Genomic DNA, 111,033 nt, shown 5'->3' with positions numbered 1-111,033 from the left:
CCAGCGCCAGGAACGGCCCCATCAGCAGAAAACCCGCCGACAGCGCGAGCACGTACGCGGGGGCGTGCAGGAAGGCCTGCCACAGCGCCTGCCCCATGAGCGCGAAGCACGCGCCGTAGAAGAGGCCGATGCGCGGGCAGCACCGGAAGTCGCGCCAGCCGGCCGCCAGCCACTGGAACGGCGCGGCCGGCGTCAGATCGGCCAGCGGCAGCGAGAACACCGACTCGCGTTCGGGGCTGGCCGGCGTGTCGTGGTGCGGGGGGCTCGCATCGGGGTGGGTGGTGGCCATCGGTCTCCTCCGGGTTTCGCCGTTTGATTTTTGTCAATCACGACAAGTAAAGCACAACCCCTCGGGGGATGGGCCTAGCGTTTACCCTGAGCCGCACCGGCAAGGCGGCTACACTCGCGGCACCATGACCACGCCCTTCGTGCCCCCCGCCGTTGCTGCCGCCGCGCTCGCCCCGACCCTGATCCGCCAGGGCTACGCCGTGCTGGATGCGGCGGCGGTGCGCGACTGGCTCGGACTGGGCGCGGATGCGCTGGCGGCGCTGAACCCGGCGTGGGACGACCTGCCGCTGGACGAATACCTGAAGGACGGGGGGCGTTACCGCCGCCGCCGGCACGGCTGCTTCATCGTCGAGGGGGACCGCATCGCGCCCGTGCCCCCGCGCGCGCACTACCAGCCGCTGGAGTACAACGCGCTGCACGGCGGCATGCGGCGCTGGTTTGCGCCGCTGACGGACGCGCTGCTGGCACAGCCGGCGTGGCCGCGGCTGCTGCAACGCACGGCGGCGGCCGCGTCGGCCTTGCGCGGCGCGCAGCCGTGGTACGTGGAGGCGCATCCTTTCCGCATCGACACCACCGGCGGCATCGGCCGCCCGACGCCCGAAGGAGCGCACCGCGACGGCGTCGACCTGGTGGCCGTGTTTCTGGTCGGCCGCCACTGCATCAAGGGCGGGGAGAGCCGCGTTTTCGAAGCCGACGGCCCCAACGGCCAGCGCTTTACGCTGACCGAGCCGTGGTCGGCGCTGTTGCTGGACGACACGCGCGTGATCCACGAGACGACGCCGATCCAGCCCGTCGCGCCGGGCGAGCCGGGCTGGCGCGACACGCTGGTGCTGACGTGCCGCGCCGGGGGGTTCCTCGGCGATTGAGCGCGGTCGCGCTCACTGCGTTACTGCGGCGTGAAGCCGCTGTCGCGGATGATGCGCGCCCACACCTCGGTGTAGGCGCGCTCGCGCTGGGCGAGCTGTTCGCCCGTCATGTGGCCCACGGTCAAGCCCATCGCGCTCAGGCGCTCTCGCACGGCGGGCTGTGCGACCACCTTGGCCAGCGCGGCGCTGATCTGCTCCAGCGTCGCTTTCGGCGTGCCCGCGGGGGCGAACAGCCCGTAGTACGGCACCTCCTCGAAGCCCGAGACGTCCAGCTCGGCCAGCGTCGGCACGTCCGGCAACAGGGCCTGGCGCTGCCGGCCCATCACGGCCACCACGTGCAGCTTGCCGGCCTTGTGGTTTTCAATGAAGTCCGGCACGGACCCGACGCCGGCCGGGATCTGGTTGCCCAGCATGTCGGCCATCATCGGCGCGCTGCCGCGGTAGGGCACGGCGACCAGGTCCAGCCGCTCCCGCTTGGCCAGCGCCTGCACGAGGAACTGCGGGACCGACGCCGGCGCCGGAATGCCGATCGCGGCGCGTCCGCCCTGTTGCCGCACCCAGGCGATGAAATCGCGGTAGCCCCTGGCGGGCGTGCCGCCCGAGACGGCCAGCGCGTTGACGAACGTGGCGAACCCCGCCACCGCGACAAAGTCCTTCGCCGGCTCGAAGCCGGGGTTGCGCATCACCTGCGGCAGGATGGAGATGGTGTGGTCGTGCGTCAGGAACAGCGTGCTGCCGTCCGCCGCCGCAGCCTTGAGGGCCTGCGCCGCGAGCTGCCCGCCCGCGCCGGCGCGGTTTTCCACGATCACGGGCACGCCCAACGCGTCGCGCAGCGGCTCGGCCAGCAGGCGGGCGATCGCGTCCGTCCCGCCCCCGGGCGGAAAGCCCACCAGGATCTTGACGGTGCGGCCCTCAGCCAGCGCGGGCCACGGGGCCGCCACGGCGGCAGCGCAGGCGAGGCCGGCGGTGAGCCAACGACGGCGGGAGGACGATGCGACGGTCATGCGGCTTGCTCCAACGGGGATGGCGGTGAACACGCGGCCGGCCGGTGCGCGGCCGCCCCCGTGATCTTACGCGCGTCGCGGCGGGGTGGCGCAGCCGGCTGGGGTCATGCGCTCCAACGGGCCAGCACCCGTTGCGGACCGTACGTTGTGGTGTCGCCGACAAATCCCCGTCGCCAAGGCGGCTGCACCATAATCGCAGCCCCGCCATGTGGATCGACACGCACTGCCACCTCGACGCGCCGGAGTTTGCCGCCGACGTCGCCCGTGTGCGCGCCGAGGCCCGCGCGCGCGGGGTCGTCTGTTGCGTGCTGCCCGCCGTGCAGGTGCGCGATTTTGTGGCCGTGCGCGCGCTCGCCCACGACGGGGGCGACGCGTACGCGCTGGGCATCCACCCGCTCTACGTCCCGCAGGCGGACGACGGCGACCTGGCGCGGCTGGAGGAGGCGCTGGCGCGCTGGCACGACGACCCGCGGCTGGTGGCGGTGGGCGAAATCGGGCTGGATTTTTTCGTCCCCGCGCTGTGCACCGACGCGATGCGCGAGCGCCAGCAGCGCTTTTACCGCGCGCAGCTGCGGCTGGCGCAGCGCCACGGCCTGCCGGTGATCCTGCACGTGCGCCGCTCGGCCGATGCGCTGTTGGCGGGCCTGCGCGCGCAGGCGGCCGCGGGCCGCTCCGTCCCCGGCGGCATCGCCCACGCGTTCAGCGGCAGCCGCCAGCAGGCGCAGGCTTTTCTCGACCTCGGGTTTCGCCTGGGGTTTGGCGGGGCGGCCACGTTCGAGACCGCGCGGCGGCTGCGAGCGCTGGCGGCCGAGCTGCCCCTGTCGGCGCTGGTGCTGGAAACGGACGCGCCCGACATCCCGCCGCAGTGGCTGTACGTGACCGCGGCCGAGCGCGCCGCGGGGCACCCGCAGGGGCGCAACACACCAGCGGAGCTGCCACGCATCGGGGCCGAGATCGCGGGCCTGCGCGGTCTGACGGACGAGGCACTCGCAAGGGCCACCTGGGTCAACGCGTGCGCGGCGCTGCCGCGGCTTGGCGCCTTGCTCGGGCCGGTGACGGTGGAGGAGGCGGCAGCATGAACGCGCCGCCGCGGCTGCGCGGCCTGCCCCCGGTACTTGCGCCAACGACCCGGCTGGTGGTGCTGGGCAGTTTTCCGGGTGTCGCGTCGCTGCAGGCGGGGCAATACTACGCCCACCCGCGCAACCAGTTCTGGGCCATTCTGGGCGCCCTGTGGGCGTTGCCGCTGGCCGACTGGCCGTATGCCCGGCGGCTGCAGGCGCTGCACGCCCACGGTGTCGGCTTGTGGGACGTGTACGCCGAGTGCGAGCGCGAGGGCAGCCTCGACAGCGCCATCCGCGCACCACAGCTCAACGATCTGGCCAGCCTGCGCCGGCAGTGCCCGGCGTTGTGCGCGATCGCCCACAACGGCGGCGAGAGCTGGCGCCATGCGCGCCTGACCCGCGCGCTCGGGGTGCCGGTGGAGCGGCTGCCATCGAGCAGCCCGGCCAACGCGAGCTGGACACTGGCGCGCAAGACCGCCGCGTGGGGCGCCGTCTTGGCCCGCCACGGTGTTCCGATGCGCGTGCCCGTCGTGACGCAGGGCATTGACGGTGCAGGAGCCGTGCCAAGATGACCCCTGCGCGTCCGCGTGCCCCGCGTTCCACCGTCGCGCCGGTGTCGGCGGTGGCGTTGCCGCCCGTGACCGTGTCCGAGGAAGGCAAGCTGCGCCATCTGCACCTGGGCACGCCGTGGATCCAGGGCAGCATGCGCGTGGACCGACCGGATGACCTGGCGCTGGAGTACGTGCAGCGCATGATGGCGTGGCTGCTGTTCGTCGGGCCCGAGACGGTGCCCACGCGCCGAGCGCTGCAGTTGGGCCTTGGGGCGGGAGCGATCACCAAGTTCTGCCACCGCCGCCTGGGCATGGACACGACCGCGGTGGAGCTCAACCCGCAGGTCGTGGCGGCGTGCCGCGCCTGGTTCCGGCTGCCCGCCGACGGGCCGCGGCTGCGCGTGGTCGTGGGCGACGCGGCGCACTGGGTGCACCACCCGCCGTGGGTGGGCACGGTGGACGCGCTGGCCGTCGACCTGTACGACCACGACGCCGGCGCGCCGGTGCTCGACAGTGCCGAGTTCTACGCCGCGTGCCGCCGGTTGCTGACGGCGGACGGCTGTGTGAGTGTCAACCTGTTTGGCCGCCGCGCGAGTTTCGCGCGCTCGCTGCAGGCGCTGGAGCAAGCGTTTGGCCGCGCGGCGCTGTGGGTGTTCAAGCCGACGCGCGAGGGCAACACCGTCGTGCTGGCGCAGCGCACGCCGTCGCGTCCGCCGCGCGAGGTGCTGCAGGTGCATGCGGAGGTGATCCGCGCGCGTTGGGGGCTGCCGGCGCTGCACTGGCTGCGCAGCCTGCAGCCGTTGGAGGCGGTATGAACACGGGGCACGCCAGCGTCTGCGCCGCCCGGCGCCGCACGGGCTGGCTGCTCGCCGTCGGCGGGGCGGTGGCCTTCAGCGGCAAGGCCATCATCGTCAAGCTTGCTTACCGCTACGGCGTGGACGCGGTCACGCTCATCATGTACCGCATGCTCTTTGCGCTGCCGCTGTTCCTGGCGATGCTGTGGTGGGCCACGCACCGCGCCCGCGAGCCCGTGGCCCCGCTGACGTGGCGCGACCGGCTCGGGATCGTGTGGCTGGGGTTCACGGGTTACTACGCGGCGAGTTTTCTGGATTTCTGGGGGCTGCAGTACATCAGCGCGAGTCTGGAGCGGCTCATCCTGTACCTGAACCCGACGTTGGTGCTGCTGCTGGGCTGGCTGCTGTACGGGCGGGCGGTCACCGCGCGGCAGGCGGGCGCGATGGCGCTGAGCTACGCCGGGGTGCTGCTGGTCTTCGGGCACGAGGTGCGCTTCGACGGCTGGAACACCGCCATCGGCGCCGGCCTGGTGCTGGCCAGCGCGGTGAGCTATGCGATCTACCTCGTCTACAGCGGCCAGATGGTGCGGCGCCTGGGTTCGCTGCGGCTGGTGGGCTGGGCCACCACGGTGGCGTGTTTGCTGTGCCTGCTGCAGTTCGTGCTGCTGCGGCCGCTGGCGGCCGCGGTGGTGGCTCCGGAGGTGATCGCGTTGTCGGTCGTCAACGCCGTGCTGTGCACCGCGGCGCCGGTGGTGATGGTGATGATGGCCATCGAGCGCATCGGCTCGGCCATGACCGCGCAGGCGGGGATGGTGGGGCCGCTGTCGACGATCGCGCTGGGCGTCGTGGTGCTGGGCGAGCCGCTCAACGCGTGGATCGTCGCCGGCACCGCGCTCGTGCTCGGCGGCGTGCTGTGGGTCAGCCGCTCGCCAGCCTGACGCAGTTGCGTCCCTCGCGCTTGGCCTGGTAGAGCGCCGCGTCGGCGCGCCCGAACGCCTGCGCGATGCGCTCATCGGCGGTTGGCTCGATCACCGCGATGCCCACGCTCACCGTCACGGGGCCGTCGGGGGTGCGCACCTGGGCCTCGATGCGCTGGCGGATGTCCTCCGCCTTGCGCACGGCACAGGCCGCGCCGCAGCCCGGCAGCAGCGCGACGAACTCCTCGCCACCGTAGCGGGCGACCATGTCGTTGACGCGCAGCGCCTGCGACAGCGCCTGCGCCACCTGTGCCAGGATGCGGTCGCCGAACGCGTGCCCGTGGCGGTCGTTGACGCGTTTGAAGTGGTCGATGTCCACCACCAGCACCGATAGCGGCTTGCCGTCCCGGCGCGCGCGTTCCAGATAACGCTCGCCGGCCTGGTCGTAGGTGTGGCGGTTGGGAATGTGCGTGACCGGGTCGGTCAGCGCCATCGCCTGCAGCAGGCGCTCGCGCTCCTGCAGCTGCTGATACATCCGCCGCATGAAGACGAGGTTGTACACGCGGGCGAGCAGCTCCACGTCCGGCGCCGGCTTGACGACATAGTCGTTGACGCCGAGGCGGTAGAGCTCGTTCTTGCGCGCCGTGTCGTGAAAACCGGTGAGCACGATGACCGGCCGCAGCACGAAGTCCTCGGCCTTGCGCCGCAGCTGGCGGATCAGGCCGATGCCGCTCTGTGCCCCCAGCAGCACCAGATCGACCAGGTACACCTCGTGGTCGTGCTGGCGCATCAGCTCGCGTGCCGCCTCGACGCTGCTGGCCACGTCCACCAGGTAGCCGCGGCGCTGCAGCATCGCGGCGAGGTGCTGCTGCTGCGCGGGCGAGTCTTCCACCAGCAGCACCCGGGCGCCCACCACCGCGTCCGTGTGCGACGCAAGGAAGTAGCGCAGGAAGTTTTCCAGCTGCTCCGGGTCGTCGCGGGTGAAGACGTCGGTGACCCCGGCGCGGAACGCGTCGTCGAGGCGCTCGGCCGACACACTGGCGCTGATCAGGATGATCGGCGCCGCCTCACTCAGCAACGGCCGCAGCCGCTGCGACAGCGCGATGCCGTCACCGTCCGGCAGCACCCACGCCGTGATGACGAGGTCGAACGCCGTCTCGCGCGCCCGCGCCAGCGCCTCCTCGACCGACCCGACCCGTGTGACCACGAGCCCGAAGCGCTGCAGCGTCGTCATCAGCAGCGCTGACGACGCACCGCCCGGGTCGACGAGGAGGGTGTGCATCATTCTGACGGAGTGCATCACCACATGTTCAGCGGGAAATGTGCCCCGCGCTACTTGGCCAATTCCGCCTGTGTGGCAGCATCGAGTTGTCCACTTTGAGGCAGTCCTCGGCTGGCTTGGAACGACCGAAGCGCTTGGCGCGTCCTGTTACCCATTTTTCCGTCCGGGGTGCCTACGTCGTAACCGAGTTGGGCCAACTTGCGCTGCGCATCCAGCAGCGACATTCCGCTGCTGGGCGTGGTCCGCGATGTGTTCGAAGACGAGGGCTCCGCCGCAGGCGCGCCGTCTACCTGCAAGCGCCCCCCTGTGCCCAGACCGCGATCCCCCATCGACTGCGCGGTATAGTTGCGCAGGGCTTGGATCATCTGGTTGTACGCGTTGACGAAAGCCGCGACGATCACCTTGCCTTGGGGGGTGTTGGAATAACCACCCATGCCCGCCCCCAGTCCTCCGCCGACGGCAAAGCCGCCGAGGGAAAAGTCCGTGTTGGAGGAACTGCCTTCTGCTGCCGACACCTGTACACCCGAGCGGTTGTCGGTCAGCAAGAGCACCGTCGACGCCTCGTTCCTTCGTAGGCCGCCGGCGATCAAGCCTGCCCAGCCACCGATGGCGGCACCGATGTTTTGCGTGCCTTTCTGGTCGAAGATGATTTCGGGCGTGATGGAGTAGTCCGCAGCGACCATCTGGCCCTTGCCAAAGTTACTACCCTGACGCAACTCACCGCTTTGCTGGAGTTGCCGTTCTGTGTTCATGTTATTCATTGCTCGCCCGCGCTCGACGACGATGAAGCAGTTGCTTTGCTGAACCAGCAACCGCAGCACGGGGATGGTGGAACCCAGCTTGTACTCTCGCAACGTCAAAAACCACGGTGATTCCTGATTTTCGACCAACGCGACCGTGCCGAACGGGCGGTCGCAACGTTCGATCTGACTGTTTGCGTTTTGTGCACTGGCTCCGCCTGCAGCGCCGGTGACGGCCGTCTTGGCACCGTCATCGCCGATTTTCGGGGCGGTTGCCACGCACCCCGCCAACCCCATGGCCAGCACCGCAGCCGTTCCTAAGACTTGCAATCGCATCCACAGACTCCTTTATCCGCGCATATGATGTCACCGTGACATGGGGTGACAGGGCGAAGACGCTGCCCATTCCCCCTCCCGTCCCCATCCGCTGGCGGCGGCGGGGTCAGCGTTCATCATACCCAACTGCTTGGGGTGTCACCGTGGATTTTGGTATCGCCAACAAATGGGCGCTGGTGTGCGGCGCCAGCCGCGGGTTGGGCTGGGGCTGCGCGCGGGCGCTCGCGCTGGAGGGCGTCAACGTCATCATGGCCGCGCGGCGGGCCGATGTGCTGGAGGCGGCGGCGGCGCGCCTGCGCGCCGAGCTGCCCGCGGGCGCGACCAACCGGATCCTGACGGTGGTCGCCGACGTGACGACCGAGGCCGGGCGCGCGGCGCTCTTTGCCGTGCCGGGCGGGCCCGGGCGGGCGGTCGACATCCTCGTGACCAACGCCGGCGGGCCGCCGCCGGGCGACTTCCGTCAGTGGGACCGTGCCGCGTGGCTGCGCGCGATCGACGCCAACATGCTCACCCCCATCGAACTCATCAAGGCCACCGTCGACGGCATGGCCGAGCGCGGCTTTGGGCGCATCGTCAACATCACCTCCAGTGCGGTCAAAGCGCCCATCGATATCCTCGGCTTGAGTAACGGCGCGCGCAGCGGCCTGACCGGCTTCGTCGCGGGCCTGGCGCGCAGCGGGCTGGCCGCGCGCGGCGTCACGATCAACAACCTGCTGCCGGGCAAATTCGACACCGACCGCCTGCGCGCGACGCTGCAGGCCGCGGCTGACCGATCGGGCCAGCCGCTGGAAGCGGTCGAAGCCGCGCAGCGCCAACAAATCCCCGCACGGCGCTTCGGCACGCCGGAGGAGTTCGGCGCAATCTGCGCCTTCCTGTGCAGCGTGCACGCGGGTTACCTCACCGGCCAGAATATCCTGGCCGATGGCGGGTTGTATCCGGGGACGTTTTGATTGGGGTGACGCCGATATTGCTTCAACCTCGTCGGCCAGTCAGGCGAGCCGGTATGCCGATCTGGCAACGCGCCCCCTACGTGTCGTGGCCGCTCGGGGTGCGCGATTCGCGCGTGCGCACGGATATCGTGATACCGACCATGCCGGCATCAAAGCGCCAGCACACCGATCGGCTCCGCATCGGTGTGGGATGATGGATACCCACGTCGGGCTGTGCACACTGCTCGTTGTCAACCGCGCCGCCCGAGGGCGATGGGTTATCACCCCCGCCGCGACGACACGACGATCCCCGCCACGATCAGCGCGAACGCCAGCGCGTGGTAGCCCTGCGGCGTCTCGCCCAGCAGCGTGGACGACATCACGGCCGCAAACAGCGGTGTCAGGTTGGTGAAGAAGCCGGCGACGGTCGGGCCGGCGCGCTGCACGCCCGCGCCCCAGCACCGGTAGGCGATGATCGAGGGGCCCACCGCGACGAACACCAGCACTGCGGCCAATTCCCAGCTCCAGTGGATGGTGGTTGGCATCCCGGCGGGCGGCGCCACCGTGAGCCACACCCACTCACCGGCCGTCAGCGCGCCGGCGCTCAACAGCCCGAAAACCGTCTGCGCGAGCAGAAACGCCGCCCAGTCGTGGCGGATCTCCGGCGATTCGTCGCGCCGCGTCAGCAGCCAGCTGTAGCAGGCCCAGGTGAACGCGGCGGCCAGCATCCACGCGTCGCCCGGGACGAAGCGCAGGCGCAGCAGGTTGTCCCACTGGCCCTGCGACAGCACGACGAGCACGCCACTCAGCGACAACGCCGCGCCGGCCAGTTGGCGTGGCTGTACCGGCGCGCCAAAGAAAACCCGCCCGACCAGCATCATCCACACCGGCATGCTGGACGCCACCAGTGTGACGTTGAGCGCGGTGGAAGTGTGCAGCGCCAGGTACTGCAGCATGTTGTAGCCCGCCACCGCCAGCAGCCCGAGCAGCGTGAAGCGGCGCCACTGCCGCCACAACGGGCTGTCGCGCCGCACGACCCACGACGCCAGCGGCAGCAGCAGCAGCGCCGCGATCACCCAGCGCAGCAGGTTGAACGTGATCGGGGGAATCCAGTCCGCCGCCAGTCGGCCGACCACGGCGTTGCCCGCCCACAGCAGCGGCGGGATGGTCAGGAACACGACGGTCGACGGGGTCAGGGACGCAGCGGCATCGCGGGACATGCCCCCGACTGTACCCGAGCCGGTGCGGGGCTGCTGACGGGCGCGACAGCGTGGCCCGCCGACCCGTGGCACCATCTCGACCCGTTGCGGCTTCCACCATGAAGCCTGCTATCGATTCCGCACGCAAACGTGTCGTGTTTCCCCGCAGCGCTCCATGGATGAAAGCGGGGGACGCAAGACCAAATCGTGCCGGAGTGACAGACCCCACAGACCCACCGACATGCTTTTGCAGGAGACCACGCCATGACCCACAGCCGCGCCGTGCAGATCGACGCCTTCGGCGGCCCCGAGGTGCTGCGCCTCGTCGACGTGACCGTTGGCGATCCCGGTCCGGGCGAGGTGCGCATCCGCCACCACGCGATCGGCCTCAATTTCATCGACGTGTACCACCGCACGGGGCTATACCCGCTGGCGCTGCCGGCGCGGCTGGGGATGGAAGGGGCGGGTGTCGTCGAGGCGGTCGGGGACGGCGTGACCCACCTCGCGGTGGGCGACCGCGTCGCCTACGCGGCGCAGCCGCCCGGCAGCTACTGCGACGTGCGTGTGATGCCAGCGATGAACGTGTGCCGTCTGCCCGACGCAATCTCGTTCGAGGAGGGCGCGGCAATGATGCTCAAGGGGCTGACCGCGCAGTACCTGCTCAAGCATTGCCGGCCCGTGGAGGGCCTGCAGCCCGGCGACTATGTGCTCTTTCACGCGGCGGCGGGCGGGGTGGGGCTGATCGCCTGCCAGTGGGCACGCGCGCTGGGCCTGCGGCTGATCGGCACCGCGGGCACGGATGAAAAATGTGCGCTGGCGCACGCCAACGGCGCCGAGCACTGCATCAACTACCGCCGCGAGAACTTCGTCGAGCGCGTCAAGGCGATCACGGGCGGCCAGGGTGTCAAGGTCGTGTACGACTCGGTGGGCAAGGACACGTGGGAGGGGTCGCTGGACTGCCTTGCGCCGTTCGGGCTGATGGTCTCGTTCGGCAACGCGAGCGGGCCCGTGCCGCCGTTTGCGCCAGGTATCCTCGGGCCCAAGGGATCGCTGTACGTGACGCGCCAGACGCTCTTTACCCACATCACCAGCCGCGAGCGCACGCAGGCGATGGCGGACGACCTGTTCGCGGTCGTCACCGGTGGGCAGGTGAAGATCCACGTCGAGCAGCGTTTCGCGCTGGCCGACGTGCAGGCGGCGCACCGCGCGCTGGAGGCGCGGCAGACAACCGGCTCGACCGTGTTGCTGCCGTGACAGAGAAGTAGTGGGCGGAGGCGAAATGCCGTTTACACCGTTTCACGTGGGATTGGGAGTGGCGGCCAAGGGTATGGCCCCTCGGTATGTCTCGTTGCAGGTGTTTGCCCTGACGCAAGTGCTCATGGACACCGAGCCTGCTGTGCGCATGGCGCTGGGCCACGCCGAGGTGCACGGATGGAGCCACACGCTGTGGGGGGCACTGCTCGTCGCCGCCGGGGCCTGCGCCGTCTGGCGCGGGATCGAGGGTCGGCGCTGGTATCGGTGGACGGTGGAGCGTGTGACGGCTCGTGTCGTCGCGACGAGCGCGCTGCTGGGGGCGCTGTCCCACGTTGCGATCGATGCGCTGATCCATACGGACATGGTGGACGTGCGTACCCAATGGGGTGGGCCGGTGGTGCCCCCTTGGTCCCATAGGGAAGCGGAGATCGCGTGCCTGAGCGCCTTTCTGTTGGGTGGCGTGCTGTTGTTTGCGCGCGGGGGGCACCGCGCTGCCGTGCTGTGGGGCAGGCGAGTAGTGCAGAATTTGTGCGCGCCCCCTGCATGGGGGCGGCGCGTTTCCTCGCGCGAGTAGTCGTACGCCCTGACGATACCTCGGGTCGAGCTCGATGCGCTCGCAGACGGGCGGCCGCTCCACCGCGTTGTCCGCCATCGACCAACGCCCCGACCTAGGGCGGAAGGTGTGCGGCGGCTGCGGTGTACGGGTCGCTTGCGCCGGTTGGCTCAGCGGCTGCGGCGCAACCGCGGCGGTTTTCGAGGATGAGCCCTACCTCGCCGATGGCGGTGTCGGCCAGATCGAATGCGGGAAATAACCCCCTGAGGCTAGCGACTCCAAGCGCACGTAGCGCCTCTGGATGGCGTATTCGTTGTTTTGCTTCATCAGCAGCGCCGCCAGCGGGCACCGGATCGCCGCCAGCATCGGGAACTTCTGCCACGGTTGATCGGCCACGCCCCACCACCGCTGGCCAGGCAGCTGCGCGAGTGCCGCCCTATCGTTGATCATCGGTTCTATCCTCCATTAGGTTGATAGCTTTGCAACCCCAACCTTACTACCGGAGAAACCGATGCCTCCCCAACACAGGGCTCTGCGATACCACGCGTCTGTACCTCCCGGAACGCGAACGGGCGCGGGCGGCAGCGCTCTCGCCGCAGACGTCGCGCATCAGCCTTCGCGGGGCAGTCGAACCACCATTGATGGTGGGTTGCTCGCATCGCCCTGCAGCTTCCATTCATACGCGCCGAACAGCCCGAAGAAGCTGGGCGTGCCCGTAGCGTTGTGGCTCACGACCTCCACGCCACGCTCTACCTAGATGCGCAGGGTTCCATCAAAGCGATAGCCAATTCGTTTGGCCTCGTCCACCTCTTTTGGGGTCGCGGTTTTGGCGAATATTTTGATGGTGCCGTCTTTTTGCGGTACGACAGAAATGAGCGGGCTGTATTGGGACGGGAAGAGCAGCGCGCGACCAGCGGGTGTTTTCGCGTTGAACTCCACCTCATAGCGCCCTTCGCCCAAGTACTTAATTTCCTTAACGCCGGGTTCCTTGCGGTACATCTCGGCCGCATCTTTGAGCATCTTTTCGTCTTTGCTTGCGAGTTTGCCTCCAAGTTTTCTTTCCTTGCTTTCCTGAATCGCTGCGAGCGCTAGAAAATCAACCATCGTCCCTTTGTAGTGCATGCTATGGGAGCCGTCTTTCTTGACGTCGATCGTGGCGACAAAGTTTTCCGGCAGCAGACATCCGGACAGCGAAAGTGCCGAGACAATCGTTATAAGAATAAAAAGCAGACGGTTCATATTCTCGTTGTCTTGCTTAAAGAGCGCTCCCACATTGTATTTCAGTGAAACGCAAAAGGACAGATTCGAAAAACTTCGTTTGCCGGACTATCAGTTAAAACCAATTCGCTTCGCCGCCGACAGCACCTGCACGACGGCGCGCGTCGCCTGCGAAAACGCCGTCCCCGGCGCAATCGCATCTTCTGCCTCTCGGTAGCGCCGCTGGTTGATCTGCTCGCCCACGTCGGCGGCGACTTGGTGGAAGTGTTTGTGCCGCTCGATGAGTTCGGCAAAGCGAGGCTGGCCGCCAAAACGCTGCTGGCCTTCGCCATAGATCCACTTACCCAACGCGCAGCAGTCATCGCGCCGCAGCGTTTGCACATCGACCGTTGCGCGGTTTTCGATCGCGTCGCGCAGCTTGACCTTCCATTGCCGGTGCGCGTCGATGATGCTGTCCACGTCCAGCCCCTGAACGGCGCTGGGGTAGTGGCTGTGGCCGCCGGAGAGCCGGAACTCGTCGACGAGCGCGGCCATGCGCAGCGCCGCATCGCGCTGCGACGTCGCGGCCGTGGCGGTTTCTTCCGCGAGCGCTGCGTTTTGCTGCGTGTTGCGGTCCAGCTCCTGCACGGCTTCGCCGATCTGGCGCACGCCCTGTTGCTGCTCACGCGCGGCATTGGCGACCTCCTCCATCAGCGCGCGGTTGCGCTCCGCTGAGGCCACGATGTCGCGCATGACATCGCCCACGCCGCGCACGACATCGACCCCCTGGGCGACTTCCTCCACCGTGCGCTCGATCAGGTCTTTGATCTCCTTGGCGGCTTGGCCGCTACGCTGCGCGAGCGAGCGTACTTCGCCGGCCACCACGGCAAAACCGCGCCCGGCTTCGCCGGCTCGTGCCGCTTCCACGGCAGCATTGAGCGCGAGGATGTTGGTCTGGAAGGCGATGCCGTCGATGACGCTGGTGATGTCGCGGATGCGCGCCGACGACTCTTCGAGCCGTCGCATCGTCTCGACGACGCGCTCGACGATTTGCCCGCCGCGCTCGGCCGAGGCCGCGTTGCTTTGCGCAAGCTGCGCGGCCTGCGCCACGAGGTCGGCCGTGTGCGCACTGGTCGAGGATGTTTGCTCCAAGGCGGCGGAGGACTCTTCCAGCGCAGCGGCGGACGATTCAGCCCGCGCTGCAACATCGCGCGCACCCTGCTCGATTTCGATGGCGGAGTGCACCACTTCGTTGCTGGCGTGGCGCACCGCGCGGATGATGTCGGTCAGCGCCGCTTGCAACAGAGCGAGTTCACGCTGGAGGCTGCCGAGCGCATCATCAGCCGATGGCGTGATGGTCTGCCGCAGGTCGCCCATGCTGAGCGTGAGCATGTCGCGACGGATCTGGCGCGCGCGTTGCGCCATCACACGCATGGTCCACGCAATACCGCCTGCGACACCCGCCAATGTCACGATGTCCACCGCCCAGCGCCATGGAGCGACGCTGCCAGAGCCCGCCCAGGCGATGGCATCGCTGAGCAAAGGCAACGCACCCAACACGGCCGCGCCGACGCACCCCACCGTCAAACTGCCACCCGACAGTCGCGGCTGTGTTGCATCAGCAGCGGTGGCATTGCGTGTGGTCACCACCATCGCAGACTTGGACATGTGCTGTCTCCTGATCGTCTCGCCAACTTGTCAACCACCCACAGGGCGGTTGGCGCCTTTTTCTCACGTCCAAGCATACCGCAGCACCGCGATAGAGCGCCCCGTTTTTGGTCTGCGCCGGTCTGGGGCGTTCATGGTGTTGACGGCTTGGCGAGATCGGTATCGTCACCGGCTGCGGCGCACCCGCAGCAGTTCGTCGAGGATCAGTCCCGCCGAGCCGATCGTGATCGCGGTGTCCGCGACGTTGAACGCCGGGAAATGCCCGCCCGGAAACAGCGGCGCCAGCCAGCGGAAGTGGAAGTCCAGCATGTCCACGACGTAGCCGTGCACCAGCCGGTCGATGACGTTGCCGATGGCGCCGCCCAGCAGGCACGACAGTGAGAACGCAAACAGCCGCTGGCTGCTGTGCGCGCGCAGCAGCCAGACGATGAACACCGCCGCCCCCACCCCTACCGCGGTGAAGAACCAGCGCTGCCAGCCGCCCGCGTGGGCCAGAAACGAAAACGCCGCCCCGGTGTTGTGCACGCGCACGATGTTGAAAAACGACGTGATCGGGGTGACGTCGCCAAGTCGGTAGAACGCCAGGATCAGCCATTTGGTGATCTGATCCGCCAGCACGATGCAAAATGCCAACCCGAGCCAGGTCAGCATCCCCTTGGAAGACCCCTTGGCCATTGGTGCGCAGCGTCAGGCGGCGTGCCGGGTTTCGCCGGCGCCGTACAGGTTGCTCGTGCAGCGGCCGCACAGGTGCGGGTGCGCCGGGTCGTGGCCCACGTCCGCGCGCCAGTGCCAGCAGCGCGCGCACTTGGGGTGCGGCGACGGCGTGACCGCGACGGCCAGCGCATTGCCCGCGGCCAGTGTCAGCGCCGAGACGATGAACACGAACCTGGCGTCGTCGCCCAGGCTGGCCAGCAGCGCGTGGTCCTCCGGCGGCAGCGTCAGCGTCACCTGCGCCTGCAGCGAGGGGCCGATGCGGCCCGCGGCGCGCTCGTCCTCGATCGCCTTGTTGACCGCGTCGCGGATGGCGAGGATGCGCGCCCATTTGGCGAGCAGCGCCTCGTCCGGCGTGGCGAGCGGCAGATAGGTCTCGGTGAAGATGCTGGGGCTGTGCCCGATCAGCGCCCACGCCTCTTCGGCAGTGAAGGACAGGAACGGCGCGATCCAGCGCAGCATCGCGTGCGTGATCTGGTGCAGCGCGGTCTGGGCGCTGCGCCGCGCCAGGCTCTTGGGCGCGGTGGTGTAGAGCCGGTCCTTGAGCACGTCCAGGTAGAACGCGCCCAGGTCCTCGGAGCAGAACACCTGTACCTTGGCGACCACCGGGTGGAACTCGTAGTCGTGGTAGTGGGCCAGGATCTCGGCCTGCAGTTGCGCGGTGCGCGCGAGCGCCCAGCGGTCGATCTCCAGCAGCTGTTCGGGCGGCACGGCATCCTGCGCGGGGTCGAAGTCGCTGATGTTGGCCAGCAGAAAGCGCAGCGTGTTGCGCATGCGGCGGTAGCTGTCGACCACGCGCGCGAGGATCTTGTCGTCGATGCCCAGGTCGCCCGAGTAGTCGGTGGCGGCCACCCACAGCCGGATGATCTCGGCGCCGAGCTTGTCGCTCACCTCCTGCGGCGCGACGACGTTGCCGAGCGACTTGCTCATCTTGCGACCTTGGCCGTCCACGGTGAAGCCGTGGGTGAGCAATCCGCGGTAGGGCGCGCGGCCGTACATCGCGCACGCGGTCAGCAGCGACGAGTGGAACCAGCCGCGGTGCTGGTCGTGGCCTTCCAGGTAGAGGTCGGCTTCCGGCCCGCTGTCGTGGCCCGCACCCGCATGGCTGCCCTTGAGCACGGTGGTGTGCGTGGTGCCGGAGTCGAACCAGACCTCGAGGATGTCGGTGCTCTTGGTGTAGCGCGCGGGGTCGGCGGGGTCACCGATGCGCTGCAGGATCTCGGCGACGCTGAGTTTGCTCCACGCCTCGATGCCGCCGGCCTCGACCACCTCGGCGGCCAGATCGACGATCTCGGGTGTTCGGGGGTGCGGCTCGCCGCTGTCGACGTCGAGGAGGAACGGCAGCGGCACGCCCCACGAGCGCTGGCGGCTGATGCACCAGTCGGGCCGGTGCGCGATCATGTCGCGCAGGCGCGCGCGGCCACTCTCCGGATAGAACCGGGTGTGCTCGATCGCCTCCAGCGCCATCTCGCGCAGCGAGCGCGGGGCCGGGTCGGTGGCGAAGATGCCGCGCGTGGCCTCGGTGGGCGCGTCCATGCGGATGAACCACTGGGCGGCGGCGCGGTAGATGACCGGGGTCTTGTGCCGCCAGCAGTGGGGGTAGCTGTGTGTGATGGCGTGTGTCGCGAACAGCCGGTCGGCGTCGCGCAGCGTGTCGATGATGACCGGCGCCGCCTTCCAGATGGATTGCCCCCCGAAGAGGGGCAGATCGGCCGCGTACACCCCGTTGCCCTGCACGGGGTTGAGGATGTCGGCCAGCGCCAGCCCGTGCGCGGTGCACGAGTGGAAGTCCTCCACGCCGTAGGCGGGGGCCGAATGCACGATACCGGTGCCGTCCTCGGCGGTGGCGTAGTCGGCCAGGTACACCGGCGAGAGCCTGTCATACCCCGGGTGCACGTGCGCCAGCGGGTGGCGGAAGGCGATGCGATCCAGCACGCGGCCCGGCGCCACCGCCAACACCTCGCCGGTCAGCCCATAGCGCTGCAGGCACGATTCGACCAGCGCCTCGGCCAGGATCAGCAGCCCGCGCGGGGTGTCCACCAACGCGTAGGGCAGTTCGGGGTTGACGTTGAGCGCCTGGTTGGCGGGGATGGTCCACGCGGTGGTGGTCCAGATGACGGCGTAGATGGGGCGCTGCGCCAGTGACACCAGATCGGCATGTGGCAGCGGGCTGGCACTGGCGAAGGCCAGCAGCAGCCGCTGCGGTTCGGCGCAGAGGAAGCCCACGTCCAGCGTCTGGCTGCCCTTGTCGGCGTACTCGATTTCGAACTCGGCCAGCGACGAGCCGCAGTCGAAGCACCAGTACACGGGTTTCAGGCCCCGGTAGACGAAGCCGCGCTCCATCACGCGCTTGAACGCGCGGATTTCCTCGGCCTCGTTCTTGAAATCCATCGTGCGGTAGGGGCGCTCCCAGTCACCCAGCACGCCCAACCGCTTGAAGTCGGCCATCTGCTGCGCGATCTGCTCGGTGGCAAAGGCGCGCGCCCTGGCCTGCATCTCGTCGCGCGAAAGGCCGCGGCCGTGCAGCTTTTCGATGGCGTTTTCGATCGGCAGGCCGTGGCAGTCCCACCCGGGCACGTACTGCGCGTCGAAGCCGGCAAGCTGCCGCGCCTTGACGATCATGTCCTTGAGCACCTTGTTGACCGCGTGCCCAATGTGGATGCGCCCGTTGGCGTACGGCGGGCCGTCGTGCAGGATGAACTTCGGCGCCCCGGCGCGCGCCTCGCGCAGGCGGCGGTAGATGCCTTGTTCCTCCCACTGCCGCACCCAGCCCGGCTCGCGTTGCGGCAGGTTGCCGCGCATCGGAAACGGCGTGTCCGGCAGGTTGAGCGTGTGGCTGTAGTCGGGGGCCGGGGCGGAATCGCGGCGATCGGTCATGATGGGCGGGCGGGGGTGGGGCCGTGCGCGGCAAACCAGGCGCGGGCGTCGGCGCAGTCCTGGGCGATACCCGCCGACAGGGCGGCCAGACTGTCGTACCGGCGCTCGTCGTGCAGCTTGTGCAGCAGCTCGACGCGGATGATTCTACCGTAGGCCTCTCCGGGCACCGGGGCGCGCGCGAGTGCCTGGCGCACGCGCTCGGGCCACTCGAGGCAGTGGGTTTCGAGCAGCACGCGCCCGCCGTTGACGTCGTCGGGGTCGAGCGACGGCCGCACGCCCAGGTTGGCCACACCGGGCAACGGTGGCGCCTGCGGCGACGGGTCCAGCCCGTACACCTGCACGACGAAGATGCCGCTGGCGGCGGGCTTCCAGTGGTCGAAGCGCAGGTTGAGCGTGCGAAAGCCATCGCCGAGACCCGCGGCCGTTTCGCCCAGGGCGCGGCCCAGCTTGCGCCCGTGCACGACGTGGCCGCTGATCGCGTACGGGCGCCCGAGCAGCGCCGCGGCGCGCGCCATGTCGCCCGCGGCCAGCGCCTCGCGCACCGCGGAGCTGGACACGCGCCCGCCGTGGACCTCGTAGCTGAGCATGCGCGCCACGTCGAAGCCGCGTGCCTCGCCCGCGGCGTCCAGCAGCGCGTAGTCGCCGCGGCGCTGCGCGCCGAAGCGAAAGTCATCGCCGACGAGCACATAACGCGCGTTCAGCGCCCCAATCAGCACGTCGTCGATGAACGCCTCGGCCGACAGCGCCGCGAGCGTCTCGTCGAAGGGCAGGATCACGCATTCGTCGATACCGCAGCGGCGCAGCTCCGCCAGCTTGTCGCGCAGCGTGGCAATGCGCGCCGGCGCCAGCTCCGGGCGGCGGTGCCGCGCGGCGAAGAAGTCCCGCGGGTGCGGCTCGAACGTCACGGCGCACGCGGGCACGCCGCGGTGACGCGCCTCGTTGATCAGCAGCGCCAGCATCGCCTGATGGCCGCGGTGCACGCCGTCGAAATTGCCGATCGTCAGCGCCCGCGGCTGGGCGGGTCGCCGGCGCAGGTTGTGCAGGCCGTAGGTGATGTGCATGGTCGACGCGGGGGTGTCATGCGAATGTCGTGGAAGCGCGGTACTATGACACAGCTATGCGGGTGCTCAAGCTCACGGCTCAGGGCCTGCCCCAGGCGTGGTTGACGCTGGAGGAGGCGGTGCTGCACTACGCCGCCGGCGACGTGCGCTGGGTGGCGGGGGCCCACATCGCCACGTTTCGCGGCGGCCACAACGCGCGCACCGGGCTGCAGTCGGTGGTGGAAATCCACTCCATCATCGGCACACGCGGGCACATGGTCATCAACCCCTTCGATATCGTTCCCACGCTGTCCAACGCCAAGCTGTTCGCGCGCGACCGGCAGCTGTGCGCGTACTGCGGCGACCGCTTCGACGAGGGCGAACTGACGCGCGAGCACGTCGTGCCACTGGCGCAGGGCGGGCGCGACCATTGGATGAACGTCGTGACGGCGTGCCGCGCCTGCAACCACCGCAAGGGCAACCGCACGCCGGAGCAGGCGCACATGCCGCTGCTGTACGCGCCCTACGTGCCGAGCCTGTGGGAGGACTTCATCCTGCGCAACCGCCGCATCCTGGCGGACCAGATGGAGTTTCTGATGGCGCACCTGCCGCGCCACTCGCGGCTGCACGCCTGACGGTCGGGGTTTACCCTCGACGGGCCGTGACGGCCCGCGGCCGGGCCGCGCGACGCGCTACGATGGGCGCGAAGCCGGCCGCCGGCCGGCCCTCGTGCACAGGAGCCCGGCATGACCCGTCCCGACGTTACGCCGCCCCCGGCTGGCGGGCACCGCTGGCGCTTCTTTCGTGCCGGTGGGGTCGACCAGGCGCGCCTCGAATCGGCGGACGACCTGCGCGCGCTCGACACCCTCGACCCCAAGCTGTGGGCGGCGCTCGCCTGCCCGACGGCAGGGCTGGCGATCGAGCCGCGGACATTGGCCGCGCTCGACACCGACGGCGACGGCCGCGTGCGGCTGCCCGAGGTACGCGCGGCCGTGCGTTGGGTGTGCGAGCGGCTGCGCGACCCGGGGCTGATCCTGACGCTGGGTGACGCGCTGCCCCTGGCGGCGCTGGCCGACGACGACGAGGGCGTTGCGTTGCGGCAGGCGGCGCGCGAGTTGTTGGCGCGGGTCGGGCGGCCCGACGCCGACGTCCTGACGTTGGCCGACATGGCCGATCCCGCACAGGTCTTTCCGCCGCAGCGCCCGAACGGTGACGGGGTGGTGCCGGTGGCGCTGGCCGGCGACGACGCGCTGGCGGCGTGGATCGAACGCATCGCCGCCGCGCGCGGTGCCGTCGCGGACCGCAGCGGCGAGCCCGGCCTCGACGAGGTGACGCTCGATGCGATCGAATGCGATGTCGCGGCGGTGCGGGCGTGGCGCGCCGCGCAGCCGCCGGGTGATGCCGCGGCGATGGCCGCCGCGCTGCGCGCGGTCGATGCCGTCGCCGCCAAGGTCGAGGACCACTACACGCGCTGCCGGCTCGCGGGGTTCGACGCGCGCGCGGCGGCCACACTGGACTGGTCCCCGGAGCCGCTGCAGGCGCTGGGCGAGCGGCTGTTGGACGCGGCCGACGACGCGCTGGCGGTGCTGCCGCTGGCGCACGTGCAGCCCGAGCCGACGGTGCCGCTGGAGCCGGCGCGGGTCAACCCGGCGTGGGCGGCGGCGATCGCCACGCTGCGCGACGCCGCCGTGCTGCCGTTGCTCGGGCCGCGCGAGGCACTGCACGCCGACGACTGGCAGGCCCTGCGCGCGCGGCTCGCGGCGTGGCGCGCGTGGGAGGCGCAGCGCCCCGACACGCCGGTGGCCGAATGGGACGCCGCGTGGCTGGACGCGTGGGAAGGGGAGGCGGTCGCGGCGCGGCTGCGCGCGCTCATCGCACATGACCGCGAGGCGGAACCGCTCGCGCAGCGGCTCGCATCGCTGCAGCGCCTGCTGCACTGGCGCCGCGACCTCGGCACGCTGCTGCGCAACGTCGTCAATTTCGCCGATTTCTACGGCGGGGCACAGCCCGCGGCGTTTCAGGCCGGCACGCTCTACATCGACCAGCGCGAATGCCACCTGTGCCTGCCGGTGGCGGACGCTGCCGCGCACGCCCAGCTGGCCGCGTACAGCGGGTTGTACTTGCTGTACTGCCACTGCGAGCGGGCGGGCGAGGCCCCGATGACCATCGTCGCCGCGCTGACCGCAGGCGACGTGCCGGACTTCATGGTCCCCGGCCGCAACGGCGTCTTCGTCGACCGCATGGGGCGTGACTGGAGTGCGCGCGTGGTGCGCGTCGTGGACAACCCGATCAGCGTGCGCGAGGCGTTCTGGGCCCCGTACAAGCGCATCGCCCGCCTCGTGGGCGAGCAGGTGCGCAAACTCGCCGCGGCGCGCGAGCAGGCCGTGCAGGCCCAGGCCGCGCAGCGGGTGGCCGACGGCGCGGACGCGGTGCAGCAGGGGGCGGGCGCCAAACCCGCCGGCCAGCAGGCGTTCGACATCGCCCGGTTCGCGGGCATCTTCGCCGCGATCGGGCTGGCGCTGGGGGCGATCGGCACCGCGTTGGCGGCCGTGGTCACGGGGTTTCTGCAGCTGGCGTGGTGGCAGATGCCGCTGGTCGTCCTCGGGCTGATGGTGCTGATTTCCGGGCCGTCGGTGCTGCTGGCGTGGTTCAAGCTGCGCCAGCGCAACATCGGCCCGCTGCTCGACGCCAACGGCTGGGCGGTCAACATCCGCGCGCGCATCGGCATCCCGTTCGGCAAGCGGCTGACCGCGGTCGCGGTGCTGCCGGCCGGCGCGCAGCGCAGCGCCGACCCCGACGCGTCCGCGTCCGGGGGGTGGGCGTGGTGGCTGCTGCTGGTGGCGGTGGCCGCAGCCGTCGCGTGGTGGCTGTGGCGCACGATCGGCGTGGGCGGCTGACGCTCAGCGGCGCAGCATCCAGCGCAGCAGCCGGGTGACGAACGGCCCGTAGGGCGGTCGTACCCAGCGGTCGAACACCGCACCCACGAGCGGATGCTGCAGGTACACGCCCTTGCGGTGCGAAAAGCGCTCGAACCCGTGGCGCCCGTGGTAGGCCCCGATGCCGCTCGCGCCCACGCCGCCGAAGGGCAGCGCGTGCTGCGGCTGGTGCAGCATGCAGTCGTTGACGGTGACGCCGCCGCTGGTGGTGGCCTGCAGCACGTGCTCGATCGCCCGCGCGTCGCGCTCAAACAGGTACAGCGCCAGCGGCCGCGGCCCGGCGTTGACGTGGGCGATCGCCTGCTCCAGCGAGTCGTAGGGCAGCACCGGCAGCAGCGGGCCGAAGATCTCCTCGCGCATCAGCGCGCAGTCCGCCGGTGGGTCCAGCACGGCCACCGGCCCCATCGCTCGCACGTCGGGTTGCGCGGCGGTGTCCATCAGCGGCACCAGCGTGGCGCCGTTGTCCGCGGCCTCGCGTGCCAGGCGCTGCATCCGCTCCCATGCGGCGGACGAGACCAGCGCCGTATAGTCCGGATCGGCCGCGCCGCGCGGCCAGCGCCGGCGCACGCTGTCGCGTAACGCGGCGACGAACGCGTCGCGCCGCTCGCGCGGCACGAGGCAGTAGTCCGGCGCAATACACGTCTGGCCTGCGTTCCAGCCCTTGGCGGTGGCGATACGGTCCGCCGCCTGCGCCAGATCGGCGCCCGGCCCCACGATCGCGGGCGACTTGCCGCCGAGCTCCAGCGTCACCGGCGTGAGCTGGGCGGCCGCGGCCTGCATCACCAGCCGCCCGACGCGCGTCGAGCCGGTGAAGAGCAGGTGGTCGAGCGGCAGCCCCGCCAGCGCCGCCGCGACGTCCGCCCCGCCGGTGACGACGCACACCTCCTCCGGCGCGAACACCTCGCCCAGCACCCGCTGCAGCAGCGCGGCCGTGTGCGGGGCCAGCTCCGACGGTTTGAGCAGCACGTGGTTGCCCGCCGCCAGTGCGTTGGCCAGCGGCGACAGCGTGAGCTGCAGCGGGTAGTTCCACGCGCCGATGATGCCCACCACCCCGAGCGGCTGCGGCACGATGCGCGCGCGCGCCGGCCAGAACAGCGGGTTGACGGGCACGCGCTGCGGACGCATCCAGCGTGCCACATGGCGTCGCAGATAACGGATCTCATCGGCCAGCGGCCCCAGCTCCAGCAGCCGCGTCTCGGTGGCGCTGCGGCGGCCGAAGTCGGCGTCGATGGCGCGCACCCACTCGTCCTCGTGGTCGAGCACGGCCCGCAGCAGCCGCGCCAGCGCGTCGCGGCGCTGTGCCGCGGTGCTCGGCGCACGGGCGGCGAAGGCCCGCCGCATGCGCTCGAGCTGCGCGCGCAGCACGGTGGTGGTGTCCTCGGGCGGCAGGGCCGCCAAATCGGTGCGGAAAGCGTTCATCGCGTACGGGGAACGGGGAGCGTCATCGCGGGCGGGGCGCGGGCGTCAGTATGCCGCGATCGGCTCGCCGATGGCGTCCCAGCGTTGGGCGGCGACCGGCGCGATGCGTTGCATCGCCCGCTCGGCCAGCGCGGTGATCGTCAGGCTCGGGTTGACGCCGAGGTTGGCGCCGATCACCGACCCGTCGACGAGGTAGAGGTTGTGCTGTCCGAACGCGCGTTGCCAGCGGTCGCAGACCCCGTCGCGCGGGGTCGCGGCCATCACGGCGCCGCCCAGGCAGTGCGCCGTCATCGGGATGTGGAACAGCACCTCCGGCAGTGACGCCATCGGCACGCCCCCGGTGGCCGCTGCGGCCCGGCGCGCGAAGTCTTCCGCCACCGGGATGCGGTGCGGCAGCGGGGCGCCGCGGCTGCGCAGCCGGTACTGAAACGGCCACCACCACGGCCGCCGCCACTCGAGCGTGAGCGTGCCGTCCAGCGTCTGCATGCACAGCAGGATCATCGACTCGCGCGCCCAGCCGCGCGGCCGCAGCAGCCGTACCGTGGCGCCCGGCGCCGTCAGCAGCCCGCGCAGCAGCGCGCCCGCCCAGCCGAGTCGTGAGCCGTCGCGGCCCATGACGGTGGACAGCAGCGCCATCGCGTCCGAGCCGGCGGGGTAGCGCGTGGCCTCGACGGTGGTGTAGGCGTCCAGCCGGATCGCCGAGCCGATGGCCACGCCGCGCGAGAGGTCCTCGGTACACCCCGGCCAGCGCACGCCGATCAGCGACTCGGCGTTGGTGCGCACGTGGTGCCCGAGCGCCGACGACAGGTGCGGCAGATCGCCGCGCCGGCGCGCCTCCATCAGCAACGCCTGTGTCCCGAGCGAACCCGCGGCGCAGACGACGGCGCGCGCGGTCCAGCGCACAGCCCGCTTGCGCCCGTCCGACGAACAGACGGCGTGCACCGTGTAGCCGTGGCGGCCCGTGGTGTCGGCCCGTCCGTCGGGCGCGGGCAGCGGGACGATGCGCGTGACGCGCGTCTGCGCGTGCAGGACCGCGCCGCGCCGCTGCGCCAGGTGCAGGTAGTTGCGATCCAGCGTATTTTTGGCGCCGACCCGGCAGCCGACCATGCAGCCGCCGCAACCCGTGCACGACCGCCGCGGTGGGCCCTCACCGCCAAAGTAGGGGTCGGGGTGGTCGCAATCCCCGGGGGCGCTCTCGTCCCCGAAAAACACCCCCACGCGCGTCAGGTGCCAGGTGTCGGCGACGCCGGTGGCGGCCGCCATCGCCCGCAGGCGCTCGTCCGCCGCCGCCGGGCGCTGGTTGACGGTGACGCCGAGCATCCGTTCGGCCTCGGCGTAGTGGGCAGGCATGACCCGATCCCACGCGTCGAGGCCGGCCCAGCTGCCCTGCCGCCAGACAGACTCCGGCGGCACCAGCAGCGTGTTGGCGTAGGTGATCGATCCGCCGCCCACCGCGTTGCCGTGCAGCACCACGACGTGCCGGAAAAACCGCAGCGAGAAAAACCCCCGCCAGCCCAGCTCGGGCCGCCACAGCCAGCGCCCGAAGTCCCAGTTGGTGGCAGGTAGATCCTGCGGGCGCCAGTGGCGGCCCTGCTCCAGCACCGTGACGCGGTAGCCCTTTTCCGCGAGCCGCAGCGCGGCCACGCTGCCGCCAAAGCCGGAGCCGATGACGAGGAAGTCGGTGTCGTACGCGCGGTCGCTCATCAAGCCCGATCGTGGCTTGGACGCAGTAACGCCGGTATCGGGTTGTCCCCGATACCGGCGTTCGATCTGTCGTGGCCGCGACGCGTCGGCGGGGTCGTCGTGGCCGTCCGCGCGTTCAAACCGCGACGCCCGCCTCGTCGGTCATACGCGCCGCCACCTCGCCCAGATGGTGCAGCGTGTCGCCAAAGGTGAGCTCCAGTTGCGTCAGCGTCTTGAAGCAGTGGCTGATGAGGCACTCGTCGGTGACGCCGATGCCGCCGTGCAGCTGTACCGCCTGCTGCCCGACGAAGCGCATCGACTGGCCGAGCTGCACCTTGGCGCGCGCCAGCGCCGCGCGCCGTACCGCCTCGGGTTCACCGAGCTTGAGGGTCGCGTAATAGCTCATGCTGCGCGCCAGCTCCAGCGCCATCTTCATGTCGGCAAGCCGGTGCCGCAGCGCCTGGAAGCTGCCGATGGGTACGCCAAACTGCCGCCGCGTCTGCAGGTAGTCACGCGTGAGCCCGAACGCCCGGTCCATCACGCCCACCGCCTGCGCCGCCACGAGCGCGATGCCGACGTCCACCGCCCACGCCAGCGCCGCCTCGCCGTCGCGCGTCACGAGCCGCGCCGGGGCATCGTCGAACACCACGTCGGCGGCGCGGCTGCCGTCCTGCGTCGGATAGCCGCTGGCGCTGACGCCCGGCGCGCCCGCCTCGACCAGCAGCATCGCCAGCGTGCCATCGACGCGCGCCGGCACCAGCCATGCGTCGGCCCGGTCGCCCGCCGGCACGACGACCTTGCGGCCGCGCACGCGCCAGCCGTCGCCCACCGCGGTGGCGGCGGTGTCACAGACGTCGAGCCGGTGGCGGCTGCGGCGCTCCACGTGCGCCAGCACCAGCCGCGCCCCGCTCGCCAGCCGCGGCAGCCACGCCTGCTGCAACGCCGCGTCCGCGTGGCGCTGCAACACCGCGCTGGCAATGAAACTGTGTGCCAGCGGCTCCAGCACCAGGCCGTGGCCGAGCGCCTCCATCACCACCATCGCCTCCACGGCGCCCAGCCCCGCGCCGCCGTGCACCTCCGGCACCGTCAGGCCCGTGAGCCCCAGCTCGACGAGTTCACGCCACGCGCCCTCGTCAAAGCCACCCGCGTCGATGATCGCGCGGCGGCGCTCCACGTCGTAGCCCTTGTCGGCCCAGCGCTGCACCGCATCGCGCAGCTGGACCTGTTCGTCGGTGAAATCGAAATCCATGGCCCTGTCCTCACCCGTTGTCGTCGTGCGTCAGCCGAGCAGCGTCTGCGCGACGATGTTGCGCTGCACCTCGTTGCTGCCGCCGTAGATGGTCGTCTTGCGCATGTTGAAGTAGCTTGGAGCCAGCGGAGCGAGCGCATCGTCGCTGTCGGGTGGGGTGAGCGTGTGCAGCGCCGCCTCGCGGTAGGGCAGGGCCATCGGCCCCGCGACCAACATCATCAGCTCGGTCAGGCGCTGCTGGATCTCGCTGCCGCGGATCTTGAGCAGCGCGGCGATCTCGAGCGCCGGTTTGCCGCTCTTCTCGGCGGCCAGCACGCGCAGCACCAGCATCTCCAGCGCGACGATGTCCACCTCCAGCAGCGCGATTTGGTCGCGCACGCGCGCGTCGTCCCACACGCCTTCGGCCTGCGCCAGGCGCTTCAGGCGCTTGAGCTCGCGCTTGGCGCGGTTGACGTCGGCGATGTTGGCGCGCTCGTGCGACAGCAGGTATTTGGCGTAGGTCCAGCCCTTGTTTTCCTCGCCGATCAGGTTGTCGACGGGCACGCGCACGTCGTCGAACCACACCTCGTTGACCTCGTACTCGCCGTCGAGCAGCCGGATCGGGCGTACCGTCACGCCGGGCGACTTCATGTCGATCAGCAGGAAGCTGATGCCCGTCTGCGGCTTGCCCTCGTGACTCGTGCGCACCAGACAGAAGATCCAGTCGGCGTGCTGGGCCAGCGTCGTCCAGGTTTTTTGTCCGTTGACGACATAGTGGTCGCCGACCCGTTCCGCGCGGGTGCGCAGGCTTGCCAGGTCGGAGCCGGCACCGGGTTCGCTGTAGCCTTGGCACCACCACACCTCGCCGCTGGCGATGCCCGGCAAAAAGCGCTGCTGCTGCTCGGGCGTGCCGAATGCCATGATGACCGGCGCCACCATCACCGGGCCGAACGGCAGGATCGGGGGCGCGCCGGCCTCGGCCAGCGCCTCGTCGAAGAGGTGCTGCTGCACCACCGTCCAGCCCGGGCCGCCAAAGGCGCGCGGCCAGCGGTAGGCGAGCCACCCCTGTCGCCCCAGCGTGCGCGCCCAGCCCTGGATGTCATCTTTGCTCAGGCGCAGCCCGGCGTGCACCTTGGCGGCCAGCGCCGGGTCCAGATGCGCGGCGATCCACGCGCGCACCTCGTCACGAAACGCCCGCTCCTCGGGCGTAAAGGCCAGATCCATGCATCGTCTCCTTCGCGGTCGAGGCGACATTCAAGCACGGTCGTTCGGTGCGGCGCTGTCGGCGGCGTGACAGCCCGGGGTGACGCGCCGCTACACTGTCGGGCCATGCACGTCCGCGACCCTGCCGTCCTTCGTCCGCTGGTGATCCTGATCTCGGGCACCGGCTCCAACATGCAGGCCATCGTGCGCGCCGCCGCGCGCGGGCGCTGGCGCGAGCGCTACGGCGCGGCGGTCGCGGCCGTGATCAGCAACCGGCCCGACGCCAAGGGCCTCGCGTGGGCGGCGCAGGAGGGCATCGCCACCGCGGTGGTGGATCACACCGCCTACCCCAGCCGCGAGGCGTTCGACGCAGCGCTCGCGGCGGCGATCGACCAGCACGACCCGCAGGGCCGCGGTCTGGTCGTCCTCGCCGGGTTCATGCGCATCCTCACCGCCGGCTTCGTGCAGCGCTACGAAGGGCGCATCTTGAACATCCACCCGTCGTTGCTGCCGGCGTTTCCGGGGCTGCACACGCACCGCCGCGCGATCGAGGCGGGCTGCCGCTTCGCTGGCGCCACGGTGCACCGCGTCACGGCGGAGCTGGACCACGGTGAATACCTGGAACAGGCCGTCGTGCCCATCCTGCCGGGCGATACGCCCGAGACGCTGGCGGCCCGCGTGCTCACGCAGGAGCACCTGATTTACCCGCGGGCGATCGAGCGACTGCTCGCCGCGGCGTGCGCTGCAGAGGGCTAGGGCATCAATCGTTCGTCGGGCACCATGGCGTCGCGCTCCGTATCGCTGCGCATCCGGTGGCTGTCGTGGCTGCTGGTGTGCGCCACCGCCTGGGCGGCGGTGGGCAGCATGTGGGCGCGCGCGGAGATGGCGGCGCAAGGCTTCGGGGTGGAGTCGGGCTGGCTCTGCCGCGCTGTGGACGAAGCAAACGCCGATACCTCCCGTGGTGCTTCCGGCGAGCATGCGGCACAGATGCTGACGTGCGCATGGTGCGTGGTGTCGGCGTTGGCGTGGTTGCTGGCCCCAGCGGCAAGCGCGGCCGTGGAGCGAGCGCGGCGCGACGAATTGCCGCACGACCCGGGGTCCATCGCGGGGCAAGCCACGTCTTGGCAGCGCCCCTACTCCCGTGCTCCGCCGAGGGGGTAAACGCTCACCGTGCAGGGTCTCCCTTGATCCTGGCGGTGGGGCTGTGGCGTGAGCGCGGGTCTCGCCCGCACTCACGCCGCGTGATTCTTCCCGTGTCGTTCTTCATTCTCGTTGGCAGAGTGGCCGCGGCCAGCGGCCGCTGGCGGCCACGGCGCGCATGCGCGCGCCCAGGCGTGCACGCCAGCAGCGGCGGGTGTGGCAGCGCGCCAATCGGCCGTGGCCCTCGCAAAACACAAGGAAAGCGTGAGGTATGTCTAAAGTTGCTTTCGATGCCCGAGGCAGTCATGTCGCGGCGGGCTGGTCGGTGTGGCTGGTGCGGCGCTTGCACACGTGGATCGGTGTGGCCGTCGCCCCGTTTTTGTTGGTCGCCGCCGTGACGGGGTTGTGGTATGTGTGGACCCCTCAGATCGAGGCTTGGTATTACCGCGATTGGCTGCGCGTGGCCCCAGCCGCTGCCGCCCACGTGCCGCTACAGCAGCAGGTGGTCGCGGCGACAGCGTATGCGCGGCCGGAATGGCGGCTCGTGGCGGTGCGTCCGGCGTTGGAGCCGCAGGCGAGCACGCGCGTGCTCTTTAGCGCGCCGGGGTTGGGAGAGGGTGAGCGTTGGGCGATATTTGTCAACCCGGCGACGGCCGACGTGCTGGGTGCCGCCGTGGTGTACGGCACCAGCGGTGCGCTGCCGCTGCGCTCGGTGAGCAGCTTGCTGCACCGCCAGTTGCTGGCGGGCGAGACCGGGCGCGCCTACAGCGAGCTGGCCGCATCGTGGCTGTGGGTCGCGGCGCTGGGGGGCATGTATCTGTGGTGGCGGCAGCGCCGAACGGCAACCGCGCCGTCGGTGCGCGTGCGCCACGTGCGCTGGGGGCTGGCCTTACTGCTGGGGTTGCTGTTTTTGTCTGCTTCCGGCTTGACGTGGTCCCGCTGGGCGGGGGACAACATCGGCCAGTGGCGGCGCGCGCTGGGGTGGGGAACCCCCCAATTGCCGCTACAGCTGCCCGAGGTCGCTCCCGCGGTGCAACCCGTGGCGACGTGGGACTCGGTTTGGGCGGCCGCACAGGCCGCTGGCATCGACGCTCAACGCGTGGAAATCCGCCTCCCTCCTGCTGCCGACAAGGCGTGGTCGGTGGTGGAGGTCGACCGGCGTTGGCCCACGCAGGTGGATGCGGTGGCCATCGATCCGCGCACGCTCGAGGTGGTGCATGTGTTGCGGTTTGCCGATTTTCCACTGGCGGCCAAGCTGACACGCTGGGCCGTGGATCTGCACATGGGCGTGATGTTCGGTTGGCCCAACCAATTGGCGCTGACGGTGGTGGGGCTGGGATTGTTGTTATTGATGGGATGGGGCTGGCGCATGTGGTGGCGTCGGCGAAGCCGCTTTTGGGATGAGCCCACCGTGTGGCACGCTTGGCGACGCGCGCCGTGGCGGGCGCGTGTGGTGGTACTGGCGGTGTGCGTGCTGCTGGGGTGGGCGCTGCCGGTGCTGGGGGTGTCTTTGGCCCTCATGGCATTAGCCGATGCGGTGGTGCCGTGGTGGCGCGCCCGCCAGCGCCGCGCGGCCACAACGTCGGTCTCTGGCTCCGTCTGATGCACGGCGTTGATCCCGCCGCATAAGGGGTCAACGCAGCGCGTACACCGCCGCGCCTGCGGCCACCAGCGCGACGGTGGCCCAGCCGATGCGGTCGATGTGGCGGCGCAGTTGCGCCTGCATGCGCGCGCCACCCCAGCGCATCAGCGCCGCCACCAGAAAGAAGCGCGCCCCCCGCCCGACCAGTGAGGCGGCGGTGAACGGCAGCAGCGGCATCGCCAGCGTCCCGGCGGCGATCGTGAATACCTTGTACGGGATGGGCGAGAATCCGGCGATGAAGATGGCCAACACGCCCCACTCACCAAACCACGCCACTGCCTGCTGGTACGCGGCCCAGTAGTGGCTGGCGCGCAGCCACGGCTCGACGCTGGCGAACGCCAGCCACCCGATGGCGTAGCCGAGCAGCCCGCCCGCCACCGACGTCCACGTCGTCAGCCACGCCAGCGCCCAGGCGCGCTCCGGCCGCGCCAGCGCCATCGGCGCGAGCATCACGTCCGGCGGCACTGGGAAGAACGACGACTCGGCGAAACTCAGCGCCCCCAGATAGCGCGGCGCGTGCCGGTGCTGCGCCCAGCGCAGCGCCCGGTCGTAAAGCGGCTCGAACAGTTTCATCGCGATTCTCGGGGGGGGCGGTTTGATCAGGTTGCACGCCGCGTCATGCGCCGTGGAACACCAGTCCGGCGTGCTCGCGCATCGTGTGAAAGCGAATCTTGGGCCAGTTGCCCTCCACCGCGCGCAGCGTTGCCGCGTGGTCCAGCAGGATCGCCGGGGCGTCCACCGCGTCCCAGGCCATGCGGTGTACGTTGGCGTCGATGAAGCGCTTCAGTTCCGCCTCGCCGCCGTTTTCCGGCGGGCAGGTGACCCAGCGCACCACGTGGTAGGGGCTGCCGCTGATGCGTGCCTTGACGCCGTACTCCGTCTCCAGCCGGTGCTGCACCACCTCGAACTGCAGCTGCCCCACGGCCCCCAGCAGCAGGACCGAGCCCACCATCGGCCGGAAGACCTGGATCGCGCCTTCCTCGCCCAGCTGCTGCAGGCCGGCCTTGAGCTGCTTGGTGCGCAAGGGGTCGGCCACCTCGACGCTGCGGATGATTTCCGGCGCGAAAAACGGCAAGCCTGTGAACTGTAGGGCCTCGCCCTCGGTCAGCGTGTCGCCCAGTTGCAGCAGGCCGTGGTTCGGGATACCGATGATGTCGCCCGCGTAGGCTTCTTCCAGCAGCTCGCGCCGCTGCGAGAGGAACGACACCACGGTGTTGGGCTTAATTTCCTTGCCGGTGCGGGTGATGCGCAGCTTCATGCCGCGCTCGAAGCGGCCGCTGGCCACGCGCACGAAGGCGATGCGGTCGCGGTGCGCCGGGTCCATGTTGGCCTGGATCTTGAACACCACGCCGCTGAACTTGGGTTCGGTCGGCTCGACCGTGCGCTGCAGCGCGGGCTTCGGCCCCGGCGGGGGGGCGAGCTCGACCAGGGCGTCGAGCACTTCCTTGACGCCGAAATTGTTGATCGCCGAGCCGAAGAACATCGGTGTCTGCGTCCCGGCCAAAAACGCCGCGTGGTCGAACGGCGGTGTGGCCCCCTCCACCAGCTCCAGTTCGTCGCGCGCCTGCTGCCACTCCAGCCCGAAGCGCTCGGCGATCGCCGGGTTGTCGCGCCCGAGCAGGATCTCCTCGTTCCCGCCGCGGCGGTCCTCGCCCGGCGCAAAGACGCGCATCTGGTCCGCGCGCCGGTCCCACACGCCGTGGAACAGCTTGCCCATACCGATCGGCCAGGTGAACGGCACCACCGTCATCCCGAGTTCGCGCTCGATCTCGTCGAGCAAATCGAGCGGTGCCTTGACCTCGCGGTCCATCTTGTTGATGAAGGTGAGGATCGGCGTGTTGCGCGCCCGGCACACCTGCAGCAGCCGCCGCGTCTGCGGCTCGACGCCGTTGCCTGCGTCGATGACCATCAGCGCCGCATCCACGGCGGTCAGCACGCGGTAGGTGTCTTCCGAGAAGTCCTGGTGGCCCGGCGTGTCGAGCAGGTTGATCACGCAGTCGCGGTACTCCATCTGCATGACCGAGCTGGCCACCGAGATGCCGCGCTGCTTTTCGATCTCCATCCAGTCGCTGGTGGCGTGGCGCGCGGCCTTGCGCGCCTTGACGCTGCCGGCAATATGGATCGCACCGGAAAAGAGCAGCAGCTTTTCGGTGAGCGTCGTTTTGCCCGCGTCGGGGTGGGAGATGATGGCAAAAGTGCGCCGGCGGCGCACTTCGGTAGCGATGTCTGGCATGGGGCGCGATTATCCCGTACCGTCGTGCGGTGTTCGTTTTGATACGGGCCGATGCGTACCGCAACGGACGCCCCGCCCGTGCGTGCACACGGGCGGGGGAGGTCGGGGCTCGCCGCCCATCGGCCCCTGCGCGGTAGCCGCGATGAGCGGCTGCCCCCCCTATTGCTCCGGCACGGTTTTATCCAGAGTCCCCAGCTTTCTTCACAAGCACAGAACGCTGCGGGGGCGGCAAAACTTCTTCGTGCCGGATCAATAGGCGTGGATGCCCATCGTCCAATGGGCTCGGCGACAATCCCGCCATGGCCCGTCTCGATCGCCCCGTTCCCCGCTCCGCCGCCGCGGTGTCGCCGCTGGCCGTGACCGCCGATGTGTTGCAGGAGACGCTGCACTTTCGCCAGCCGCCCGATACGCTGCTGGCGCGCACGCTGCGGGGGCCGCAGCGCTTTGGCCCGCGCCTGCGCGAGGCGATCGGGGACGCGCTCTTTGCGGCGCTGCGCGACCTGCCGCGCTGGCACTGGCTGGCCGCGCAGCGGCTCGGGCAGACGCTCACCGGCGAGCCGGACATCGCGCGCTGCCGTGCGGACCGCGCGTGGTGCGAGGCGGTCGTGCGGCTCGCGTGGCCCGCGGCGGCGCTGCCCGTCCTGGCCGAGCGCGACCCCGCCGCGGCCGAGGCGGTGGCCGTGTGGCAGGCGCAGGCCGCCACGGTGGACCTGTCGTGCGCCCCGCTGACGGTGCAGTGGGGGGGGCCGTCGTGGCTGATCGATCGCTGGCGCGCCGCAGTCGGGGACGAGGTGGCCGAACTCGCGGCCGCCCTGCGGCGACCGGCGCCCCTGGACTTGCGCGTCAACGCGCTGCGGGCCAAGCGCGACGCGGTGCTCGCGGAGTTGCAGGGCGCGGGCCTGCCGGCGGTGCCGACGGCGCACGCGCCGTGGGGTATTCGGCTGCCGCAGCGCACACCATTGCAGGGGCTGGAGGCGTTCAGGCGCGGCGCGATCGAGGTGCAGGACGAGGGCTCGCAACTGATCGCGGCGCTGGTCGGTGCGCGCCGCGGGGAAACCATCGTGGACTTCTGCGCCGGTGCCGGCGGCAAGACGCTCGCGCTGGGTGCCGACATGCGCGACAGCGGCCGGCTGTACGCCTTCGACACGGCGGCCCGGCGGCTGGAGACCCTGCCCGAGCGTGCCCGGCGCGCCGGTCTGACGCAGGTGCAGCCGATGGTGCTCGTCGGGGAAGACGACCCTCGGCTCGCGCGGCTGGCGGGCAAGATCGACCGCGTGCTGGTCGATGCGCCATGCAGTGGGCTGGGAACGCTGCGCCGCCACCCGGAGCTGATGTGGCGCCACACCCCCGCGACGGTGGCCGACATGGCGGTGTTGCAGCAGCGCATCCTGCGCGCGGCGGCACGCCTCGTGCGCCCGGGCGGGCGGCTGGTGTACGCGACGTGCAGCCTGCTCGCCGAGGAAAACGAAGCCGTCGCCTCTGCTTTCGACGTGGCGATGGGCGACTTGTTTGAGCCGCTCGACGCGGCGGTGTTGCTGGCCGACGCCCGGGTCCGTGACCCCGAGACCTTGGTGGAACGGGGCTATCTGCGGCTGTGGCCGCATCGGCACGGCACGGACGGTTTCTTCGCGGCCGCGTGGCGTCGGCGCTGACCCTCTTGCCAGGTTTCACCCTGACCTGGCCTCGGCATCGACTTTTCACTGGTGCGAGTGGCGGGACTCGAACCCGCACGACCTTGCGGCCTCAGGATTTTAAGTCCTGTATGTCTACCGATTCCATCACACTCGCGTGGCGCGCGACGCCGAGCGGTGGATTCTAGTCGTGTGTTCGCGACGCCCGGCGATGGCACCTTGTGGCCGCTGGTTACACCCGCCTCTCAGGCCGCTGCCGTCCCCGCGAGGCGCCGGATGCGTTCCAGTGTCTCCGCCAGCGTGGCGCGGGCAACGGCCATGTCGTAATCCGCCTGCAGACCCATCCAAAACTCCGGGCTGTTGCCGAAATAAGCGGCCAAACGCAAGGCGGTATCCGCGGTGACGGCCCTGCGCTCGCGCACGATGTCGTGGATGCGCGTAGCCGGCACGCCCAACGCGAGCGCGAGTGCGTGGGCGCTCAGCCCCATAGGCTGCAAAAACTCTTCCCGCAGCACCTCACCGGGGTGGATGGGGCGCATGCCGGGACGTATCGTGTCCATGTCGGCTCCTGTCAGTGATAGTCCACGATTTCGACGTCATGGGCGTCCGTGCCGTCGTACCGGAAGCAGAGACGCCACTGGTCATTGATGCGGATGCTGAACTGCCCAGCGCGGTCTCCCTTCAAAGCTTCCAGCCGGTTGTTGGGGGGTATTCGCAGGTCGTCGAGTCGCGTCGACCGGTGCAGCATCGCCAGCTTGCGTTCCGCCTCCGTCCGGATGTTGGCGAATCGTGCCGATCCCTTCCCCTCGAAGAGGGCTTGCGTCTCTTTGCAACGAAACGACCGGATCACCGGCGCATTTTATACCGCGTGGCGTTATACGTGTCACGGTACGGTGGGGTGGCCAGGCACCGATCGGCGGTTCATCCGGTGCCGCGACCCCCCGGTCGGACCCCCCGGTCGTACAATGCGCCTTTTGACAGGTACAGGCGGCCACCATGAGCCAAGACAATCCTCCGTTCGAGATCCACGTGCACGGGGACGTGCCGTTGCGCGAGGACGTGGACTACGCCCAGATCCAGGAGGCGCTGCGGCCGCTGTGGCGCTACGTGGGGGCGCGCTCGCTCGTCGACGCCGCGGCCAGCGCGTACGAGGAGGAGCCCGGCATCCGCTTCGACCCGCGCGAGCACGTGCTGCAGATGTGCTGGACGATCGAGGGCGACGACGACTTTCGCCTCGCGATCGAAGAGGCCTGCATGGGCCTCAACGAAATCGCCGCCAGCGGCGCGGCGATCGAAGTCTCGTTTTACGACCTGGAGTTCGACGAGGACGAAGCGCCGCCGGACACCGAGGCGCGCGACGACTTCCTGATGTGCTTTGTCGGACCGACCCCGGCGGCGATCATGCAGGTGCAACGCGACCTGCTCGTGCAGGACGTGACGCAGCTGATGGAGCGCCACTTCGACCCGTCGGAGCTCGGGGGCGTGGTGCAGGCGATCGACCAGCTGTTTGCCAACCGCTTCGACGCGATGGTCAACTCGCTGCAGCTCGGCCGCCCGCCGCGCGGCACGGGGTCGGGCGGCGGTCACGGCGGGCCGCGCAAGCCGCGCCACCTGCACTGACGCGCGCCTCCGCCGACGCGCGCCTCCGCCGACCTCCGAGGCGGGGAGGCGGCCCCCGGTGCGACAGAGGCCGTTTCAGAGGCCGATTCGAGGGGCCACCGTAACGCCGGCTGTGCGAGCGATGGGTGGCGCACGCCCACCCGCATGTTGATCCGGCACGAAAGCGTTTTGTGGCCCCGCCCCGCGCCCCGCTCGTGCGATGGACGCGGGCGACGCAAAACAAAATCGTGCCGGCGCCAAAGCGGGGAGCCGCTCAGGCGGCCGTCACCGCAATGCCTTTGAATTCGCCGCTGGCGATGCGCTGGCGCCACTCGGCCGGGCCGGTTTCGTGCACGCTGGTGCCGTTGGCGTCGACCGCGACGGTGACCGGCATGTCGCGCACCTCGAACTCGTAGATGGCTTCCATCCCGAGATCTTCGAAGGCGACCACGCGCGCGGAGCGGATCGCCTTGGCCACCAAATAAGCCGCGCCGCCCACCGCCATCAGGTAGGCGCTGCGGTTGTCGCGGATCGCCTCGATCGCCACCGGTCCGCGTTCGGACTTGCCGATCATCGCGATCAGCCCGGTTTTTTCCAGCATCATGCGCGTGAACTTGTCCATGCGCGTGGCGGTCGTCGGCCCCGCGGGGCCCACCACCTCGTCGCGCACCGGATCGACCGGGCCGACGTAGTAGATGACACGGTTCGTGAAGTCCACGGGCAGCTTTTCGCCCCGGGCGAGCATGTCCTGGATGCGCTTGTGTGCCGCGTCGCGGCCCGTGAGCATCTTGCCGTTGAGCAGGAGCTTTTGCCCCACTTTCCAGGTGGCGACTTCCTCCTTGGTCAGCGTGTCGAGGTTGACGCGCGTGGCGCTCTGGGTATCCGGCGTCCACGTGACGGCGGGCCAGTCCTCCACGCGCGGCGGCTCCAGCCGCGCGGGCCCGCTGCCATCCAGGTGAAAATGCACGTGCCGCGTGGCCGCGCAGTTGGGGATCATCGCCACCGGCAGCGACGCCGCGTGCGTCGGGTAGTCCAGGATCTTGACGTCCACGACCGTGGTCAGCCCGCCGAGCCCCTGTGCGCCGATGCCCAGCGCGTTGACCTTCTCGTACAGCTCCAGCCGCAGCGCCTCGACGCTGGTGAGCGGCGCGCCCGCGCGCTTCTTGTCGATCAACTCGTGGATGTCCACCGGCGCCATCAGCGCCTCTTTGGCCAGCAGCATGGCTTTTTCCGGCGTGCCGCCGATGCCGATGCCCAAAATCCCCGGCGGGCACCAGCCCGCACCCATCGTGGGCACGGTCTTCAGCACCCAGTCCACGATGGAGTCGGACGGGTTGAGCATCACCATCTTCGACTTGTTTTCCGAGCCGCCGCCCTTGGCCGCGCAAATGACTTCGATGCCATCGCCGGGCACGATTTCGTAGTGCACCACGGCCGGGGTGTTGTCGCGGGTATTGCGGCGCGCACCGGCCGGGTCGGCCAGCACCGAGGCCCGCAGCGGGTTGTCGGGGTGGGTGTAGGCGCGTCGCACGCCCTCGTTGACCATCTCCTGCACGCTCATCGTGGCGTCGGGCCAGGTCACGTTCATGCCCACTTTCAAAAACACCACGGCGATGCCGGTGTCCTGACAGATCGGGCGGTGCCCCTCGGCGCTCAGGCGCGAGTTGGTCAGAATCTGCGCGATGGCATCCTTGGCCGCCGGGCTTTGTTCGCGCTCGTAGGCCCGGCCCAGTGCCTGGATGTAGTCCACCGGGTGGTAGTAGCTGATGTACTGAAACGCGTCGGCAATCGACTGGATCAGGTCTTCCTGGCGAATGGCGGTCATGGTCGAAACTCCGGGGAGGGCGGGCGTTGGACGGTGCTCAGTGAGGGTCGTCGTCCGCAGGGTGATGGATCAGGCGCTCCGTCAATGCGACGGCCAACGCGCTCAACAAGAAGATGCCGTGGATGACGGTTTGCCACAGCAGCACCTTCTCGGTATAGTTGGCCGCATTGATGAAGGTTTTGAGCAAGTGAATGGAGCTGATGCCGATGATGGCGGTGGCCAGCTTGACCTTGAGCACACCGGCGTTGACGTGGTTGAGCCACTCGGGCTGGTCCGGGTGGCCTTCCAGCCGCAGACGGCTGACGAAGGTCTCGTAGCCGCCGACGATGACCATGATGAGCAGGTTGCTGATCATGACCACGTCGATCAACGCCAGCACCACCAGCATGATGATGGTCTCGTTGAGGCCCTCCAGCGGCTTGTCGGCGACATAGCCGATGCTGGTGACGAGCTTGTCGAGCGCCGCCGTGTTGCCGAACGCCGCCTCGATCAGGTGCACCAGCTCCACCCAGAAGTGGTAGACGTACACCGCTTGCGCGACGATCAGACCGATGTACAGTGGCAGTTGCAGCCAGCGGCTGGCGAAGATCAGTTTCGGCAGCGGCGGGATCGGCTTCGGGATCGGGTTCATGCGTGCGCGGTTGGCGTCGGTCCAAGGCGCGCCAATTGTAGTGGCGCGTCGCCGAACCGGCCCGTAAGAACCTCGTCAGAGACCCGCTGCACAGTCGCTGGCTGTCGTCATCGCGAATCCCTATCGTCCTGAGGAGACCCCGACATGGCTGAAACATCCGCTGCCATCAGTTCGATGCTGGTGGAAAACCGCGTTTTCGAGCCCCATCCGGCGCTGGTGGCGCAGGCGCGCGTGTCCGGCATGGACGCCTACCGCGCCCTGTGCGCCGAGGCCGAGGCCGACTTCGAAGGCTTCTGGGCGCGCCGGGCGCGCGAACTGCTGCACTGGCACAAGCCGTTCACGCAGGTGCTGGATGAGTCGAACAAGCCGTTTTACAAGTGGTTCCAGGACGGCGAGCTCAACGCGTCGTACAACTGCCTGGACCGCCACATGGGGACCCCGGTCGAGAACAAGACCGCGATCATCTTCGAGGCCGACGACGGGGCCGTCACGCGGGTCACGTACAAGGAGGTGCTCGCGCGCGTGAGCCGTTTCGCCAACGCGCTCAAGTCGCTCGGTGTGAAAAAGGGTGACCGCGTCGTCATCTACATGCCGATGACGATCGAGGGCATCGTCGCGATGCAGGCGTGCGCGCGCATCGGGGCCACGCACAGCGTGGTGTTCGGGGGCTTTTCCGCCGGCGCGCTCAAGGACCGCATCCAGGACGCCGGCGCGGTGGCCGTCATCACCGCCAACTTCCAGATGCGCGGCGGCAAGGAGCTGCCGCTCAAATCCATCGTCGACGAGGCGATCGGCATGGGCGGCTGCGAGTCGGTGCGCCACGTCGTCGTCTTCCAGCGCACGGCCACGGCGTGCAACATGGTCGCCGGGCGCGACGTGTGGATGCACGAGCTGCTCGCGGGCCAGAGCGACGAGTGCCCGCCCGAGGTCGTCGGCGCCGAGCACCCGCTCTTCATCCTCTATACCTCCGGCTCGACCGGCAAGCCCAAGGGCGTGCAGCACAGCACCGGCGGCTACCTGCTGTGGGCCAAGCAGACGATGCTGTGGACCTTCGACCTGAAGGACAGCGACGTCTTCTGGTGCACGGCCGACATCGGCTGGATCACGGGCCACACGTATGTCGCCTACGGGCCGCTGGCGGCCGGGGCCACGCAGATCGTCTTCGAGGGCGTGCCGACCTACCCGAACGCCGGGCGTTTCTGGCAGATGATCGAGCGCCACGGCTGCACCATCTTCTACACGGCGCCGACCGCAATCCGCTCGCTCATCAAGGCCAGCGACACCGACGAGAAGGTGCACCCGAAGAACTGGAACCTCTCGACGCTGCGCATCCTCGGTTCGGTGGGCGAGCCGATCAACCCCGAGGCGTGGATGTGGTACTACAAGCACGTCGGTGGCGAGCGCTGCCCGATCGTCGACACCTTCTGGCAGACCGAGACCGGCGGCCACATGATCACGCCGCTGCCGGGCGCGACACCGCTGGTGCCGGGCTCGTGCACGCTGCCGCTGCCGGGCATTTTCGCGGCGATCGTCGACGAGCAGGGCAACGACATGCCCAACGGGCAGGGTGGCATCCTGGTCGTCAAGAAGCCGTGGCCGTCGATGATCCGCACCATCTGGGGCGATCCCGAGCGCTTCAAGAAGAGCTACTTCCCTGAAGAGCTCAAGGGTTACTACCTGGCCGGTGACGGCGCCGTGCGCTCCGAGGACCGCGGCTACTTCCGCATCACGGGCCGCATCGACGACGTGCTCAACGTCTCGGGTCACCGCATGGGCACGATGGAGATCGAGTCGGCGCTCGTCGCCAAGACCGACCTCGTCGCCGAGGCCGCGGTCGTGGGCCGCCCGGACGACCTGACCGGCGAGGCGATCGTCGCCTTCGTCGTGCTCAAGCGCCCGCTGCCGCAGGGCGAGGAGGCCAAGCAGATCGCCAACGAGCTGCGCAACTGGGTGGCCAAGGAAATCGGGCCGATCGCCAAGCCCAAGGACATCCGTTTCGGCGAAAACCTGCCCAAGACGCGTTCGGGCAAGATCATGCGCCGGCTGCTGCGTGCGATCGCCAGGGGCGAGGCCATCACCCAGGACGTCTCGACGCTCGAGAACCCGCACATCCTCGAGCAACTGGCGCGCAACAACTGACGCGTGTGTCCGGCCTCCGGGCGCATCAAAAAGAAGCCCGCCGGTCGGCGGGCTTCTTTCTTTGTTGGCCGCGCGATCCGCGCGCGGCCCGGGCGGGCGGGGATGTCCCCCGCCGTCGGCCTCACTTCAGGCTCAGCACCCAGGCGGCCAGCTTCTTCGCTTCCGCCTCGTTGACCTGCGGGTTGGCCGGCATCGGCACCGCGCCCCACACGCCCGCACCGCCCTTCTGGATCTTGTTGGCGAGCATGTCGGCGGCCTTGGCGTCGCCGGCGTACTTCTTGGCGATGTCCTTGTAGGCGGGGCCCACGAGCTTCTTGTCCACCGCGTGGCAGGCCATGCAGTTCTTGGCCTTGGCCAGAGCTTCGTCGGCCATCGCGGGGCCGGCGACGGCGGCGGTGGCGGCCAGGATGAGCAGTGCGCGTTTCATGGTGTCGAGTCCTCTGTGCGTTGGTGGTGACGGGATCCGGTAGAACCGTGCGACGATTCTAGCGAGGCCGTCGCTCGCGCGTCGCGGGCGTTTACAGCTTGTTGCAATCGATACCATAACATATGGGTTGGATTGCGGGGTCATCCGGTGGCGGTGTGCCGGGCCGGGTGAGTGGGCCGAATCGAGGGTGGAGCATGGCGTTTCTCGTAGTGGGTTTGGGGTTGCTGATTCTCAAATGGGCCGGGATCGAGCCGGTGGCGTCGCTTGCCTGGGGCTGGGTACTGGCACCGTTCGCGCTGGCGGCGCTGTGGTGGTCGTGGGCGGACTGGTCGGGCTACACGCAGCGCCGCGCGATGCGTCGCGAGGAGGCGCGCAAGGCCGCGCGCGAGGCCAAAGCGCGCCAGCGGCTGCGTCCCGGCAGCCCACCCCGGTAACGGGGCGGGTGGCACAATAGCAGCGACGCGCGGCGGCCCCCGCCGTGGTGCGCGGCCGCGTCGATCCGATTCACGACCAGCGAGACACCATGCCCACGTACCGTTCCCGCACCACGACCCACGGCCGCAACATGGCCGGTGCGCGCGCCCTGTGGCGTGCCACCGGCATGAAGGACGGCGACTTCGACAAGCCCATCATCGCGGTGGCGAACTCGTTCACGCAGTTCGTGCCGGGCCACGTGCACCTGAAGGATCTGGGCCAGCTCGTCGCGCGCGAGATCGAGGCTGCCGGGGGCGTGGCCAAGGAGTTCAACACCATCGCCGTCGACGACGGCATCGCGATGGGGCACGACGGGATGCTCTATTCGCTGCCCAGCCGCGAGCTGATCGCCGACAGCGTCGAGTACATGGTCAACGCCCACTGTGCCGATGCGCTGGTGTGCATTTCCAACTGCGACAAGATCACGCCGGGCATGCTGATGGCGGCGCTGCGCCTGAACATCCCGGTGGTGTTCGTCTCGGGCGGTCCGATGGAGGCGGGCAAGGTGCGCCTCGCGGTGCCCGGCGAGCAGACGGTGCAGCTCAAGAAGCTCGACCTGGTCGACGCGATGGTGATGGCGGCCGACACGTCGGTCGACGACGCCACGGTGGCCGAGGTGGAGCGCTCCGCCTGTCCGACGTGCGGGTCGTGCTCGGGGATGTTCACCGCCAATTCGATGAACTGCCTGACGGAGGCGCTGGGGCTGTCGCTGCCGGGCAACGGCACGCTGCTGGCCACGCACGCGGACCGCGAGCAGCTCTTTCGCCGCGCCGGGCGCCTGATCGTCGAGTTGGCGCGCCGCTACTACGAAGAAGGCGACGAGCGCGTGCTGCCGCGCAGCATCGCCACCTTCCAGGCCTTCGAGAACGCGATGGCGCTCGACATCGCGATGGGCGGCTCGACCAACACCGTGCTGCACCTGCTCGCCGCGGCGCAGGAAGCGCAGGTGCCGTTTACGATGGCCGATATCGACCGCCTGTCGCGGCGCGTGCCGACGCTGTGCAAGGTCGCGCCCAACACCAACAAGTACCACATCGAGGACGTGCACCGCGCCGGTGGTGTGATGGGGATCCTCGGGGAGCTGGATCGCGCGGGCCTGCTGCACACGGGGACCTACACGGTGCACAGCCCGACGCTGGCCGACGCGCTCGCGCAATGGGACGTGGCGCGGCAGCCGTCGGAGGCGGTGCAGACCTTCTACCGCGCCGGGCCGGCCGGGATCCCGACCCAGACGCCGTTCAGCCAGGACACGCGCTGGCCGTCGCTCGACCTGGACCGCCGTGCGGGCTGCATCCGCAGCGTCGAGCACGCGTACTCCCGCGACGGGGGTTTGGCGGTGCTCTACGGCAACCTGGCGGTGGACGGCTGCATCGTCAAGACCGCCGGCATCGACGAGAGCATGTTCGAGGTCGATCCGCTGCGCGACACGACCAGCGTGCCGACCTCGGTGCTGCGCGTGTTCGAGGGGCCTGCGCGCGTCTTCGAGAGCCAGGACGCCGCGGTGGAGGCGATTCTCGGCGACCAGATCCGCCCGGGCGACGTGGTGGTCATCCGCTACGAGGGACCGCGCGGCGGCCCCGGCATGCAGGAGATGCTCTACCCGACGTCGTACCTGAAGTCCAAGGGACTGGGCAAGGTCTGCGCGCTGCTGACCGACGGGCGCTTCTCGGGCGGTACGTCGGGGCTGTCGATCGGGCACGTGTCGCCCGAAGCGGCGGCCGGGGGCACGATCGGCCTCGTGCGTGAGGGTGACCGCATCCGCATCGACGTCACGCGCCGCTCGATCGAACTGCTGGTCAGCGACGACGAGCTCGCGCGCCGCCGCCGTGAGCAGGACGCGCTGGGGTGGAAACCAGCCCAGCCGCGCGCGCGCAAGGTGTCGGCCGCGCTCAAGGCCTACGCGATGCTGGCGATGAGCGCCGACAAGGGCGCGGTGCGCGACCTGAGCAAGCTTGGCTGAGCGGCGGGGAACGTCAGTGGGAAACGGACGCTGTCGCCCGCTGCCGGGCCGTGTGGGCGCGCTGCAGCGCCTGCACCAGCACGTACACCTGCAGCATGTCGAGCTGCGGGTAGTGCTCGCGCAGCATGACGATCGCCTGGTGCACCATCGGCACGCCGCGGATGCCGTTGCGCGGGTCCAGATACGGCACGCACAGCCGGTAGGCGTCCTCGAAAATCTGGCGCAGGGTGTCGTCGCGTCGCCGCTCGCGGGTCGGCGGCCGGGAATCGGTCGGGGACATCGGGGCTCCTCCAGTGGCCGCCGGCAAGGGGGCCATGTCGGTGTCGATCGTACCGCAGCGGGCTTGCCGCCCACAACCGGCGCGGGTCGCGCGAAAGGCACGGCATGCTGATCCACCCGGGTTTCGACCCCGTCGCCGTGCGCATCGGGCCATTGGCCGTGCACTGGTACGGGCTGATGTACCTGCTCGGCTTTGCGCTGTTCGTGTGGTTGGGCCGGCGGCGGCTGCGGCATGAGCCCTACCGCACGCTGGGCTGGCAGCCGCGCGACGTCGAGGACATGCTGTTCTGGGGGGTGCTGGGCGTCATCGTCGGCGGGCGCCTCGGCTACGTGCTGTTTTACAAGCCGCTCGACTACCTCGCCCAGCCGTGGCAGATTTTCGCGGTCTGGCAGGGCGGCATGAGCTTTCACGGCGGGCTCGCCGGCGTGCTGATCGCGCTGGCCATCTGGGCGCGCCGCCAGCACCGGCCGTGGCTGCAGGTGATGGACTTCATCGCCCCGTGCGTGCCCACGGGGCTGGCGGCCGGGCGCATCGGCAACTTCATCAACGGTGAGCTGTGGGGGCGTGTGGCCAGCCCCGATCTGCCGTGGGCGATGGTCTTTCCGGCCGCCGGGCCGTTGCCGCGCCATCCGTCGCAGCTGTACCAGTTTGCGCTGGAGGGGCTGCTGCTGTTCGCGCTGCTGTGGGCCTATGCACGCACGCCGCGGCGCACCGGGGAGGTGTCGGCCGCGTTCCTGACCGGCTACGGCGTGCTGCGCTTTACCGCCGAGTTTTTCCGTGAGCCGGACGCGCACCTCGGGCTGCTGTCGCTGGGCCTGAGCATGGGCCAGTGGCTGAGCCTGCCGATGGTGGTGGCCGGGCTTGCGCTGTGGATCTGGGCCCGCCGCCGGGCGGAGGCGACATGACCGTGAACAACCTGTACGACGCGCTGCGCGCGGCGTTTCCCGCCGATCTCGACACCTGGGCCATCGAGACCGACGACGGCCTCGTCTACACCTGGCGCGACCTGGAGCGCGGCAGCGCGATGATCGCCAACCTGCTGCAGCGGCTGGACCTGCCCGCCGGGTCGCGCGTCGTCGCGCAGGTGGACAAGTCGGTCGAGGCGTTGATGCTGTACCTGGCGACGCTGCGCGCGGGCCTGGTGTACGTGCCGCTCAACACCGCGTACCAGCCGGCGGAGGTCGCGTATTTCATCGGCGACGCTGAGCCGGCCGTGGTCGTGTGCACGCCGGATCGCTTTGGTTGGGTGAGCAAGCTGGGGTTTCGCGCCGGTGCGCGGGCCGTTTACACGCTCGGGGCGGACCGCAGCGGCACGTTGCTGGACCGCGCGGTGCACCAGCCGGACGTGCAGACCCCCGTGCCGGTCGGGCTGGGCGCGCTGGCGTCGATCATCTACACCAGCGGCACCACCGGGCGCAGCAAAGGCGCGATGCTCACGCATGGCAACCTGCTCGCCAACGCCGAGGTGCTGCGCACCTACTGGGGCTGGCGCGCGGACGACGTGCTGATCCACGTGCTGCCGATCTTTCACGTGCACGGGCTGTTCGTCGCGGTGCACGGCGCGCTGCTCAATGGCGGCCCGATGCTGTGGGCTGCGAAGTTCGACCCCCACACCGTGCTGCAGTGGCTGCCGCGCGCGACGGTTTTCATGGGCGTGCCGACGCTTTACACCCGGCTGCTCGCGGAACCGGCGCTGACGCCCGAGCGCTGCGCGCACATGCGGCTCTTCATCTCGGGGTCCGCGCCGCTGCTGATCGAGACCTTCCGCGCGTGGACCGTGCGTACCGGCCACACGATCCTGGAGCGCTACGGCATGAGCGAGACCATCATGCTGACCTCCAACCCCTACGGGCCTGACGCCCGCTACGGCGGGCAGGCCGAGCGCCGCGGCGGGACCGTCGGCTTTCCGCTGCCGGGGGTCGAGGTGCGCATCGCCGACGACGCCGACCGGGCGCTCTCCGCGGGCGAGGTGGGCGGCGTGCAGGTGCGCGGCCCGAGCGTTTTTCAAGGCTACTGGCGCATGCCGGAAAAGACCCGCGCCGAGTTCACCGCGGATGGGTGGTTCCGCACCGGCGACGTGGGCTTTTTCGACGAACGGGGGTACCTCACACTGGTGGGCCGCAGCAAGGACCTGATCATCAGCGGTGGCTACAACGTCTACCCCGCCGAGGTCGAGGGGGCGATCAACGAACTGCCGGGGGTGGCGGAAAGCGCCGTGATCGGTGTGCCCCACCCGGACTTTGGCGAGGTGGGGGTGGCGCTGGTGATCGCCCAGCCGGGGCAGCACCCGGACCCGGAGGCGATCCTGGCGGCGCTGCGCCAGCGGCTGGCCAACTACAAGATCCCCAAGCGCTGCTTCCTCGTCGACGAGCTGCCGCGCAACGCGATGGGCAAGGTGCAGAAAAACGTCCTGCGCGAGCGCTACCGGGACACGTTTGCCGCCGCCTGATGGGGGCAGCGGATGGATTTCGGCGCGGCACGGCTGCCCGCGTTAGTCCGCGCGCTCAACCCGTGCCGAGCCGGCCGGCCCCCTCAGCGCAGCACCAGCACCGGCGTGTGCGAGTGCGTGAGCACCTGCTGCGTCTCGCTGCCGAGCAGCAGGCGCTTGAGCCCGCGCCGGCCGTGCGAGGCCATCACGATCAGGTCGCACTTGTGGCGCTTGGCCGCGGCGATGATCGCCTCTGCGATCAGGTCGGACTTGACCGTGAGCGGCTTGACCTTGACCTGTCGCGCCTGCGCGCGGGTCTTGACCGCGTTGACGGTCTGGCGCGCCTCGTCCTCCCACTGCTTCTCGATCTGCCGCACCTCCGCGGCCGCGAGCGCCACGCCGCCCTCGAAGTAGGTTTGCGGGTAACGCGGCACCACCCGCAGCGCCACGAGTTCGGCGCCCGTCAGATCGGCCAAGGCGATGGCGTGGTCCACGGCACGGTCGGACAGTTCCGAGCCGTCGGTGGCGACCAGGATGCGCTGGTACATCGGGTTCTCCTTCGGATCTGAGACGCAGTCGTCGTCAGCCCGCGGTCTGGCGGGCACACGGGAATGGCACAGGCTAGCACGCTGGCGCCCAGCGGGTTTGATATTCGTCAATCCGTGGCCTTGGGGCTTCGGCTATCGTCGGGGCATGCCCGCGCCCGCGTCCGACCCCGTTGCCGACCCCGCTCCTGCCAGCGGCGGTGGTGCCTCGCCGTGGTCGGCGCATCGCGGGCCGCTGACGGTCGACGACGACTTCCGCGTGCTCGACGACCCGCTCGAGCAGCGTGATTTCACCCACCCCGTCGACGGCGACGGCACGGTGCAGGAATCGGTCCTGATGGTGCAGGGCATGTACTGCGCCGCCTGCGCCGATGCGGTGGAGTCGGCTTTGGTCGGGCGACCCGGGGTGCTGGACGCGCAGGTGCACGCGGCCACGCGGCGGCTGACGCTGCGCTGGGACCCGGCGCGCACGCGCCTGTCGGACCTCGCGCAGGCCGTCGGGCGGGTCGGTTACCGCCTGCTGCCGATGCAGCAGGCGCTGGGGGTCGAGCAGCGGGTGCGCGAGACGCGTCAGGCGCTGTGGCGCCTGTTCGTCGCCGGCTTTTGCATGATGCAGGTGATGATGTACACGTGGCCCGAGTACGTCACCGCGCCCGGCCAGATTCCCCCGGACATCTTGCAGCTGCTGCGTTGGGCGTCTTGGGTGCTGAGCGTGCCGGTGATGTTGTTTGCGAGCGGCCCGTTTTTTGCTGGCGCATGGCGCGACCTGCGCCAGCGCCGCATCGGGATGGACACGCCGGTGGCCATCGGCATCCTGGTCACCTTCGTCGCCAGCAGCCTGGCGACCTTCGAGCCCGACGGCCCGTGGGGGCAGGACATCTGGTTCGACTCGCTGACCATGTTCGTCTTTTTCCTGCTCGGCGGGCGCTACCTGGAGCTCAAGCTGCGCGACCGCACCGCCGGCGCGCTGGACGCGCTGATGAACCGCCTGCCGGAGCAGGTCGAGCGCGAGCGCGCGGACGGCGGCATCGAGCGCGTGTCGCTCAAGCGGCTGCAGGTCGGTGACGTGGTGCGCGTGCACGCCGGGCAGGCCTTCCCCGGCGACGGCACGGTGCTCAGCGACGCGGCCACCGTGGACGAGGCGCTGCTGACGGGCGAATCGCACCCGGTGACGCGCCGGCACGGCGAGGCGGTCGTCGCCGGCAGCCACAACCTGGGCGGGACGGTGCGCGTGCGGCTCGAGCGGCTGGGGCGCGACACGCGCTTTGCGCAGATCGTGGCGCTGATGGAGCAGGCCAGCACCGACCGGCCGCGCCTGGCGCGGTTGGCGGACCGCATCGCGGCCCCGTTCCTCACGCTGGTGCTGCTGGCGGCGGCGCTGTCGGCGTGGCTGTGGTGGTCGGTGGACCCGCACCGCGCGGTGGCCACCGCCGTCGCGGTGCTGATCGTCACCTGCCCGTGCGCGCTGTCGCTGGCCACGCCCGCGGCGATGCTCGCGGCCGCGGGGGCGCTCGCGCGGCGCGGGATCCTCACGCGGCGGCTGCAGGCCTTCGAGGCACTGGCCGGGGTGGACACCGTCGTGTTCGACAAGACCGGCACGCTCACGCAAGACCGCGTGGTGGTGCACGACGTGCGCGTGCGCGAGGGCTGGCGTGTGGAACAGGCGCTGCAGGCCGCCGCGCGGCTGGCCCGCGCGTCGCTGCACCCGGTCTCGCGCGCGATCGCGGCGCGCGCCGGCGAGGTGGGCGCCGCCCCGCTGGCGGTGCAGGAGGAACCCGGGCGTGGCCTGACCGCGCGCGACGAGGCCGGGTGCACGTGGCGGCTGGGGTCCGCGGCGCACTGCGGGCTGGACGAGGCGTCGCTGGTGCCTTCGGGCCGCGGCGTGGCCGACATGCCGTGCGCCTATCTCGCCGACGACGAGGGCTGGGTGGCCACCTTCGTGCTCGACGAGGGGGTGCGCGCGGACGCGCCGCAGGCGATCGCGCAACTGCGGGCGCTGGGGATCGAGGTGCGGCTGCTGTCGGGCGACCGGCCCGCCGCGGCGCGTCGCGTCGCGCTGCCGCTGGGCATCGAGACGGTCGTCGCCGGTGCCAGCCCGGAGCGCAAGCTGGAAGAGGTGACGCGCTGGCAGGCCGAAGGCCGGCGCATCGCGATGGTGGGCGACGGGCTCAACGACGGCCCGGTGCTCGCGCGCGCCGACGTGTCGTTTGCGCTGGGCCACGGGGCGCCGCTGACCCAGACACGCGCCGACTTCGTCGTGCAAAGCGCCCGCCTCACCGACATCGTCTTCGTCGTCGAGCGCGCGCGCGCCACGATGCGCGTCGTGCGACAAAACCTCGCCTGGGCCGCGGGCTACAACGCGCTGGCCGTGCCGTTCGCGCTGGCGGGCTGGATGCCCCCGTGGGCCGCGGGACTGGGCATGGCGGCGAGCTCGCTGCTCGTGATCGGCAATGCGATGCGGCTGGCGCGCGAGGCGGCGCCGGCGAACGTCCCGTCCCAAGCGCCGGCCCCCGCGCCTGCGCCCACCCCCGTCTGAAGCCATGGAAATCCTCTACCTCCTCATCCCGCTGTCGGTCGTCTTTGTGCTGCTCATCATCGGACTGTTCTGGTGGGCGCTGCAGTCGGGGCAGTTCGACAACGTCGAGCGCGAGGGCGAGCGCATCCTGCGCCACGATTGACCTATGTCAATGGCGCGATCGGGCCCCTGCCCGATACTGCGCCCGGGTGTTTTCACAACAGGAGTGTCCTATGACTGCAACCACTGCGGCCTCCCCCGGGGGGGTCTATAACGACAAGGTCGTGAGGCAGTTCGCGATCATGACCGTGGTGTGGGGGATCGTCGGCTTTCTGGTCGGCGTCATCATCGCCGCCCAGCTGGCGTGGCCCGAGCTGAACTTCGGCATCGAGTACCTGACGTACAGCCGCCTGCGGCCGCTGCACACGAACGCGGTCATCTTTGCGTTCGGCGGCTCGGCCCTCTTCGCCACGGCCTACTATGTGGTGCAGCGCACCTGCCAGACGAGCCTGTTCGCGCCGGCGCTGGCCTCGTTCACGTTCTGGGGCTGGCAGGCGGTCATCGTGCTCGCGGCCATCACCCTGCCGCTGGGCATCACCAGCGGCAAGGAATATGCCGAGCTGGAGTGGCCCATCGACCTCCTGATCGCCGTGGTGTGGGTGGCGTTTGCCATCGTGTTCTTCGGCACGATCGGCACGCGCAAGGTGCGCCACATCTACGTGGCCAACTGGTTCTACGGTGCGTTCATCATCGCGGTGGCGATGCTGCACATCGTCAACAGCGCGGCCATCCCGGTCAGCTTCTGGAAGTCCTACTCGGCCTACGCCGGCGTGCAGGACGCGATGGTGCAGTGGTGGTACGGCCACAACGCGGTGGGCTTCTTCCTGACCGCAGGCTTCCTGGGGATGATGTACTACTTCATCCCGAAGCAGGCCGAGCGTCCGGTGTACTCGTACCGGCTCTCCATCGTGCACTTCTGGGCGCTGATCTTCACCTACATGTGGGCCGGTCCGCACCACCTGCACTACACCGCGCTGCCGGACTGGGCGCAGTCGCTGGGCATGGTGTTCTCGCTGATCCTGCTGGCGCCGTCGTGGGGCGGCATGATCAACGGCATCATGACGCTGTCGGGCGCGTGGCACAAGCTGCGTGACGACCCGATCCTGCGCTTCCTGATCGTGTCGCTGTCGTTCTACGGCATGTCCACGTTCGAAGGGCCGATGATGTCGATCAAGACTGTCAACGCCCTGAGCCACTACACCGACTGGACCATCGGCCACGTGCACTCCGGCGCGCTGGGCTGGGTGGGGCTGGTGACGATGGGCTCGATGTACTACCTGATCCCGCGCCTGTTCGGTCAGACCAAGATGTACAGCGTCAAGGCGATCGAGCTGCACTTCTGGATTTCGACCATCGGCATCGTGCTCTACATCGCCGCGATGTGGATCGCCGGCGTGATGCAGGGCCTGATGTGGCGCGCCGTCAACCCCGACGGGTCGCTCACCTACACCTTCGTCGAATCGGTCAAGGCGACGTATCCGTTCTACGTGATCCGTCTGCTCGGTGGCCTGCTGTACCTGGGTGGCATGTTCGTGATGGCCTGGAACGTCTGGAAGACCGTCGCCCAGGGCAAGGCGACCCCGGTGGCCATCCCCGCGCCCGCGCACGCATGAGGAGCTGACCATGGCGAACGCACAACACAAGCCGTCCGGTCACGAGCGCATCGAGACCAACAACTTCCTGATGATCGTCCTCATCACCCTGGTGGTGGCGGTGGGCGGTCTGGTGGAAATCGTGCCGCTCTTTTTCCAGCACTCGACCACCAAGCCGATCGAGGGTGTCAAGCCCTATCCGGCGCTGCAGCTCGCCGGCCGTGACATCTACATCCGCGAGGGCTGCTACGTCTGCCACTCGCAGATGGTGCGGCCGTTCCACGCCGAGACGCTGCGCTATGGGCCGTACTCGGTCGCGGGCGAGTTCGTCTACGACCACCCGTTCCAGTGGGGCTCCAAGCGCACCGGGCCGGACCTGGCTCGCGTCGGCGGCCGCTATTCGGACGAGTGGCACCGCATCCACTTGATCAACCCGCGCGATCTGGTGCCGGAGTCCAACATGCCGGCCTACCCGTGGCTGGAGCGCCGCACGGTGGACGCCGAGTCGCTGCCGGCCAAGATGCAGGCGCTGCGCAAGCTGGGCGTGCCCTACACCGACGAGGAGATCGCCAAGGCGGTCGAGGAGGTCCAGGGCAAGACCGAGCTGGAGGCGCTGATCGCCTACCTGCAGGGGCTGGGCACCGCCCGTTCGTGGGACAAGCTCGCCAAGGAGCCCGCGCAGACCGCCGCGGCGCCGGCCGAGCCGTCGCCCGCCCCCACCACCACCCAGTGAGGAGCCCCGATCATGGACGTGAACGATTGGCGCGTCATCGTGACCGTGCTCAGCTTCATCACCTTCATTGGTATCTGGGTCTGGGCGTGGTCGAAGAAGAACCAGCAACGCTTCGAGGAAGCGGCCCGGCTGCCCTTCCAGAGCGAATGAGGTCCGGCAGGAGAACATCATGAGCGATTTCACGAGCGACTTCTGGCATCTCTACGTTGCCGGCATCACCTTCATCAGCATCCTGGCGTGCGCCTTCTTCCTGTGGGCCAGCGGCAAGACCAAGGTCGTGGCCGCGGCCGACAACACCACCGGCCACGTGTGGGACGGCGACCTGCGCGAGATGAACAACCCCCTGCCGCGCTGGTGGGTGTACCTGTTCATCATCACCGTGGTCTTTGCCCTGGTCTACGGGGCGATGTACCCGATGTTCGGCAAGGTGCAGGGCCAGCTGGGCTGGAGCTCGCACGGGCAGTGGGCCGCCGAGCGCGCCAAGGCGTTGTCGGCGGTGGAGCCGCTGTACGCGAAGTTCCAGGGCATGGACCCGAAGGACCTCGCCAAGGACCAGCAGGCGATGGCCGTCGGTGAGCGCCTGTACATGAACTACTGCGCGCAGTGCCACGGCTCGGACGCCCGCGGCAGCAAGGGCTTCCCGAACCTGACGGATGCGGACTGGCTGGGCGGCGACGGGCAGCCGGCGTATATCCACCAAACCATCGCGCAAGGGCGCCAAGGCATCATGCCGCCGATGGCCGCGGCCGTCGGCACCGCCGAGGACGTGCGCAACCTCGCGCACTACGTGCTGAGCCTCTCGGGCAGCCCGCACGACAGCGTGCGCGCCACGCAGGGCGCGGCGAAGTTTGCCGCTTGCGCGGCCTGCCACGGCGCGGACGGCAAGGGTATGCACGCGACCGGCGCGCCCAACCTGACCGACCAAGTCTGGCTGCACGGCTGGGGCGAGGAAGCCATCGTGCGCGCGATCGAAAAGGGCTTCAACAACGTGATGCCGGCGCAGAACGCGCTGCTGACCGATGCACAGATCCACGTGCTGACCGCCTACGTCTGGAAGCTCTCGAACCCGAACTGAGTCCGCGTTCGACCGCGTTTGCCTTAAATCAAGCGCCAACGAAACCGGTGGGGGTACGATACTTCCACCGGTTTTTTCTTCTCGTTTGCCGAGGTTGACATGAGCACCGCCAGCAAAGCCACCACCGTACCGTCGGACGACGAGGTCGAGATATCGCTCTACGCCGCGCGCAAGAAGATCTACCCCCGCTCCGTCACCGGGACCTTCGCGCGCTGGCGCTGGGTGTTCGTGTGGCTCACGCAGCTCGTCTTCTACGGGCTGCCGTGGCTGACGTGGAACGACCGCCAGGCGGTGCTGTTCGACCTAGAGGCGCGGCGCTTTTACATCTTCGGGTTGGTGCTGTACCCGCAGGATTTCATCTACCTGACCGGGATTCTCGTGGTGTCGGCGCTGGCGCTGTTCCTGTTCACGGCGATCGCGGGGCGGCTGTGGTGCGGCTACGCCTGTCCGCAGACGGTCTACACCGAGATCTACCTGTGGATGGAAAAGCTCTTCGAGGGCGACCGCTCGGCGCGCATGCGGCTCGACCAGGAGCCGTGGAGCCTGCGCAAGTTCGCCCGCAAAGGGGGCAAGCACGTGGCGTGGATCCTGTTCGGGCTGTGGACGGGTTTCACGTTCGCCGGCTACTTCACGCCGATCCGTGAGCTGGGTGCCGCGTTCATCGCGTGGAACCTGGGGCCGTGGCAGACGTTCTGGATTTTCTTCTACGGTTTTGCGACCTACGGCAATGCGGGCTTCATGCGTGAGCAGGTGTGCAAGTACATGTGCCCGTATGCGCGCTTCCAGAGCGCGATGTTCGACAAGGACACGATGATCGTGACCTACGACGCCGAGCGGGGCGAGCCGCGCGGGGCACGCAAGCGCTCGGCCGATCCGAAGGCGCTGGGGCTTGGGGACTGCATCGACTGCACGCTGTGCGTGCAGGTCTGTCCGACAGGGATCGACATCCGCAACGGTCTGCAGTACGAGTGCATCGGCTGCGGGGCCTGCGCCGACGTCTGTGACGAGGTGATGGAAAAGATGGGCTACCCCAAGGGGCTGGTCAAATACTCGACGCAAAACGGCATGGCCAACCGCTGGACGCGCGCGCAGATGATCCGCCGCGCGTTTCGGCCGCGGGTGCTCGTCTACAGCGCGATTTTGCTGGCCATCGTCACCGCGCTGGGCGTGAGCCTGTGGCTGCGCGTGCCGCTCAAGGTCGATGTGATCCGCGACCGCGGGGCGCTGGCGCGCATGGTCGAGATGGGCCGGATCGAAAACGTCTACCGTGTTCAATTCATGAACGCGTCGGAAGCCGAGCGCGAGCTGCAGGTCACCGTGGACGGTTTGCCGGGGGTGACGATCGCCTCCGAGCCGACGGTGCACCTGCGGCCGACCGAGGTGCGCTCGGTGCCGGTGCGCGTACAGGTGCCGCCGGGGCTGGAGCCGGGTTCGCACCCGATCGTGATGACCTTCCGCTCCGCCGATGGCGCCATCGAGGTGCGCGAAAAGACGACGTTCCTGATTCCGCGATGATGCCGCGTGCGGGTGACCCGGGTTCACCCGCATCCCTGTTTCTCCCTTCCGCCTTTACACTATGACGACGATGACTGCTGTACCCCCCACCCCATCGCCCGCGTCGCGGCCGTGGTACCGTGAGCCGTTCGTGTGGATGGTGATCGGTGGCCCGCTCGTGGTCGTGATCGCGTCGCTGATCACGGTCGCGATCGCGGTGCGCAACGCCGACACGGTGCTGCCGCGCGAGTCCGCGCCGGCGCGGGTGGCGGTGCCCAGCGATGGGTTGTCAGCCGAGGAGCGGCTGGCGGCGGAGAAGGCGCTGCTGCCCGCCAACCAGGGGCGCAACCATGCGGTCTCGCCCACTTTGCCCGAGAAAGACTGACGGCCCGCCGGGGCCGGGAGAGAGGAGACGTGACGATGCTGGCCCAACGGATACTGTGGATCGCCTGGCCCGCTTTTCTGATGGCGGCGCTGATGGAGATGGTGGTGTTCGCGTTCGTGGACCCCGCCGAGCTGCAATGGGCCGGTGAGCGGCTCGGCTGGTCGCGGCAGGCGGTGTACACGGTCACGTTCTTCGTCTTCTGGGCGTTGACCAGCGCGTCCAGCGCGCTGACGACGTTGCTGTCGATGTCGCCGTGGGAAATCAACCGCTGCCCGGTACCGCCCGACCAGCGGCCCGCCGACTGTGCGCGCAACGTCGCGGCGGTCGGCGACGGTGGCACGCCACGCTGTGGCGGCTGCACCTGAGGCGACGGCGCCGCGGCCGCGCCGCGTGGGGCTGACGCGGCCCCGTGAGCCTCACGCGTCCGTGTCGCCGTGGTTGACGATGCGCTGCAGCGCATCGGCGTCGAGGATGCGCACGTAGCGCTGTTTGACCTCGATGATGCCGTCCTCCTGAAAGCGCGAGAAGGTGCGGCTGACGGTCTCCAGCTTCATGCCGAGGTAGCTGCCGATTTCCTCGCGTGTCATGCGCAGCACCATCTCCGTCTTGGAGAACCCACGCGCGTGCAGGCGCTGCACCAGGTTGAGCAGGAAAGCCGCGAGACGCTCCTCGGCACGCATGCTGCCCAGCAGCAGCATCACGCCCTGGTCGCGCACGATCTCACGGCTCATGATGCGATGCAGGTGATGCTGCAGCGTGCTGAACTCGCGCGAGAGCTGTTCCAGCTTGTCGAACGGCAGCACGCACACCTCGGCGTCTTCCAACGCCACCGCGGAGCAGGAGTGCTTGTCCTGCACGATGCCATCGAGCCCCAGGATTTCGCCGGCCATCTGGAAGCCCGTGACCTGGTCGCGGCCGTCGACGGTGGTGATGCAGGTCTTGAAAAAACCGGAGCGCACCGCGTACAGCGAGGTGAACGGATCCCCCGCGGAAAACAGCGTGCCGCCGCGCCGCACCCGGCGGCGAAACGGGATGAGCTGCTCGAGCTGGGCCAGCTCCTCCGCACCGAGACCCACGGGAATGCAAAGCTCGCGCAGATTGCAGCTCGAACAGGCGACTTTGATGCTGTGCAGGTCCATCGGGGTGTGATCGCAGAGAAAGAGGGGGCCGCGGCCCAGTGGACCCGACCGGTTCGGGGGGCTCAAAATACGGTGTTTTCAATGATGATAACAACCCGGGGCCGCGGCACGCCGCCCGTCGGGGCCGAATGCCCCGTCGCCGGGTGGGGGCGTCGCATGTGCAGGGCGTTTGACCCACGTCAACGAGCCGGATGCCGTCCTGCGGCACAGTCCACCCTCACTGGAGTCTCTGTCCGTGAAACACGTCATCGATGAAGCCCTGCTGCGCCGGTTCGACATCCCCGGACCGCGCTACACGTCCTATCCGACGGCGGATCGGTTCGTCGAGGCGTTCACCGAGCGCGACTACATCCAGGCGCTCGAACAGCGCCGCGCGGGGTCGATGGCGCTGCCGCTGTCGGTGTACGTGCACATCCCGTTTTGTGAGTCGCTGTGCTACTACTGCGCGTGCAACAAGGTGGTGACCAAGCACCACAGCCGCGCGGCGGAGTATCTGCGCTACCTCACGCGCGAGCTGGAGCTACAGACCGGGTACGTCGGGCGAGGACACCGCGTCAGCCAGTTGCACCTGGGCGGCGGAACGCCGACGTTTCTCAGCGACGACGAGCTGGCCGACCTGATGGCGATGATCCGGCGCCACTTCGAGCTCGTGCCCGGGGGCGAATACTCGATCGAGGTCGATCCGCGCACGGTGACCGCCGAACGTTTGGCCCACTTGCAAAGGCTCGGCTTCAACCGCCTGAGCTTCGGGGTGCAGGATTTCGATCCCACCGTGCAAAAGACCGTGCACCGGGTGCAGCCGGCCGCGCAGGTGTTCGCGCTGGTGGCCGCGGCGCGCGAGCTGGGGTTCGAGTCGATCAACGTCGACCTCATTTACGGCCTGCCGCAGCAGACGCCGGAGTCGTTTCGCCACACGCTGGAGCAGGTCGAGCGCCTGCGCCCGGACCGCATCGCGGTCTATGCCTACGCGCACCTGCCGGCGCGCTTCAAGGCGCAGCGGCGCATCATCGCGGCGGAGCTGCCCAGCCCGGCCGATAAGCTCGCGATGCTGTCGCTGGCATTGGACCACCTGAGCGCGGCAGGGTACGTCTACATCGGGATGGATCACTTTGCGCTGCCCAACGATGCCTTGGCGGTGGCCAAGCGGCAGGGGCGGCTGCACCGCAATTTCCAGGGTTACAGCACGCAGCCGGACTGCGACCTGATCGCGCTCGGGGTGTCGGCGATCGGCCGCATCGGCGCCACCTACAGCCAGAACGCCAAGACGCTGGAGGAGTATTACGACGCGCTCAATCAGGGGCGGTTACCGATCGTGCGTGGGCTGGCGCTGACACGCGACGACCTGCTGCGCCGCAGCGTGATCATGGCGATCATGTGCCAGGGGCTGGTGGACTTCGAGTCGATCAACCTCGCCCACCTGATCGATTTCCGCAGCTATTTCGCGCGCGAGCTGGAGGAGCTGCGCGCGCTGCAGGCGGTGGGGCTGGTGCGCATCGACGATACGCACCTGGAGGTCACCCCGACGGGCTGGTACCTGGTGCGGGCGATCGCGATGGTGTTCGACCGCTACCTGCAGGTCGACCAGGACCGGGCGCGGTTTTCCAAGATCATCTGAACGGCCGCTCGCCCGCGGGGCGCGGGCGCCGTGTCGCTGGTAGGATGCGCGCATGTTGGCGTCGATGACGGTTTCGGCCCTGCTGATGGGGCTGGTCGGGGGGCCGCACTGCGTGGCGATGTGCGGGGCGGCCTGCGCGGGCATCGCCCGCGCGGCGGCGCCGCGCACGCGCCAGGCGCTGTGGACGTGGCAATTCAGCCGGCTGGCGGGCTATGCGCTGCTCGGGGCGCTGGCCGGGGGCACGGTGCAGGGGATGGGCTGGCTCGGGCAGCAGACCGCCGTGCTGCGGCCCGTGTGGACGATGATGCACGTGGCCGCCCTGCTGCTCGGGCTGGCGCTGGTGTGGCAGGCGCGCCAGCCGGCGTTTCTGGACGGCTGGGCGCAGGCCGTGTGGCGGCGGGCCCGCCCGGTGATGGCGCGGCTGGGCGCGCGGGCGCCAGTGGCGCTCGGACTCGGGTGGGCGCTGATGCCGTGCGGGCTGCTGTATTCGGCGCTGCTGGTGGCGTCGCTGTCGGCGTCGGCGCTGGACGGCGCCGTGATCATGGCGGCGTTTGCCGCCGGGACGATGGTGTCGCTGGCCGCGGGGCCGTGGTTGCTGCTGCGCCTGGCCGAAATGCGCTCGGGCGGCTGGGGGATTCGCCTCGCCGGCCTCGCGCTGGCGGCGACGTCCGGCTGGGCGCTGTGGATGGGGATCACCCAGCCGACGGGTCTGTGGTGCGCGTGACCGTGCGCCCCGGCAGGGTGGCGACGACGAGGCCGAGCAGCGCCAGCGCAAAGGCGATCCACTGCAGCGGGGTGAGCCGCTCGCCCATGAAGAGCACGCCGATGGCCGCGGCGCTGACGGGCAGCATCACCGTGAAGACCCCGGCGCGCGCGGCCGGCACGTGGCGCAGCCCCGTCATCCAAAGCCACACGGTCCACACGCTGGCCGCGAGTCCGTAAAACACCAGCAACCCCCACAGCGGCGCGCGCATCGTGCTCCAGTCGAACCCGACCGCGGCCCACAGTCCCAGCGGTGTCATCAGCGCCAGGCCCCACAGGTTGATGAGCGCGGCAATGCGCTGTGGTCCGACCCGGCCGGTCAGGCGCTTGCCGATGACGACATAGGCGGCTTCGCACACGACGGCGGCGAAGACGAGCGCGTTGCCCCATACGGCCAGCGGCAGCCCCAGCCATTGCCCGCCGGGCGCCGCGGCCCCACCGCCCGTGGCCTTGTCGAGCGAAAACAGCCCGATGCCGAGCGCCGCCAGTGCGATGGCGACGAGCGACCTGCCATCCAGCCGCTCGCGCAGGAAAAGCGCCGAGAGCAGCGCGACGACGGCGGGGATCGCCGCCATGATGACGCCCGCGGCGCTGGCGGTGGTCAGGCGCACGCCGTACAGCATGCACAGCGAGAAAAGAAAGTTGCCCAGCAGCGCCTGCAGAAACAACAGAGCGTTCGTGCGCCGGTCCAGCGGCGGCTCACCCGGCGGCCGGCGCGTCCAGTGCAGCATCGCCCCCGCGCCGATCAGGTAGCGCAGCCACGCCAGCAAAAAGACGGGCATGACGGCTACCAGCGGCTTGGAGAGCGCGACATAGCTGCCCACCAGCGCCATGCTGGCCGCCAGCGCCGCGTAGGCGCGCCAGGGCGTGTGGCGCGCGGCGGTCATCGGGGCGGCGGGGTGAGGATGGTCGGGCGCGCTTCGGGCAGGGTGTGCGGGTGGTCGCGGCTGTAGTGCAGGCCGCGGCTTTCCTTGCGCTGCTGCGCCGAGCGCACGATCAGGTCCGCCACCAGCACCAGGTTGCGCAGCTCCAGCAGGTCGCGGCTGACGTGGAAGCGCGAGTAGAACTCGTGGATTTCCGCCTGCAGCAGCGCGATGCGGTGCGCGGCGCGCTCCAGCCGCTTGTCGGTGCGCACGATGCCCACATAGTCCCACATGAAGCGGCGCAGCTCGTCCCAGTTGTGGCTGATGACGACCTGCTCGTCGGCGTCGATGACGCGGCTGGCGTCCCACGGCCGCACCGGGGGTGGGGCCTGTCGCGGCTGCGCGGCCATGTCGCGGGCGGCGGCGCGTGCGAAGACCAGGCATTCCAGCAGCGAGTTGCTGGCGAGCCGATTCGCCCCGTGCAGTCCGGTGTAGCTGGCCTCGCCGACGCAGTACAGCCCCGGCAGGTCGGTGCGCGCGCGCAGGTCCGTCACGACCCCGCCGCAGGTGTAGTGCGCCGCCGGCACCACCGGGATCGGCTCGCGCGTGATGTCGATGCCCAGCTCCGCGCAGCGCTTGAGGATGGTGGGAAAGTGCTCGTGCAAAAACGCCGCCGGCTGGTGCGAGATGTCGAGGTAGACGCACGGGATGCCGTGCTTCTTCATCTCGAAATCGATGGCGCGCGCGACGATGTCACGCGGGGCCAGCTCCGCGCGCGGGTCGTGGTCCGGCATGAAGCGGTGGTGGCCCAGGTGCGCGGGGAGTTTGAGGATGCCGCCTTCGCCGCGCACCGCCTCGCTGATCAGGAAGCTCTTGGCCTTGGGGTGATAGAGGCACGTCGGGTGGAACTGGATGAACTCCATGTTGCCGACACGGCAGCCCGCGCGCCACGCGGCGGCGATGCCGTCGCCGGTGGCGGTGTCCGGGTTGGAGGTGTAGAGGTACACCTTGCCAGCGCCGCCCGTGCACAGCACGGTGTGGGTCGCGGTGAAGGCCTCGACCTCGTCGGTGGCGACGTCGAGCACATAGGCGCCCAGCACGCGCCGCGGTGCCTCGCGCCGCACGGCGTGGCGGTCGCTCAGGATCAGGTCCACCAGCGCGTGCGTCTCGAAAATGTCGATGTTTGCCGCCGCCCGCACGCGGTCGATGAGCGTCTGCTGCACCGCGGCACCGGTGGCGTCGGCGGCGTGGACGATGCGGCGGTGGCTGTGGCCGCCCTCGCGCGTCAGGTGCAGCTCGCCGCCTTCCTGTGTGAACGGCGTGCCGAGCGCGCGCAGCCAGGCGATCGCCTCGGGGGCGTGCTCGACGGTGAAACGCGTCGCATCGGGGTCGCACAGGCCCGCGCCGGCGACCAAGGTGTCGTGGATGTGCTGCTCGAAGCTGTCGCCTTCTCCCAGCACGGCGGCGATGCCCCCCTGCGCCCAGGCGCTGGAGCCGTCGGCGAGCGCGCGTTTGGTGACGATGGCGATGCGCCAGTCGGTCGGCAGCAGCAGCGCGGTGGCGAGGCCCGCGAGGCCGCTGCCGATGATCAGCGCGTCGTAGGAACGGGGGGCAGGCGGCGGGGGTGGCGTGGCGGTCATGGGGATGGGTATGCGGGGCTCAGCAGGGCTGGTACGCCAGGCGGACGTAGATCGGCGCGAAGACCTCGGCCTGCGTCACCTCGATCAATTGTTCCTTGGCCAGCTCGAGCACCGCGATGAAGGTCACGACCGCGTGCACGACGCCGCGGCCCGGGTCGAACAACTCGGTGAACTCGACGAAGCGCCGGCCCTGCAGCGCGCGCAACACGCCGCTCATCACCTCGCGCACGGAGATTTCTTCGCGCGTGATGGTGTGGCGCTGCACCAGGCGCGCGCGGCGCAGGATGTCGCGCCAGGCGGCGCGCAGATCGTCGGGACTCACCTGTGGCAGGCGCGGGGCGAGCGACTGCTCGATGTGCACCTGCGCGCGCCAGAAGTCGCGCCCGCACTGCGGCAGCGCGTCGAGCGCGCGCGCGGCGAGCTTGATCTGCTCGTACTCCAACAGCCGGCGCACGAGCTCGGCGCGCGGGTCCTCGGGCTCCTCCCCATCGGCGGCCGGCGCCGGCGGCAGCAGCATGCGCGACTTGATCTCGATGAGCATCGCCGCCATCAGCAGGTACTCGGCGGCGAGCTCCAGGTTGCGTGCGCGCACCTGCTCGACGTAGCCGAGGTACTGGCGCGTGACCTCGGCCATCGGGATGTCGAGGATGTTGAAGTTTTGCCGCCGGATCAGGTAGAGCAGCAGGTCCAGCGGCCCCTCGAACGCCTCCAGAAAAACTTCCAGCGCGTCCGGCGGGATGTAGAGGTCCTGCGGCAGGGCGAACAGTGGCTCCCCGTACAGGCGCGCGATCGCCACCTGGTCCACGACCTGGGGCGAGGCATCCTCGACGGGCGGTGGCGGCAGCGCCTCGGCCGCGGCGGTGTTCACTGCAACGACGGCTCGGTCTGGTAGACGTAGGGTTTTTGCGGCACGCGCGCGGCCTGCGCCTGGCGCAGGAATTCACGGTCCTGCGGCCGGTCCCACAGCAGCGCCCGACCGGCGCGCTGCTCGGCCTCGAGGCTGGGCTTGCTGCGCTTGAGCGACTCGAGAAACTGGGTGGCGTCGGAGACGTAGTCAGGCAATCCGAGGAAGTTCATGGCAGCGATGGAGGGGTGGGATGCGATCCACCCGCCATTTTAGGGCGGCGGGTCATCGGGATAGCCTGCGTTGGGGTCGGCCGTCCAGCCCGCGAGCCGCGGCAGAAAACCCGCGCGCTCCATCAACGAGCGCGGCTGGTCGTGCAGGTGGTCGATCCACAGTCGCGCGCCGCGCCGCTCGATCGTTTCCAGCAGCGACGTGAGCGTATCCAGCCCTGTGGTGTCGAGCAGCAGCAGGTGCCGCGCGTCCAGCCGCACCATGTTACCGGGCTCGACCCGTTCGATGGCGGCCTCCAGGGCATCGAGCTTGGTGACCGCACCGAAGAAGAGCGAACCGTACAGGCGGGCACGGATTTCGCCGTTGCGCGACTGCACGTCCACGCGAAAGAGGCTGCTTTGTCGGCGCACGAACAACACCACCGCCAGCACCAACCCCAGCTCGACCGCCAGCGTCAGATCGAAGATGACGGTGACGAAGAAGGTGGACAGCAGCATCAGCCGGTAGTGCAGGCTGAAGCGCCGCATCTGCACGAATTCGCGCCACTCGCCCATGTTCCAGGCGACGAACAGCAAGATGCCGGCCAGCACCGCCAGCGGAATGTGGCGCGCCAGCGGCGCGGCCAGCAGCACGATCGCCGCGAGCGTGGCCGCGTGGACCATGCCAGCGACCCCGCTGGTGGCGCCGCTGCGGATGTTGGTGACCGTGCGCGCGATGGTACCGGTGGCGGGCATGCCACCGATCAGCGGCACGACCGCGTTGGCCACACCCTGGGCCATCAGCTCCTGGTTGGGGTCGTGCTTGCGGCCACCGGCCAACTGGTCGGCCACGCGCGCGCACAGCAGCGACTCGATCGCACCCAGCGCGGCGATGGTGAGCGTCGGCATGACGAGCTGACGCACCGTCTGCCAGCTCACGTCGGGCCACACGAAGCTGGACAACGTTTGCGGAATGCCCCCAAAGCGGCTGCCGATCGTCTCCACCGGCCATTCGAGCCACGCCGCCAGCGCACTCAGCGTCACCAACGCCACCACGGGCGCCGGCAGGCGCGAGGTGGCGCGCAGGGCCGACACCTGATCGAAGCCCTCTAGCCGCTGCCGGAAGGCCGAATCGACCGCCCACAGCCGGGGCCACACAAACAGTCCCACGACGCACAAACCCGCGAGCGCGATGGCATAGGGGTTGACCGTGTGCAGACTGCCCCAAACCGTGTGCACGATGCCAAAGAAGTCGGCGGGCATCTTCTCCACGCGCAGCCCCAGCGCGTCGCGCAGCTGCGATAGGCCGATGAGCACCGCAATCCCGTTGGTAAAGCCCGTCACGACGCTCACCGGCACGAAGCGCACCAGCGTGCCCAGACGAAACCAACCCATCACAAACAGCAGGATGCCGGCACAGAAGGTGCTGACGAGCAGGCCGCCGACGCCGTGCTGCTGCACGATGCCATAGACGATGACGATGAAGGCACCCGCCGGCCCGCCGATTTGTACCGAGGTGCCGCCCAGCGCTGCGATCAGGAAGCCCGCGACGATGGCCGTCCACAGGCCGGCCTGCGGTGGCAGGCCGCTGGCGATGGCAAACGCCATCGCGAGGGGCAGCGCGACCACACCGACCGTGAGGCCCGCGCCGATGTCCTTGGCCAGTCGCTCGCGCGAATAGGCACGCAAGTCGTCAAGCAGACGGGGATGGAAACGCGATAACGACGACAGATCCATGGGGCGCTCCGGGAAAAACGGGTAGGGGGCGGCAAGCGGCGGCCGGCCGTCCCGGAGGCCCACAGTGGTAGCGCCGCGTGATGAAGCGGCGTCGTGCGGTCAGGGCGTGCACGCGGACCATCGTGAGGTGCTACGGAGGATGAACCGACAGTGTACACCCGGCACGGGGTGGCGCGTCAGCGGATGCGCATCCCGGGCTGGGCACCGGGGTGCGGTTCGAGGATGAAGAGCCCGGGCTGCGCTTTCTCGTCGGCGTGACTGGCGGCGAGCACCATCCCTTCGCTGACGCCGAACTTCATCTTGCGTGGCGCGAGGTTGGCCACCAGCACGGTGAGCTTGCCCACCAGGTCCTCGGGCCGGTAGGCCGACGCGATGCCCGAGAAGACATTGCGGTGGCGGCCTTCGCCGACGTCGAGCGTCAGGCGCAGCAGCTTGGTGGACCCTTCCACCCGCTCGCAGGCGACGATGCGCGCCACGCGCAGATCGACCTTGGCGAAATCGTCGATCGTGATCGTGGGCGCGATCGGTTCGCCGCCGGGCGCTGTCCCTTCGGCGGTAGTATCCACGGCAGGGGTGGCCGCCGGGGCAGGGGCGGGCTCGAACAGCGCGTCGAGCGCCTTGGCCTCGACGCGCTGCATCAGGTGTTCGTAGGCGCCGATCCCATGGCCCGCGCCCAGCGGCTGGCGCGCGTTGTCGAAATCGAGCGGCGCGCAGCGCAGGAACGCTTCCACCCGTTCGGCGGTGGCGGGCAGCACGGGCTTGAGCATCGCGGTGAGCACACGGAAGGCCTCGATGCACGTGGTGCACACGTCGTGCAGCCGACCCGCCAGTTCCGGCTGCTTGGCCAGCTCCCACGGTTTGTTCTGGTCCACGTAGGCGTTGACGCGGTCGGCCAGCGCCATGACCTCGCGCACGGCCTTGCCGTACTCGCGCTCGGCCCACAGCTCGGCGACCGCGGGCACCGCGGTCTGCAGCGCATCGAGCAGCGCCTCGCCGTCCGGCGAGATGGCGCCCAGCCGTCCCTCGAAGCGCTTGGTGATGAAACCCGCGGCGCGCGACGCGATGTTGACGTACTTGCCGATGAGGTCGCTGTTGACGCGGGCGACGAAATCGTCCGGGTTGAAGTCCACGTCCTCCACGTGCGGGTTGAGCTTTGCCGCCAGGTAGTAGCGCAGCCACTCCGGGTTGAGCCCGAGGCGCAGGTAGCGCATCGGGTCGATGCCGGTGCCGCGGCTCTTGCTCATCTTTTCGCCGCTGACCGTGATGAAGCCGTGCACGAACACGTGCGTGGGCGTCTTGCGGCCGGAGAAATGCAGCATCGCCGGCCAGAACAGCGTGTGGAAGTAGGTGATGTCCTTGCCGATGAAGTGGATCTGCTCCACCGCCGGGTCGGCGATGAACTCTTCGAACGTTTGCGGGGTGCGCGACGGGGCGTGCCAGTGGTTCGCGGCCTGGCCCTTGTCGAAGTGGTTCTTCAGGCTTGCCAGATACCCGATCGGGGCGTCGAGCCAGACATAAAAGTACTTGCCCGGCGCGTCCGGAATCTCGATGCCGAAATACGGCGCGTCGCGGCTGATGTCCCAGTCCCCAAGGCCGCCCTGGCCGTTATCGTCCTTGGCGAACCACTCGCGGATTTTGTTGACCACCTCCGGCTGCAGCCGACCCGGCGCGCCGGTCCACTCCTCTAGAAACTGCACGCAGCGCGGGTCCGAGAGTTTGAAGAAATAGTGCTCGGACTGGCGCAGCTCGGGCTGCGCGCCCGACAGCGCCGAGTAGGGGTGGCGCAGCTCGGTGGGCGTGTAGACCGCGCCGCAGGCCTCGCACGAGTCGCCGTACTGATCCGGCGCGTCGCAGCGCGGGCACTGGCCCTTGATGTAGCGGTCCGGCAGGAACATGCCCTTGACCGGGTCGTAGAACTGTTCGATCGCGCGCACCTCGATCAGCCCAGCCGCTTTCAGCGCACGGTAGATGTCCTGCGCGAGCTGGTGGTTTTCCGGCGCGTCGGTGCTGTGCCAGTTGTCGAAGCGGATGTGAAAGCCGTCGAGGTACGCCGCCCGTCCCGCGGCGATGTCGGCGACGAACTGTTGCGGGGTTTTGCCCGCCTTCTCTGCGGCGATCATGATCGGCGCGCCGTGCGCGTCGTCGGCGCCGACGAAGTGCACCTCGTGTCCCTGCAGCCGCCGTGTGCGCACCCAGATATCGGCCTGGATGTACTCCATGATGTGGCCGATGTGGAAGTGGCCGTTGGCGTAGGGCAGGGCGGTGGTGACGAAGAAGCGGCGCTGGGGCATGGGAGCTGATCCGGTGGCGGCCCGTCGCGGGGCCCGGGGTGCGCCTCGGGGCGGCGCAAATCCGGGATTTTACTGAGGGCACTGTCCGCGCGGCGGCGGGGTATCGGTGTGTGAGCGGCTAGACTTCGGGCCACGGCCTGCGAGAGATGAAGGCCCAACCCAGCGCGTCCGGTCGTGACGTTTGGTTGTGATACCGGTCCAAACCACCCCGTGCACCGATCGTCGGTTTTTTGACCTCCACCCCGGATCAGGAGAGCCATTCCCCATGAGCGTCGACACCCAGGCCCTGCTGCAGGCGTTGCAGACCGTCGTCGATCCCCACACCGGCAAAGACTACGTTTCGACCAAGGCGATCAAGAACCTGCAGGTCACCGGCGCGGACGTGTCCTTCGACGTCGAGCTGGGCTATCCGGCCAAGAGTCAGCACCCCGCGCTGCGGCAGGCCCTCATCGCGGCCGCCAAGGGCGTGCCCGGGGTGGGCAACGTGTCGGTGCAGATCGTCACGAACATCGTTGCGCACGCCGTGCAGCGCGGCGTGCAGCTGCTGCCGCAGGTGAAGAACATCGTCGCGGTCGCCTCCGGCAAGGGCGGCGTGGGCAAGAGCACGACCACCGTCAACCTGGCGCTGGCGCTGGCGGCGGAGGGCGCGCGCGTCGGGATTCTGGACGCCGACATCTACGGGCCCAGCCAGCCGATGATGATGGGCATCGAGGGTCGCCCGCAGAGCGTCGATGGCCAGACCATGGAGCCGCTGGAGAACTACGGGCTGCAGGTGATGTCGATCGGCTTCCTCGTCGACAAGCACGAGGCGATGATCTGGCGCGGACCGATGGCCACGCAAGCGCTCGAACAATTGCTGCGCCAGACGAACTGGAAGGCGCTGGACTACCTGCTGGTGGACATGCCGCCGGGCACGGGCGATATCCAACTGACCCTTTCGCAGCGCGTGCCGCTCACCGGCGCGGTGATCGTGACGACGCCGCAGGACATCGCGCTGCTGGACGCGCGCAAGGGCATCACGATGTTCCAGAAGGTCGGCGTGCCGATCCTCGGCATCGTCGAGAACATGGCCGTGCACGTGTGCCCGAACTGCGGTCATGTCGAGCACATCTTCGGCGCCGACGGCGGCAAGCGCATGGCGGCCGAGCTGGGCGTGGCGTACCTGGGTGCCCTGCCGCTCAACCGCCAGATCCGCGAGCAGGCCGACGCCGGCCAGCCCACGGTGGTGGCCGACCCGGACGGCGAGATCGCCGCGCTGTACAAGGCGGTGGCGCGCCAGGTGGCCATCACCATCGCCGGCAAGGCCAAGGACTATTCGCGCAAGTTCCCGACCATCACGATCAGCCGGGATACCTGATGGGTTGGCTTGCAGCGCAGGCTCGTGGGGGCAGCGCTGATTGGATGAGGACGGTGCTCACCCGTGCGCGTCAGCGACAGTCCGGGGCGCACATCGTGGGCGAGTTGCGCTAGAGTCTGCTCCGTGCGCCACGTCCAGAGGTACGACATGGGTTTTGCATCCGAAGCGCCTGCGCGCACCCTGCTGACCGGCGTCGTCATGCGCCGCGAGCCGGTGGCGGGGCCGATGGCCCGCTGGCAGCCGTGGCGCTGGGTGCTGGCGGACGTGGTCGTGCTGCAAGGGCCGCCCGGCGTCGCCTGCGTGCAATGGCCGTCGGAGGTGCCGGCGGGCCCGCTGGCGCTGGAGCCCGCCAGCGGCGCGGCCTCTCCCGACGTGCACCACTGGGGGTTCCCGGGGTTTCCGGTCGTACTGCATCCGGAGGATGCCGAGGGGCTGTACCTGAACCTGACCTCGCCGCAGCCGTGTTTCTGGGTGATGTGGCGCGAGGGCGAATCCGAGGACGAACTGCCCGCACCGCAGATCGTGACGCTGAGCTACCACGATGCGGGCCGCTGGCTCGACGCGCAGGAACGCGTCGATCAGGTGCCGGCCCCGGCGGACGTGGTGCGCTGGATGGCGGCCTTCGTCGAACACCATTACCGCCCGGAGCCCAAACGCCGCGCGCGGCCGGCGAGCTTCCAGCCACTGACCGACCGCTTCGGGCAGCCCGCGCGCATCAGCACCGGCGAGCGCCGCCGTGGCCCGGCCGGCGATAGCACGGGGGACGGGGCATGAGCGAGGCGGAAGGCTTCTTCGCCCGCTGGTCGCGGCGCAAGGCGCAGGCGCGCGCCGGTGTGCCGTTGCCCGAGCCGGCGGGGGACGGGGTATCCTCGGATGTGGGGGCCTCTGCCGCCCCGGCGCCGGAGCCGACGACGCCCCCGGGGCGCCGGAACGATGCCGCGCCCGCGCAGACCGAGACGCCGGTAAACGTGACGCGGACCTCGGCGGTCGCGCCGGACGCGTCGGCGCCGCCCGAGCGCCCGCTGCCGACGCTGGAGGACGTGCAGCGCCTGACCCCCGACGCCGATTTCCGCCCCTTCGTCGACCGCCGTGTCGCACCGGAGGTGCGCAACGCCGCGCTGCGCAAGCTGTTTGCCGATCCGCACTTCAACGTGATGGACGGGCTGGACGTGTACATCGACGACTACTCCCGGCCCGACCCGCTGCCGACGGCGATGCTGCGCAATATGGTGGCGGCGCGCTTCATGAAACTCGTCGAGGAGGCCGAACCCACGGCGCCGGGCGCGCGCGCGACGCCCGCGGCCGACGGCGGAGCATCGCATCCGGCGGACGGGGACATGCGGAACCCTGCCGACCCGGTACCACCGCCGTCCGCTGCGCTGCACCTCGACGGCGAAGGCTCCGACAGCGGCAATGGCCCGGACGGCGCCGACGGCCCGGTGTCCGCCGCCGTGCACCGGCCGCCCCCGCAGGAGAACCCGACCCGATGACCACGCTCGTTTGCAACTGCAACCGCACCATGCCGCTGGATGGCGCGGCGCTGGCGCGCGCCCTGGGGGAGCCGATCGAGGTCTACACCGCGCTGTGCCGGCGCGAGGCGCCCGCGTTCCAGCGCGCCGCCCGTGCGCCGGAGTCCACGCTCACCGTCGCCTGTACGCAGGAGCGGCGGCTCTTTCTCGAACTGGCCGAGGCCACCGAGGGGGTGCCGAGCCCCGAGGAGCGGCCGATCCGCTTCGTCAACATCCGCGAAACCGGGGGCTGGTCGCGCGACGCCGCGCAGGTCACGCCGAAGATCGCGGCCCTGCTGGCGGCGGCGCGCCTGCCAGAGCCGGACCCCGTGCCGACGGTGCGCTACCACAGCCAGGGCCGGCTGCTCATCATCGGGCCGCTGGACGCCACCGAGGCGTTGGCCGACCGGCTGGGCGACGTCTGGGACGTGACGCTGCTCGCGCTCGGCGGCGCGGGCCGGCAGACGCGCGGCCACCCGGTGCTGGCCGGGCGGCTGACGGGCCTGACCGGCTGGCTCGGTGCGTTCGACGTGCAGTGGCAGGAGGACAACCCGATCGCGCTGGACCTGTGCACGCGCTGCAACGCCTGTATCACCGCCTGCCCCGAGGGGGCGATCGGGCTGGACTATCAGGTGGACCTGAGCCGCTGCCGCGCCCACCGCGACTGCGTGCGTGTGTGCGAGGCGCCCGGCGCCATCGACTTCCAGCGCGAGCCGCTGGCGCAGCGCGCCACGTTCGACGCCGTGCTGGACCTGCGGCCCACACCCGCATTCACGCAGCACGCGCTGCCGCAGGGCTATGTGCACCTGCCCCCGACGCTGGACGCGGAGCAGCGCCTGCAGCGGCTGTGGGGGTTGCGCGACCTGGTGGGCGAGTTCGAAAAGCCCAAATTCTTTCGCTATGAGCAGCGGCTGTGCGCGCACGGCCGCAACGAGCAGGTCGGCTGCCGGGCGTGCATCGATGTCTGCTCGGCCAGCGCCGTGCGCAGCGACGTCGAGCACAACCGCATCGTCGTCGAGCCCCACCTGTGCGTCGGCTGCGGGGCGTGCACCACGGTGTGCCCGAGCGGCGCGCTGGGCTATGCCTACCCCGACGCCGCGTACCAGGGGCGGGCCATCCGCACGTTGCTGTCGGCCTACCGCGCTGCCGGCGGGCGTGACGCGGCCCTGCTGCTGCACAGCCAGGGGGCGGGGCAGCGCCTGATCGAGGACTGGGGCCGCGCGGCCCGGCTGGACGCCGCCGTGCAGGGCCCGCCGGCGCGCGTGATCCCGTGGGCGCTGTGGCACACCGCCAGCGTCGGGCTCGAACTGTGGCTGTCGGCCATCGCCTATGGCGCGAGCCAGGTGTGGGTGCTGCTCACGGACGAGGAGGCCCCCCAGTACCGCACCGCGCTGCAGGAGCAGATGGCGGTGGCCGAGGCCATCCTGCAGGGGCTGGGCTACGCTGGGGAGCATTTTCGTTTGTTGTCGGCGCGCGATGCGCGCGACCTCGCAGCGCTCGACGCGGCGGCGCGCGTGCCGCCGGCCCAGGGGGTAGCGACGCCCGCGACCTTTGCCACCCAGCGCGACAAGCGTGCGACGCTGGAGCTGGCGCTGGATCACCTGATCGCGCAGGCGCCCGCGCCCGTGGGGGCGGAGATCGCGCTGCCCGCGGCCGGCGCGCCCCTCGGCACGCTGCAGATCGACACCGCCGCGTGCACGCTGTGCATGGCCTGCGTCGGGGCGTGCCCCGCGGGCGCGTTGCAGGACAACCCGACGGCCCCGCAGCTGCGCTTCATCGAAAAGAACTGCGTGCAGTGCGGCCTGTGCGTCAAGACCTGTCCGGAGCACGCGCTGCAGCGCCAGCCGCGCCTGTGGCTCGATCCGCAGCGCCGCGAGGCGCGCGTGCTGCACGAGCAGCCACCGTTTCACTGCATCCGCTGCGGCAAGCCCTTCGGCACCCTCAAAGGGGTGGAGACGATGTTGGCGCGGCTGTCGGCGCACCCGATGTTCCAGGGCGCGGCCGTCGAGCGGCTCAAGATGTGCGGCGACTGCCGTGTCATCGACATCCACACCAGCCGCGACGAAGTGCGCATCACCGATCTGTGAGTCCGAGGCGTCCCCCATGCACACCACGACCGTCGACCCGAACCACATCCCGGTGCGCCAGGCCCTGGACGAGGAAGTCGCGCGCGCCGAACTCTATGGCGTGCTGGCCACGCTGTACTACGCGCCGCCGGACGATGCGTTGCTGGCGCGCCTGCGCGCCGCGGTGACCGAGGCCCCGGTGGCCGGGGCGTTCCTCGAGGAGCCGTGGCGCGCGCTGGTCGCGCGGGCGCGCGAGGCGTCCGCCGACGCGATCCGCGACGAATACGAGGCGCTCTTCATCGGCGTGGGCCGGCCCGCGGTGCACCTCTACGCCTCGCACTACCTGAGCGGTTTTCTGAACGACAAGCCGCTGGCGGCGCTGCGCGACGACCTGGCCCGGCTGGGTCTGGCGCGCAGCGAGACCATGCCGGAAACCGAGGACCACATCGCCTACCTGTGCGAGGTGATGCGCTACCTGATCGCGGGCGACGACGCCGAGGTCTGCAACCTCACGCAGCAGCAGGCGTTTTTCGCGCGGCACCTGCACCCGTGGGTACCGGCGTTGTGCGACGCCATCGAGCGCGAGCCGCAGGCCCGTTTTTACGCGGCGCTGGCGGGCCTGACGCGGGCGTTCATCGCCGTGGAGGCGCAGGCGTTCGACATGCTCTGAGGCGCGGTGCTCAGGCCGGGGTCGCAGGCGCGTCCGCAGCGCTCTCGCGCGGTTCGGTGTAGAGGCGCACCGTGAATACCGCGCCACGGCCGTCGGCGCGGTTGTCGGCCTCGACGCGGCCGCCGTAGCGTTCCAGCAGGCTCTGGCTGATCCACAGCCCCAGCCCCGTGCCGTCGGGCTTGGTGGTGAAAAACGGTGCGAACAGGCGCTCGCGCGTGGCCGCGTCCAGCCCCGGCCCTTCGTCCTCGACGGCGAGCCACGCGCCGACGATCTGTCCGCCCTCCGCCCAGTCGCCGCTGCGGATCGTCAAGGTCCCGCCGTCCGGCGTCGCCTGGATGGCGTTGACCAGCAGGTTGATGACGACCTGCTGCAGCTCCTGCCGGTTGCACGCGACTGTAACGGTCGCGGCGTCGTGCCGTTGCACCGCGATGCGCCGCTGCTGCAACAGGTGCGCCACCAGCACCAGGCAGTCGTCCACGACAGCGGCGAGCGCCTGCGGCTCGACATAGCCGGCAAACTCCGTCGGGCGCGCGTACTGCAGCAGCCGCGTCACGATCAGGCGCATGCGCTCCACCTGTGTGTCGAGCAGGCGCAGCTCCGCCTGCACCGGCTGGGCCGCTTCCCCCAGCGTTTCGCGGATCAGGTCGAGGTTGCCCTGGATCACGGCGATGGGGTTGTTGATCTCGTGCGCAATGCTGGCCGTCAACTGGCCGATGGCGGCGAGCTTTTCGGATTGGATGAGCTGTTGTTGCGCCAGCCGCAGCGACGCGTGGCTCGCTTCCAGCTCGCGCGTGCGTTCGGCCACCTTGCGGTCCAGCGTCTCGCCCCAGGCACGCAGCCGCTGCGCGTTGTCCTGCACCACGTCGAGCAGGTGGTCCAGGTGCCGGGCGAGCTCGCCGAGCTCGTCGCGCGAGCGTAGCGGCCCGACGCGTGCGCGGGTGTCGCCGTCCTCGACGCGTTGCATCGTCGTGTGCATGCGCTCCACCGGCTCGAACAGCGTGCGCGCCCAGCGCAGCGACAGCGCCGCGGTGGCCGCCATCACGGCGACGAACAGCACGGCCGTGCCGGCCACCACGGCCAACCGCACCCAGCGCAGCGGCGCTTCCAGAAAACCCACATAAAGCATCCCTACGCGCCGCCCGTAGGCGTCCTGCAGCGGCTCGTAGGCGCTGACGTACCAGTCGCTGACGACGAAGGCGCGGTCCAGCCACGTGCGCCCCTCGCCCAGCACGGCGTCGCGCACCGCCTGCGACACGCGCGTACCGATGGCGCGGCGCTCGCCGAACAGCCGCACGTTGGTGCTGATGCGCACGTCATCCAGAAAGAGCGTGGCCGTGCCCTGGCTGCCAAAGGGCAGCGTGCCCTCCGGGTACACGATGCGGTTGATGTGGTCGATCAGGTCCAGGTTGTTGTTGAGCAGCAGCCCGCCGTGCAACACCAGCCCCGGCACCGGCGCGTCCGCCGGCAGCGCGACGCTCGCCAGCATCAGCAGCGCGCGCTCCTCGTGCGTGCGTGTGGTCGGGGCCGCGTTGCGCGTCGGCACGAGCGGGATGCCGGTTCGCTCCAGCAAGTGCGGCGCATGGGCTGCGAGTCGCTGCGGATCCCACACCACCAGCCGCGCGCCGCTGCCCTGGGTCTGCACGGGTTCCGCATCCGGGTCGTCGGCGCGCCGCAGCAGCAGGAAGTCCAACCCCAGCCGTTCGCGCTCGCTGTCCAGCCACGCTTGCAGCACCCGGTCGTCGGCGCGAGCGCCCGCCCGCGGGGGCGCGGCCGCGCGCGCGCGGCGCAGCGCCTCGTACAGCGCGTGCGACGACGCGACCCCGCGCGTGCCGGCACCGACCTCCAGCAGCACCTGCTCGAAATACCCGTGCGCCACCGCGAGGTCGGCGCGCACCTTGGTGCGCAGCAGCCGGTCGTAGGCAAACTCGGTCCACGCCGACAGCGCCAGCAACAGCAGCGGCAGCGCCACCACCATCGGCGCCAGCGCGATCGCCACCAGCTTGAGCCGCACCGAGCGGCCCAGCCTTTCGCGCCACGCCGCCAGGCCCCCGCTCATGTCCGCACGAGCCCTTGCGCCGCCCACTCGGCCATGCGCCGCTCCAGCGTACGCCGCGACACCCCGAGCAGCTGCGCCGCGCGGCCCTTGTCGCCGCCGACCGTGTCGAGCACCGCGAGGATGTGCCGCCGCTGCAGTGACTCCAGATCCAGCGGGACTGTCTCCTCGGGTGTCGCCCCGGCCGCACCCGCCCCCGCCCCTGGGGCGGCGGCTTCGGCACCCAGCGACGGATACAGCGCCGAGACGTTGACCTCGCCGAGGATCAGCGAGCGCTCGACCCAGTTGCGCAGCTCGCGCACGTTGCCGGGCCAGCGGTACTGCTGCAGCAGCGTCATCGCCTCCGGGCCCACCGCGATCGGCGGCACGCCCAGTGCCGGCGCCAGCACGCCGATGAAATGCGCCACCAGCGCCGGGATGTCCTCGGCGCGCTCGCGCAGCGGCGGCAGCGTCAGGTCCACCACCCGCAGCCGGTAGTACAGGTCGTCACGAAAGCGCCCGGCCGCCACCTCATCGGCCAGGCGCCGCCGGGTGGCCGCGACGATGCGCACGTCCACCGGCACCGCCTGCTGGCTGCCCACCGGGCGGATCAGGCGTTCCTCGATGACGCGCAACAGGCTCGCCTGCACCGGCAGCGGCAGGTCCGCCACCTCGTCCAGAAACAGCGTGCCGCCCTGGGCGTAGACGAACAGCCCGTCGCGCGCCGCGCGCCCGCCGTGGGCGTGGCCAAAGAGCTCGCGCGCGATGTCCTCGGCCGGCAGCGCGCCGCACGGCACCGGCACGAACGGCCCCTGCGCCCGGGGGCTGAGCGCGTGCAGCGCGCGCGCCACCAGCTCCTTGCCGGTGCCCGACTCCCCCTGCAGCAGCACGGTGCTGGGCATCGGGGCCAGGCGCTCGATCGCCGCGCGGATCTGCGCCGTCGCCGCCGAGTCCCCGATCAACGGCGTGCCCAGCGAGCGCGACGGCAGGGCGGCGCGGCGCAGCACGAAGTTCTCGCGCCGCAGGCGCGCGCGCTCGTGGCACTGGCGGATCGCGTTGAGGATTTGCGGCACGCGAAACGGCTTGAGGATGAAGTCCGACGCCCCCGCGCGCAGCGCATCGATCGCAGTGTCGAGCGACGCAAAGGCGGTGATCAGGATCACGTCGCCCTCGAACCCCTGGTGGCGCAGCGTCTGCAGCCACTGCACGCCGCTTTGCCCCGGCAGCGCGATGTCCAGGATCACGAGGTCGAAGCGCTCGGTGCGCATCCACTCGGCGCCTTCCTCGGCACTGCCGGCGCAGGCGACGAAGCGGCAGCGCGGCGCCAGCACCTTTACGAGGAAATTGCGCATGCCCGGTTCGTCGTCGACGATCAGGATGGCGCCTTGCGGCCAGCCATCGGCCGTCGCGGTGCCGCCCGTGGCAGGAGGGGAGGGGGGAATCGCCATATGCCCCCGATTGTATGAATCTTGACCAAATTGGTCGATTACTGTCTCCTTTGTGACATTCTGAAGCCGCATCATCGGCCGCGCGCCGTGCGACAAATTGTCGCAACGCGGTGCGGATGCGCACGACGAATTGTCGTGTCCGATGGCCGGGAAGGTGGCCGGATCCGCGGATCAAACGGGATGGCCACGGGATTTCCACGAACGTAGGCCAGCCGAAAACTCCGACCATTCGCAAATAGCGATGGAATGGTTATTGCTTGACATTCCCTCCATTGGCGGCCGGTGGGTCGGGGCCCGAATCGACGACGGGCCGCCGGCACGGCCAATCCGGTGGCGCCCGGTGGCAAATGGCGCGCAATCGCGCTACGCTGAAAACAAAAGTCGTTCGTCCACCCTGCCGAGGAGACCACCGTGGATCCCAAGCACACCCCCGTTTCAGGCGCGCGCCGCCGCTGGTTTGCCACCGCGGGCGGCGTCGGTGCGCTGGCCGCCGTCGCCAGCGTGTTGCCCACCCCGCCGGCCGTGTCCTCCCAGCCCGCCCCGCCCGCGCCGCCCAAGCCGCACCGCGGCGGCGGCTACCACCTCTCCGCCCACGTGGAGCAGTACTACCGCACCACCCGCGTCTGAGGAGTCGCGCCATGTTGCTGACCAAGGTTTCCCCCCACGCCCGCGGCACCCGCGCCGACGGTGCCATGGTCGACCGGCTGCGCCAGGGGCTGGCGCGGGCGCTGCCCACCGTCGACCGGCGCGCCTTCTTGCGCCGCTCCGGCCTCGGGCTCGGCGTCGGGCTGGCCGCCACACAGTTGTCGCTGGTGCAGCGCGCGCGCGCCGAGGCGCCGGCCGGCACCGGCGAAGGTCGCGGCAAGGTCGAGGTCAAGCGCACCGTCTGCACGCACTGCTCGGTCGGCTGCGCGATCGACGCCGTCGTCGAAAACGGCGTATGGGTGCGGCAGGAGCCGGTGTTCGACTCGCCGATCAACCTCGGCGCGCACTGCGCCAAGGGGGCGTCGATCCGCGAGCACGGGCACGGCGAGTACCGCCTGCGCTACCCGATGAAGCTGGTCAACGGCAAGTACCAGCGCATCTCGTGGGAGCAGGCGTTGGATGAGATCGCTGCGAAGATGAAGGCGCTGCGCGACGAAAGCGGCCCCGACGCGGTGTACTTCGTCGGCTCCTCCAAGCACAGCAACGAGCAGGCCTACCTGCTGCGCAAGTTCGTCAGCTTCTGGGGCACCAACAACTGCGACCACCAGGCGCGCATCTGCCACTCGACAACGGTCGCGGGCGTGGCCAACACCTGGGGCTACGGGGCGATGACCAACTCGTACAACGACATGCAGAACAGCAAGGTCGCGTTGTACATCGGCTCCAACGCCGCCGAGGCGCACCCCGTGTCGATGCTGCACATGCTCCACGCCAAGGAGCTGGGCTGCAAGATGATCGTCGTCGACCCGCGCTTCACCCGCACCGCGGCCAAGGCGGACGAGTACGTGCGCATCCGCTCTGGCACCGACATCCCGTTCCTGTTCGGGGTGCTCTACCACATCTTCAAGAACGGCTGGGAGGACAAGCAGTACATCCACGACCGTGTCTACGGGATGGACAAGGTGCGCGAGGAGGTGATGGCCAAGTGGACGCCGGACAAGGTCGAGGAGGCCTGCGGCGTCAAGGAGGAGCAGGTCTTCAAGGTCGCGAAGATGCTGCACGAAAACCGCCCCGGCACGATCGTGTGGTGCATGGGCCAGACGCAGCACACGATCGGCAACGCGATGGTGCGCGCATCGTGCATCCTGCAGCTCGCCCTGGGCAATATCGGCGTCAGCGGCGGCGGGGCCAACATCTTCCGCGGCCACGACAACGTGCAGGGCGCCACCGACGTGGGGCCGAACCCCGATTCGCTGCCCGGCTACTACGGCCTGGCGGAAGGGTCGTGGAAGCACTTCGCGGCGGTGTGGGGGGTGGACTTCGAGTGGATCAAGAGCCGCTATGCCGAGGGCATGATGACCAAGCCCGGCATCACGGTCTCGCGCTGGATCGACGGCGTGCTCGAAAAGAACGAGCTGATCGACCAGGGGCCCAACATCCGCGCGATGTTCTTCTGGGGCCATGCGCCCAACTCGCAGACCCGCGGGCTCGAGATGAAGCGGGCGATGGACAAGCTCGACCTGCTGGTCGTGATCGACCCGTACCCGTCGGCGACCGCGGCGATGGCGGCGATGCCCGGTGACCCGGCCGACCTCAACCCGAACCGCGCCGTGTACCTGCTGCCGGCAGCGACGCAGTTCGAAACGAGCGGCTCGTGCACCGCGTCCAACCGCTCGATCCAGTGGCGCGAGAAGGTCATCGAGCCGCTGTGGGAGAGCCGCACCGACCACATGATCATGTACCAGCTTGCGCAGCGGCTGGGCTTCGACAAAGAGCTGTGCAAGAACTATTCGTTCCAGAAGGTCAAGGGCATGGACGAGCCCGTGCCGGAGGACATCCTGCGCGAGATCAACCGCGGCGTGTGGACCATCGGCTACACGGGCCAAAGCCCCGAGCGGCTCAAGGCGCACATGCGCAACATGCACGCCTTCGACATCAAGACGCTGCGCTGCAAGGGCAAGGTCGTGGACAAGGAGACCGGCTACGACCTCACCGGTGACTATTTCGGCCTGCCGTGGCCGTGCTTTGGCAAGCCTGAACTGAAGCACCCGGGCTCGCCCAACCTGTATGACACGTCCAAGCACGTCATGGAGGGGGGCGGCAACTTCCGCGCCAACTTCGGTGTCGAGCGCGACGGCGTGAGCCTGTTGGCCGAGGACGGTTCGCACTCCAAGGGGGCCGAAATCACGACCGGTTACCCGGAGTTCGACCACATCCTGCTCAAGAAACTCGGCTGGTGGGACGAGCTGACCGAGGAGGAGAAAAAGCTCGCGGAAGGCAAGAACTGGAAGACCGACCTCTCCGGCGGCATCCAGCGCGTGGCCATGAAGCACGGCTGCCACCCGTTCGGCAACGCGAAGGCGCGGGCGGTGGTGTGGAACTTCCCCGACCCCATCCCGCAGCACCGCGAGCCGATCTACGGCAACCGGCCGGACCTCATCGCCAAGTACCCCACGCACGACGACCAGAAGACCCGCTGGCGCCTGCCGATCCTCTACAAGACGCTGCAGCAGAAGAATGTCGAGGACAAGCTGCACGAGAAATTCCCGCTCGTGATGACCTCCGGGCGACTGGTCGAGTACGAGGGCGGCGGCGAGGAGACGCGCTCCAACCCGTGGCTGGCCGAGCTGCAGCAGGAGATGTTCGTCGAAATCCACCCGGCGGCGGCCGCCCAGCGCGGCATCCGCAACGGCGACCGCGTCTGGGTTACCACCCCCACCGGCGCGCGCATCAACGTTCAGGCGCTGGTCACTGAGCGGGTGGCGCAGGACCACGTCTTCCTGCCGTTCCACTTCTCCGGCCGCTGGCAGGGCAAGGACATGCTGCCGTACTACCCGGAGGGGGCACATCCGATCGTGCGCGGCGAGGCGGTCAACACCGCCACCACCTACGGTTACGACATCGTGACCATGATGCAAGAGACCAAGACCACGATCTGCAACGTGGAACGCGCCTGAGGAGCAGACCATGGCCCGCATGAAGTTCATTTGTGACGCCGAGCGCTGCATCGAGTGCAACGGCTGCGTGACCGCGTGCAAGAACGAGCACGAGGTGCCCTGGGGCGTCAACCGCCGCCGCGTGGTCACGATCAACGACGGTGTGCCCGGTGAGAAGTCCATCTCGGTGGCGTGCATGCACTGCTCCGACGCGCCGTGCATGGCCGTGTGCCCGGTGCAGTGCTTCTACCGCACCGAAGAAGGCGTCGTCCTGCACGACAAGGACGTGTGCATCGGCTGCGGCTACTGCAGCTACGCGTGCCCGTTCGGCGCGCCGCAGTTCCCCGGCCAGGGGACGTTCGGCGTGCGCGGCAAGATGGACAAGTGCACGTTCTGCGCCGGCGGCCCCGAGGCCAACGGCAGCCAGGCCGAGTTCGAAAAATACGGCCGCAACCGCCTCGCCGAGGGCAAACTCCCGGCCTGCGCCGAGATGTGTTCCACGAAGGCGCTGCTGGCCGGCGACGGCGACGTCGTGGCCGACATCTTCCGCACCCGCGTGATCCAGCGCGGCAAGGGCGCGGAGGTCTGGGGCTGGGGCACGGCCTACGGCACGCAAGCGAAGGCGGGGGCTTGACCATGAAGACCGTACATCGTCTCACCACCACCGTCGGCGCGGTGGCGCTGGCCCTTTCGTTGGCCGCCTGCGGCGAAAAACCGCAGACCGCCACCGGCATCAAGTCCGACCAGCCGCCCTACACCGGCACCGGCGGCACGGCGTTTGCCGACCGCGGCTGGTCCGCCGGCGACAAAACCGCGTGGGCCCAGCACCTGCGCGTCCGCGCCCAGTACGGCCAGAACGAGTACAGCCGTCCCGCCAGCGCCACCCAATGACCGGGGGAGAGTCGCCATGAACGCCATGCACCCGAGAAGCGTCGCCGCCGGCTGGCGGGCCCTGCTGCTGGCGGCGTCGCTGGCGGCCACCGGGGTGGCCACGGCGCAGTCGGCGCCGGCCGCGCCGGCCGCGCCGGCCGCGCCCGCGGCGCAGACGCGCACGCTGGTCGACGCCGCCACCCAGCCCGGCTACGCCACCCAGTCCAACGCCGAACGCGCCCAGGTCCAGCCCGGCAACAACGCGCCGATGTGGCGGCAGGTCGGGCAGGGGGTGGAGGGCACGGTCAACTTCCCGTACCCGGAATACGGCGTGCTGATCCAGCCGACCGTGCAATACCCCGGCGCGGCGCGCACCAACGCCGGCGAGGCCTGGCGGCAGGTGCGCAACGGCATCATCCTGCCCTACGGTGGGGCGTTGGTGCTGATCGCGCTGCTGGCGGTGGTGATCTTCTATTACACCAACGGGCCGCTGAAGCTGCACGCGCCGCCCACGGGCCGCAAGATCGAGCGCTTCACGGCGTTCGAGCGCGCGGCGCACTGGGTGAACGCCGTCGCCTTCGTGCTGCTGGCGATCTCGGGTATCGTGATGGCGTTCGGGCAGTTTTTCCTGCGGCCCATCATCGGCAACACGCTGTTCGGCTGGCTGACCTACGCGCTGAAGAACGTGCACAACTTCGTCGGGCCGCTCTTTGCGGTGTCGCTCGTCATCGTCATCGTCACCTTCGCGCGCGACAACCTGCCGCGGCGCGAGGACTGGGCGTGGATCAAGCGCTTCGGCGGCCTGCTCAGCGACCAGGAGGTGCCGTCGCACCGCTTCAACGCCGGTGAGAAGGTCGTCTTCTGGGGCGGGGTGTTCCTGCTCGGGCTGATCGTCGTCGGCTCGGGTCTCGTGCTCGACAAGCTCGTGCCCGGCTTCGAGTACGTGCGCGGCAACATGCAGATCGCGCACATGATCCACGCCAGCGCCGCGGTGCTGATGATCGCGCTCTTCATCGGCCACATCTACATGGGCACGGTCGGCACCGAGGGGGCTTACGAGGCGATGAAGACCGGCTACGTCGACGAGACCTGGGCGCGCGAGCACCACGAGCTGTGGTACCGCGACATCCAGGCCGGCAAGATCCCGGCGCAGCGCAGCGCCGACGCCGCCCCGGCCCAGCCGGCCGATGCACGCGCCTGATTCCCGGAGGAGAACCCGCCATGTTCCCGTTGATCCCGAACCTGCGGTGGGCCACGGTGTCGGCGCTGGCGATCGCCGCCGCGACGGTGGCGCACGCCAAGCTGCCCACCCCGACCCTCACCGACGAGCAAAAGGCTGCCGCCGAGGTGGCCAAGGCCAAGGCCGCCCATCAGGCCAAGGTCGAGGCGTACCTGACGTGCAAGGCGGCCGAGCGCGCCGCGGCCAACTTCTTCAAGAACCGCCCGGACGCCCCCAAACCCGCCAACGCGCCGGCGTGTGTCGACCCGGGGCCGTTCGCCGCTCCGGCGGCACCCGGCGCGCCCGCAGCGCCCGCGACAGCCGGTGGGGCCGCCCCTGCGTCGGCGAAGAAGTCCTGACCGTCGTGTGGAGCCGCGTGCCATGTGGTTGAACGAACCGCTCGCCTTCGGTGCCGTGGGGGCCAGCGCGCCGACGCGGCCGCTGCCGCGGCTCAGTGCCGCGTCCGCGCCGCTGACGCGCGCGGTGGAGGTGGTGGACGAGTTCGGCCAGCGGCGCACGATCCGCATCCCGGCCGAGCGCGGGCTCACGGTATACGTCGACAAGCGCGAGCTGGTGACGCTGATGACGCTGGGTGCGCACCCGGAGTGGCTGGTGCTGGGCTACCTGCGCAACCAGCGGCTCATCGACGGCCCGCAGGACATCGAGTCGATCACCGTGGACTGGGACGTGGGTGCGGCGGCGGTGCGCACGCGCACGGGGCTCGTCGACGTGGAGGCGCGTACCGCGCAGCGCGTCGTCACCACCGGCTGCGGGCAGGGCAGCGTCTTCGGCAGCCTGATGGACGCGGTGGAACGCATTGCGCTGCCGCCCACCGCGCAGCTGCGCCAGTCGGAGCTCTACGGCATCCTGCGCGCGATCCGCGAACAGGACTCCACCTACAAACAGGCCGGATCGGTGCACGGCTGCGCGCTGTTTCGCGGCGAGGAACTGCTGCTCTTCGTCGAGGACGTGGGCCGCCACAACGCGGTCGACACCATCGCCGGCTGGATGTGGCTGCAGGGCGAGGACATCGCCCGCGGCGACGACAAGGTGTTCTACACCACCGGGCGCCTGACCAGCGAGATGATCATCAAGGCCGCGCAAATGGGCGTGCCCATCGTCGTCTCGCGCAGCGGCACCACGCAGATGGGTCTCGAGGTGGCGGAGCGCCTCGGGCTGTGCGCGATCGGCCGCGCCACCCACACGCGCTTTCTGTGCTACACGCACCCGCAGCGGCTGGTGTGGGATACTCCGCTTCCATGAGCGAAGCCGCCCTGCGACAAGTCCACGTCATCGATCACCCGCTGGTGCAGCACAAGCTGACGCTGATGCGTCGCAAGGACACCAGCACCAAGACCTTCCGGCAACTGATCCACGAACTCAGCGCGCTGCTCGCGTACGAGGTCACGCGCGACATGCCGATGCAGGAGGTCGAGGTCGAAACCCCGCTGGAAAAGACCACCGGCCGCGTGATCGACGGCAAAAAAACGGTGCTCGCCTCCATCCTGCGCGCGGGCAACGGGTTTCTCGACGGGATGCTGGAAGTGCTGCCCAGCGCGCGCGTCGGGCACATCGGCCTGTACCGCGACCCGCAGACGCTCAAGCCCGTCGAGTACTACTTCAAGATGCCCTCGGGCATGGAGGAGCGCGACGTCATCGTGCTCGACCCGATGCTGGCCACTGGCAATTCGGCGGTCGCCGCGGTCGACCTGCTCAAGCGCCTGACGCCGCGCTCGATCCGCTTCGTCTGCCTGGTCGCGTGCCCGGAGGGCATCGCCAATTTCCACGCCCACCATCCGGACGTGCCGATCTACACCCCCGCCGTGGACCGCGGCCTGAACGAGCACGGCTACATTGTGCCGGGCCTGGGGGACGCGGGCGACCGTATCTTCGGAACCAAGTGACGGCGCGGCCGGTCGTACCGGCGTGACGACCCCGACCGTTTCCTCCCCGGCCCACGCGGCGCCGTCGGCGTGGGCGCTCGGCTGGCGCGCGCTGTGGCGCGACTGGCGCGCCGGCGAGCTAACCGTGCTGGTGCTGGCCATCGCGCTGGCGGTGGCGGCGCTGACCGCCGTGGGCTTCTTCGCCGACCGGCTGGCCGCGGGGCTGCAGCGCGACGCGCGCCAGCTCCTCGGCGGCGACGTGGTGCTGCGCAGCGATCATGCGTTGCCGCCCGTTTACGAAGAGCAGGCCCGGGCGCTGGGGCTGGCGGTGACGCGCCACCTGACCTTTCCGACGATGGCGCGGGCCGACGACGCGCAGGGCGGCGAGGCGCGGCTCGTGTCGCTCAAGGCCGTCGCGGACGGCTACCCGCTGCGCGGCGAGCTGCGCACCGCCACCGACGTGGCCGACACCGTGGGGCAGGCCGGCCCGGGCGTGCCGCCGCCGGGCGAGGCGTGGGTCGATGCCGCGCTGCTGGAGGTGCTGGGGTTGCGCCTGGGCGATCCGCTGTGGCTCGGCGAGCGGTCGTTTCGCCTGACGCGCCTCATCGTGCTGGAGCCGGACCGCGGCGCTGGATTTCTCAACTTTGCGCCGCGCGTGCTGATCGCCGAGGCCGACCTCGCCGCCACCGGCCTGGTGCAGCCGGCCAGCCGCATCCAGTACCGGCTGGCCGTCGCGGGGGAGGAGTCGGCCGTGCGCCGCTTCGAGGCGTGGGCGGCGGAGCGGCTGGCCGACAGCGGCGAGCGCGGCGTGCAGATCGAGCGCTTCGAAAACGGCCGCCCGGAGCTGCAGCAGACGCTGCGCCGGGCGGAGCAGTTCCTGAGCCTGGTGGCGCTGCTCGCGGCGCTGCTGGCGGCGGTGGCGGTCGCGGTGGCGGCGCGCCAGTACGCGCTGCGCCACCTGGACGACTGCGCGCTGCTGCGCGTGCTGGGCCTGGCGCAGGGGACAATGGCACGCGCCTATCTCGTCACCTTCGGGCTGGCGGGTCTCGCAGCCGCGCTGTTGGGTACGTTGGTCGGCTACGCGGTGCATTTCGCGTTCGTCGGCTGGTTGGCCGCCCTCGTGCAGACCGACCTGCCCGCGCCCGGCTGGGGGCCGGTCGGGTTGGGGTTGGGGGTGGGGCTTGCGCTGATGGCGACGTTTGGTCTGCCGCCGGTGCTGCAGCTCGCGCGCGTGCCGCCGCTGCGCGTCATCCGCCGCGACGTGGGGCAGCCGCAGCCGATGACGCTGGCCGTCGTCGCCGCGGGCGTGGCCGGGTTCGCCGCGCTGTTGTTCCTGGCCAGTCGGGACGCCACGCTGGGCGCCATCGCGGTCGGCGGTTTCGCGGCAGCGGTGGGGCTGTTCGCGGCGGTGGCGTGGCTCGCGCTGCGCGCGCTGCGGGTACTGGTGTCGGAGGCGCGCGCGCCGCGCTGGCTGCTGCTGGCCACGCGGCAGCTCACCGCCCGGCCCGCGTATGCGGTCGTGCAGGTGGCGAGCCTCGCCGTCGGCCTGCTGGCGCTGGTGCTGCTGGTGCTGCTGCGCACGGATCTCATCGACAGCTGGCGCCGCGCCACGCCGCCCGACGCCCCCAACCGCTTCGTCATCAACATCCAGCCGGATCAGGCATCGGCGTTCCGCGACCATCTGGCGCGGGAAGGCGTCGCGCGCTACGACTGGTACCCGATGGTGCGCGGGCGGCTCGTCGCCATCAACGGCGCGCCGGTGCGGCCGGAGCAGTTCGCGGGCGACCGCGCGCAGCGGCTGGTGGAGCGGGAGTTCAATCTGTCCTACAGCGCCGAGCCGCCCCCGCACAACCCCATCGCCGCCGGGCGCTGGCAGCGGGAGGAGGCGGGCGCGATCAGCATCGAGACGGGACTGGCCGAGACGCTGGGCCTGCGCCTGGGCGATCGGCTGACGTTCGACATCGCGGGTGTGTCGCACGAGGCGCGCATCACCAGCCTGCGCAAGGTGGACTGGGCGTCGATGCACGTGAACTTTTTTGCGCTGTATCCGGTCGCGGCGATGCCGCCGGACGTGCCCTACACCTACATCGCCGCGTTTCGCGCCCCGGCGCGCGAGGGGTTCGATCGGGAACTGCTGCGGCTGTTTCCCAACGTCACCAACGTCGACACCAGCGCCGCGGTGGCGCAGGTGCAGCGCGTGCTGGGGCAGGTGATCCGCGCGGTGGAGGCGTTGTTTGCCTTTAGCCTGGCCGCGGGTGTCGTGGTGTTGCTGGCCACGGTGGGGGCCACGCGCGCGGAGCGCGAACGGGACTTTGCCGTGCTGCGCGCACTGGGCGCGCCGGCCGCGTTGCTGCGGCGCATGCAGCGCGCGGAACTGCTGGGCGTCGGGGCGCTGGCCGGGGCGCTGGCGGCCGCGGTGGCCGTCGCGGTGGGGTGGGCGCTGGCGCGCTACGTGTTCGACTTTGCGTGGCGCGTCTCGCCGTGGGTCCCGGTCGCGGGCACGGTCGCCGGGGCGGGGCTGGCGCTGCTGGCGGGCTGGTGGACGCTGCGCGGTGTGCTGCGCGCGCCAGTCGTCCAGACGCTGCGCCGGGCGGCGGAGTGAGGCCTTGCCGCACGGCGGAGTAGCGCGGCGTTCAGGCCCGGTGGTGGCCCCCGGCGCGCAGCAGCACGATCAGCGCGCCCGCACCGCCGTCGGCGGGCCGCGCCTGCACGAAGGCGAGCACCTCACTCTTTTGCACCAGCCAGCCGTGCACGCGCCCTTTGAGCACGGGGGTTTTGCCCGGGGAGCCGAGCCCCTTGCCGTGCACCACCCGCACGCAGCGCAGCCCCTGCCGGTGTGCCTCGCGCACAAAGGCGGCCAGCCGCTCGCGTGCCTCGTCGGTGCGCAGGCCGTGCAGGTCCAGTTCGGCCTGGATGCTCCACTCACCGCGCCGCAGCCGCCGTACCACGTCGGGGCCGAGACCTGGTCGCCGGTAGCTCAGGTGCTCGTCCGTGTGCAGCAGCGTCTCGGCATCGAACTCGTCGCTCAACGCCGAGCGCATGACCGCGCGCTCGTCCGCGTGGCGCTGCTGCGGCACGGGCCGCGGGCGCGGGGGACGGTTCTCGGCCCGGCCGTGCGGCGGCAGCGGCTGCACCGGCCCGACGGCGCGCGCAAACCAATCGCGTTCGCACCGCGCGCGCTCCTCGGCCTCGCGCCGCGCCGCCTCGGCGGCGGCGCGTTCGGCCGCCGCCTGCGCCGCGCGCTGTGCCATCACCTTCTGGATCTGCCGCAAGTCGGCCAGTGTCCGCACCTTCATCGCGGTGGCGATTGTCGCGCAGGCCACGGCGGTGTGTGGGCAGTGCGACCTTGGGATGCACGGGAGGCTCCATGCAGCCGGGGGCAGGGGGGATCGGCCGCGCTTCGTCGGGCACTCGGCGTCCGTTGCCAGAGGCTGGGCGATTCTGCGGCTCGGGCTTGGGGCTCAAACCAGCCCTCGCTCGGCCATCGACGTGCAGCCGCCCTTTGTCACGATAAAGTGGTCCAGCACCCGGATGTCCAGCAGTGCCAGCGCCGCCTTCAGGTTGCGCGTCAGCGCCTCGTCGGCGCGCGACGGCTCGGCCACGCCGCTGGGGTGGTTGTGTGCCAGGATCACGGCCGCCGCCCCGTGGTGCAGCGCGCGCAGCGCGACCTCGCGCGGATAGACGCTGGTCTGGTCCAGCGTGCCGCGAAAGAGTTCCTCCAGCGCGATCAGCCGGTGCTGGTTGTCCAGAAACAGCACGGCGAACACTTCGTGAGCGCGGTGCGCGAGCTGCAGCCGCAGCACGTCCGCCACCGCCGCGGGCGAGTCGAGCACCGGCCGCTCGCGCAGCCGCTCGGCCAGCGCGCGGCGCACCATTTCCGTGACCGCCAGCAGTTCGGCGCGCTTGGCCGGCCCCAGCCCCTTGACGCCGGCGAGCTGCGCAGGCGTGGCCTGCAGCAGCGCCCCCAGCCCGCCGAAGCGGTCGAGCAGCGCCTGCGCAAACGGCAGCACCGACTGCCCCTGCACCCCGGTGCGCAGCAGCAGCGCCAGCAGCTCCGCATCCGCCAGCGCCTGTGGCCCGCGCCGCAGCAGCTTCTCCCGCGGCCGGGCATCGCTTGGCAGTTCGCGCATCATGGTATCCCCCCTGTTGCCTACAATGCCGATTGTGGCGCAGCCACGCGGCCCTTTGCCACCCTGTCTTTCACCCTGCCTCGTTCGTTGCTCGCCTCCCCCTCGACCATACAGCGCACCGCTCATGACCCTCGTCCAACCCGGCTCCTTCCTCACGCTGCACTACCGGCTGTCCGGCCCGGACGGCGTCGCCTTCATCGACACCTTCGCGGCCCAGCCCGCGACGCTGTCGCTGGGGGCCGGCGAACTCTCCCCCGCGCTGGAGGAGCGCCTCATCGGCCTGCGCGAGGGCGAGCGCGCTGTGTTCGACCTGCCGGCCGGGGTGGCCTTTGGCGAGCGCCAGCCGCAGATGGTCCAGTGGGTGGCGCGCAAGCTGCTGGACGAGCTCGCCACGCCAGACCAGCGCTGGACGGTGGGGGACGTGGTGCAGTTCCCGACGCCCGACGGCACTGGAACGTATGCCGGCACGGTGCGCGACGTGCGCGAGGACGGCGCGGTCCTGTTCGACTTCAACCACCCGCTGGCGGGGCAGCCGGTGCGGTTCGAGGTCCACATCATCGGGGTGCTCTGACGTGACCGCGCCGGTACGGGAAGTGCTGCTCGCCGAACCGCGCGGCTTCTGCGCGGGGGTGGACCGGGCGATCGAAATCGTCGAGCGGGCGCTCGCGCGCTTCGGGGCACCCATCTACGTGCGGCACGAGATCGTGCACAACCGCCACGTCGTGGAGGACCTGCGCCGCCGCGGGGCCGTCTTTATCGAAGACCTGGCCGAGGTGCCGCCGGGGGCGGTGCTCATCTTCAGCGCGCACGGGGTGAGCCGCGCGGTGCAGGACGAGGCCGCGCGCCGCGGGTTTCGCGTCTTCGACGCCACCTGCCCGCTCGTGACCAAGGTGCACGTCGAGGTGGCCAAGCTGCGCCGCGAGGGTTACGAATTCATCCTCATCGGCCACGCCGGCCACCCGGAGGTGGAGGGCACGATGGGCCAGCTCGACGGCGGCATCCACCTCGTCGAAACGGTGGAGGACGTCGCCCGCGTACAGCCCAGCCAGACCGAGCGCATCGCCGTCGTCACGCAAACGACACTCAGCGTCGACGACACGGCCGAGATCCTGGCCGCGGTGCGTGCGCGCTTTCCCAACCTGCGCGAGCCCAAGCAACAAGACATCTGCTACGCCACGCAAAACCGCCAGGACGCGGTCAAGGCGCTGGCGCGGCAGGTGGACGTGGTCATCGTCGTCGGCAGCCCCACCAGCTCCAACACCAACCGGCTGCGCGAACTGGCCGAGCGGCTGGGCGTGCCCACCCACATGGTGGACGACGCGTCGGAGCTGCGCGACGAATGGTTCGCTCACGCACCGCGCGTCGGCGTCACGGCCGGTGCCTCCGCCCCAGAGGCGCTGGTGCAGGGCGTGGTGCAGCGTCTCAAAGCCTTGGGGGCCACCGCGGTGCGCCGCATGGACGGCCCGGTGGAGACGATGCGCTTTCCGCTGCCGAAAGGGCTCAAGTCAGCCGGCGCCTGACCCCATCACCAGCGGCGCGCCTTCGGCGTCGGTGATGTCCTCGTACACCCGCTGCATCGGCAGCCGCAGCCCGACGCTGGCCAGCTCGACCGTGTCGCCGGGGCCAAACGGGTGCAGCACCCACAGCCCGTCCGCACCGCGGCGAAACACATCGACACTCACCCGCTCGGGGTCGATCAGCACGTACTCCTGAAGCGACGCCATGCCGCGGTAGTACGCAAACTTGACGCCCCGGTCATACGCCGCCGTGCTGGGGGAGAGCACCTCCACCACCAGCACCGCCTCCTCCTTGATGTCCGATCGCTTGGCGTCGGCCGCGCTGCAGGTCACGAACACGTCGGGGTAGAAATACGCGTTGTCCGCGGCCTTCAGCTTCATGTCGGCGATGTACGTTCGGCACCCCGTGCCGCGCAGGTGATCGCGCAGCGCGCCGGCCACGTTCAAACTCACCGTCACGTGGGCGTCGCTCGCCCCGGCCATCGCAAAGACCTCGCCGCACACGTACTCGTGCTTGACCGGCTGATCGACCTCCCAGGCCAGGTAATCGGCGGGCGAAAAGCGGGGTTGCGGCAGGGCGGACATGCGGGGAATCTTACGCGAGTCCCGCGTGGCGGGGAAGCCTCTGTACCCAGCCATTGTCCCCACTTCGCGTCCCACGCCTTCGCCTTTTCAACGCCGGGGCACCCAACGCCGGGGCATCACACGGCGCGATAATCGTGCGCATGCAGCGCCGCAGGCTCCCCATCGGCATCCAGACCTTCCGCGAAATCCGCGAGGAGGGCTGCTACTACGTCGACAAGACGCCCTACGCCATCCGGCTCATCGAACAAGGCAAGCACTACTTCCTCTCCCGGCCCCGGCGCTTTGGCAAAAGCCTGTTTCTCGACACCTTGGCCGAACTCTTCGCGGGCAGCCGCTCGCTCTTTGAGGGGCTGTATGCCGAAGCCCACTGGGACTGGTCGGTGCGCTATCCGGTCATTCGCCTGAGCTTTGCCCGGGGGTGCCTCGAGAACCGGGAACAGCTCGAGCAGCGCATCCGCTGGCTGCTGCAGTACAACCGGACCCTGCTGGGCCTGACGTGTGACGCGTGTGAGGAGGTGTCGGACTGGTTTACCGCGCTCATCCACGCGGCCAATGAAAAATACGGTCAGCGCGCGGTGGTGCTCATCGACGAGTACGACAAGCCCATCCTGGACAACCTCGGCGACAAGGCGGTGGCCGCCGCGATGCGAGAGGGCTTGCGCAACTTGTACTCGGTCCTCAAAGACCAGGACGCGCACCTGCGCTTCGTGTTCTTAACCGGCGTGTCCAAATTCAGCAAGGTCTCCATCTTCTCGGGCCTGAACAACTTCAACGACATCACGCTCGATGCGCGCTACAGCGCGATATGCGGCTATACGGATGAGGACATCGACACCGTCTTCGCCCCGGAGTTGGAGGGGCTCGACCGCGAGGAAATCCGGCGCTGGTACAACGGCTATGGGTGGCTGGGCGAGCGGGTCTACAACCCGTTTGACGTCTTGCTACTCTTTGACAAACGCAGCTACCGCGCCTGGTGGTTCGAGACAGGAACACCCACTTTCCTCATCGAGCTGCTGGCCAAGCGGCACACCTTCACCCCACAGCTCGACGCCCTGGTGGCGGACGACCAGTTGCTCGGAGCCTTCGATGTCGAGTACATCGCGACCGAAGCCATCCTGTGGCAAACCGGCTATCTGACCATCGTCGATGTGGAAAGCGCCGGCGGTATCACCGAGTACCGGCTGGGCTATCCCAACCGGGAGGTGGAGAGCGCCTTCAACACGGCGCTGCTGCGCGCGTGGGTGCCGCAGGCACCGATGCCGCTGGCCTTGTACAAAAAATTCGCGGCGCTGGATTTTGACGCCCTCAAGACCCACTTCGAGAGCCTCTACGCCTCGATTCCCGCCGACTGGTACCGCAACAACCCGATCACCCAGTACGAAGGCTACTGGGCCAGTGTCTTCTACTCACACATCGCGAGCCTCGGCTTAGACCTCACACCCGAGGACGTCACCAACCAGGGGCGTATCGACCTGACGTTGAAGCTCGACGCCGCCATCGTCGTCATCGAGTTCAAGCGCATCGCGGGCAAAGAACCAACCGGCGAAGCCATCGCCCAACTGAAGGCCCGCGGCTACGCGGACAAATACCGCGCGGACGGTCGGCCCGTCTATCTGCTGGGCGTCGAGTTCAGTGCGGACGTGCGCAATATCGTGGGGTGGGATTGGGTTGCGGTGGGGTGAGGTTGGTTGCTACGCGTCGCCCTGCACCGATGTGTTGCGCGGATTCTCGAGAAAACTCCGGCAACGCGGACTGCGTTGGCAGCGGATGTCGATGAGCCACAGATCTCTATGCGTCTCACGCCTCAACAACGCCAAGCCATCGTCGACGCCTTCGCGGCGACTTTCGGCACCGGTGTCATCATGCTGTTTGGGAGCCGCACCGATGATCGGCAGCGCGGTGGTGACATCGACCTTTATGTCGTGGCGGACGGACCGCGCAGCCCGACGGATATGGCGAGGCAGCGAGTGGCGTTTCTTTCACAACTGAAGCGCCGTATTGGCGAACAAAAAATCGACGTGGTGCTGGCGGCGGAACCGCCGCGGCTCATCGACCGCCTGGCGCGCACGCAGGGGATTGTTCTATGCGAGAGGCATTGATCGCCCATTTGGCCGCCATCCGCCAGATGATGCGCGCAGCCGATCAGGATTATGCGGCTTTGCTGGCGCAACCCATCGACACCGCTTGGTTGCAGTCGTACGACCACCAGCGTATCGTCAACAGCTTTTTGTTCAATTACCTGAAGATTCAGGACAAGATGGGGGCCGAGCTCTTTCGGGCCCTGCTGCGCGAATGGCGCGAGCTCGACGACGACGCCATGCCCATGATCGACGTGCTCAACCGACTGGAGAAACTGGGCATCATTGACAGCGTTCAGACCTGGGATGAGCTGCGCGAGGTGCGCAACGCCATTACCCACGAGTACCCCGATGACGAAGCCTTGCGCCTGGCCAATATCCAGATGGCGCTCGATGGCTATCGGCACATGCAAGCGATCCTACACCGCATCGAGGAGCGGTTGTCAGGCAACGCAACAACCCTCCCGGGCACTGCTCCGTAAGTCCGCTCACATTCGTCGCCACGAGACACCATCGCCCATGCGCTGCTTCATCACCGGCACCGCCGGCTTCATCGGTTTTCACCTCGCGCGCCTGCTGCTGGAGGAGGGCCACACCGTCCACGGCTTTGACGGCCTGACCGACTACTACGACGTGCGGCTCAAACACCGTCGCCACGCCATGCTGCGCGAATACCCGGCCTTCACCGCCACCGAAGCGATGCTCGAAGACGCCGCGGCGCTCAACGCCGCCGCGCAGGCCGCGCAGCCCGATGTGATCATCCACCTCGCCGCCCAGGCCGGCGTGCGCTACAGCCTGCAAAACCCGCGCGCCTACATCGACGCCAACCTCGTGGGCACCTTCAACCTGCTGGAAGTGGCGAAGGTACTCAAACCTCGCCACCTGCTCATGGCCTCCACCAGCAGCGTCTATGGGGCCAACACCGACATGCCCTTTGCCGAGACGCAAAAGGCCGACACGCCGCTCACCCTCTACGCCGCCACCAAGAAGGCCAACGAAGCCATGGCGCACGCCTACGCGCACATCCACGGCGTGCCCACCACCCTGTTTCGGTTCTTCACCGTCTACGGCCCGTGGGGGCGGCCGGACATGGCGCTCTTCAAATTCACCCAAGGCATCCTGGAGGGCCGTCCCATCGAGATCTACAACCACGGCGACATGTACCGGGACTTCACTTATGTGGACGACCTCGTGCGCGCCATTAGGCTGCTCATCGACGCCGTGCCCCCGGCCCCCGAGGAGCGCACGCCCGAGCGCGGCTGGCAACCGATCGAGGGCGACACTTTGAGCCCCGCCGCGCCGTGGCGCGTCGTCAACATCGGTAACAGCCAACCGGTGCGGCTGCTCGACTTCGTCGAAGCCATTGAAGCCGCTCTGGGCAAACCCGCCATCCGCGAGTATCTGCCGATGCAAACCGGCGACGTCCCTGTCACCTGGGCCGACTGCTCGCTCCTTAAGCGCCTCACCGGCTACCAGCCCCAGACGCCGGTGCACGAGGGGGTCAGGGCGTTTGTGGGGTGGTATCAACGATACCATGGTGGTGAGATAGCCCCCTGAATCTCCGGACCCGTCCTATCGCTTATCTTTGAAGATAGGAGTAGGACTGTGAGTACGACCAGGCATACGGACACTGTTGAAGTCATCTTGAAAGACCAGCGCCGCAGGCGCTGGTCCCCTGCGGAGAAAGCCGCGCTGGTGCGGCGCACCTACGAGCCGGGCATGAGTGTGTCGCTGGTGGCGCGCCAGGAAGGTGTGGCTGCCAGCTTGCTGTTCCAGTGGAGAAAGCTCGATCGCCAAGGCGCCCTGACGGCCGTCAGGGCCGGGGAAGCAGTGGTTCCGGCCTCGGAACTGGCGGCTGCCCGAGCCGAGATCGCCAAGCTGCAGCGGGTGCTGGGCAAGAAGACCCTGGAGAACGAAATCCTCAAGGAGGCCGTGGAGTACGCCGCCGAAAAAAAGTGGATTGCGCGCTCGCCCTTGTTGCCCGGGGACGACCAATGAAGACGGTCTGCCGGGCGCTGGGCGTGGCGCGCTCGCATGTGCATGAGCGGCACCACCGCCGCGAGGACTGGCGCGATGCTCGCCAGGGGCGCACGCCAGCGGGCGATGCGCAGCTGCTGGCTGAGATCCGGGAGCAGATCGCCGATCTGCCCAGCTACGGGTATCGACGCGCCTGTGCCCTGGTCAACCGTCAGCGCAGCGCACAGGGCGGCACACGGGTCAACCCCAAACGGGTCTACCGCGTGATGGCCCAGGCCGGGCTGTTGCTGCCCAAGGCAGCCCGACGGCGCCATGGCAGCCGCAAGCACGAGGGTCGCGTTGCCGTGGGGCGCAGCGATATGCGCTGGTGCTCCGATGGGCTGCAGATCAAGTGCGACTCGGGGCAGACGGTGAGCGCCACGTTCACCAAAGATTGCTGCGACCGCGAAGTGATCGCCTGGCGGGCATGGGAGGGCAAAGGGCTGCCCGGTGAGCCGGTGCGCGAGATGTTGATCGAGGCGGTGGAAAAACGCTTTGGCTCGGTGGAGGCGCTGCCCCCTGATCACAGGCTGGAATTCCTCAGCGACAACGGCAGCGCCTACATCGCAGCCCAGACCCGAGCAGTGGCGCGTTCACTGGGCCTCAAGCCGATCAACACGCCGGTGTGCAGTCCGCAGAGCAACGGCATGGCCGAGAGCTTCGTCAACACGTTCAAGCGCGACTACGTGGCCCGCATGGACCTGAGCGATGCGGCCACCGTGCTGGCTCAGTTGCCAGCGGCATTCGAGCACTTCAACGAGGTGCATCCGCACTCGTCGTTGAAAATGCGTTCACCCAGAGAGTTCCGGCGGCATCAGGCCGCCCAGGCACGCCGCTCAACCATCAAGGACGCGGCGTTACGTTGCGAATAGGACGGGTCCGGGAATACGGGGGCAAGATCAGTGGGAAATAGACGCATCGCATACCGTATACCCAATTCGAAGCAGAACCATGAACCTTCTCGGGCGACGTATTGCTGTCATAGGTCTCGGTTATGTCGGCCTGCCGCTGGCTGTTGAGTTTGGTAAGCGCTACCCCGTTGTCGGCTTTGACATCAAGCCCGAGCGCATTGCCGAACTCCAGGCTGGTCGCGACAGCACCCGCGAGGTCGAGCCAGAGGATTTGGTGGCTGCTGTGCATTTGCGCTACAGCAGTGACCCGGCGGAGTTGCGCGACTGTCGCGTCTTCATCGTCACCGTGCCGACGCCCGTGGATCGCGTTAATCGCCCCGACTTCACCCCGCTCATCAGAGCAAGCGAGACGGTGGGGCGGGCGCTCAAGGCGGGTGACGTGGTGATCTACGAGTCGACCGTTTACCCCGGAGCCACCGAAGAGGTGTGCGTGCCGATCCTCGAGCGGGAAAGCAGACTCGTCTTCAACCGCGATTTCTACTGTGGCTACAGCCCCGAGCGGATCAACCCCGGCGACAAAGCGCATCGGCTCACCACGATCAAAAAAGTTACCAGCGGCTCTACCCCCGAGGTGGCCGACGCTGTCGATGCCCTCTACGCCAGTATCATCACCGCCGGCACCCACAAGGCCAGTTCCATCAAAGTCGCGGAGGCTGCCAAAGTCATCGAAAACACCCAGCGCGACCTCAACATCGCGCTGATGAACGAGCTGGCGATCCTCTTTGGCAAGCTGGGCATCGATACGCTGGAGGTGCTGGAAGCCGCGGGCACCAAGTGGAACTTCCTGCCTTTCCGCCCCGGCCTCGTCGGCGGCCACTGCATCGGGGTCGATCCCTACTACCTCACCCACAAGGCGCAGGAAGTCGGCTACCACCCGGAAGTCATCCTGGCTGGCCGGCGCATTAACGACCGCATGGGGCAATACGTCGCGGAACAGACCCTCAAGCTGATGGTTCGCCGTGGGATCAGTCCCATTGGAGCCAGAGTTTTGGTGATGGGGCTTGCGTTCAAAGAGAATTGTCCCGATCTGCGCAACACCCGCGTGGTTGATATTTTGGCGACGCTGCGCGACTATCGCGTGGAATGCGCCGTCTATGACCCGTGGGTTGATTCGGAAGAGGCCCGGCGGGAATATGCGATTGAGCTCATGAAAGAGCCACCCAAAGGAAGCTTCGATGCGGCGATATTGGCAGTGGCCCACCATCAATTTCAGATGCTGGGCGCAGAAGGTGTCCGAAGTTGGCTCAAGCCGAATGGGGTGATTTACGATGTCAAGGGGGTGTTGCCTGTTAACAGTGTTGATGGGCGGATATGAGCGCTAGGTGGTTCGCGCGCGACTCATGGTGTTGCGGATGGCAAGCATCTTCGCTCCGTAAGGTTGATGTATTTTGCCAATGCCCATGGGATGATAAAAATTCAAAAGCCTCGGATTTCAGTCTTGAGTCTTGACGCCCTGCATTTTTGCTTCCGGGAGCGGGAGTAACGGATGGTCTTTGCCCAAATTTCATTAGGAAAATTTCTAAAAAAGCGTCTGCACGGCTTGCGCAAGACCCCAATTCATCCGCAATGGCTCGTGTTTCTGAACGGGCATATGACGGTAGCAGGGATGTTGCAGAAATTAAGCGGGAGCGTTCTCGATATTGGTTGTGGCGACCGCTGGGTGGAAAGCAAACTGAACCACCGCTGCCATTACCTAGGCCTTGACTATCCTGGCACCGTAGCGTTGGGCTATCAGGGTAAGCCGGATCTTTTCGCGGACGGTCAGCGTCTACCTTTAAAAGATGCCTGCATGGACGCTATTGTCATGTTGGATGTTCTAGAGCATATACCTCAACCTGCAAAAGCGGTTGCAGAGGCGACACGCGTACTCAAGCCCGGTGGCACCCTTATTATCCAGGTACCGTTTCTTTATCCGCTCCATGACGAACCCTTTGATTTTCAGCGTTGGACAGAGCATGGCCTGAACGAACTCATTCAGGCTCACGGATTGACATGCCAGCAAATCGGGTACCATGGGGCCCCGATTGAAACGGCCGCTGCACTGGGTGCTATCGCCTTGGCCAAGGCCGTACTGGATGCTCTGAGAAACAAGCGCCTCAGCCTGTTGCTTGCCCCCTTGCTCATCAGCGCCATACCGCTACTCAATATCGCTGGCTGGTTACTGGCGAGACTCATGCCCAATAGTCGTCTCATGCCTCTTAGTTACATCATCTTGGCGAACAAACCTCTAGAGACCATTGCATAACTGGTGCATCCCTCAATGCTGTGCGTGACCTGGGTGATGTCCAATACGGGTAACGCAACAGCCGCTGCCGCAAGACCATGACCAGCGAGAGCTTCTGCCTGCTGGGCGCACGGCCCCTGATCGAAGACACGCCGACCTACAAGCTGCACCAGCTCATCGACTGGCAAGCCATCGGTGCGCAGCTCAAGGGCCTGTACCGGCGTGAGCTCACCCGCGGCGGCGGCCCCGAGCCGTACGCGCCGCTGGCGATGTTCAAGCTGATGCTGCTGGGCCAGTGGCATGGACTGTCGGATGCGGAACTGGAGCGGGCGCTCAAGGTGCGCATCGACTTCATGGTCTTCTGTGGCTTTGACCCCTCGGCTGGGGAGATGCCTGATGCCAGCACCATCTGTCGCTTTCGCAACCGGCTGGTACAAGCCAAGCTCGATCAGCGGCTGCTTGGGTGTATCAACCGCCAGCTCGAAGCCATCGGCGTCAAAGTCCAGGGCAGCACAGGGGCGATCGTGGACGCCACCATTATCGAGAGCGCGGCACGTCCGCGCGTGACCATCGACGTCAGTGAAGAGGAGCCCCACATGACCACCAGCGCCGATGCGGATGCGCGCTGGGTCAAGAAAGGCAAACAGTCTTACCACGGCTATCGCGGCTACGCCACCACGGACACCGAAGACGGCTATGTGCAGCACGTCGAAGTCCACCCGGCCAACGAGGCCGAAGTCAACAAACTGCCCGCTGTCATCGAAGCCCACATCGCCGCCACCGGCGCCACGCCCGACGGACTCCTGGCAGACAAGGGTTATGCCAGCGCTGCCAACCGACAGTATCTGCGTGAGCGCGGTATCACCGACTTCATCCAGCACAAGGCCACGCGAGGACATCCCCTCGATCCGGTGTTCAAGGCGCTCAACCGCTTGATCGGCGGCTTGCGCTTCAAGGTCGAGCAGAGCTTCGGGACGATGAAGCGGCGCTTCCATCTGGATCGTGCCCGGTACTTCGGGCGGGCGAAGGTGCAGGCGCAAATGTGCTGGGCGGCCATCGGCTTCAACCTGCTCAAGGCCCACCGCAAACTCATGCGACTGCAGGCTCATGGGGGCAGTGCGCCCGCGTGAGGGCAGAAGCGGGTGAAAAGCCCGCCAAAGCCCGCCCGAGGCGGGCGAAAAAGGGAGAAATGGCCCGCAGGCTGCTCAAAAAAGAGGCATCCAAGCGACGGAAACGAGAGGAAGCTCTCGCTGAGCGGGGTTGTGCAACGGTCTTTTCAACCTGCTCAAGGCCCACCGCAAACTCATGCGGCTGCAGACACAGGGGGCAAGTGCGCACGCGTGAGGCCAAAGGCGGGCGAAAAGCCCGCCAAAGCCCCGCCCGAGGCGGGCGAAAGAGGGAAAAACGGCCCGCAGGCTGCTCAAAAAAGAGGCAAACGAGCGACGGAAACGAGAGGAAGCTCCCGCTCGGCGGGGTTGTGCAACGGTCTCTGGGAGATATTGTACTTCAAAAGTCGGCCAAATAAATGAAAAATCAATGATTTATGAATAAATCAGGGGCGACTACTGCGGCTACAGCCCCGAGCGGATCAACCCCGGCGACAAAGCGCATCGGCTCACCACGATCAAAAAAGTTACCAGCGGCTCTACCCCCGAGGTGGCCGACGCTGTCGATGCCCTCTACGCCAGTATCATCACCGCCGGCACCCACAAGGCCAGTTCCATCAAAGTCGCGGAGGCTGCCAAAGTCATCGAAAACACCCAGCGCGACCTCAACATCGCGCTGATGAACGAGCTGGCGATCCTCTTTGGCAAGCTGGGCATCGATACGCTGGAGGTGCTGGAAGCCGCGGGCACCAAGTGGAACTTCCTGCCTTTCCGCCCCGGCCTCGTCGGCGGCCACTGCATCGGCGTCGACCCCTACTACCTCACCCACAAGGCGCAGGAAGTTGGCTATCACCCCGAGGTCATCCTGGCCGGACGGCGCATCAACGACCGCTTGAGCGCGTATGTGGCCGGGGACACAATCAAACTCATGATCCGCCGGGGACTCAACCCCGTTGGGGTCAAAATGATCGGCGCCCTATCGTTGGCTGGAACCGCTGGCGTAGAGCTAGCCTAGTACCCGTCGATAGCGCTCCAGGTACCGCGCTAAGAGCACTTGCTCGTCGAAGCACGCGGTGGCGCGCGCCCGCGCCGCCTCGCGCATCGACTGCCAAAGCGCCGGGTCATTCGCCAAGCGCTGCGCTGCCGAGACGAAGGCGTCTACCGCATCCACCGGGCAGAGGAGTCCCGTGACACCATCCTCGACCACTTCAGGCAGGGAGGAGGAGCGCGCGGCAATCACCGGCAGGCCGCAAGCCATCGCTTCGATAACGGTGAGCGGCAGTCCTTCCAGCCGACTGGGAAAGAGCAGCGCGTCGGCTTGCTGATAGCTTTGGCGTAGGCTCTTGGCGTCGAGCCGCCCCAGCGAGTGGCAGTTGCCCGGCAACGCGTAGCGCTTGTGACGGCCCGCTCGGTCGGTGGTGTAATAAAGCTCGAAGCCGGCGCCCAAGGCGGTCATGATAGGGGCGAGCAGATCAACCCCCTTAAGCGCACTCCAATTACCGACATAGAGGAGACGAAAGGGGTGGTAAGGTTGTGTGCGCGCGATCGGGGTAAAAAAATTCGTATCGATCCCGTTCGGGATGACCGAGATTTCTTCGATTCCAAAGGCGGCAGATGCTGCCTTCGCTGTATAGTGGCTGACTGCGACCACGCGTTGAGCGCGTATCAGCGCTGCGCGTTCGATGCCATGGACCCACCATCGATGATAAAGCCGCTGCACAGGGCGTTTGAAGGGGTCGAGCGCCGGGTCATGGACGCACGAATGCAGCGTACACACCACTGGCAGAGCGCGCGGCCAAAAACGCTGCGGCAGCCAGGAGTTGACGTGTGCCACCGTTGCCCACTCCGGCGGTTTTGGCACCGATACGCTCCACGGGGCGTATTCGGCGCGCAGCGGCAACCAGGTGATCTCAGCGCGGATGCCGCGCGCATTCAGCGCAGCGCACAGCCGTTCGGTAAAAATGTCGGCGCCACTACCAGCCCGGATTGCCGGAAACCATACGGCCAGATCGTGTGCCATCGCTCAACTCTGAAGTACGCTTCGAATTTGTTCCCCGAAACGCGTCCAGGCAAATCGTTGGGCGAATTCGCGGCAGCGCGTGGGGTCTGCAGGCTGCGCGAGGAGACGCAGCACGGCAGCCACAAACCCCTCCTGATCTCCAGGTGCCACCAGATGCCCAGAGATGCCATCGGCCACCGCGTCGGTGACCCCTCCCGTCGCGTAGGCGACAGTGGGCAGCCCATGAGCGGCCGCCTCTACTGCGACCATACCAAACCCTTCGGGGTCGTTTGGCAGGTTGCGGACCGGAAACACATGCACGTCGGCGCCGAAGTAGGCGTCGGTGAGCGCTTCTCCAAAAAGGCTACCCAGCCAGCGTACGTGGTTGGCTAAACCGATCGCTTCGGCAACGGCTAGGATACTCTGCGGGGTCTGCGCCTCAGCATAGAGTGCCTGCTTGGGGACATCGCCCACGATGAGCAACAGCGCGTCGGGACGTACCTGCACGATCCGCGGCAGCACCTCGCGCACAAATTCGCGCACCCCCTTGCGCGCGGTGAGCCGTCCGACCGAAAGGAGCACGGGGGCATCCGGCGGCAGCCCCCAACGTTGCCGGAAACGTGCCCTTGCATCGGGGTCGAATGTCGGCACGCTCACACCGGGATGAACGATGGTGATCCGCTCGGGCGGTACACCAACCGATTCCGCCAGTTGGGCGGTTGCGGTGCTGTTGGCAATAATCCGATCGGCACGGCGCAGTGCCGGCAACCACAGGGTGCGATAGATCGAGTGCGGCACGGAGACGTCCAGTCCATGCACATAGACCGCCGCGCGCGCGCCACAACTCCGCGCTGCTCCCAGCGCGAGCGGCGCGGTGAGCCCGCTGCCCGCCAGAATCCATTGCGGACGCAGGCGGCACGCTTCGCGCCCAGCGGCCAAGGAAGCCCCAGACAAAAAGCGCCACAAAGGCGCCAGCGCCACCTCGCGCACTTTTGTACCGGCAGGGGCGTAGCGGCTGGCACCTACAGGGGCCACGACGCTGAGCGCAAATCCCTTGGCCAGCTCGTCGGCGAGGTGGCAGTTGAGCCGTTCCATCCCACCCCAAAGCGGCGGGAAGTTGCGCGTGATCAGAAGGAGCCGACTCACCTCACCCCTCACGTTTATAAAGTAACGCGGTGATCTGCTCCGACACCAACCCAATCAGAAAGACGATCACGCTCGCGCTTATCAACAGTGCACTCATGTTGGTGAATCGCCCCTGCGTGAGATAGGTGTGGACGTACCACCCCATCCCCGCGGCAAAAAAACCGAGCGCCACCGGTCCGAAGAGTTTGAGCGGCGAATAGAGGGTGGCGATTTTGAAAATGATCAGCAGGAAGCGAACGCCGTCGCGCAGGGGGCGGATATGGCTCTTGCCGATCCGCTTATGGGCGGTTATCGGTAAATACGCTATCGGATACCCGCTTCGGAAAAAAGCCATCGTGACCGTGGTGGGGTACGAGAACCCGTTGGGCAGCAAATACAGGAACTCGCGGAATTTTTTCGCATTAACCGCACGAAAACCGGAGGTCAAATCCTCGATACGGTGGCCCGTCATGTAGGTGGCTACGCTGTTGTAGAGCCGGTTGGCGAGCCTTCGACCGATATTCGCTTGGGAGGCGCTCCCACGCGCACCGACGACCATATCGTAGCCCTCGTCGAGCTTGGAAAGGAGCCGCGGGATGTCGGCGGGCTCGTGTTGTCCATCGGCGTCCATGAAGATGAGGACATCGCCGGTGGCTGCGCGGGCACCGCTTTTGATGGCCGCACCGTTCCCGATTCCGTAGGGGTGGCGGATGACATGCGCGCCTGCCGCCTCTGCAACAGCCGCGGTATCGTCGGTCGAGCCATCGTCGACGACGATGACATCAGGAGACGACACGGCGGCGTAAATTCGTGGCAGTAAGGTTTTGAGACCGGCAGATTCATTGCGAGCCGGAAGAATGATCGTTATTCTCGAATTCATGGTACAGCAGAGGTGAGCTTTCCTTGGGCGCGAGCAAAAGCTTCTAATTCTTGAAGCCAATCGTCATAGGAGTTTTCTTTGAGGTCTCTGAACATCTGGAGGATGGCGGGATCATTGATTTTGCCTGCTCGTATGACATCTCGCATATATTCGATGGCTTGTTCCGGGTGTGTTGTGTAGTTATGAATAAAATATGCGATATTCAGATAGTCGCGCGCGGAAAAGGTGGTCCGGGAGGTCATCACCGTGATTGCTTCGGCGACGCGATCCGGATCAAGGCGGATCTGCGTTTGTCCGGTGCTGTTGCTGACAAGACTCCAAATGACTTGTTTCGTTCCGGGCGTTATGGTGACTGTTTTGAGCCGTTCCAGTAAACTCTCCCAGTCTGCAGGAGAAAGCGTGCCTTGTACTGCTTTATATATCACGACATTCGTCTGCGAGATTGCATCGTAACCCAATGCGTGACCAGTGGTGCAGGTGTCGATGGCTTTCTGGAGCATCGGATGATCGGGTTGCCCCATGCTCAACTCGTAATACCGGTTGCACAAGTCAATCCAAGCGCGGGCCGAACCGGGGGCGATGTTGACGTGATACTGCGCAAGCCTCATGCCGTCGCCCCATTGGTGCGCTCGATACACGGTGGCGGTGGCGGCTGTTAAAGTAATTACAGAAAGCGTCCCTCCAAGCGCAACAACACTCGATCGAGAGGATCTCTGGGAGGGTTGAAAAATAGCGCGCAATATGTCCGCGCCGACCAGGCAGAGACCAGCAAGCGGAAGGTGGTTGCGATGTTCGAAAACGAGCTCCAACGGAATGATGTTGGAGGTCAGCGCATGGCCGGCGAAAAACCACAACAGTCCGAGCGCACGCAGGGGGTGCTCATGGCGAACCTGCCAGGCATAATATAGTAACCAGAGAATACCAAGCAACGCCGGTAAAGTCGTGATTGGATCGATGAGGCTGCGCGAGATGGGGTAGTGGTCGTAATAAAAGGTAAGATGATTCGGGTGTGGAAAAATTATTTGCGACAGATATAGCCATAGAACCCGAGTCTGTGTGAGTAGACGCTCAATGGTATTGAAGTCACGGCCTGGGTAAGGGGTGGTGGTGCCAAAGTGAGGCAGCGCGACAGAGAAAAAAAGGAAAATGCTTGCGATTCCCAGTAGCAAATAGGTGTTGCGCCAGATTTTGGTTATTTGTGCGGACGTGGCTTTGAATTTGAGTAGAGTTAGCTCGATGATCGCGGTATAAACGGGGAGTAAAATTGCGTCCTCTTTCGATAAAAAGGCCAGCCCTGCCCATAAAATGGTGAGTAATAGGCTGCGTCGGCCGGAGTGCGCTGACGCTTGCGCGATGCGTGCGCTGAGATACGTGGAGATTGCCAGTAGGGTAAAGAGCGTCGATAGAATCTGCATGCGCTGGACGGCATACAGAACGGTGGATACGTGCAGTGGGTGCAGAGCCCAAAGGGCGGCCAGGCCGACGGCAATCCATCCCGTGGCTTCCTCGCGGTGCCAAACAAGGGTCAAAATTTGGCGCAATACCACCGCAAGGATAACGGCGCAGACCGCGTGCAGCGCGATGTTGGTAGTTTTGAAGACCTCGGGCTCAAGTCCTCCGCGCCAAATATCGAGCATAAAGGTGAGCATCGCAAGGGACCGGGTGCCACCCCCAGGCTGAAAACTGTAGATGGCGTATAGGACAGAGTTGAGGTCGCTTGGTTTGGCCAATAACAGGGCGCTGTTTTTTTGAATATTGGCGTTGTCGTCCAGAATAAAGCCGCCGGGCAGGCCGATCTGGTAAATAAAAAAAGTCGTGACACCTAAAATGAGTAATGCAATAAAGAATGATGGGGGTGCATCGTTTTGCGTTGAGCGTAAAATATTTTGCATGGCTAGAGGCGATGGCGTCGCGCAACGGCACGGCGCGATAAGCGGCTCTTGTGTGTGACGGTGTAAGTGTAAATGATTGCCTGCCGGGCAGCAACTCGTTGTTAGCGAAGGCGGCAGGGCCGCGAAGCGACTTGGCAAACGACTTCGCGGTGGAGGGCGGCGGCGCCGCGGATTGGAGGGGTAAACGTAATCGTCAAGTCGGCGTTGTAGTGCGCTGTGGTGGGATTAGCGGACGGGCCATCAGCGCAGGCAGACCGTTGGTATGGTGGCACGGACCGCTCGGCAGCCAGATCGGCCGCGACTGCTGCCATGTAGGCAGACGCCTCGTACAAACAGGCATCGTTGGCGCTACGTTGCAGATAGCCCTGATATAAAGGAAAAGCGATCATTGCCAGTATCGCAATGATCGCTAAGGCCACTGTGAGTTCAATGAGCGTGAAGCCTTTAAGTTGCGTATCGGTGTAACGCGTTGGCATCGGCGGCTTCACGCAAGGCGCTCATCACCGGAGACGGCAAGCCCCGGTAGCCGCACCGCAGCGCACGTCGCGACGCAGTCCGGCGGTACCGCGCGAGGGAGTTGTGAAGTCAATCGACGTGTTGTTAGCGTAGTTAGCACTCGTGGGAACGCTACTAATAGCGGTGCACGCAGACGGCGTGTAAGTGCCCGCAGCGACGTTGTTGGCCAAATTGGCAACCGCTGCGCCCATGTAGGCTTTGGCTTCACCCAAGCAGGCCGAGTTGGCCGAGCGTTGGGTGTAGTCGCGGTATTGCGGCAGCGCAATTGCCGCCAGAATGCCGATGATCGCGACGACGATCATCAGTTCGATGAGGGTAAAACCTTGTTGGATGCGTTTCATGCGTTTACTCCTTTGTTGGACAGTTTTGTGGCCCCTCCCTGAGGGGCACCAAGATATTAGCATGAAGCGTGCCAGGGCTTGCCATGATGACGGGGTTCTGGCGTTACCGTCGCATTTTGGCCACAGGGGCCCGTTTGCAAAAGCGCCGGAGACGCCGTCAACATCAAAAATTAACGTCAAAAGTTAATGTTCCGGCCGACGAGATCAAAGGGCGATGGCCTCCGCCAGAATCCGCTCGCGCATCGCGTCCGGGACGGTGGCGGCTTCCACCACGTCCACGCGGAAGGGCAGGTCACTCGCTTCCAACGCGTCCAGCAGTGCCAGGCGCTGCGCCCACGGCAGCGGGGATGGGTCCAGGATCAGCAGGTCCACGTCCGAGAACGGTCGCGCGCGGCCCGTGGCGCGGGAGCCAAAGACGGCCACCCGCGCGCCGGGGACGGTGGCGTCCAGCGCACGGCGCAGGGTGGCGCGCTGCGCGTCGGTGAGCTGCAGGGTCCGCGCGGCGGTCATGTGGGGTTGGCTGTCGGGTGATCGCCGTCGCCGATGGCGTCCGCCAAACGGTTGAGCAGGTCCCGCGCGTCACCGGCGAAGGTCTGGGCGACGTTGGCGATCGATTCGGCCTGCGTTTCGTCGTAACCGTGGCGGGTGCGGTTGCGCCAGTCGCGCCAGCGACGCCATGTCAGGGGGTCGGCGATCAGCCCAGCGTCGGCCGCTGCGCGCAGCAAGTCGTTGAAGGAGAGGTCCGCCACCAGCGGCGCAGCGATCGCGCGCTCCATCAGGACACGGCGCAGCAGCCGCACGGCGAGTTCGTAACTGAATTCGAAGGATTGGATGACCCCGGCGCGCAAGTGTGGCTTGCGGCCGGAGTCGTCCGGCTCCGCGTGCCAGTAGTGCAGTGCCCCATCCAGCGCGTCGAGCGCCTTGCGCAGCGGGGTGAGGTCGATCGGCGGCGGTGTCATGGCGGCTATCGTATCGGTTATCCGCCTGGGTGCAAGGTCGCTTGTCAACGCCGGTTTACGCCGCGCGTGCTGACCCCACTCCCAGCCGCTGCATCCCGTAGCGCCGTTTGGCCAGCGTCCAGCCGAGTCGGCGAAGGTTCACGCGCTATGCGTTGCGGGTACGCGAGGGGTTTGGCATCATGATGCACCATCATCACGATGATCAGAGGGGTGACAGTGCGAACGACCATCGATTTGGAGCCGGATGTGCTGGAAGCCGCCAAGGAGCTGGCCCGGCAGCAAAACACGGCGGTGGGCAAGGTGATTTCCCGCTTGGTACGCCAGGCCCTCACGGGTACGGCAACGGCGGCAGCGCCGCAGGGGGACGGCACGGCTGCTTCCGTGGCCGGATTCGTACCCTTCCCGGCCCGGGGAACGGTGGTCACGAATGCGCTGATCGACCGGCTACGTGACGCCGAGGGGGCGTGATGCGGGCGCTGTTAGACGTGAACGTCCTGATCGCGCTGCTCGATGCCGGACATGCCCATCATGCGCGGGCAACCGAGTGGCTGGCGGCGGAGCTTCACCATGGCTGGGCGTCGTGCCCGCTGACGCAAAACGGTTGCCTGCGCATCATGTCGCAGCCCGGATACCCGTCACCGTTGCCAGTGAGAGCGGTGGCCGAGCGGTTGGCCCAGGCGGCGGCGCATCCGTCGTGATCTTGCCCCCGTATTCCCGGACCCGTCCTATTCGCAACGTAACGCCGCGTCCTTGATGGTTGAGCGGCGTGCCTGGGCGGCCTGATGCCGCCGGAACTCTCTGGGTGAACGCATTTTCAACGACGAGTGCGGATGCACCTCGTTGAAGTGCTCGAATGCCGCTGGCAACTGAGCCAGCACGGTGGCCGCATCGCTCAGGTCCATGCGGGCCACGTAGTCGCGCTTGAACGTGTTGACGAAGCTCTCGGCCATGCCGTTGCTCTGCGGACTGCACACCGGCGTGTTGATCGGCTTGAGGCCCAGTGAACGCGCCACTGCTCGGGTCTGGGCTGCGATGTAGGCGCTGCCGTTGTCGCTGAGGAATTCCAGCCTGTGATCAGGGGGCAGCGCCTCCACCGAGCCAAAGCGTTTTTCCACCGCCTCGATCAACATCTCGCGCACCGGCTCACCGGGCAGCCCTTTGCCCTCCCATGCCCGCCAGGCGATCACTTCGCGGTCGCAGCAATCTTTGGTGAACGTGGCGCTCACCGTCTGCCCCGAGTCGCACTTGATCTGCAGCCCATCGGAGCACCAGCGCATATCGCTGCGCCCCACGGCAACGCGACCCTCGTGCTTGCGGCTGCCATGGCGCCGTCGGGCTGCCTTGGGCAGCAACAGCCCGGCCTGGGCCATCACGCGGTAGACCCGTTTGGGGTTGACCCGTGTGCCGCCCTGTGCGCTGCGCTGACGGTTGACCAGGGCACAGGCGCGTCGATACCCGTAGCTGGGCAGATCGGCGATCTGCTCCCGGATCTCAGCCAGCAGCTGCGCATCGCCCGCTGGCGTGCGCCCCTGGCGAGCATCGCGCCAGTCCTCGCGGCGGTGGTGCCGCTCATGCACATGCGAGCGCGCCACGCCCAGCGCCCGGCAGACCGTCTTCATTGGTCGTCCCCGGGCAACAAGGGCGAGCGCGCAATCCACTTTTTTTCGGCGGCGTACTCCACGGCTTCCTTGAGGATTTCGTTCTCCAGGGTCTTCTTGCCCAGCACCCGCTGGAGCTTGGCGATCTCGGCTCGAGCAGCGGCCAGTTCCGAGGCCGGCACAACCGCTTCCCCAGCCCTGACGGCCGTCAGGGCGCCTTGGCGATCGAGCTTTCTCCACTGAAACAGCAAGCTGGCAGCCACACCTTCCTGGCGCGCCACCAGCGACACGCTCATGCCCGGCTCGTAGGTGCGCCGCACCAGCGCGGCTTTCTCCGCAGCAGACCAGCGCCTGCGGCGCTGGTCTTTCAAGATGACTTCAACAGTGTCCGTATGCCTGGTCGTACTCACAGTCCTACTCCTATCCTCAACGATAAGCGATAGGACGGGTCCGGGGATTCAGGGGGCTATCTCACGTCGCACGCTTTCCTGCCGGATGACTACAGTTTGCTGGATGGGATGACCATTGACTGGAGCCGGGTGTTGGGGCACCGGCAAATCACGGATGCCTATCTGCTCGGGTTGGCGGTTCGCCACGGCTGTCGTTTCGTGACGTTTGATGCCCGGGTTCCGGTGGTAGTGATCCAGGGCGCTACGGATCGGCACGTGGTGACGCTGTAACGCTGTTGACGCCCCGGCCCTTACCCGCACCGGCGGCTCACCCCACCCGGAGCCGCTGCATCCAGTAGCGCAGTTTGGCCAGCGTCCAGCCGAGTTCGCGCGCGGTGCGGGATTGGTTCCAGCGGTTGCGCTGCAGCAGGGCTTCCAGCTGGGCACGGGGTAGAGGGGCGTCCGGTGGCTCGGTGGTGGCCGTGGTGTCGCCATCCGGCGCGGGGGCGGTGTCCGAGGGGGCTGCGCCCACCGTGATGGCGGCGGCCGCGCTTTCGGCGGAGACCCCCATGCCGTGGAGGGCGGAGGCCATGTGAGCGCCGGCCCCTGTGCGGTTGGGACTGGTTCCATGCGGGGCTGCGCTGGGTCCTGCGAGAGGCGGCGCGGCGTCGAACCCGGGCAGGGGGAAGGCGTCGGCGTCCAGCACCGCGCCGGGGTGCAGGGCGAGGGCGCGCTCCAGCAGATTTTCCAGCTCACGCACGTTGCCGGGGAAGGGGTACGCGCGCAGGCGGGCCAACGCCGCGTCGGTGAGGGCGGGGACGTGCGGCAGCCCGTCGCGCTGGGTGAGTTGCGCGAGCACCGCGGCGGCAATCGCCTCCAGGTCCTCCGGGTGCTCGCGCAGCGCCGGGGCGCGGATGGGGATGACGTTGAGCCGGTAGTACAGGTCGTGGCGGAACTGGCCGGTCTGCACGAGGCGCTCGAGGTCTTTGTGCGTGGCGCTGACGATGCGAACGTCCACCGGTTCCTCGGCGGTGGCACCGACGGGGCGCACGGCGCGTTCCTGCAGCGCGCGCAGCAGTTTGACCTGCATCGGCAGGGGCAGGTCCGACACTTCGTCGAGGAACAGGGTGCCGCCCGCGGCAGCCTGGAAGAGCCCCAGCTTGTCGCTGTGCGCGCCGGTGAAGGCACCGCGCCGGTGGCCAAAGAGTTCGCTCTCGAGCAGATCGGCGGGAATGGCACCGCAGTTGACCGCCACGAACGGCCCGCTGGCGCGGTGGCTGCAGGCGTGCAGCGCGCGGGCGATGAGCTCCTTGCCGGTGCCGGACTCGCCGGTGACGAGCACGGGGGCCATGGTGCGCGCGACGCGCAGGATGGTGGCGCGCACCGCCTGCATCGCGGGTGAGTCGCCGATGAGGCGCGCAAGCGCGGGCGGGAGAGGGACGCTCTCGGCGGGGGGCGCGCTCCACACGGTAGCGCCGCTGGCGGAGGACATGCGCCGCGGGGTCGCACCTGCAGCGGACGTTTCGGGTGGAAGGGCGATGGCCGAATCGGCACCGGGATCCGTCGCGGCGGGGTGGAGTAGCGGCGGCGTCGTGGTGGAGGGTGGCGGGGACGGTTGAGACCTTGCCGTGTGCGCTGCGGTGGATGCCGCGTGGGGCGACGAGGGGGAAGGTTGGATGGGGGAGCTGACGGAGCCTGCGCCCAAAGGGCTGTGGGCGGCTAAGTCCGGCCCCGGTGCGCCCGCTGCCAACGCGGCCGCCACGGCCTGCCGCAGCCGCGCGGGGGCGACGGGTTTGGTCAGGTAATCGAACGCGCCGGCCTTGAGCGCCTCGACCGCGTTGTCGGCGGAGCCGTAGGCGGTGATGACGATGGCGCGCTCGCTGCGGCCTTCGCGCGCGAGCGCTCGCAGCAGCTCCAGCCCTGTTCCGTCAGGCAGGCGCATGTCGGTGAGGACGACGGCGTAGCGCCGCTCGCGCAGCCGCGCGTGGGCCTGCGCGAGGTCCGGCACGGCTTCGGCGTCCACGCCGGCTTTGACCAGCGCGAGCGTGTAGAGCTGGCGCAGGTCGGGTTCGTCCTCGACGATGAGCAGCGGTGGGGGCGGGGAGGTCATCAGGTGGCTGCATTACGTATCCCCCACTGCTGCACGCAGCGCTTCGACAGCCGCCAGCAGCGGAGGGATTTCGGCGTGTATGGTGTGCCAGAAATCGCGAAGTTCGCGCGCTCACGCATAGATCGCCTCTGACTGCACGCGGTGTCGGATGGCTGGCTTGAGGGCGTCGGGGGTGCTCATGTCGACGGGTGACCCGAGTGCCTGTTGGAGGTGGTCACGCAACTGAAAATAGTTGCGCAGTGTGCGGTGCGCGGGGTCCAGTTCGACCAGCAGGTCGATGTCAGACGATGGCGTGGCGTCGCCGCGCGCCTGGCTGCCGAATAAGGCGATGGCGCGCACGCCAAAGCGTTCGGCCAGCAACGCGCGCTGGCGGCGCAGGGTGTCCAGGATGTCGTCCCGATCCATCGACTCGACCTCGTATCGCAACACGGCACCCAACATCGGGCGGTCAACAGCTGAGCGCTCTTACCTCGAACGCGTGCCCCCAGCGCCCGTCGCGCTGCGCGCGTGTGTACGTCAGCGACGCATGATAGCGCTGGCACAGCCCGTGCGCTTAGCCGTTGTCATCGCTTACCTGCCATCAGGCTGTTCTCAGCCGATCACGCAGCCGCTCGAGTCCCGCGCGCAGTGCGGGGAGGTCGCGCGCCACCACGGGCCAGATGAGGTCGATGTCCAGCGAGAGGTAGTCGTGGACCAGGACATTGCGGAAGCCGGAAATCGCTTTCCAGGGGATCTCCGGTGCGCACAGTCGCGAGGTTTCCGACACGCGCTGGCTCGACTCCGCCATGATTTGCAGGTTGCGGATGACGGCGTCCTGTATCAGGCGGGAGGCGCGAAAAGCGCTTTCGCCGTCGGCCGTGTAATCGGTGATCCGGTCGATGCACTCCAGCATGTGCATGACGTAAACGAGATCCGCCTCGCGTGTTGGTTTCATCGGGTGGCTTTCCGATCCCCCGCTACAGGGGGATCGCCTCCTGTAGGATGCGTTCACGCAACAGCGGATGCAGGGCGCGTACGGAGACCACATCGACTTTGCGGCCAAGAAGCTCCTGCGTCTCCATCAAAAACGCGCCGATGGCCAGCGCGGACGTACCGGGCAGGGGGTCGATGAGCAGGTCGACGTCGCTGTCGCTGGTGGCGTCACCTCGGGCCATCGAACCGAAGAGCTTGAGGGAGCGCACCCCGTGGCGCTGCGCGAGGGCTCGCAGCGCTTCGCGTTGGCGTTCGACGATCGGATCCATGACGGCTTTCCTGATGGCGTACGCGGCGTGGGGTGGCGCAGAATCACGACGACCGCGGGCAGGTGACCTCGAACGCATGCCCCCAGCGCCCGTCGCGCTGCGCGCGTGCGTACGTCAACGTCGCATGATAGCGCTGGCACAGTTCGCGCGACAGGTACAGGCCCAGGCCGCTGGAGCGGCTCTGGGACGTGGCGAAGGGCTCGAACAGGTGCGCGCGCACGGCGGCGGGGATTTCGGGCCCGTCGTTCCAGACGGTGAGGCGGACGTGGGCGCCGTCCCGCGTGGTTTCCACGCGCAGGCTGGCCGGCGCGGCGCTGGCGTGGCGGTCGGCGTTGTCCAGCAGGTTGACGAGCACGCGGCGCAGGTGTTCCGGGTCGAAGGCAATGCGGGCATCCGGCGCCCCGGCGCGGCGCAGCAGCCGCTCGCCCTGTGGGCGTTGGCGCAGCCAGTCGGCAAGGACCGCGTCCACCGTCGCATCGAGCGCGATGGCGGGGGACACCGTGTCCGGCGCTGGGGCGTGGGCGGCTTCGAGCACGTCGTTGACCGTGCGGTCGATGCGCCGCGCGTTTTGCTCGATGAGGGTGAGCAGCTGCCGCTGGGCCGGGGGCGCGTCGTCTTCGAGCAGCAGGGCACTCGCCTGGGCGATCGCGGCCAGCGGATTGCGGATTTCGTGCGCCACGGCGGCCGAGACGCGCCCCATCGCCGCGAGCCGCTCGGTGTGCAGGCGCTGCTCCAGCACCTGCAGGTCGTCCAGAAAGACCACGGCCGCGCCGAGCCGACCGTGTGTGGCGACCGGGTGGATGCGCAGCCGGACCCGGCGTTGCCCGCCGCCGGGCAGGGGCAGCGTCAGGTCCTGGGTGTGCGGCGCGGTGTCGTCATCATCGTCGGCGGTGGCCAGCGCGCCACGCACCCACCCGGCGAGCACGGGCCAGCCGGGGGTGTGGCGCAGCGCCGTCGGCGTTCCTGGGTTTGGGGCGGCGTCGTCCGGCACGCCGAGGATGCGCGCCGCTGCCGGGTTGGCCCACCAGAGGGCCGCGCGCGCGTCGGTGACGACGATGCCCTCCGTCAGGCCGCCGGCGATGTGGCGGTTGATGCGGGCGTGCAGGCGCGCCATGCGCTGGTGGCGCAGCGCCGCGGC

Annotated in this window: 106 protein-coding genes, 1 tRNA gene and 2 pseudogenes (2 of these 109 only partly in view); 57 read left to right on the top strand and 52 right to left on the bottom strand. The window is 68.6% G+C overall.

Features of this window, described 5'->3' with window-relative positions; translation table 11 throughout:
• A protein-coding gene (locus LCC91_RS09300) for a DUF2189 domain-containing protein (RefSeq protein WP_143898429.1) crosses the window boundary here: on the bottom strand, positions 1-289 show its beginning. It extends 557 nt beyond the left edge of the window; the window shows 289 of its 846 coding nt (coding positions 1-289); the start codon lies at positions 287-289; its stop codon lies beyond the left edge, outside the window.
• Between the two features lie 124 nt (positions 290-413).
• Here LCC91_RS09300 and LCC91_RS09295 point away from each other — a divergent pair, with 124 nt between their 5' ends.
• The gene (locus tag LCC91_RS09295; RefSeq protein ID WP_143898427.1) at positions 414-1,154 is read left to right on the top strand and encodes a 2OG-Fe dioxygenase family protein; all 741 of its coding nucleotides are present in this window, start codon (positions 414-416) and stop codon (positions 1,152-1,154) included.
• A 20-nt stretch (positions 1,155-1,174) separates the two neighbouring features.
• Here the strand turns inward: LCC91_RS09295 and LCC91_RS09290 are convergent, their stop codons facing one another.
• Positions 1,175-2,158, bottom strand: coding sequence for a Bug family tripartite tricarboxylate transporter substrate binding protein (locus tag LCC91_RS09290; RefSeq protein ID WP_143898425.1), 984 nt, complete (start codon positions 2,156-2,158; stop codon positions 1,175-1,177).
• Between the two features lie 206 nt (positions 2,159-2,364).
• On the opposite strand from LCC91_RS09290, the gene LCC91_RS09285 reads away from it, so the two are divergent.
• The 4 genes from LCC91_RS09285 to LCC91_RS09270 are packed head-to-tail and all read left to right on the top strand — an operon-like array spanning position 2,365 to position 5,502.
• The gene (locus tag LCC91_RS09285) at positions 2,365-3,237 is read left to right on the top strand and encodes a TatD family hydrolase (RefSeq protein ID WP_143898423.1); all 873 of its coding nucleotides are present in this window, start codon (positions 2,365-2,367) and stop codon (positions 3,235-3,237) included.
• Positions 3,234-3,791 (top strand): DNA-deoxyinosine glycosylase, encoded by a 558-nt coding sequence (locus LCC91_RS09280; protein ID WP_143898421.1) that lies wholly within the window; start codon positions 3,234-3,236, stop codon positions 3,789-3,791. Before LCC91_RS09285 ends, LCC91_RS09280 begins: the two co-directional genes overlap by 4 nt.
• Positions 3,788-4,585 carry a class I SAM-dependent methyltransferase gene (locus LCC91_RS09275; protein WP_143898419.1) on the top strand — a complete coding sequence of 266 codons (798 nt, stop codon included), beginning with the start codon at positions 3,788-3,790 and terminating at the stop codon, positions 4,583-4,585. The genes LCC91_RS09280 and LCC91_RS09275 overlap by 4 nt, the downstream gene beginning before the upstream one ends.
• Entirely contained in the window at positions 4,582-5,502 is a 921-nt protein-coding gene (locus LCC91_RS09270) for a DMT family transporter (RefSeq protein ID WP_143898417.1), read from the top strand. Before LCC91_RS09275 ends, LCC91_RS09270 begins: the two co-directional genes overlap by 4 nt.
• Here LCC91_RS09270 and LCC91_RS09265 read toward each other — a convergent pair.
• Both LCC91_RS09265 and LCC91_RS09260 read right to left on the bottom strand, forming a co-directional pair.
• The gene (locus LCC91_RS09265) at positions 5,483-6,766 is read right to left on the bottom strand and encodes a GGDEF domain-containing response regulator (protein WP_185974925.1); all 1,284 of its coding nucleotides are present in this window, start codon (positions 6,764-6,766) and stop codon (positions 5,483-5,485) included. The two genes, LCC91_RS09270 and LCC91_RS09265, sit on opposite strands and share 20 nt — an antisense overlap.
• Before the next feature lie 47 nt (positions 6,767-6,813).
• Positions 6,814-7,839, bottom strand: coding sequence for a peptidoglycan-binding protein (locus LCC91_RS09260; RefSeq protein ID WP_143898413.1), 1,026 nt, complete (start codon positions 7,837-7,839; stop codon positions 6,814-6,816).
• 143 nt (positions 7,840-7,982) lie between these two features.
• Here LCC91_RS09260 and LCC91_RS09255 point away from each other — a divergent pair, with 143 nt between their 5' ends.
• Positions 7,983-8,789 carry an SDR family oxidoreductase gene (locus LCC91_RS09255; protein WP_143898411.1) on the top strand — a complete coding sequence of 269 codons (807 nt, stop codon included), beginning with the start codon at positions 7,983-7,985 and terminating at the stop codon, positions 8,787-8,789.
• Between the two features lie 260 nt (positions 8,790-9,049).
• Here the strand turns inward: LCC91_RS09255 and LCC91_RS09250 are convergent, their stop codons facing one another.
• Positions 9,050-9,988, bottom strand: a complete 939-nt coding sequence (locus tag LCC91_RS09250) for a DMT family transporter (protein ID WP_143898409.1) — start codon at positions 9,986-9,988, stop codon at positions 9,050-9,052.
• Positions 9,989-10,231: 243 nt separating this feature from the next.
• Between LCC91_RS09250 and LCC91_RS09245 the strand changes: the two genes are divergently transcribed.
• Together LCC91_RS09245 and LCC91_RS09240 are read left to right on the top strand one after the other, a co-directional pair.
• Positions 10,232-11,221 (top strand): quinone oxidoreductase family protein, encoded by a 990-nt coding sequence (locus LCC91_RS09245; RefSeq protein WP_043703940.1) that lies wholly within the window; start codon positions 10,232-10,234, stop codon positions 11,219-11,221.
• Between the two features lie 73 nt (positions 11,222-11,294).
• Positions 11,295-11,795: a hypothetical protein gene (locus LCC91_RS09240; RefSeq protein WP_156137284.1), complete on the top strand. Its 501-nt coding sequence runs from the start codon at positions 11,295-11,297 to the stop codon at positions 11,793-11,795.
• A gap of 192 nt (positions 11,796-11,987) precedes the next feature.
• Here LCC91_RS09240 and LCC91_RS09235 read toward each other — a convergent pair whose 3' ends face one another.
• The 7 genes from LCC91_RS09235 to LCC91_RS09210 form a co-directional block, all read right to left on the bottom strand.
• On the bottom strand, positions 11,988-12,224 hold the full coding sequence (locus LCC91_RS09235; RefSeq protein ID WP_043703943.1) for a hypothetical protein: 237 nt from the start codon (positions 12,222-12,224) through the stop codon (positions 11,988-11,990).
• 159 nt (positions 12,225-12,383) lie between these two features.
• Complete coding sequence (locus tag LCC91_RS13845; protein ID WP_260680016.1) at positions 12,384-12,506, bottom strand: hypothetical protein; 123 nt, start codon at positions 12,504-12,506, stop codon at positions 12,384-12,386.
• A gap of 21 nt (positions 12,507-12,527) precedes the next feature.
• Positions 12,528-13,013: a hypothetical protein gene (locus LCC91_RS09230; protein WP_143898405.1), complete on the bottom strand. Its 486-nt coding sequence runs from the start codon at positions 13,011-13,013 to the stop codon at positions 12,528-12,530.
• Between the two features lie 90 nt (positions 13,014-13,103).
• Entirely contained in the window at positions 13,104-14,639 is a 1,536-nt protein-coding gene (locus tag LCC91_RS09225; protein ID WP_052231831.1) for a methyl-accepting chemotaxis protein, read from the bottom strand.
• Positions 14,640-14,804: 165 nt separating this feature from the next.
• On the bottom strand, positions 14,805-15,314 hold the full coding sequence (gene lspA / locus LCC91_RS09220) for a signal peptidase II (protein ID WP_043703946.1): 510 nt from the start codon (positions 15,312-15,314) through the stop codon (positions 14,805-14,807).
• A gap of 12 nt (positions 15,315-15,326) precedes the next feature.
• Positions 15,327-18,227: an isoleucine--tRNA ligase gene (gene ileS / locus LCC91_RS09215; RefSeq protein ID WP_143898403.1), complete on the bottom strand. Its 2,901-nt coding sequence runs from the start codon at positions 18,225-18,227 to the stop codon at positions 15,327-15,329.
• Positions 18,224-19,288, bottom strand: coding sequence for a bifunctional riboflavin kinase/FAD synthetase (locus LCC91_RS09210; RefSeq protein WP_224440899.1), 1,065 nt, complete (start codon positions 19,286-19,288; stop codon positions 18,224-18,226). Before LCC91_RS09210 ends, ileS begins: the two co-directional genes overlap by 4 nt.
• 56 nt (positions 19,289-19,344) lie before the next feature.
• Here LCC91_RS09210 and LCC91_RS09205 point away from each other — a divergent pair, with 56 nt between their 5' ends.
• The gene (locus LCC91_RS09205; RefSeq protein WP_143897974.1) at positions 19,345-19,902 is read left to right on the top strand and encodes an HNH endonuclease; all 558 of its coding nucleotides are present in this window, start codon (positions 19,345-19,347) and stop codon (positions 19,900-19,902) included.
• Between the two features lie 111 nt (positions 19,903-20,013).
• Positions 20,014-22,164, top strand: a complete 2,151-nt coding sequence (locus LCC91_RS09200) for a bifunctional [glutamate--ammonia ligase]-adenylyl-L-tyrosine phosphorylase/[glutamate--ammonia-ligase] adenylyltransferase (RefSeq protein WP_143897972.1) — start codon at positions 20,014-20,016, stop codon at positions 22,162-22,164.
• 3 nt (positions 22,165-22,167) lie between these two features.
• On the opposite strand, the gene LCC91_RS09195 is transcribed toward LCC91_RS09200, so the two are convergent.
• The 4 genes from LCC91_RS09195 to LCC91_RS09180 all read right to left on the bottom strand — a co-directional run bounded on the left by LCC91_RS09195 (position 22,168) and on the right by LCC91_RS09180 (position 27,757).
• Entirely contained in the window at positions 22,168-23,544 is a 1,377-nt protein-coding gene (locus LCC91_RS09195; protein ID WP_390612134.1) for a coniferyl aldehyde dehydrogenase, read from the bottom strand.
• Positions 23,545-23,667: 123 nt separating this feature from the next.
• A complete protein-coding gene (locus tag LCC91_RS09190; protein ID WP_143897968.1) occupies positions 23,668-25,326 on the bottom strand; it encodes a GMC family oxidoreductase N-terminal domain-containing protein in 1,659 nt (552 codons plus the stop codon).
• Positions 25,327-25,441: 115 nt separating this feature from the next.
• Positions 25,442-26,554, bottom strand: a complete 1,113-nt coding sequence (locus LCC91_RS09185; protein ID WP_043703963.1) for an acyl-CoA dehydrogenase family protein — start codon at positions 26,552-26,554, stop codon at positions 25,442-25,444.
• A 30-nt stretch (positions 26,555-26,584) separates the two neighbouring features.
• Positions 26,585-27,757, bottom strand: coding sequence for an acyl-CoA dehydrogenase family protein (locus LCC91_RS09180; protein ID WP_043703966.1), 1,173 nt, complete (start codon positions 27,755-27,757; stop codon positions 26,585-26,587).
• A gap of 105 nt (positions 27,758-27,862) precedes the next feature.
• Between LCC91_RS09180 and purN the strand changes: the two genes are divergently transcribed.
• Together purN and LCC91_RS09170 are read left to right on the top strand one after the other, a co-directional pair.
• On the top strand, positions 27,863-28,492 hold the full coding sequence (purN, locus tag LCC91_RS09175) for a phosphoribosylglycinamide formyltransferase (RefSeq protein ID WP_043703969.1): 630 nt from the start codon (positions 27,863-27,865) through the stop codon (positions 28,490-28,492).
• Positions 28,493-29,147: 655 nt separating this feature from the next.
• A complete protein-coding gene (locus LCC91_RS09170; RefSeq protein WP_052231833.1) occupies positions 29,148-30,479 on the top strand; it encodes a PepSY-associated TM helix domain-containing protein in 1,332 nt (443 codons plus the stop codon).
• 30 nt (positions 30,480-30,509) lie between these two features.
• Here the strand turns inward: LCC91_RS09170 and LCC91_RS09165 are convergent, their stop codons facing one another.
• Together LCC91_RS09165 and LCC91_RS09160 are read right to left on the bottom strand one after the other, a co-directional pair.
• Positions 30,510-31,091, bottom strand: coding sequence for a YqaA family protein (locus LCC91_RS09165; RefSeq protein ID WP_043703978.1), 582 nt, complete (start codon positions 31,089-31,091; stop codon positions 30,510-30,512).
• A 43-nt stretch (positions 31,092-31,134) separates the two neighbouring features.
• Positions 31,135-32,751, bottom strand: coding sequence for a peptide chain release factor 3 (locus LCC91_RS09160; protein WP_043703980.1), 1,617 nt, complete (start codon positions 32,749-32,751; stop codon positions 31,135-31,137).
• A 299-nt stretch (positions 32,752-33,050) separates the two neighbouring features.
• Between LCC91_RS09160 and LCC91_RS09155 the strand changes: the two genes are divergently transcribed.
• Positions 33,051-34,403, top strand: a complete 1,353-nt coding sequence (locus LCC91_RS09155; protein ID WP_052231834.1) for an RsmB/NOP family class I SAM-dependent RNA methyltransferase — start codon at positions 33,051-33,053, stop codon at positions 34,401-34,403.
• 49 nt (positions 34,404-34,452) lie between these two features.
• Here LCC91_RS09155 and LCC91_RS09150 read toward each other — a convergent pair.
• The 3 genes from LCC91_RS09150 to LCC91_RS09140 form a co-directional block, all read right to left on the bottom strand.
• Positions 34,453-34,539 (bottom strand) — tRNA-Leu (locus LCC91_RS09150).
• A gap of 88 nt (positions 34,540-34,627) precedes the next feature.
• Positions 34,628-34,942: a HigA family addiction module antitoxin gene (locus LCC91_RS09145; protein WP_043703983.1), complete on the bottom strand. Its 315-nt coding sequence runs from the start codon at positions 34,940-34,942 to the stop codon at positions 34,628-34,630.
• Positions 34,943-34,953: 11 nt separating this feature from the next.
• Positions 34,954-35,232 carry a type II toxin-antitoxin system RelE/ParE family toxin gene (locus LCC91_RS09140; protein WP_043703986.1) on the bottom strand — a complete coding sequence of 93 codons (279 nt, stop codon included), beginning with the start codon at positions 35,230-35,232 and terminating at the stop codon, positions 34,954-34,956.
• A 146-nt stretch (positions 35,233-35,378) separates the two neighbouring features.
• Here LCC91_RS09140 and LCC91_RS09135 point away from each other — a divergent pair, with 146 nt between their 5' ends.
• The gene (locus LCC91_RS09135; RefSeq protein ID WP_043703993.1) at positions 35,379-36,002 is read left to right on the top strand and encodes a DUF6806 family protein; all 624 of its coding nucleotides are present in this window, start codon (positions 35,379-35,381) and stop codon (positions 36,000-36,002) included.
• Positions 36,003-36,255: 253 nt separating this feature from the next.
• On the opposite strand, the gene LCC91_RS09130 is transcribed toward LCC91_RS09135, so the two are convergent.
• Positions 36,256-37,806 (bottom strand): fumarate hydratase, encoded by a 1,551-nt coding sequence (locus LCC91_RS09130; protein ID WP_143897966.1) that lies wholly within the window; start codon positions 37,804-37,806, stop codon positions 36,256-36,258.
• A gap of 37 nt (positions 37,807-37,843) precedes the next feature.
• Positions 37,844-38,437: a YqhA family protein gene (locus LCC91_RS09125; protein WP_143897964.1), complete on the bottom strand. Its 594-nt coding sequence runs from the start codon at positions 38,435-38,437 to the stop codon at positions 37,844-37,846.
• Between the two features lie 144 nt (positions 38,438-38,581).
• Between LCC91_RS09125 and acs the strand changes: the two genes are divergently transcribed.
• Complete coding sequence (gene acs, locus LCC91_RS09120) at positions 38,582-40,576, top strand: acetate--CoA ligase (RefSeq protein WP_043704004.1); 1,995 nt, start codon at positions 38,582-38,584, stop codon at positions 40,574-40,576.
• A gap of 121 nt (positions 40,577-40,697) precedes the next feature.
• Here the strand turns inward: acs and LCC91_RS09115 are convergent, their stop codons facing one another.
• Entirely contained in the window at positions 40,698-41,003 is a 306-nt protein-coding gene (locus LCC91_RS09115; RefSeq protein ID WP_043704007.1) for a c-type cytochrome, read from the bottom strand.
• A gap of 194 nt (positions 41,004-41,197) precedes the next feature.
• On the opposite strand from LCC91_RS09115, the gene LCC91_RS09110 reads away from it, so the two are divergent.
• A complete protein-coding gene (locus LCC91_RS09110; RefSeq protein ID WP_043704008.1) occupies positions 41,198-41,437 on the top strand; it encodes a TIGR04438 family Trp-rich protein in 240 nt (79 codons plus the stop codon).
• Positions 41,438-41,526: 89 nt separating this feature from the next.
• Entirely contained in the window at positions 41,527-43,437 is a 1,911-nt protein-coding gene (gene ilvD, locus LCC91_RS09105) for a dihydroxy-acid dehydratase (RefSeq protein ID WP_043704227.1), read from the top strand.
• Between the two features lie 13 nt (positions 43,438-43,450).
• Here ilvD and LCC91_RS09100 read toward each other — a convergent pair whose 3' ends face one another.
• Positions 43,451-43,717 (bottom strand): hypothetical protein, encoded by a 267-nt coding sequence (locus LCC91_RS09100; protein WP_043704011.1) that lies wholly within the window; start codon positions 43,715-43,717, stop codon positions 43,451-43,453.
• Positions 43,718-43,821: 104 nt separating this feature from the next.
• Here LCC91_RS09100 and lgt point away from each other — a divergent pair, with 104 nt between their 5' ends.
• Both lgt and LCC91_RS09090 read left to right on the top strand, forming a co-directional pair.
• A complete protein-coding gene (gene lgt, locus LCC91_RS09095) occupies positions 43,822-44,622 on the top strand; it encodes a prolipoprotein diacylglyceryl transferase (RefSeq protein ID WP_043704013.1) in 801 nt (266 codons plus the stop codon).
• Positions 44,619-46,166, top strand: a complete 1,548-nt coding sequence (locus LCC91_RS09090; protein ID WP_143897962.1) for a malonate--CoA ligase — start codon at positions 44,619-44,621, stop codon at positions 46,164-46,166. The genes lgt and LCC91_RS09090 overlap by 4 nt, the downstream gene beginning before the upstream one ends.
• 83 nt (positions 46,167-46,249) lie before the next feature.
• On the opposite strand, the gene LCC91_RS09085 is transcribed toward LCC91_RS09090, so the two are convergent.
• A complete protein-coding gene (locus tag LCC91_RS09085) occupies positions 46,250-46,693 on the bottom strand; it encodes a universal stress protein (RefSeq protein ID WP_043704016.1) in 444 nt (147 codons plus the stop codon).
• A gap of 145 nt (positions 46,694-46,838) precedes the next feature.
• Between LCC91_RS09085 and LCC91_RS09080 the strand changes: the two genes are divergently transcribed.
• The 9 genes from LCC91_RS09080 to LCC91_RS09040 all read left to right on the top strand — a co-directional run bounded on the left by LCC91_RS09080 (position 46,839) and on the right by LCC91_RS09040 (position 54,909).
• The gene (locus LCC91_RS09080) at positions 46,839-49,226 is read left to right on the top strand and encodes a heavy metal translocating P-type ATPase (RefSeq protein ID WP_043704018.1); all 2,388 of its coding nucleotides are present in this window, start codon (positions 46,839-46,841) and stop codon (positions 49,224-49,226) included.
• A 4-nt stretch (positions 49,227-49,230) separates the two neighbouring features.
• Positions 49,231-49,368 (top strand): cbb3-type cytochrome oxidase assembly protein CcoS, encoded by a 138-nt coding sequence (ccoS, locus tag LCC91_RS09075; RefSeq protein ID WP_043704021.1) that lies wholly within the window; start codon positions 49,231-49,233, stop codon positions 49,366-49,368.
• A 70-nt stretch (positions 49,369-49,438) separates the two neighbouring features.
• Positions 49,439-50,878, top strand: coding sequence for a cytochrome-c oxidase, cbb3-type subunit I (ccoN, locus tag LCC91_RS09070; protein WP_043704027.1), 1,440 nt, complete (start codon positions 49,439-49,441; stop codon positions 50,876-50,878).
• Between the two features lie 10 nt (positions 50,879-50,888).
• On the top strand, positions 50,889-51,590 hold the full coding sequence (ccoO, locus tag LCC91_RS09065) for a cytochrome-c oxidase, cbb3-type subunit II (RefSeq protein WP_082007764.1): 702 nt from the start codon (positions 50,889-50,891) through the stop codon (positions 51,588-51,590).
• A gap of 12 nt (positions 51,591-51,602) precedes the next feature.
• A complete protein-coding gene (locus tag LCC91_RS09060; RefSeq protein ID WP_043704028.1) occupies positions 51,603-51,740 on the top strand; it encodes a cbb3-type cytochrome oxidase subunit 3 in 138 nt (45 codons plus the stop codon).
• Positions 51,741-51,759: 19 nt separating this feature from the next.
• The gene (gene ccoP, locus LCC91_RS09055; RefSeq protein ID WP_043704029.1) at positions 51,760-52,665 is read left to right on the top strand and encodes a cytochrome-c oxidase, cbb3-type subunit III; all 906 of its coding nucleotides are present in this window, start codon (positions 51,760-51,762) and stop codon (positions 52,663-52,665) included.
• A 99-nt stretch (positions 52,666-52,764) separates the two neighbouring features.
• The gene (ccoG, locus tag LCC91_RS09050; protein ID WP_043704031.1) at positions 52,765-54,180 is read left to right on the top strand and encodes a cytochrome c oxidase accessory protein CcoG; all 1,416 of its coding nucleotides are present in this window, start codon (positions 52,765-52,767) and stop codon (positions 54,178-54,180) included.
• A gap of 70 nt (positions 54,181-54,250) precedes the next feature.
• Positions 54,251-54,544 carry a hypothetical protein gene (locus tag LCC91_RS09045; protein ID WP_043704035.1) on the top strand — a complete coding sequence of 98 codons (294 nt, stop codon included), beginning with the start codon at positions 54,251-54,253 and terminating at the stop codon, positions 54,542-54,544.
• A 35-nt stretch (positions 54,545-54,579) separates the two neighbouring features.
• Positions 54,580-54,909 carry a hypothetical protein gene (locus LCC91_RS09040; protein WP_052231853.1) on the top strand — a complete coding sequence of 110 codons (330 nt, stop codon included), beginning with the start codon at positions 54,580-54,582 and terminating at the stop codon, positions 54,907-54,909.
• Positions 54,910-54,960: 51 nt separating this feature from the next.
• On the opposite strand, the gene fnr is transcribed toward LCC91_RS09040, so the two are convergent.
• Entirely contained in the window at positions 54,961-55,683 is a 723-nt protein-coding gene (gene fnr / locus LCC91_RS09035) for a fumarate/nitrate reduction transcriptional regulator Fnr (protein WP_043704036.1), read from the bottom strand.
• A gap of 229 nt (positions 55,684-55,912) precedes the next feature.
• Here fnr and hemN point away from each other — a divergent pair, with 229 nt between their 5' ends.
• Together hemN and LCC91_RS09025 are read left to right on the top strand one after the other, a co-directional pair.
• Positions 55,913-57,298, top strand: coding sequence for an oxygen-independent coproporphyrinogen III oxidase (gene hemN / locus LCC91_RS09030; RefSeq protein WP_390612133.1), 1,386 nt, complete (start codon positions 55,913-55,915; stop codon positions 57,296-57,298).
• 52 nt (positions 57,299-57,350) lie between these two features.
• Positions 57,351-58,022 (top strand): sulfite exporter TauE/SafE family protein, encoded by a 672-nt coding sequence (locus tag LCC91_RS09025; protein WP_043704039.1) that lies wholly within the window; start codon positions 57,351-57,353, stop codon positions 58,020-58,022.
• On the opposite strand, the gene LCC91_RS09020 is transcribed toward LCC91_RS09025, so the two are convergent.
• The 6 genes from LCC91_RS09020 to metG form a co-directional block, all read right to left on the bottom strand.
• Positions 57,991-58,947 (bottom strand): DMT family transporter, encoded by a 957-nt coding sequence (locus LCC91_RS09020; protein WP_043704040.1) that lies wholly within the window; start codon positions 58,945-58,947, stop codon positions 57,991-57,993. The genes LCC91_RS09025 and LCC91_RS09020 overlap by 32 nt on opposite strands.
• Positions 58,944-60,563 carry an L-aspartate oxidase gene (gene nadB / locus LCC91_RS09015; RefSeq protein ID WP_052231835.1) on the bottom strand — a complete coding sequence of 540 codons (1,620 nt, stop codon included), beginning with the start codon at positions 60,561-60,563 and terminating at the stop codon, positions 58,944-58,946. Before nadB ends, LCC91_RS09020 begins: the two co-directional genes overlap by 4 nt.
• A gap of 19 nt (positions 60,564-60,582) precedes the next feature.
• Positions 60,583-61,431, bottom strand: a complete 849-nt coding sequence (locus LCC91_RS09010) for a segregation and condensation protein A (RefSeq protein WP_043704042.1) — start codon at positions 61,429-61,431, stop codon at positions 60,583-60,585.
• Entirely contained in the window at positions 61,428-61,640 is a 213-nt protein-coding gene (locus LCC91_RS09005) for a DUF3460 family protein (protein ID WP_043704044.1), read from the bottom strand. Before LCC91_RS09005 ends, LCC91_RS09010 begins: the two co-directional genes overlap by 4 nt.
• A 39-nt stretch (positions 61,641-61,679) precedes the next feature.
• The gene (locus tag LCC91_RS09000) at positions 61,680-63,353 is read right to left on the bottom strand and encodes a SulP family inorganic anion transporter (RefSeq protein WP_058615758.1); all 1,674 of its coding nucleotides are present in this window, start codon (positions 63,351-63,353) and stop codon (positions 61,680-61,682) included.
• Between the two features lie 176 nt (positions 63,354-63,529).
• Complete coding sequence (metG, locus tag LCC91_RS08995) at positions 63,530-65,644, bottom strand: methionine--tRNA ligase (protein ID WP_058615724.1); 2,115 nt, start codon at positions 65,642-65,644, stop codon at positions 63,530-63,532.
• Between the two features lie 265 nt (positions 65,645-65,909).
• Between metG and apbC the strand changes: the two genes are divergently transcribed.
• From apbC to LCC91_RS08970, 5 genes are all read left to right on the top strand, one after another.
• Positions 65,910-67,001 carry an iron-sulfur cluster carrier protein ApbC gene (gene apbC / locus LCC91_RS08990; RefSeq protein WP_043704049.1) on the top strand — a complete coding sequence of 364 codons (1,092 nt, stop codon included), beginning with the start codon at positions 65,910-65,912 and terminating at the stop codon, positions 66,999-67,001.
• Positions 67,002-67,148: 147 nt separating this feature from the next.
• A complete protein-coding gene (locus tag LCC91_RS08985; RefSeq protein WP_052231836.1) occupies positions 67,149-67,775 on the top strand; it encodes a DUF3305 domain-containing protein in 627 nt (208 codons plus the stop codon).
• Entirely contained in the window at positions 67,772-68,491 is a 720-nt protein-coding gene (locus LCC91_RS08980; RefSeq protein WP_143897960.1) for a DUF3306 domain-containing protein, read from the top strand. The genes LCC91_RS08985 and LCC91_RS08980 overlap by 4 nt, the downstream gene beginning before the upstream one ends.
• Positions 68,488-70,596, top strand: coding sequence for a 4Fe-4S dicluster domain-containing protein (locus tag LCC91_RS08975; protein ID WP_043704052.1), 2,109 nt, complete (start codon positions 68,488-68,490; stop codon positions 70,594-70,596). The genes LCC91_RS08980 and LCC91_RS08975 overlap by 4 nt, the downstream gene beginning before the upstream one ends.
• A gap of 16 nt (positions 70,597-70,612) precedes the next feature.
• Positions 70,613-71,245, top strand: coding sequence for a TorD/DmsD family molecular chaperone (locus tag LCC91_RS08970; RefSeq protein WP_043704054.1), 633 nt, complete (start codon positions 70,613-70,615; stop codon positions 71,243-71,245).
• Positions 71,246-71,255: 10 nt separating this feature from the next.
• Here LCC91_RS08970 and LCC91_RS08965 read toward each other — a convergent pair whose 3' ends face one another.
• On the bottom strand, positions 71,256-73,301 hold the full coding sequence (locus LCC91_RS08965; protein WP_043704056.1) for a sensor histidine kinase: 2,046 nt from the start codon (positions 73,299-73,301) through the stop codon (positions 71,256-71,258).
• Positions 73,298-74,725, bottom strand: a complete 1,428-nt coding sequence (locus tag LCC91_RS08960; RefSeq protein ID WP_052231838.1) for a sigma-54-dependent transcriptional regulator — start codon at positions 74,723-74,725, stop codon at positions 73,298-73,300. The genes LCC91_RS08965 and LCC91_RS08960 overlap by 4 nt, the downstream gene beginning before the upstream one ends.
• Before the next feature lie 411 nt (positions 74,726-75,136).
• Here LCC91_RS08960 and LCC91_RS08955 point away from each other — a divergent pair, with 411 nt between their 5' ends.
• The 9 genes from LCC91_RS08955 to LCC91_RS08915 are packed head-to-tail and all read left to right on the top strand — an operon-like array spanning position 75,137 to position 84,880.
• The gene (locus tag LCC91_RS08955; protein WP_043704058.1) at positions 75,137-75,352 is read left to right on the top strand and encodes a hypothetical protein; all 216 of its coding nucleotides are present in this window, start codon (positions 75,137-75,139) and stop codon (positions 75,350-75,352) included.
• An 11-nt stretch (positions 75,353-75,363) separates the two neighbouring features.
• Positions 75,364-78,327 carry a molybdopterin-dependent oxidoreductase gene (locus LCC91_RS08950; protein ID WP_043704066.1) on the top strand — a complete coding sequence of 988 codons (2,964 nt, stop codon included), beginning with the start codon at positions 75,364-75,366 and terminating at the stop codon, positions 78,325-78,327.
• A gap of 10 nt (positions 78,328-78,337) precedes the next feature.
• A complete protein-coding gene (fdh3B, locus tag LCC91_RS08945; protein ID WP_043704070.1) occupies positions 78,338-78,940 on the top strand; it encodes a formate dehydrogenase FDH3 subunit beta in 603 nt (200 codons plus the stop codon).
• Positions 78,941-78,942: 2 nt separating this feature from the next.
• Positions 78,943-79,197 (top strand): hypothetical protein, encoded by a 255-nt coding sequence (locus tag LCC91_RS08940; RefSeq protein ID WP_043704072.1) that lies wholly within the window; start codon positions 78,943-78,945, stop codon positions 79,195-79,197.
• A 25-nt stretch (positions 79,198-79,222) separates the two neighbouring features.
• Complete coding sequence (locus LCC91_RS08935) at positions 79,223-80,377, top strand: formate dehydrogenase subunit gamma (RefSeq protein ID WP_058615756.1); 1,155 nt, start codon at positions 79,223-79,225, stop codon at positions 80,375-80,377.
• Between the two features lie 20 nt (positions 80,378-80,397).
• Entirely contained in the window at positions 80,398-80,754 is a 357-nt protein-coding gene (locus LCC91_RS08930; RefSeq protein WP_052231839.1) for a hypothetical protein, read from the top strand.
• A 22-nt stretch (positions 80,755-80,776) separates the two neighbouring features.
• Positions 80,777-81,658, top strand: a complete 882-nt coding sequence (fdhD, locus tag LCC91_RS08925) for a formate dehydrogenase accessory sulfurtransferase FdhD (RefSeq protein ID WP_052231840.1) — start codon at positions 80,777-80,779, stop codon at positions 81,656-81,658.
• Positions 81,655-82,299 (top strand): uracil phosphoribosyltransferase, encoded by a 645-nt coding sequence (gene upp, locus LCC91_RS08920; RefSeq protein WP_043704075.1) that lies wholly within the window; start codon positions 81,655-81,657, stop codon positions 82,297-82,299. The genes fdhD and upp overlap by 4 nt, the downstream gene beginning before the upstream one ends.
• 22 nt (positions 82,300-82,321) lie before the next feature.
• Positions 82,322-84,880, top strand: coding sequence for an ABC transporter permease (locus tag LCC91_RS08915; RefSeq protein ID WP_143898528.1), 2,559 nt, complete (start codon positions 82,322-82,324; stop codon positions 84,878-84,880).
• A gap of 31 nt (positions 84,881-84,911) precedes the next feature.
• Here the strand turns inward: LCC91_RS08915 and LCC91_RS08910 are convergent, their stop codons facing one another.
• Both LCC91_RS08910 and radC read right to left on the bottom strand, forming a co-directional pair.
• On the bottom strand, positions 84,912-85,574 hold the full coding sequence (locus tag LCC91_RS08910; protein WP_143898526.1) for a Smr/MutS family protein: 663 nt from the start codon (positions 85,572-85,574) through the stop codon (positions 84,912-84,914).
• A 165-nt stretch (positions 85,575-85,739) separates the two neighbouring features.
• Positions 85,740-86,408 carry a RadC family protein gene (radC, locus tag LCC91_RS08905; protein WP_043704080.1) on the bottom strand — a complete coding sequence of 223 codons (669 nt, stop codon included), beginning with the start codon at positions 86,406-86,408 and terminating at the stop codon, positions 85,740-85,742.
• 124 nt (positions 86,409-86,532) lie between these two features.
• On the opposite strand from radC, the gene LCC91_RS08900 reads away from it, so the two are divergent.
• A complete protein-coding gene (locus LCC91_RS08900) occupies positions 86,533-86,979 on the top strand; it encodes an FKBP-type peptidyl-prolyl cis-trans isomerase (RefSeq protein WP_143898524.1) in 447 nt (148 codons plus the stop codon).
• A 1-nt stretch (position 86,980) separates the two neighbouring features.
• Positions 86,981-87,928: a 4-hydroxy-3-methylbut-2-enyl diphosphate reductase gene (gene ispH / locus LCC91_RS08895; protein WP_224440898.1), complete on the top strand. Its 948-nt coding sequence runs from the start codon at positions 86,981-86,983 to the stop codon at positions 87,926-87,928.
• Here ispH and LCC91_RS08890 read toward each other — a convergent pair.
• Complete coding sequence (locus LCC91_RS08890; RefSeq protein WP_043704087.1) at positions 87,914-88,510, bottom strand: Uma2 family endonuclease; 597 nt, start codon at positions 88,508-88,510, stop codon at positions 87,914-87,916. The genes ispH and LCC91_RS08890 overlap by 15 nt on opposite strands.
• Before the next feature lie 140 nt (positions 88,511-88,650).
• Between LCC91_RS08890 and LCC91_RS08885 the strand changes: the two genes are divergently transcribed.
• The 9 genes and pseudogenes from LCC91_RS08885 to LCC91_RS08845 form a co-directional block, all read left to right on the top strand.
• Positions 88,651-90,192, top strand: a complete 1,542-nt coding sequence (locus LCC91_RS08885; RefSeq protein WP_224440897.1) for an ATP-binding protein — start codon at positions 88,651-88,653, stop codon at positions 90,190-90,192.
• Between the two features lie 108 nt (positions 90,193-90,300).
• Positions 90,301-90,609, top strand: coding sequence for a nucleotidyltransferase domain-containing protein (locus LCC91_RS08880; protein WP_043698426.1), 309 nt, complete (start codon positions 90,301-90,303; stop codon positions 90,607-90,609).
• Positions 90,594-91,070, top strand: a complete 477-nt coding sequence (locus LCC91_RS08875; protein WP_052231344.1) for a hypothetical protein — start codon at positions 90,594-90,596, stop codon at positions 91,068-91,070. The genes LCC91_RS08880 and LCC91_RS08875 overlap by 16 nt, the downstream gene beginning before the upstream one ends.
• A 37-nt stretch (positions 91,071-91,107) precedes the next feature.
• Positions 91,108-92,145, top strand: coding sequence for an NAD-dependent epimerase/dehydratase family protein (locus tag LCC91_RS08870; RefSeq protein ID WP_043698423.1), 1,038 nt, complete (start codon positions 91,108-91,110; stop codon positions 92,143-92,145).
• Positions 92,146-92,193: 48 nt separating this feature from the next.
• Positions 92,194-93,476 (top strand): IS3 family transposase gene (locus tag LCC91_RS08865; protein ID WP_224440896.1). Its coding sequence is split into 2 segments (ribosomal slippage): positions 92,194-92,530 and positions 92,530-93,476, totalling 1,284 coding nucleotides; the frame shifts between segments, so codons are not numbered across the junction.
• A gap of 79 nt (positions 93,477-93,555) precedes the next feature.
• A complete protein-coding gene (gene tviB, locus LCC91_RS08860; protein ID WP_143898534.1) occupies positions 93,556-94,830 on the top strand; it encodes a Vi polysaccharide biosynthesis UDP-N-acetylglucosamine C-6 dehydrogenase TviB in 1,275 nt (424 codons plus the stop codon).
• Positions 94,831-95,001: 171 nt separating this feature from the next.
• Positions 95,002-95,760, top strand: a complete 759-nt coding sequence (locus LCC91_RS08855; protein ID WP_082007448.1) for a class I SAM-dependent methyltransferase — start codon at positions 95,002-95,004, stop codon at positions 95,758-95,760.
• A gap of 77 nt (positions 95,761-95,837) precedes the next feature.
• Complete coding sequence (locus LCC91_RS08850) at positions 95,838-96,869, top strand: IS5 family transposase (protein WP_052231381.1); 1,032 nt, start codon at positions 95,838-95,840, stop codon at positions 96,867-96,869.
• Between the two features lie 433 nt (positions 96,870-97,302).
• Positions 97,303-97,815, top strand: a pseudogene (locus LCC91_RS08845) (nucleotide sugar dehydrogenase); the annotation flags it as partial.
• A 36-nt stretch (positions 97,816-97,851) separates the two neighbouring features.
• Here the strand turns inward: LCC91_RS08845 and LCC91_RS08840 are convergent.
• The 8 genes and pseudogenes from LCC91_RS08840 to LCC91_RS08805 form a co-directional block, all read right to left on the bottom strand.
• On the bottom strand, positions 97,852-98,865 hold the full coding sequence (locus LCC91_RS08840; RefSeq protein ID WP_043702174.1) for a glycosyltransferase family 4 protein: 1,014 nt from the start codon (positions 98,863-98,865) through the stop codon (positions 97,852-97,854).
• Between the two features lie 3 nt (positions 98,866-98,868).
• Positions 98,869-99,939, bottom strand: a complete 1,071-nt coding sequence (locus tag LCC91_RS08835) for a glycosyltransferase family 4 protein (RefSeq protein ID WP_082007642.1) — start codon at positions 99,937-99,939, stop codon at positions 98,869-98,871.
• 52 nt (positions 99,940-99,991) lie between these two features.
• The gene (locus tag LCC91_RS08830; RefSeq protein ID WP_043702178.1) at positions 99,992-100,849 is read right to left on the bottom strand and encodes a glycosyltransferase family 2 protein; all 858 of its coding nucleotides are present in this window, start codon (positions 100,847-100,849) and stop codon (positions 99,992-99,994) included.
• A complete protein-coding gene (locus LCC91_RS08825) occupies positions 100,846-102,741 on the bottom strand; it encodes a hypothetical protein (RefSeq protein WP_143898532.1) in 1,896 nt (631 codons plus the stop codon). The genes LCC91_RS08830 and LCC91_RS08825 overlap by 4 nt, the downstream gene beginning before the upstream one ends.
• Before the next feature lie 101 nt (positions 102,742-102,842).
• Positions 102,843-103,229 (bottom strand): prepilin-type N-terminal cleavage/methylation domain-containing protein, encoded by a 387-nt coding sequence (locus LCC91_RS13885; protein ID WP_313904205.1) that lies wholly within the window; start codon positions 103,227-103,229, stop codon positions 102,843-102,845.
• A 257-nt stretch (positions 103,230-103,486) separates the two neighbouring features.
• Positions 103,487-103,598 (bottom strand): annotated as a pseudogene (locus LCC91_RS13960) (prepilin-type N-terminal cleavage/methylation domain-containing protein); the annotation flags it as partial.
• Positions 103,599-103,802: 204 nt separating this feature from the next.
• Entirely contained in the window at positions 103,803-104,108 is a 306-nt protein-coding gene (locus tag LCC91_RS08810; protein WP_043702191.1) for a nucleotidyltransferase family protein, read from the bottom strand.
• Positions 104,105-104,557: an HI0074 family nucleotidyltransferase substrate-binding subunit gene (locus tag LCC91_RS08805; protein ID WP_052231658.1), complete on the bottom strand. Its 453-nt coding sequence runs from the start codon at positions 104,555-104,557 to the stop codon at positions 104,105-104,107. Before LCC91_RS08805 ends, LCC91_RS08810 begins: the two co-directional genes overlap by 4 nt.
• A 216-nt stretch (positions 104,558-104,773) precedes the next feature.
• Here LCC91_RS08805 and LCC91_RS08800 point away from each other — a divergent pair, with 216 nt between their 5' ends.
• The gene (locus LCC91_RS08800) at positions 104,774-105,025 is read left to right on the top strand and encodes a hypothetical protein (protein WP_043702202.1); all 252 of its coding nucleotides are present in this window, start codon (positions 104,774-104,776) and stop codon (positions 105,023-105,025) included.
• Positions 105,025-105,255: a PIN domain-containing protein gene (locus tag LCC91_RS08795; protein WP_224440895.1), complete on the top strand. Its 231-nt coding sequence runs from the start codon at positions 105,025-105,027 to the stop codon at positions 105,253-105,255. The genes LCC91_RS08800 and LCC91_RS08795 overlap by 1 nt, the downstream gene beginning before the upstream one ends.
• A 27-nt stretch (positions 105,256-105,282) precedes the next feature.
• On the opposite strand, the gene LCC91_RS08790 is transcribed toward LCC91_RS08795, so the two are convergent.
• The 6 genes from LCC91_RS08790 to LCC91_RS08765 all read right to left on the bottom strand — a co-directional run.
• Positions 105,283-106,565 (bottom strand): IS3 family transposase gene (locus LCC91_RS08790; protein WP_224440894.1). Its coding sequence is split into 2 segments (ribosomal slippage): positions 105,283-106,229 and positions 106,229-106,565, totalling 1,284 coding nucleotides; the frame shifts between segments, so codons are not numbered across the junction.
• Between the two features lie 307 nt (positions 106,566-106,872).
• Positions 106,873-108,654, bottom strand: a complete 1,782-nt coding sequence (locus LCC91_RS08785) for a sigma-54-dependent transcriptional regulator (protein ID WP_043698435.1) — start codon at positions 108,652-108,654, stop codon at positions 106,873-106,875.
• 111 nt (positions 108,655-108,765) lie between these two features.
• A complete protein-coding gene (locus LCC91_RS08780; RefSeq protein ID WP_221934162.1) occupies positions 108,766-109,083 on the bottom strand; it encodes a nucleotidyltransferase family protein in 318 nt (105 codons plus the stop codon).
• A gap of 151 nt (positions 109,084-109,234) precedes the next feature.
• Entirely contained in the window at positions 109,235-109,588 is a 354-nt protein-coding gene (locus tag LCC91_RS08775) for a HepT-like ribonuclease domain-containing protein (RefSeq protein ID WP_043698438.1), read from the bottom strand.
• A gap of 22 nt (positions 109,589-109,610) precedes the next feature.
• Positions 109,611-109,895: a nucleotidyltransferase family protein gene (locus tag LCC91_RS08770; protein WP_043698441.1), complete on the bottom strand. Its 285-nt coding sequence runs from the start codon at positions 109,893-109,895 to the stop codon at positions 109,611-109,613.
• 43 nt (positions 109,896-109,938) lie between these two features.
• Positions 109,939-111,033: the 3' portion of a sensor histidine kinase gene (locus LCC91_RS08765; protein WP_143898468.1), read on the bottom strand. The gene runs 636 nt beyond the window's last position; only the last 1,095 of its 1,731 coding nucleotides appear in the window; its start codon lies beyond the right edge, outside the window; its stop codon occupies positions 109,939-109,941.

This window comes from Tepidimonas taiwanensis (assembly GCF_020162115.1).
GTDB classification, from domain to species: domain Bacteria; phylum Pseudomonadota; class Gammaproteobacteria; order Burkholderiales; family Burkholderiaceae_C; genus Tepidimonas; species Tepidimonas taiwanensis.
This window is presented reverse-complemented; position numbering and strand designations above follow the sequence as displayed.

What these genes read in the sequence shown, in the direction of transcription:
- LCC91_RS09295 (WP_143898427.1), top strand. Translation starts at nt 414, where the DNA reads ATGACCACGCCCTTCGTGCCCCCCGCCGTTGCTGCCGCCGCGCTCGCC.
- LCC91_RS09290 (WP_143898425.1), bottom strand. Translation starts at nt 2,158, where the DNA reads ATGACCGTCGCATCGTCCTCCCGCCGTCGTTGGCTCACCGCCGGCCTC.
- LCC91_RS09285 (WP_143898423.1), top strand. Translation starts at nt 2,365, where the DNA reads ATGTGGATCGACACGCACTGCCACCTCGACGCGCCGGAGTTTGCCGCC.
- LCC91_RS09280 (WP_143898421.1), top strand. Translation starts at nt 3,234, where the DNA reads ATGAACGCGCCGCCGCGGCTGCGCGGCCTGCCCCCGGTACTTGCGCCA.
- LCC91_RS09275 (WP_143898419.1), top strand. Translation starts at nt 3,788, where the DNA reads ATGACCCCTGCGCGTCCGCGTGCCCCGCGTTCCACCGTCGCGCCGGTG.
- LCC91_RS09270 (WP_143898417.1), top strand. Translation starts at nt 4,582, where the DNA reads ATGAACACGGGGCACGCCAGCGTCTGCGCCGCCCGGCGCCGCACGGGC.
- LCC91_RS09265 (WP_185974925.1), bottom strand. Translation starts at nt 6,766, where the DNA reads ATGATGCACACCCTCCTCGTCGACCCGGGCGGTGCGTCGTCAGCGCTG.
- LCC91_RS09260 (WP_143898413.1), bottom strand. Translation starts at nt 7,839, where the DNA reads ATGCGATTGCAAGTCTTAGGAACGGCTGCGGTGCTGGCCATGGGGTTG.
- LCC91_RS09250 (WP_143898409.1), bottom strand. Translation starts at nt 9,988, where the DNA reads ATGTCCCGCGATGCCGCTGCGTCCCTGACCCCGTCGACCGTCGTGTTC.
- LCC91_RS09245 (WP_043703940.1), top strand. Translation starts at nt 10,232, where the DNA reads ATGACCCACAGCCGCGCCGTGCAGATCGACGCCTTCGGCGGCCCCGAG.
- LCC91_RS09240 (WP_156137284.1), top strand. Translation starts at nt 11,295, where the DNA reads ATGGCCCCTCGGTATGTCTCGTTGCAGGTGTTTGCCCTGACGCAAGTG.
- LCC91_RS09235 (WP_043703943.1), bottom strand. Translation starts at nt 12,224, where the DNA reads ATGATCAACGATAGGGCGGCACTCGCGCAGCTGCCTGGCCAGCGGTGG.
- LCC91_RS09230 (WP_143898405.1), bottom strand. Translation starts at nt 13,013, where the DNA reads ATGAACCGTCTGCTTTTTATTCTTATAACGATTGTCTCGGCACTTTCG.
- LCC91_RS09225 (WP_052231831.1), bottom strand. Translation starts at nt 14,639, where the DNA reads ATGTCCAAGTCTGCGATGGTGGTGACCACACGCAATGCCACCGCTGCT.
- lspA (WP_043703946.1), bottom strand. Translation starts at nt 15,314, where the DNA reads ATGGCCAAGGGGTCTTCCAAGGGGATGCTGACCTGGCTCGGGTTGGCA.
- ileS (WP_143898403.1), bottom strand. Translation starts at nt 18,227, where the DNA reads ATGACCGATCGCCGCGATTCCGCCCCGGCCCCCGACTACAGCCACACG.
- LCC91_RS09210 (WP_224440899.1), bottom strand. Translation starts at nt 19,288, where the DNA reads ATGCACATCACCTACGGCCTGCACAACCTGCGCCGGCGACCCGCCCAG.
- LCC91_RS09205 (WP_143897974.1), top strand. Translation starts at nt 19,345, where the DNA reads ATGCGGGTGCTCAAGCTCACGGCTCAGGGCCTGCCCCAGGCGTGGTTG.
- LCC91_RS09200 (WP_143897972.1), top strand. Translation starts at nt 20,014, where the DNA reads ATGACCCGTCCCGACGTTACGCCGCCCCCGGCTGGCGGGCACCGCTGG.
- LCC91_RS09195 (WP_390612134.1), bottom strand. Translation starts at nt 23,544, where the DNA reads ATGCGGCGGGCCTTCGCCGCCCGTGCGCCGAGCACCGCGGCACAGCGC.
- LCC91_RS09190 (WP_143897968.1), bottom strand. Translation starts at nt 25,326, where the DNA reads ATGAGCGACCGCGCGTACGACACCGACTTCCTCGTCATCGGCTCCGGC.
- LCC91_RS09185 (WP_043703963.1), bottom strand. Translation starts at nt 26,554, where the DNA reads ATGGATTTCGATTTCACCGACGAACAGGTCCAGCTGCGCGATGCGGTG.
- LCC91_RS09180 (WP_043703966.1), bottom strand. Translation starts at nt 27,757, where the DNA reads ATGGATCTGGCCTTTACGCCCGAGGAGCGGGCGTTTCGTGACGAGGTG.
- purN (WP_043703969.1), top strand. Translation starts at nt 27,863, where the DNA reads ATGCACGTCCGCGACCCTGCCGTCCTTCGTCCGCTGGTGATCCTGATC.
- LCC91_RS09170 (WP_052231833.1), top strand. Translation starts at nt 29,148, where the DNA reads ATGTCTAAAGTTGCTTTCGATGCCCGAGGCAGTCATGTCGCGGCGGGC.
- LCC91_RS09165 (WP_043703978.1), bottom strand. Translation starts at nt 31,091, where the DNA reads ATGAAACTGTTCGAGCCGCTTTACGACCGGGCGCTGCGCTGGGCGCAG.
- LCC91_RS09160 (WP_043703980.1), bottom strand. Translation starts at nt 32,751, where the DNA reads ATGCCAGACATCGCTACCGAAGTGCGCCGCCGGCGCACTTTTGCCATC.
- LCC91_RS09155 (WP_052231834.1), top strand. Translation starts at nt 33,051, where the DNA reads ATGGCCCGTCTCGATCGCCCCGTTCCCCGCTCCGCCGCCGCGGTGTCG.
- LCC91_RS09145 (WP_043703983.1), bottom strand. Translation starts at nt 34,942, where the DNA reads ATGGACACGATACGTCCCGGCATGCGCCCCATCCACCCCGGTGAGGTG.
- LCC91_RS09135 (WP_043703993.1), top strand. Translation starts at nt 35,379, where the DNA reads ATGAGCCAAGACAATCCTCCGTTCGAGATCCACGTGCACGGGGACGTG.
- LCC91_RS09130 (WP_143897966.1), bottom strand. Translation starts at nt 37,806, where the DNA reads ATGACCGCCATTCGCCAGGAAGACCTGATCCAGTCGATTGCCGACGCG.
- LCC91_RS09125 (WP_143897964.1), bottom strand. Translation starts at nt 38,437, where the DNA reads ATGAACCCGATCCCGAAGCCGATCCCGCCGCTGCCGAAACTGATCTTC.
- acs (WP_043704004.1), top strand. Translation starts at nt 38,582, where the DNA reads ATGGCTGAAACATCCGCTGCCATCAGTTCGATGCTGGTGGAAAACCGC.
- LCC91_RS09115 (WP_043704007.1), bottom strand. Translation starts at nt 41,003, where the DNA reads ATGAAACGCGCACTGCTCATCCTGGCCGCCACCGCCGCCGTCGCCGGC.
- LCC91_RS09110 (WP_043704008.1), top strand. Translation starts at nt 41,198, where the DNA reads ATGGCGTTTCTCGTAGTGGGTTTGGGGTTGCTGATTCTCAAATGGGCC.
- ilvD (WP_043704227.1), top strand. Translation starts at nt 41,527, where the DNA reads ATGCCCACGTACCGTTCCCGCACCACGACCCACGGCCGCAACATGGCC.
- LCC91_RS09100 (WP_043704011.1), bottom strand. Translation starts at nt 43,717, where the DNA reads ATGTCCCCGACCGATTCCCGGCCGCCGACCCGCGAGCGGCGACGCGAC.
- lgt (WP_043704013.1), top strand. Translation starts at nt 43,822, where the DNA reads ATGCTGATCCACCCGGGTTTCGACCCCGTCGCCGTGCGCATCGGGCCA.
- LCC91_RS09090 (WP_143897962.1), top strand. Translation starts at nt 44,619, where the DNA reads ATGACCGTGAACAACCTGTACGACGCGCTGCGCGCGGCGTTTCCCGCC.
- LCC91_RS09085 (WP_043704016.1), bottom strand. Translation starts at nt 46,693, where the DNA reads ATGTACCAGCGCATCCTGGTCGCCACCGACGGCTCGGAACTGTCCGAC.
- LCC91_RS09080 (WP_043704018.1), top strand. Translation starts at nt 46,839, where the DNA reads ATGCCCGCGCCCGCGTCCGACCCCGTTGCCGACCCCGCTCCTGCCAGC.
- ccoS (WP_043704021.1), top strand. Translation starts at nt 49,231, where the DNA reads ATGGAAATCCTCTACCTCCTCATCCCGCTGTCGGTCGTCTTTGTGCTG.
- ccoN (WP_043704027.1), top strand. Translation starts at nt 49,439, where the DNA reads ATGACTGCAACCACTGCGGCCTCCCCCGGGGGGGTCTATAACGACAAG.
- ccoO (WP_082007764.1), top strand. Translation starts at nt 50,889, where the DNA reads ATGGCGAACGCACAACACAAGCCGTCCGGTCACGAGCGCATCGAGACC.
- LCC91_RS09060 (WP_043704028.1), top strand. Translation starts at nt 51,603, where the DNA reads ATGGACGTGAACGATTGGCGCGTCATCGTGACCGTGCTCAGCTTCATC.
- ccoP (WP_043704029.1), top strand. Translation starts at nt 51,760, where the DNA reads ATGAGCGATTTCACGAGCGACTTCTGGCATCTCTACGTTGCCGGCATC.
- ccoG (WP_043704031.1), top strand. Translation starts at nt 52,765, where the DNA reads ATGAGCACCGCCAGCAAAGCCACCACCGTACCGTCGGACGACGAGGTC.
- LCC91_RS09045 (WP_043704035.1), top strand. Translation starts at nt 54,251, where the DNA reads ATGACTGCTGTACCCCCCACCCCATCGCCCGCGTCGCGGCCGTGGTAC.
- LCC91_RS09040 (WP_052231853.1), top strand. Translation starts at nt 54,580, where the DNA reads ATGCTGGCCCAACGGATACTGTGGATCGCCTGGCCCGCTTTTCTGATG.
- fnr (WP_043704036.1), bottom strand. Translation starts at nt 55,683, where the DNA reads ATGGACCTGCACAGCATCAAAGTCGCCTGTTCGAGCTGCAATCTGCGC.
- LCC91_RS09025 (WP_043704039.1), top strand. Translation starts at nt 57,351, where the DNA reads ATGTTGGCGTCGATGACGGTTTCGGCCCTGCTGATGGGGCTGGTCGGG.
- LCC91_RS09020 (WP_043704040.1), bottom strand. Translation starts at nt 58,947, where the DNA reads ATGACCGCCGCGCGCCACACGCCCTGGCGCGCCTACGCGGCGCTGGCG.
- nadB (WP_052231835.1), bottom strand. Translation starts at nt 60,563, where the DNA reads ATGACCGCCACGCCACCCCCGCCGCCTGCCCCCCGTTCCTACGACGCG.
- LCC91_RS09005 (WP_043704044.1), bottom strand. Translation starts at nt 61,640, where the DNA reads ATGAACTTCCTCGGATTGCCTGACTACGTCTCCGACGCCACCCAGTTT.
- LCC91_RS09000 (WP_058615758.1), bottom strand. Translation starts at nt 63,353, where the DNA reads ATGGATCTGTCGTCGTTATCGCGTTTCCATCCCCGTCTGCTTGACGAC.
- metG (WP_058615724.1), bottom strand. Translation starts at nt 65,644, where the DNA reads ATGCCCCAGCGCCGCTTCTTCGTCACCACCGCCCTGCCCTACGCCAAC.
- apbC (WP_043704049.1), top strand. Translation starts at nt 65,910, where the DNA reads ATGAGCGTCGACACCCAGGCCCTGCTGCAGGCGTTGCAGACCGTCGTC.
- LCC91_RS08985 (WP_052231836.1), top strand. Translation starts at nt 67,149, where the DNA reads ATGGGTTTTGCATCCGAAGCGCCTGCGCGCACCCTGCTGACCGGCGTC.
- LCC91_RS08980 (WP_143897960.1), top strand. Translation starts at nt 67,772, where the DNA reads ATGAGCGAGGCGGAAGGCTTCTTCGCCCGCTGGTCGCGGCGCAAGGCG.
- LCC91_RS08975 (WP_043704052.1), top strand. Translation starts at nt 68,488, where the DNA reads ATGACCACGCTCGTTTGCAACTGCAACCGCACCATGCCGCTGGATGGC.
- LCC91_RS08970 (WP_043704054.1), top strand. Translation starts at nt 70,613, where the DNA reads ATGCACACCACGACCGTCGACCCGAACCACATCCCGGTGCGCCAGGCC.
- LCC91_RS08965 (WP_043704056.1), bottom strand. Translation starts at nt 73,301, where the DNA reads ATGAGCGGGGGCCTGGCGGCGTGGCGCGAAAGGCTGGGCCGCTCGGTG.
- LCC91_RS08960 (WP_052231838.1), bottom strand. Translation starts at nt 74,725, where the DNA reads ATGGCGATTCCCCCCTCCCCTCCTGCCACGGGCGGCACCGCGACGGCC.
- LCC91_RS08950 (WP_043704066.1), top strand. Translation starts at nt 75,364, where the DNA reads ATGTTGCTGACCAAGGTTTCCCCCCACGCCCGCGGCACCCGCGCCGAC.
- fdh3B (WP_043704070.1), top strand. Translation starts at nt 78,338, where the DNA reads ATGGCCCGCATGAAGTTCATTTGTGACGCCGAGCGCTGCATCGAGTGC.
- LCC91_RS08940 (WP_043704072.1), top strand. Translation starts at nt 78,943, where the DNA reads ATGAAGACCGTACATCGTCTCACCACCACCGTCGGCGCGGTGGCGCTG.
- LCC91_RS08935 (WP_058615756.1), top strand. Translation starts at nt 79,223, where the DNA reads ATGCACCCGAGAAGCGTCGCCGCCGGCTGGCGGGCCCTGCTGCTGGCG.
- LCC91_RS08930 (WP_052231839.1), top strand. Translation starts at nt 80,398, where the DNA reads ATGTTCCCGTTGATCCCGAACCTGCGGTGGGCCACGGTGTCGGCGCTG.
- fdhD (WP_052231840.1), top strand. Translation starts at nt 80,777, where the DNA reads ATGTGGTTGAACGAACCGCTCGCCTTCGGTGCCGTGGGGGCCAGCGCG.
- upp (WP_043704075.1), top strand. Translation starts at nt 81,655, where the DNA reads ATGAGCGAAGCCGCCCTGCGACAAGTCCACGTCATCGATCACCCGCTG.
- LCC91_RS08910 (WP_143898526.1), bottom strand. Translation starts at nt 85,574, where the DNA reads ATGAAGGTGCGGACACTGGCCGACTTGCGGCAGATCCAGAAGGTGATG.
- radC (WP_043704080.1), bottom strand. Translation starts at nt 86,408, where the DNA reads ATGCGCGAACTGCCAAGCGATGCCCGGCCGCGGGAGAAGCTGCTGCGG.
- LCC91_RS08900 (WP_143898524.1), top strand. Translation starts at nt 86,533, where the DNA reads ATGACCCTCGTCCAACCCGGCTCCTTCCTCACGCTGCACTACCGGCTG.
- LCC91_RS08890 (WP_043704087.1), bottom strand. Translation starts at nt 88,510, where the DNA reads ATGTCCGCCCTGCCGCAACCCCGCTTTTCGCCCGCCGATTACCTGGCC.
- LCC91_RS08885 (WP_224440897.1), top strand. Translation starts at nt 88,651, where the DNA reads ATGCAGCGCCGCAGGCTCCCCATCGGCATCCAGACCTTCCGCGAAATC.
- LCC91_RS08880 (WP_043698426.1), top strand. Translation starts at nt 90,301, where the DNA reads ATGCGTCTCACGCCTCAACAACGCCAAGCCATCGTCGACGCCTTCGCG.
- LCC91_RS08875 (WP_052231344.1), top strand. Translation starts at nt 90,594, where the DNA reads ATGCGAGAGGCATTGATCGCCCATTTGGCCGCCATCCGCCAGATGATG.
- LCC91_RS08870 (WP_043698423.1), top strand. Translation starts at nt 91,108, where the DNA reads ATGCGCTGCTTCATCACCGGCACCGCCGGCTTCATCGGTTTTCACCTC.
- tviB (WP_143898534.1), top strand. Translation starts at nt 93,556, where the DNA reads ATGAACCTTCTCGGGCGACGTATTGCTGTCATAGGTCTCGGTTATGTC.
- LCC91_RS08855 (WP_082007448.1), top strand. Translation starts at nt 95,002, where the DNA reads ATGGTCTTTGCCCAAATTTCATTAGGAAAATTTCTAAAAAAGCGTCTG.
- LCC91_RS08850 (WP_052231381.1), top strand. Translation starts at nt 95,838, where the DNA reads ATGACCAGCGAGAGCTTCTGCCTGCTGGGCGCACGGCCCCTGATCGAA.
- LCC91_RS08840 (WP_043702174.1), bottom strand. Translation starts at nt 98,865, where the DNA reads ATGGCACACGATCTGGCCGTATGGTTTCCGGCAATCCGGGCTGGTAGT.
- LCC91_RS08835 (WP_082007642.1), bottom strand. Translation starts at nt 99,939, where the DNA reads ATGGAACGGCTCAACTGCCACCTCGCCGACGAGCTGGCCAAGGGATTT.
- LCC91_RS08830 (WP_043702178.1), bottom strand. Translation starts at nt 100,849, where the DNA reads ATGAATTCGAGAATAACGATCATTCTTCCGGCTCGCAATGAATCTGCC.
- LCC91_RS08825 (WP_143898532.1), bottom strand. Translation starts at nt 102,741, where the DNA reads ATGCAAAATATTTTACGCTCAACGCAAAACGATGCACCCCCATCATTC.
- LCC91_RS08810 (WP_043702191.1), bottom strand. Translation starts at nt 104,108, where the DNA reads ATGACCGCCGCGCGGACCCTGCAGCTCACCGACGCGCAGCGCGCCACC.
- LCC91_RS08805 (WP_052231658.1), bottom strand. Translation starts at nt 104,557, where the DNA reads ATGACACCGCCGCCGATCGACCTCACCCCGCTGCGCAAGGCGCTCGAC.
- LCC91_RS08795 (WP_224440895.1), top strand. Translation starts at nt 105,025, where the DNA reads ATGCGGGCGCTGTTAGACGTGAACGTCCTGATCGCGCTGCTCGATGCC.
- LCC91_RS08785 (WP_043698435.1), bottom strand. Translation starts at nt 108,654, where the DNA reads ATGACCTCCCCGCCCCCACCGCTGCTCATCGTCGAGGACGAACCCGAC.
- LCC91_RS08775 (WP_043698438.1), bottom strand. Translation starts at nt 109,588, where the DNA reads ATGAAACCAACACGCGAGGCGGATCTCGTTTACGTCATGCACATGCTG.
- LCC91_RS08770 (WP_043698441.1), bottom strand. Translation starts at nt 109,895, where the DNA reads ATGGATCCGATCGTCGAACGCCAACGCGAAGCGCTGCGAGCCCTCGCG.